The following is a 115,343-nucleotide window of genomic DNA, read 5'->3' as shown; positions in this document are numbered from 1 at the left end:
TCATTAAAAGTATAATATTTTTTTATGATTTTAATTTTATTTTTTAAAAATTTTATAGCTTCTTTTTCTAATTCTAAATTTTTTATTGTTTTTCTTAATATTTTATTTTTATTATATATATTAATGATTTCCAATGGTTTTTTATATTGTAAAGATATTTCCTTAATTGTTGATTCAATTTTTTGTGCATCGACTGAAATGTTATAATCATGAATAATTTTTTCTAAAATTAATTTAGTACATAATATTTTTTTAGCCTGTGATTCAAGATTAATATGATATTTTTTATCTAAAATATTTTTTGTTTTTACTTTGTATTCTTCTATCAGTTTTTTATTTAAACTTATTATTTCTTCTTGTAATAGAATAGGTGGTATTATAATTGGATTTGCTTGTATTAATTTGTATATAATTTGATTTTTTAAATGATTTTGAGTTAATTTATTTATATCTTGAATGATTTGATTTTTTATAGATTGTAAATTTGATTCAATGAACTTAATATTGTTAATTTTTTTGTCTATTTCTAGTTCTTCCTCAACTTTTATTATCTTAATTTTAAATGTTATGTTTTTATTGTTAAGTTCTTTTTCTGGGTGAAATAAAGAAAAAAATATTTTTAAAAAAACAATATCATTAGTATAATGGTTAATTATTTTATTATTTAGTTCATCTATAAAATGATTTTTGAAAACAATAAACTGAACGTTTTTTGTATCAAATTTATCTATTTTTTTATTATTTTCATAAATCGAATAATTAATTGTGACTCTATCATTAATTTTAATAGCTCTATTGACTTCAATCCAAACAGTTGTTTTTTGTTGATTTTCTAATATATTTTTTTTTATATCTTCATCAGTAATATTAACAATAATTTTTTCTGCTTTAATTGAACTTATTTCGTTTATTTTAATATCAGGATATATTTCATAGGTAACAGAGTATTTAAAATTTTCGTTTTTTTCTTTTTTTTCATCTATATAATATTTAGGATAACCAATAATATTAATTTTCTCTTTATTTAAAAATTCAAAAAAAAATTTTTGCATTAGTTTATTAAATACATCATAATACACATTATTTCCATATTTATTTTGTATTATTTTAATAGGCACTTTTCCTTTTCTGAAACCATTAATATTTGTTTTTTTGTTAATTTTAGAAAACTCTTTGATAAGAGCAGTATCTATTATTGTTTTTGGAATATTGATTGTAACACGATGACCTGCATCTTTAGTTTTTTCCAGAAGAAATTTCATCTTATTACCTTAAAAATTACATTTATCAGTTAATCTTAGATATTTTTTATTTTATTTTTAATATTTTTATAAAATTTTTAATGGATTTTAAATTGAATAAATTATTTCAAATATTTTTTAAATGATAATATTTTTATAAAAAATTATAATTAAATTTTTATTTTTAAGAATTAATTATCTTAAAATTATTTATTTTTATAATATTTTTTGAAAACATTTTGAAGAATAATCGATGTTGTATTTTTTATATTTCCACTCATTTAAAGTATAAGTATATAATGTAATTGAATATATGTTTTTTTTATGTATTTCATACAATATTTTAAAAATTAAACGATGTCTATCAGTTGTTTTTTTATTAACAAAATCATCGCTAATAATGATTATTGTTATATGTGTAAGAGTATTTTTAGCATATTTATGAGATTTGCTATCGTTATAAATTTCAATATGACTGATATTTATGTTTGATGCTAAATATTTTTTTATTTGTTTTAAACACATAAAATTAATTTTATATCCTAATTGATATTATCAAAACAATAGTTTTAGAATACTTTTTTAAGTAACAATGCTATTTTTAATAATAAAATGCTTAATAAAACATATTTTTTATTTTAAATTTTATCAATTTTTGAAAAATAATTCAATTATTTCAAAAATTATTAGTTTTTTTAAAATTTAAAATTTGTAATTAATTAAAATAATTATAAAGAATTTTAATTAATAAATATTAAATTTGAGGTTTTTAAAATGATATTCAAAAATTTTAATAAATTTTTTAAAATCTTATTGTTAACTTCAATTATTTTCATGTTAAATGGTTGTAATAGTATGTTATTAACTTCACATGGAACAATTGCAAAACAAGAATCTTCATTAATTTTGATATCATTTATCATGATGTTGTTTGTCGTTATTCCTGTTCTTTTTATGACAATATATTTTTCAATTAAATATCGTGCTTCTAATACAAATCAAATATATAAGCCAAATTGGTCTGATTCTAAAATAATAGAAACAATAGTATGGATTATACCTGTTTTAATAATTTCTTTTTTAGCATTTTTAACATGGAATTATTGTCATATATTAGATCCTAAAAAATCTATATTATCTAAAAATAAACCTATTAAAATAGATGTTGTTGCGTTAGATTGGAGATGGTTGTTTGTTTATCCAGATTATGGTATAGCAAGTATTAATGAAATAGCTTTTCCTATAAATACACCAGTAATTTTTAGTATAACCTCAAATTCTGTTATGAATTCTTTTTTTATTCCTTCTCTTGGTAGTCAAATATACGCTATGCCTGGAATGATAACAAAACTAAATTTAATTTCTAATGATTCAGGAGAATATAAAGGAATATCTTCTAATTATAGCGGAAAAGGATTTTCTAATATGAAATTTACTGTAATCTCATTGCCAAATAAAAAAATGTTTATAAATTGGATTAATAAAATAAAACATTCACCAAAAAAATTAAATACTATAAACATGTTTAACAAAGTATCTTTTCCTAATGAAACTCATTATGTAGAATATTTTTCTAATGTTGATCAGGCACTATTTAATAGAATATTTCATTAATTTTTTAAAAATATTAAATATTTTAAATACAATTCTTTCATAAGTGATCAGGAGTAGTAAAATATGTTTGGAAAATTAACATTAGATGCCATTCCTTATAATGAACCTATTATAATGGTAACTTATGCTTTTATTATTTTAATTGGATTATGTTTAATTTCAGCTATTACGTACTACGGGAAATGGAAGTATTTATGGTCTGAATGGTTTACTAGTGTTGATCATAAAAAAATAGCTATTATGTATGGAATATTGGCATTTGTTATGTTATTTAGAGGATTTGTAGATGCTATATTAATGCGAACTCAACAAGTAATTGCATCTTCAGGTAATAATGGTTTTTTACCATCACATCATTATGATCAAATATTTACAGCACACGGTGTTATAATGATTTTTTTTGTTGCTATGCCTCTTGTAATTGGATTAATGAATTTAGTAGTTCCATTACAAATTGGTGCTCGTGACATAGCTTTTCCTTTTCTTAATAGTTTGAGTTTTTGGTTAAATGTCAGTAGTGCTATATTATTAACTATTTCTTTGGGAGTTGGTGAATTTGCGCAAACTGGATGGTTAGCTTATCCACCTTTGTCTGGTATTAAGTATAGTCCTGGTGTTGGAGTAGATTATTGGATTTGGAGTCTTCAAATTTCTGGAATTGGAACAACTTTAACAGGAATTAATTTTTTAGTAACTATTCTAAAAATGAGAGCTCCTGGGATGAATTTTTTTAAAATGCCTGTATTTACTTGGGCATCTTTATGTACAAATATATTAATAGTTATATCTTTTCCGGTATTAACTGTAACTTTGTTGTTATTAACTTTAGATCGTTATTTTAATTTTCATTTTTTTACTAATGATCTTGGTGGAAATGCTATGATGTATGTTAATTTAATATGGATTTGGGGACATCCAGAAGTATACATTTTAGTTCTTCCAGTGTTCGGTATTTTTTCAGAAGTCGTAGCTACTTTTTCAAAGAAGCGTTTATTTGGATATGTATCTTTGGTATGGGCAACATTAGCTATTACTATTTTATCTTTTATTGTTTGGTTACATCATTTCTTTACTATGGGTGCAGGATCAAATATAAATGCTTTTTTTGGAATTACTACTATGATAATAGCAATTCCTACTGGAGTAAAAATTTTTAATTGGCTGTTTACTATGTATCAAGGTCGTGTTTATCTACATTCTTCAATGTTATGGACTATAGGATTTTTATTAACTTTTTCTATTGGTGGGATGACTGGTGTATTATTATCTATTCCTCCGGTTGATTTTATTTTGCATAACAGTGTATTTTTAGTTGCTCATTTCCATAATGTAATAATTGGTGGTGTTGTTTTTGGTTGCTTTGCTGGAATTAATTATTGGTTTCCAAAATTATTTGGTTTTATTTTAAATGAAACTTGGGGAAAACGTTCATTTTGGTTTTGGATAATAGGTTTTTTTACTGCATTTATGCCTTTATATTTTTTAGGTTTTATGGGTATGACTCGTCGTTTAAGTCAAAATATTGACTTAGAATTTCATTTTTTATTATGTATTGCTGCTATTGGTGCTGTTTTAATTGGTATAGGTATTATATGTCAAATAGTTCAATTTTGGATTTCAATAAAAAATCGTCATCATAATTTAGATGTTACTGGTGATCCATGGGATGGAAGAACTTTAGAATGGTCTACTTCTTCTCCTGCACCGTTTTATAATTTTGCTATTATTCCTCATGTTAAAAATAAAGATGATTTTTGGGAAACAAAAAAACAAAAAAAACATATAAAAAATATCAATTATTCTGAAATTCATATGCCAAAAAATACAGAATTAGGATTTATTATTGGTTTTTTATCTTTAATATTTGGTTTTTCTGCTGTTTGGCATATTTTTTGGTTATGTTCATTATCTTTTTTTATAATAATTGTGAGTTTAATTATGAAAAGTATAAATGAAAATAATGAATATATAGTTTCTATAAAGGAAATTAAAGAAATAGAAGATCAAAAATTTTTAAATATTAAAAAAGTAGGTTTAAAATGATAAAGAAAATAAAAAATCAAATATCTTATCCTTTTTTCAAGAAAAAAGGTCATAATCTTGACAATAATAAATTATTTGGATTATGGATATATTTAATGAGTGATTGCATTATGTTTGCTGTTTTATTTGCTGTATATGCAATTATTTTTAATAATTTACCTATGAATTTTATTAATCATAAAATTTTTAATTTATCTTCTATTTTTTTTGAAACAGTTATTTTATTATTTAGCTCATTAACATGTGCTATGATAACTATAGAACAAAATAGAAAGAATATAAAAATGGTTTTTTTTTATTTTATCATTACGTTTATTTTAGGTGTACTTTTTTTGATAATGGAACTTAATGAATTTTATTATTTATTTTTAGAAAACTGTACTCCTAATCAACATGCTTTTTTTTCTATTTTTTTTACAATCATAGGTATACATGGTGTTCATATTATTTTTGGTTTAATTTTGATATTATCAATCATTTTTCAGATTTTTAAATTAGGATTAACTAATACTATTCAAGTTCGAATATTATGTTTTAGTTTATTTTGGCATTTTTTAGATATTATATGGGTTTGTATTTTTACTTTTGTTTATTTAAATGGAGTAGTTTAATGTTTAAATATTTTAAATTAAAACTTTATTTTAATGAGAAAGTACAATCTTATATATATGGTTTTTTACTGTCTATATTATTAACTATAATTCCTTTTTTAATTGTTAAAAATCAATTTTTTTCTCATTCAATCAGTCGATTAATAATGTTATTATGTGCTTTTTTTCAAATTGTCGTACATTTTATATATTTTTTGCATTTAAATAATATTCAAAAAAATTATTGGTATTTAACGTCTTTATTATTTATTTTAATTATTATGTTCATTGTTGTATTTGGTTCTATATGGATTATGTTCAACTTAAATCATCATGTTATGATGATATAAAAATTACTTAAAAATATATTTATTTATATGCTGAAATATTATTTAGAAATAATCAAACCTCGTATTATTTTAGGAAATATAGTTTTAATTATAGGTAGTTTTTTATTTTCATCGCGTTTTTCTTTTAATATTTTTTTGTTTATATCTACTATTTTAGGGACATCTCTAGTTATTGCTTCTAGTTGTGTTTTTAATAATTTAATTGATATAGAAATAGATTCTAAAATGAAAAGGACAAAAAATAGAGTTTTAGTAAAAAAATTACTTGAACCTAGATTAGCTTGTTTTTTTGGAACTATTATAGGTGGATTAGGTATATTTACATTAGGTTTTTTAGTAAATTTTTTATCAATGTTTTTATCAATAATTGGATTTATCATTTATGTTTTTATTTATACATTTTTAAAAAGAAAATCAATATATTCTACTTTTATTGGAAGTTTTTCAGGTTCAATACCATCATTAATTGGGTATACTGCTGTTAATAATTCTATTAGTATAGTTTGTATTTTATTATTTATTATTTTTATATTTTGGCAAATGTCTCATTTTTATGCAATTTCTATTGTTTATTTAGCAGACTACAAAAATGCAAATTTACCTGTTTTTCCCATAGTAAAAGGTGTTTCAAAAACAAAGAAACATATTTTTTATTATATAATATGTTTTACTTTATCTAGTTTTATATTAACATTTTTAGGTTATTTAAGTTATGTTTTTCTTTTTTTTGTTTCTATTTTAAACTTATATTGGTTATATATATCTTACTTGAATATGAAAGAAAAAGATCATTTTAAATTTTCTAGTAAAATATTTTATTTTTCTATTATAATAGTTATATTTTTTAATATATTGATTTCAATTGATTTTAGATTTTAATATTTTTATAAACATTGTGAAGGTTTCGGTATTCCAGCTATTTTACTAGCTTGTTGTGCTGGACCTTTAGGAAATAGTTGAAATAAATAAATACTGTGAATATTTTTACCTAGTTTCTTGTTAATACCACTAATTAGCATTCGCATTGATGGTGTAATATTATATTTAAAATAAAATTCTCTTATAAAATATATTATTTCCCAATGATTATTTGTAAGTATAATTTTTTCTTTTTTTGCAATTTCTTCTGCTAAGTAAATATTCCAATCTTTATTATTTTTTAGGTATCCGTCTAAATCTTTTTCTATTTTTTCGTAATTTATATATTTTTTGATATTTTTTATGGATAACATAATTTTTTATAATATAAAAGGTTTGTAAAAAATATTGGGTTAAATATGAAAAATTATAAAATGAATGTTTTTGAATTACAAGTAACATTAAGTTTTTGTGTTATTTTTTTATTACGTATGTTAGGTGTTTTTTCTATTCTTCCAGTATTAAGTAAATATGGATTATATTTAAATGGAGGGAATAAATTTTTAATTGGGTTATCTATTAGTGTTTATGCTATTGCTCAAATGATATTTCAAATTCCATTTGGTTTTTTATCTGATAAATTTGGTCGAAAAGAAATAATTATATTTGGACTTTTTATTTTTTTAATTGGAAGTATTATAGCTGCAAATACAAATTCTATTTGGGGGTTAATAATTGGAAGAGCTATACAAGGTTCTGGAGCTATTTCTGGTGTTTCTATGGCGCTTTTATCTGATTTAGTGAGAAAAGAAAATCGTATTAAATCTATTTCTGCTATAGGTGCTAGTTTTGCTGTTTCTTTTTTAATTTCTATTGTTTTTGGATCATTAATTATTGAAAAATTTAATTTTTCTTTTATTTTTTGGTTTTCTTCTGTATTTTCAATGATTTGTATTTTAATTGTTTTTTTTATGATTCCTACTGATAGAAATCAAGAGTATCAGGTGAAGAAGTTAAACAAAAAAATAAAATTTTTTAATCAAAAAAATATTAAATATTTATTTAATATAAATTTTTGTAGATTTTATTTTAGTATATTTTGTTTGCATTTTTTATTAACAATGCATTTTTTAATTATACCTGAGCAATTAGAGCTTTCTGGACTTATTTCAAATTATCATTGGATTATTTATTTAGTTACAATAATATTTTCTTTTTTTATTTTATATTTTATAGTTGTATATGGTAATTTTTATTTTTGTTTAAAAAATATTATTGAAATATGTGTTTTTTTTATTTTTTTATCATCATTGTTTTTTTTATTTTTATACAATCATTTATTCTATTTAGTATTATCTTTACAGATATTTTTTATTGCTTTTAATATATTAGAAGTTTTTCTTCCTTCATATTTAAGTCAAAAAATATCTATTAATAATTATAAAGGCAGTATTATGAGTATTTATTCTACTAGTCAGTATTTAGGAATCTCTTTAGGAGGTATTATAAATGGATGGTTATATACTTTTTTAAATGTTTCACAAATTTTTTTATGTGAAGTTTTTTTAGTTTTTATATGGTTTGTATTTAATTGTTTTTGTAAAAAATAATATTTTTATAGTATAATTAATCAAATTTTATATCAATTATTTTTTCTAGTTTTTTAGGTGTGTAAATTTGAATTTTTCTGATGTTTATAATATTTATCAAAATCGTATAAATAAAAAATTAATCGATGTATTAAACAGATTGCCTTTTCAGCATTCAATTCTTATAAAATCTATGAAATATGGGACTTTAATAGGAGGAAAAAGATTACGTGCATGTTTAGTATATATTATTGGAGAAATGTTTAAAGTAAATATTATTACATTAGATGTAATATCTATAGCTATTGAACTAATTCATTCTTATTCTTTAATTCATGATGATTTACCATGTATTGACAATGATTATTTTAGAAGAGGTAATGTTTCTTGTCATGTAAAATATGGTGAAAGTTTTACTATACTTGCTGGAGATGCTTTACAAAGTTTGGCATTTAATGTTTTATCTACACATATTATGCCCGGTGTTTCTGATAGAAATCGTATAAAAATTATTTCTGAATTGTCTTATTCTATTGGATCTACTGGTATGTGTATCGGACAAACATTAGATTTACAAAAAGATATAAAAGAACTTAATATTAATGAATTAGAAAAAATTAATTTATATAAGACTGCATTTTTAATTAGATCTTCTGTTCGATTGTCATATTTATCTTCAAAATTTTTTTCTAAAAAAATATTATTGTTATTAGATCGTTTTTCTATTGCTATCGGTTTAGCTTTTCAAATTCAAGATGATATTTTCGATTTTAAAAATGATGCTAAAAAAACGAAAAAAAATACAAATGAAAATAAAAATATATATAATACATATCCATATTTAATCGGAATCAAACAATCTCAAAAAAAAATAAAAATTTTATATCAAGAAGCATTGTCTATTTTAAAAATTTTTAAAAAAAAATGTTTTATTGTTAATAATTTAGAATTTTTAACAGATTTTATAATTCAACGTTCGAAATGAATTTAATAATGAGTTTCTAATGAATTTTGATATTAAAAAATATCCAACATTATTTTTAGCTGATTCAGTTAAAAGTTTAAGATATTTACCAATTAAAAAATTACCTCAATTATGCTTTGAATTAAGAAGATATTTATTAGATATAATTTTTATTACGGAGGGTCATTGTGCATCTGGATTAGGTGTAGTTGAAATTACAGTTGCTTTACACTATGTTTATAATACACCATTTGACAATTTATTATGGGATATAGGACATCAATCTTATCCGCATAAAATTTTAACTGGCAGAGCAAAAAAAATAATTAGTATTAGAAAAAAAAATGGTTTACATCCATTTCCTTTTCGTGAAGAAAGTCAATATGATGTTTTTGGCATGGGCCATTCTTCTACTTCAATTAGTGCAGGTTTAGGTTTGTCTATTGCAGCTCAAAAAGAAGGAAAAAATAGAAAAACTATTTGTGTTATTGGTGACGGTGCAATCACTTCAGGTATGGCATTTGAAGCTATGAATCATGCTGGTGAAATACAAACTGATTTATTAGTAGTATTAAATGATAATGAGATGTCTATTTCTAAAAATACAGGCGCTTTAAACATACATTTAAAAAATTTAAAAAATATTAAACATAATTATATATTAAAAAATTCATTTTTTGAAAATTTATCGTTTCAATATTTAGGACCTTTTGATGGACATGATATTTTTTATTTAATCAATCTTTTAAAAGATATTAAAAATAAAAAAGGTAGTTTTTTATTGCATTTAATTACAAAAAAAGGAAAAGGTTATCTTCCAGCAGAATTAGATCCAATTAAATGGCATACAGTTCCACAAAAGAATATTTCATCTTTTGATAAAGTTCTTACTTATTCAGAAGTATTTGGTTCTTGGTTGTGTGAGATAGCAAGTATTGATAAAAAATTAATAGCAATTACACCTGCAATGTGTGAAGGTTCAGGTATGTTAAATTTTTCTCGTTTATTTCCAAATCAATATTTTGATGTTGCTATTGCTGAACAGCATGCAGTTACCTTTGCAGCTGGTTTAGCTGCTGCAGGATATAATCCAGTTGTTTCAATTTATTCTACTTTTTTACAGCGTGCTTATGATCAAATTATACACGATGTTGCGTTGCAAAAATTATCTGTTTTATTTGCTATTGACAGAGCAGGAATAGTAGGAAATGATGGTCCTACACATCAAGGTGTTTTTGATTTAGCTTATTTAAGGTGTATTCCTGGACTTGTAATTATGACTCCAAGTAATGAAAACGAATGTAGGCAAATGTTATATACTGCATATATGTATAAACAAGGTCCAACGGTCGTAAGGTATCCTAAAGGAAAGGGAATAGGAGAGCCATTAACGCCAATGGACGTAATACCATTGGGAAAATCTATTTTAAGAAGAGTAGGTCATAGCATAGCAATTTTAAATTTTGGTGTGTTATTGCAAGCCGCTTTATCTGCAGCAAATAATTTAAATGCGACACTAGTTGATATGCGATTTGTTAAACCATTAGATACAAATATAATTATAGAATTATCTTCTCAATATAAATTTTTTGTTACTATTGAAGAAGGAATTATTTCAGGTGGAGCAGGTAGTTCAGTAAATGAATTTATCATGATAAAAAAAATTTTACTTCCAGTATTAAATATTGGACTACCAGATACATTTATTACTCAAGGTAGTCAGAAAGAAATTAGACATAATTATGAATTAGATGCTGAAGGAATTGAAAAAAAAATTTTTTCTTGGGTTTCATCATATTAATATTTTAAATATATCATTTTATTTTTTTAAACTAATAATAATATTATTTTTTTCTTTTATTATTTTTAATGCGGCTTTATCTAAAACGCCGTTAATAAATTTATGACTATCTTCTGATCCAAATAATTTAGCTAATTCAATACCTTCATTAATAGAAACTTTATAAGGTATATCCTTTCTTTTATATAGTTCATAGAATGAAATTCTAAGAATTGCTTTTTCTATTTGTCCTAGTTTTTTAAGTGAACGTGATAAATATGGTTTCATTAAATTATCTATATTTTCACAGTTATCAGTTATTCCTAAAATCAAATCATAAAAATATTCTAAATCAATATTTCTTTTATTTTTTTCTTTTAAAAATTCTATAGTATTATCTTTAATATTATTTTGAGAGATTTCCCAGGAGTAAAGCATTTGTAAAGCACAAGCACGAGCTTTTCTTCGAAAATGTGGATTTATCATAAAATTTTCCTAATGTTTTATTTTTTTTGAGGTTCTAATATTAATCTTATATCTGGACCTATTTTTTTAAAATCTACAAAATTAAATTTAATACATTCAAATAACTTTAAATGATTTTTTAATAAAAACAATGGTTTTGCTTCGTGTCCTAATATTTTAGGTGCAATATATATAATTATTTCATCTATTAATTGCATCTTTAATAAAGAACCAGAAAGGGTGCTTCCAGCTTCTATCCATACATTATTAATTTCTAAATTTCCTAAAAATTTTAATGTAGATATAATGTTAATTTTTTTTTTATATGGTTTTATTATAATTTGTTTTATATTATCTGGCCATAATTCATTATCTGGTTTTAATCTTATTAATAAAATTTTTTCTTTTGTATGCATTATTTTATGTGATTTTTTCATTTGATTTTTGCTATCTATAATAACCCTTATTGGATGTTTAAAATCTTTTTCAGGAAATTTAGACAGTATTTTGGAATTAAATTCTTTTTTACGTACAGTTAATTGTGCATTATCATGTATAATAGTTGTACTACTACTTAGAATTGCTGAACTTTTGGCTCGAAATATTTGTACATCTTGACGTGAATCTTTCGAAGTAATCCACTTACTTTCACCAGTTTTCATTGCAGTTCTTCCATCTATTGACATTGCTAATTTCAGTTGAATTCATGGAAATCCAGTTTTCATACGTTTAAAAAAACCTTTATTATATTTTTTAGATTCTTTCGATAGCAATCCTATTTCTACAGAAATATTATTTTTTCTGAGATAAGTAATTCCTTTTCCAGATACTTTTGGATTAGGATCTAAATTTGATATGATTACATGAACAATTCCAGCATTAATTAATGCATCACAGCATGGTGGTGTTTTACCAAAATGATTACATGGCTCCAATGTAATATATGCAATTCCTCCTTTTGCTTGTTTTCCAGCCATATTTAATGCATTAACTTCAGCATGATTATCTCCATATTTTTTATGCCATCCTTCTCCAACAATGTGGTCTTGATTAACAATTACACAACCAACATTCGGATTTGGAGAGGTTGTAAATTCACCTAATTTACTAAGTTGTATAGCTCTTTGCATATAAAATATATTTTTCATATTTTACCAAAATTTTTAAAGATTATTTTAATTAAAATGATTAAAACCAGTTTTTTTAAAATTAATTTTTTTATTGTTTTTCATTAAATTAAAACCTTTTTCTTTTGAAGTAATATATCCAATGTGTTTGCATTGAATTAAACGTTTTTTAATAGCTAAATTTAATTTTTTAATGTTTTTTTTAGAAACTGTAAAACATAATTCATAGTCTTCTCCGAAATATAATGCCCAATTCAAACAATTATTTTTTTTAAAATTATTTATTAATTTTTTAGAGATAGGTAATTTATTTACTTCTATATCAGCTCCGCATTGACTATTTTCTAATATATGTCCTAAATCAGCAATTAATCCATCTGATATATCTATTGCTGCATTGGCAAAGCTTCTTATTATTATACCTTCAGAAATTCGTGGAATAGGATTAAGATGTTTTTGAATTAAATAGTTTTTTATTGTTATATTTATATTTTTTTTTTTTGGAGTAAAAATAAACCAGCAGCGCTTTCTCCAAGATATCCTGTTACATAGATTAAATCTCCTTCTTTAGCATTTTTTCTTAATAATGCTTTTTCTCCTTGAATTAACCCGTAAACACTTAGTGTAATACTTAAAGGTCCACAATTAGTATCTCCACCTATAAGTGTTATTTTATATTGGTTTAAAATTTTAAAAAAATTTTCACTAAAACATTTTAACCATGTACTATTTGATTTAGGCATAGTAATAGATAATGTTATCCACTTAGGAAGTGCACCCATAGCAGCTAAATCACTGAGATTTACAGCAATTGTTTTATAAGCTAAATTTTCAGGGGTAATATTTTTAAAAAAATGTGTTCCTTCTACTAAAGTATCAGTACTAATAGCAAGGATATTGTTTTTTGGTATTTTAATTAATGCGCTATCGTCTCCAATACCTTTGATAAGATTTTTATCTGTTTTTTGATACTTATTAAAAAAATGAGAAATAATTTCAAATTCGTTGTATTTCATAATTTAATCATTATCTTTTTTTAATTTTTCTATAATATTGATCATTTCTAATGCTGCTAATGCAGCTTCAGATCCTTTATTACCCATTTTTAAACCTGATCTTTCAATAGATTGTTCTAGATTTTTTGTAGTTAATATTCCTAATGTTATTGGAATGAAATATTTCATACTAATTTTTGAAAGATTGTTATATGTATCACTTGCAATGTATTTAAAATGATCTGTACTTCCTTTAATAATTGTTCCTATTGCAATAATAGCATTATACTTTTTATATTTTGCAATATACTTAGCTATTATAGGTATTTCATAAGTTCCAGGAACATATATTTTTAAAATGTTTTCTTTTTGTATTTGACCTACTCTTGTTAAAGTATCTAGTGCTCCAGATAATAAGTGATTATTAATAAATTGATTAAATCTAGAAATAATTATTGCAATTGATGCTGTTTTATTTGTAATTCCGGATTGAATAATATTCATTTTTTTAATTTTTAGTTGTTTTAAGATTTGTTTTTAATATCCAAGCATTTCCATAGTGATTATAAAAACCTGCTTGTATACCCGCTTGTTCTCCAATTCCCTGATAAATATCAAAATGTTGTCCTTTAATCATACCCCCTACATCTAATGCACATAATAATCGCATTTCATATTTATTAATAAAAACACCTTTTTTATCAAGTAAAGGTATTTGTACTAATAATATACTTCCATTTTTAATGATAGATTTATCTACAGCTATTGCTGATTTTGCGATTAATGGTACAGCACTAGATCCGAATACTTCTTTCATTTTAGTTTCTTTAAAAAAAACAAAAGATTTGTTTTCTTCAAGTAATTTTTGAACTTCTAAATTGGTATGTTTACTGCACCAGTTCTTAATACTTTGCATAGAAATATTTTTTTTACTTATTTCACCTCGTTTTATTAATATTCTTCCTATACTTGTATAAGGCCAGTTATTTTTTTTTGCATAACTAAAAAAAGTTAATGGATTTCCATTTCCGTAGTCTATAAAACCACTTCCTTGAATTTCCATAATAAAATTATCTATTAAAGAGTTGCTATAAGCTAAAATATATTTTTTTTTTAGAATACCATTATATATATCTTTTCTTTGTGGTAGAATTTGATTTTTTTTAAAAACAGATGGTGTTTGATATATTGGATAAATAAAATTATCTTTTTTTATTTTTCGAGCTTGTATTATAGGCGTATAGTATCCAGTAATTTTAACATTGCCATAATTATCTACTCCTTTCATTTGAAATATTTTAATTCCAAATTTATTCAATGTATTCAAGTCTGATGTTTTTAACCATTTTTTAATATTATTATAAAGAATAGAATTTTTTAAGTATAAATTTGGAGAAAATTTTTTAATTTTTTCTAATTGTATAATAAAGTCTTTTTGATTAATTAATTTAGTTTTAATATTTATTTTTTTTGTTTCAGTAAAATTGTTAGTAATTTTTTTTTGATATTGTTGACCTTTACTAGAATCATAATTATTACATGAAATTATAAATATAAATATTACATTTAATATTATTTTTTTTATATTTTTTTTATTTTGCAGTTTAAAAGTTTTGTAATTAATCATAGTAATATTTTTGAATATTTGTTAAATTTCTTTTAATAAAAGAAAGTATTTAAAAAAAATAAAAATGTTTTTAAAAAAAGGTTGCATTTTTTTTCTTAAAGATGTATTCTTTACTAACTAAAGCGGGGTGGAGCAGTCTGGTAGCTCGTCGGGCTCATAACCCGAAGGTCGTTGGTTCAAATCCAGCCCCCGCAACCAAATACATCCTATCTAAAAAAAAATATTCCACAATTTATAATATATATATCATTTTTTAATGATAAAACTTTTATTTTTAAAAAATTTTATCACACGATGTGTTTTATATTTATATTATTTTGGTAATTGGTTTTTTAATTAGTGTAATATAAATAATATAAAACTTAATTTTACTTAAAAATAATATATAGGTTCGAGTGAAAAAGCAAGAGGATTATCATGAAAGAGCGTACTACTGAATTAGTTCAGGGTTTTCGCCATAGTGTTCCTTATATTAATGCTCATCGTGGAAAAACATTTGTTATTATGTTAAGCGGTGAGGCAATTAAATATGGAAATTTTTCTGGTATTATTAACGATATTGGTTTATTACATAGTTTAGGTATTCGATTAGTACTTGTATATGGAGCTTGTCCTCAAATTAATTCAAATTTAAATGAAAAAAAAATTAAAATCACATATCATAAATATATACGTGTTACTAATTTGCTATGTTTAGAACAAGTTAAACAAGCAGCAGGAAGATTACAACTTGATATTACTGCTCGTCTTTCAATGAGTTTAAGTAATACTCCTTTGCAAGGAGCAAATATTAATGTTGTAAGTGGAAACTTTGTTATTGCGCAACCATTGGGTATAGACGAAGGTATAGATTATATACATACTGGTCGAATTAGAAGAATTGATAAAAAAGCTATTGATTGTCAATTAACAAATGGTGCTATAGTTTTAATTGGTCCTGTTGCAGTTTCTGTTACAGGAGAAAGTTTTAATTTAACTTCTGAAGAAATTGCTACACAAGTTAGTATTAAGTTGAAGGCAGAAAAAATGATAGGTTTTTGTAGTAATCAAGGAGTTCTTAATGATCAAGGAAAAACTATTTCAGAATTATTACCTGATGATATAAATAAAAAGATTATAAAATTAGAAAAAAATGGAGATTATATTTCTTCAACAGTTCGTTTTTTAAAAGGATCTATCAAAGCTTGTAAAAATGGTGTAAATAGGAGTCATTTGATTAGCTATCATAAAAATGGAGCTTTATTACAGGAATTATTTTCTCGTGATGGTATTGGAACACAAATGGTTATGGAATCTGCAGAAAAAATTAGACAAGCTACTATTAATGATATCGGAGGAATTTTAGAGTTAATTCGGCCTTTAGAAAAAAAAGGGATTTTAGTTCGTAGATCGAGAGAACAGTTAGAAATGGAAGTAGACAAGTTTACAATTATTCAGCGTGATAACTTAACTATTGCATGTGCTGCATTATATCCTTTTTTTAAAGAAAATTTAGGAGAAATGGCATGTGTTGCAGTTCATCCTGATTATCGTAATTCTTCGAGAGGCGACTGTTTGCTTAAAACAATTAAATTAAATGCTAAAAAAATAAATTTAAAAAAAATATTTGTACTTACTACACATAGTATTCATTGGTTTCAAGAAAGAGGATTTATTATTGTTAATGTTGATAAATTGCCTGAAAGTAAGAAAAAAATGTATAATTATCAACGTTGTTCTAAAATTTTAATGATGGATTTATTTTAATATATTAAAAACTTTTGTTTTTTTGACGTCATAATGAATATTTTTTTATTTGAAAAAATACTTAATTTTTTTCGAGATCTTGTAATTGCTGTATATAAAATTTCTTTGTTCAATATTTCTAAATTTTTATTTGGAAGTATTAATGTTGTATGATTAAATTCAGAACCTTGAGCTTTATGAACAGTAATACACCAAGCAGTTTCATAATTTTCTAATAAATCAACAGGAATATATTTAGTATTATTATGATCTTGTAAAAAACACACTTGTAATTTTTTTTGATGATTGAAATGAGTAATTCCTATATCACCGTTAGATAGATTTAAATATTTGTTATTTTTTGTAATAATAATAGGTTTTCCTGGATACCATATTTGATTGTTAATATAGGAATATTTTTTAATAATATTTTTTTTATACATTACTTTTTCTAAAGTATTATTTATATTATGTATTCCGAATAGACCATCTCTAACAATACATAATATTTGATGCTGTTTAAATTTTTTTATAATTTCTTTTATACTTTCTTTTTGCTCTATTTTATCCCAATATTCTTGATTATAAAAAATAATTTTATTAATCATTCTTTCATATTGATGTTCGCAATTAATTTCATAAAAAAAAACATTTTTTATTGAATTATTAAATAATTTAATAAAAATTTCTTTTTTATTTTGATCAATTGCATTTGATAATATGTAAATTCCTGAATTGGTTTTAAATCTATAATTTTTTTTTAAAATACATATTTTATCACTAATTAAAAAAGTATTATTCTTATTTTCTTTATTATATAATTTTGAATATTGTGTAATATTTTTTAAATAAGATATAGTTTCTATACTATAACCATCATGTGAATAATTATAAATTTTTTTTAAAATAGAACCTGCTCCTATTGGTGATAATTGATTATGATCTCCAATAAAAATAATTTTAGTATTTTTTTGAAGAGCAGAAAATATATTATTCATCATAAAAATATCTATCATAGATACTTCATCAATAATTAAAACATCTATATTTAAAGGGTTTTTTTTATTAAAAAAAATTTTGTCAGATGTTTTTGATACTCCTAATAATTGATGTATAGTGACAGGTTTTAAAAGAAATAGTTTTTTTTCTTCTGAAGATAGGTATAAATCAAATGTTTTATAATTATTTAATGTTTCAATTAAATGTGCTGTAGCTTTTCCTGTAGGTGCTGATAATTGTATTTTAATATTTTTTTTTGTATTTTTTATTAATATAATAATAATTTTTATTATTGTAGTAGTTTTTCCAGTCCCAGGACCTCCTAAGATAAAAAATATTTGATTTATTAAACTTAATGCTACAGCTATTTTTTGATAGTTATATTCTTTACTAGGAAATAATTCTTTTAAGAGTGAACAAGTCTTTATTAAATCAAATTCATTATATATTTGTTTTTGATGTAAATACTTTAGAATATTTTTTTCAGATTTCCATATCTTATAAAGATAAACTTTATCTTTAAAAAATACTAAAGGAGTTATAATATCTCCATTACTAAAAGCATGATGTTTTGATAATTCTAATGACCAGTTCGTTTGGTTTTTATTTAAAATAAATAATATTTTTTTAATAATTTTTTTATTGTTAATAGAAAAAAAATTATTTTTTTTGAAATATTCAAGTGATAAAAAAATATGGCCATTATTACTCTCAAAACTTGTACATGCTGCTACTAACATAATGATATTATTTGTTTTAGAGATAAATTGTGAAAAAATGAAATCAATCATGCGTATGATCTTATTTTTTACTAAATCTTTTAATAGTTTTTTCATATCAATAACACTACTTAATTTTTAATTAGAAATAAATTAATTAAATTTTTAACTAACAAGTACTCTGGCATGATATAGAAAATACCATTATTTTTATTCACTTTATCTATACCCCTCAAAAACATATAAAATACTCCACCAAAATTATTTTTATATTTATATTTTTTTATTTTTTTATTTAAATATTGATGTAATGCAACTGTATATATTTGATATTGTAAATCATATCTATTTTTAATAATTTCTTTTTTGATATTTTTTAAAGAATATGAATTTTTATCATTACCTAGATAATTAGTTTTATAATCTATTATATAATATCGTTTTTCCCAAAAAAAAACTAAATCAATAGATCCTTTTAAAATTCCAGTAATTGGATTAAAAGATATTTTAGGTGTAAGAGAAGAAATTGGGTCAAAAGATTGAATAATATGATTAAAGTCTATGCTATGTAATGTTTTTTGTATAGGTAAAAAAAATTTCATTTCTTTTATATATTGATGTGGTTTTAACATAGATAAATTAAAATTTAAATTTTTTAATTTTACATGAATAATATTATCTATCCAAGATGTTAATATAGGAGCCCATTTTTCTTCAAATCCATGTTTTTTTAAAGATTTATAAAAAAAATCAATATTTAATTTTTCTAAAAAATTAATTCTATTCAATATATAGTGTATAAGAATTCCAGTTTCTTTTCCTACTGGAAAATTTTCAAATATTATTTTTTCTTGATAAATTTTTCTCTGATTTAAAATGTAATTTATATTATGATTATTTTGATTAATCGAAATATTTTCTTTTTTTAACTTTGTAAAACTTGTTGTTTGCAGGTAATTTTGTGTTTTTTTAATTAAATTATGAGATTGAGATAGCAAATATACATCTTTTTTAGTAGAAGAAATTTTAATGTTTATTGTATCATATTTTATGTTTATATATGATTTCATATTCAATGAATTTATTTCACATAACAAACTATCATAATCCATATAACATCCACGTTGTATAATATATCCTAAGGCACTTTTATAATTATCACTTTTTTTTTGGTTTTTTTTGTTGATAATATCTCCTATTCCCAAGCTACAATGATAAATAGCTCTTGTTATAGAGACGTATAAAAAACGCAAGTCTTCTGCTAATCGTTCTTCATCTACTATTTTTTTAGTTTCTTTACTTTGATTTAAATCAAAAAATATTTTTAAGTTTTTTTTATCATGATATAGATGTGATTTTGATTTTTTATAAGTTGCTGCAAAAGGAATCCAAACTATAGGATATTCTAATCCTTTAGATTTATGTATAGTAATAATTTTTATTGCGTTAGATTGTTTGAAATCTCTAATATATTCATTTTCTGATATGTTTTTTTTGTCTAATATTTTTTTTTCGAACCATCTTATCAAAGACGACTTTTTATAAAAATATTCTGATTGTTCTTCTAATAATTCTGCTATATGTAAAAAATTTATATGTTTTTGAGAATATTTATATTTATCTAAATTATCAGAATATTTCTGATAGTCTAATATCATGGTTTTAATTGTATAAAAAATTCCTGTATGTGTCCATATTTCACGATATTTATATAATTTTTTAATTATAAAATGTGATTTGTCTATATTTTTTTGTTTTTCTCCTTCTAATAAAATCTTATAAATAATATGTGTAAAAATAGATTGTTTTAATAATTTTATATTCGTTGGTTGTAAAACAGTTTGAAGTATTATGAGAAGTTCACAAGCATCACTAGTTTGAAATACATTTGTATTAGAAGATGAATAAATAGATTTAATATTAACTTTTTCCAATGCATTTTTAATAATATTCGCTTCATCTTTATTTCTTACTAATATAACAATATCACTTTCTTTTAAAATTTTTTTTTCATCTTTTTTAATTAGTATTGCTTCACCTTTTTTAGCATAAGTGAGCCAATAGAAAATTTCATTTGCACACTGTTTTGCAATCCATTCTTGATAATCTTCAATATATATTTTTTCTTTTTTTTTAAAGAAAAAACTGATAGCGTTTTGAATTTTTCCTTGTATTTTAAATTGTATGTTTTTATTATTCAATGCAGGATAAATATTAACAAATGGAATGTTCTTAAAAAAAAATGGTTTTTTATTACGTGAAAATAAATAGTTTGTAGCTTGACATATATCTATTGAAGATCTCCAATTAGTATCAAGATAATAATATTGTTTAATTTTAGATTTGGCATGTAAATAAGAAAAAATATCTGCTCCTCTAAAACTATATATTGATTGTTTTGGATCTCCTATAAGAAATAGTGCTGTTTTTTCATTATTTATGTTATATAAAATATTAAAAATTTGATATTGTTGAATATCAGTATCTTGAAACTCATCAATAAATGCTACTGGATATTTTTTAATTATTAATTTTTTTAGTTTCTCATCTTTTTTAATATACTTTAATAAATTATTTAATAGATCATTAAATCCTAATAAAAATTTTTTGTTTTTTTCTTTATTTACAAGTCTAGTTATTTTTTTTATTGCTTGAAATAAAATAATATCTTTTAAGGAAAATTTTTTTTTCACTATTTCTTCAATATCTTTAAAAAAAACATGATATGGAATATGATTATTTTTTATGTTTTTTATTATTGTTTCTTCCGAAAAATATTTTAATCCGACTGGTATTTGATAATTCTCAGTTGTAGATTTAGCCCATTTTGTAATATTTTGTTTCCATCTAGATATATTAAATTCATTATATATTTTTTGATTAGGTTTTAATGTTTTAATTGTATTTAATATAATTGAGTTATAATCCAACCATTTTTTTTTAAAAGTATTGATTATTTTAATGTTATCTTCATGACACGTTATAATATTTTGATTTTTAGTAAATCTTTTCTTAAAATATACTGTACTAAAATTAAATATTGGTTTTAATTCAGATAAAAGAGCTTCTGGGTTTTTATAATATTTTGAGATGATATTAATAATATTTTTTGGTAATTGATAAAAATAAGATCTCCAAAAATCTTCTGTAGCTTGTAAATATAATAATTGTTCATTTTCAATTATTTTTTCATTAATATTGAAGAAATTTAATTGTAAAACATCTTTGCAAAATCCATGTATTGTATAAATAGCCATATAATTTATATTTTGTTTTGCTTTTTCTAAAATATATATCGCTTCTTCTAAATTTTTTATTTTTTTTAAAAATGGTTTTAAAATAGAATGATTAGTATTTTTAGTGATACAATATAACTGTAGTTTTTCAATGTTTTTTTTAATTCTTTTACATATTTCATTTTTAGCAAAATTAGTAAAAGTTACTATTAATATTTCTTGTATTAATAATGGTTTAATATTTTTTTTATTACCTATTCCAAGCAATAAGCGTAAATACATTAGTACAATTGCTGTAGTTTTTCCAGTTCCAGCAGAAGCTTCAATTAAATTAACACCATTAAATGGTATTTTAAATATATTTAATTTTTTTTTCATTAATTTTTTTATATTTTAATAATGGAGTAAACCATATTTTAGAAATATGACAGATTTTTTTTACATCTAATTTTGAAATTATTTTTTGTATGTAAACATCTTCTTTTTCTCCTTGTATATAAGAGTTTCCCATCCATTTTTTATATAATATTTTATATGCTTCTTTCTTAATATTAGGATCTTTAGAAATACATTGATTTTTTATATCATAAACTTTATCCAACCAAGATATACCGGATTTTGTTAATAATAAAGGACTATTAATACCTTTTATATATCCTTTAATGTATTTTAAAAAATAATTATATGCTTGATTGTATGATAGAGAATGAAATGAAAATATTTGTTTTTTATATCCTAATATTTTACTTTCTCCTATACCTCCTAAAATACAGTAAACTAAATGTTCTAACCATAATGATATTCGATCAGAATAGTTAATTACACCTGATTTCCATCGAAGTAAACCTGTGTTTTGTATTTCTTTTAAAGTTCCTTTAATATAATATTTTTCTATTTGAAGATTAAAATCTTTTTTTTGAGGAAGTACTCTAAATTGATTAATTACTTTTACTATTTCTTCCATTTCTTTGTATTTATTTTGTAAAGCTATTTCTCCAAAACCTCCATATGGTAATATTCCAGACAATTTTATTTTTTCTAATGTATTTTTTAAACTTTGCTTATTTATCATTTTTTCTAATAAAATATTACTTATTTTAAAGTTTTCTAATTGATCAATGATAAATGGTTCAGTTATTAATAATTTTTGTTTTATTGAAAATTTTGTTTTTAATGTATAATTAAAAAAATATCGTATTGGATGTTTCCAAAAAGATATTAAATCCTTCAAATTAATCAAAAAACTTTTTTTTTCAAAATTTTCTAAGTGAATTATATTCTTAAAAAATATTTTATGAATATTTTTAATTTTATTTTTTTGTGTATTTTCTATTTTTTTTATATTTACTATATTATAAATGTGTGCTTTTTCATGTTTCTTACAAAGATAGTGTGATATTTTTTTAATATTATCTTCTATTTTTAGTTTTTCATCACCTTTAAAGCAAAAATATAATGTTATATAATTTATTAATTCTTCAATTAAAATAGATGGGTAGATTTTAGTTTCATTTTTTAATGAATACCCAATATAACTCATATAAAAATATTCTGTAGCAGCTGTAAAATTTTTTAAGAAAAAATAACGTTGTTCATCATCCATATTAATATCTGTAATTAATGGATATTTTTTTAAAAGATTAATATTATCTATATTGTTATTTTTTGATAATGCTTTAGAACTTAATCCTATAATATAAATTATTTTAAATGGTATGCAACATACTACAGAAGGATGACAAAAGTTTATAACTCCTAGTTTAATTTTTTTTTTACTTGTACAATTTGTTATATATAAAAAATTTTTTTTTAACACATTAATAGTGATTTTTTTTTGATATTCAGATAATATAATTTCATCAATCATTGTTTTCCAATTTTTATTTATTATTTGAAGTATTTGATCCCATTCTGTTTGTTGGTAAAAAAAATCATTTATAAAAGAGTTAAATAATAAACGCCAATATTTTATTTTTTTTGACTTTGATAATTTTAAGCGCCATTTGTTTAATATATTAATTAGATGAGATAATTTTCCTATTAATTCTGATTTAGAAAAATCAATAGAAATAAATGATAAAATATTATTCCAAATTTTATTTTTTTCATTTGTAGCATAACTTAATAATAATTTGTCAATTCCATAAAACCAAGTATTTTTATCAATTTCTAAAAAATGTAAATCATTTTGATGTTTTTTATTTACACCCCATCTAATATTTGTAGATTTTACCCAATTATATAAAATTTTTATTTCTTCTTCTGAAATACTAAAATTTTTTGATATAATTGGAATATCAAGTAATTCTAAAATTTCTTCATTATTGAATCGAATATCAGATAAGTTTAATATTTTGTTAAAAAGATAAAGTATTTTTTGTTTATTTTTACAATTTTTTTCGGAAATATAAAAAGATATATTTTCTTTTTTATTATTTGATTTAAATACAGAATTAATATGTGTTATATAACTATTTAATTCAAATGAAGTAACAACAATATCATGTGGTTTTATGTTATTATTCGTGTTTAGTATTTCTATTAATATTTTATATAACACTTCAATTTCATGTTGTTTACTATAGCAAATATTTATAGAAATTGAATTATCTTTAGGATTTATAGTTTTTTTAAATAATTGTTTATTTTTTTGAAAATTTAAAATATTATTTTTAATATTATTTAATAAATTATCTATATGATATTTTTTAAAATAATTTTTAATTTTAATGTTTTTTAAGGTTTTTATAAAAAGCAAATAAACGTGTTCATATTTACCCCACAGTTTTTCTAGTGTATTGTTAAAATTATTTTTTACATCTAAATGAGTTAATTTATTATCTAAAGTAACTGGATAACTAATGATGTTATTTTTATAAGCAGTTAAATATAAAAAATATATATCAGTATATATACTTATTTTATGAAATATTTCTATATATGATGGATTTATAGGAAGTGACCAAATAATAAAAATACGTTGTGGAAATTCAACTTGTTTTTTAATTAAATTTTTAAATTCATAAAATAAACTTGAAAAATTATTAGTAGATTGATTAAGTTTTTTACTATCATTGATCATTTTATTCCATAGTTTTATTTGCCATGATATTTCTGAACTAATTTTTGGTATTTTTATATTGTTTTTTTTCCATTCTTGAATCCATTGTGGTCTGTATAAAATATATTTTTGAAATAAATTTTCCATTAAAAATGCAAATTCAAATTTTTTTATTTTATTATCATTTTTCTTAATATTTTCAAGAAAATTATTTTCTTCAATAATTTTTATTATTTTCCAAATATTAGTTGTTTTCTTTAAAATATTTTTCACTTTATTTTCAGATATTATTGTTTTAAACATTTTCCAAATAAAAATATGAGGATTAATTAGTTTAAAATCTGATGAAATACCTGTATAGTTAGCTGTGAATATATTTAGATATTGAAATAATACTTCATTATCATGAATAATAATTTCTTTTTCAAAAATATAGGGAAGTGGTTTTTTTTTAATAATTTTACATATTTTTAAAAATAGTATATTTAATTGATTAAATTTATATAAAAAAAACATAAAAACCTTTGTATTTTAAAATTAATACGTTGTAAATATAAAATATTTAATTTAGCATTTATTTTTTTTTGTAAAGATGAACATCTATTTGTGGGTAAGGAATATTAATATTATTTTTATCTAATGCTTTTTTAAATTCAGCCATTAAATCCCAATATACTGAATTTAATTCATCTGTATTACTCCAACATCGTACAACAAAATTCAAAGAAGATGGTGCTAGTTCACTCAAACCAATTATAATATCTCGATCTTTTATAACTCTATTTTCATTTTCTATGACTTCTCGTAATACTTTTATAACTAAATCAATATCTGTATTATATGCAACACTGATAGAAAATTCATTTCTTCGAGCAGGTTCTCTTGAATAATTGATAATATTTCCAGAAATTATTTTATTATTTGGAACGACTACAATTTTACCATCTAAAGTACGTAAAGTTGTATAAAAAATATGAATATTTAATACTGTTCCTGCTACATTTCCTAAATTCACATATTCTCCAGTTTTTAAAGGTCTTAGTGTTACTAATAGAACGCCTGCTGCAAAATTAGACAGAGAACCTTGTAATGCTAATCCAATAGCCATTCCAGCAGCACCTAATATAGCAATTACAGAAGTTGTTTGAACACCTATTTTCCCTAATGCAGCAATTAATGTAAAAGTAATAATAATATATCTCATTAAAGCAGAAAGAAAACCTGCAATAGTAGCATCAATATTACGAGTAATTAATATTTTATTAACTCCATTAGATATGATTTTTGCTACAAACATACCAGAAACTAAAATAACAATAGATGATGTCAAATTAATTATATATCCAAATAATAGTTCTTGATTTCGTATTAACCAATTACCTGCATGATTAATATCACTTACTACATTAAGTTCATCCATTTTTATCTCTTTTTATATAGTTTTAAAAATAAGCATTTAATTTAACATGTCTAAATTTTTACTGTGTTAATTCTTATTTATTGGTTTTCGGAGAATATTTTTATTTATTCCCCGGATTTGAAGATAAAATATTTATTATATTTAAAAAACATTTAATGCATTTAGTTCCTTAAATGTTTTTTCTAATCTTATAGACATTGATTCTTGCGATTTTCTTAGCCAAGATCTTGGATCGTAATATTTTTTATTTGGTTGATTTCCCCCTGTTTTATTACCTAGCTGAGTTTGTAAAAAATCTTTATTTTTTTTATAAAAATTTAATACACCTTTCCAAGCAGCCCATTGTATATCAGTATCAATATTCATTTTAATCACACCATATTTGATAGATTCTTTAATTGCTTCTAGATCTGATCCTGATCCACCATGAAATACAAAATTTAATGGTAGTTTTTCTAACTTATGCTTTGTGCTCACATAGTTTTGTGATTCTTTTAGAATAATAGGTTTTAAATTAATATTTCCAGCTTTATAAACTCCATGTATATTTCCAAATGCAGCAGCTATAGTAAAATTTTTACTAATTTTAATTAATTTTTCATATGCATAGTTAACATCTTTAGGTTCTGTATAAAGCAATTCTTTACTAATTTTACTATTGTCTATTCCATCTTCTTCACCACCTGTGCATCCTAATTCAATTTCTAACATCATATTAATTTTTTTTATTTTTTTTAAATATGAACTGCAAATTGAAATGTTATCTTCTAATGATTCTTTCGATAAATCAATCATATGAGAAGTAAAAAGAGGTTTTTTATAAATTTTATAATGTTTTTTTCCCTCTTTAATTAGACCATCAATCCATGGTAATATTTCTTTATGACAATGATCAGTATGCAGTATTACTGGAACATTATAGTGTTTTGCAACTAAATGTACATGTCTAGCTCCTGATATAGCTCCCTTTATAGCTTGTTCTTGATCGGTTTTAAATATTTTTTTAGAACTAGCGATAAAAGAAGCTCCTCCATAAGAAAATTGTATAATAACAGGAGATCTTATTCTGGAAGCTGTTTGTAATACAGCATTGATTGAATCAGTACCTATGCAATTTACTGCTGGTATTGCAAATTGTTTTTTTTTAGCTAATTCAAATATTATTTGACATTCATCACCTGTTATTACACCAGGTTTAATAGAGTTTAAATTATTCAAATTTTTTCCTATTATTTAAATTTTTTTAATTAAAAATATTATTTAGTATTTGTTGAGAAAAATTTTTTTCTAGCATATCTATCGCAGGTAGTTTTTTACCTTCAATAAATTCTAGAAATGCACCGCCTCCTGTTGAAATATAAGAAATTTTATTTTTAATACAAAACATATCAATAACAGATAATGTATCACCACCTCCAGCTATTGAAAACTCGGAATTATTTGCTATTGCTTTAGCAATTTTTTCTGTTCCTTTTCTAAAATTAGGAAATTCAAAGACTCCTACAGGACCATTCCAAATAATTGTTTTTGCTTTACTAATTATTTTAACAATTTTTTTTATAGTTTCATCACCGAAATCCATAATTTCTTCATTTTTTTTGATGTTTGATGGTAATCTAATTATAGATGGTTCGATATTAGAAAAATTTTTTCCTATACGAGAATCAATTGGTATTACAATATTTTTATAGTTATCACGTAATTTTTTTGCTTTTAATATAAATTCTGGTTCATGTAATGATTTTCCAATGTTATAATCAATTGCTAAAAAAGTATTTGCAATACCACCTCCAACTATTAAAGTATCTGAAATATTAGAAAGTTTTTTTAATACATTAAATTTAGTAGATACTTTAGATCCTCCTACTATAGATACCATAGGACGTTGTGGATTTTTTAACGCCTTTTTGAGCATAGTTATTTCAGATATTAAAAGCAGACCTGCACATGCAATATTTACAAATTTTCCAATTCCATATGTTGATGCTTGTTTTCTATGTGCACTTCCAAAAGCATCCATAATAAAAATATCACATAAGTTAGAATATTTTTTAGATAAAACAGGATCATTTTTTAATTCTCCTGAGTTAAAGCGAACATTTTCTAAAACTAACATTTCTCCAGGTTTGATTGGAATAATATTTGAATAATCATTGGAAAAATATACTTTAGTGTAGTTTATTTTTTTTTTTAAATATTCAAATATAGGAAATAACGAATATTTTTTTTCATAACACTCATTTTTTGGTTGTCCTAAATGTGACATAACAATAACTTTTGCTTTTTTCCGAAGTGCCAATTCAATTGTAGGAAGTGAAGCTAATATTCTAGCATCAGATTGAATAATTCCATTTTGAATTGGAACGTTTAGATCACATCTTATTAAGACTCTTTGTCCTTTTATATTTACTTCGTTCATATTTCTTATTTTCATAAAAGCACCTTTTAATTAATTTTTTTATAAAAGTTTTAGTAATTTATTTATACCTGTTATCAGTTATTTGTAATAACAGGTGATACAAAAAATGTATAATAATTTAGTTTTTAATAAAAAATTAGATTTTAAAATAAAAATTCATTTAATTTTGGAACCATGTTCTGATTCCATCAAGAAACATTTGAGTAGCAAGCATAATTAATATTAGACCCATTAATCTTTCTAAAGCATTTACACCTTTTGAACCAAATAATTTTAAAAAAAAACCTGATAATAATAATACTACAATAGTAAAGCACCATGCTATTAGTAAAGATCCTACTAAATATGACATATTATGCAAATATTGATGAGATAATAACATTAATGTGGCTAATAAAGATGGTCCTGCTACTAATGGAATTGCTAATGGCACTAAAAAAGGTTCTTCGTTAGAAGATAATCCATTATTATCTTCTGAAGGAAAAATCATTTTAATAGCAATTAAAAATAAAATAATTCCACCAGATATAGATACTGTTTCAGTTTTTAAATTAAGAATATTGAGTATTTTTTCACCAACAAATAAAAATGTTAGCATAACAATTAAAGCTATAATCATTTCTCTTATAACTACTATTCTTCTTCTTTTTGCATTTAAATTTTTTAGTATCGTCATAAAGACAGGAAGATTCCCTAAAGGATCCATGATTAAAATCAATAATATAGTTGTAGAAATTATTTCAGTCATTTTAATTTATTATGTCCTTGTAGATATATAAAGTTTTTAACTATATATAATATATATATAAAATAATAGAAATTTTCTACACTATATATAAATATTTTAATATATATATCAATATTGTTTTTAAGATAAATTTATAATTTTATAGTATATTAAAAATTTTAATGAGATTTAATATTTTCATAAATCAATATCACTTATAAAATTATATAATAATTACATTTATTTTCGGAGGTCGGAAAGTTTTTATTAAAAATGTTTTATTATATTTGAATAAAAATTATTTTTTATAAAAACACCGTATATTTATTAATGATGAAATCTGTTGGATTCATTGGTTGGCGTGGCATGGTAGGGTCGGTTTTATTAAACCGAATGAGAGAAGAAAATGATTTTTTAAAAATTATTCCTCATTTTTTTTCAACTTCTCAATTAGGTCAAGATGGTCCTATTATAAATAATAAAGTATTTAAAAATCTTAAAGATGCTTATAATCTTAATTTATTAGAAGAAATGGATATTATTATAACATGCCAAGGAGGTTCTTACACTGATACTGTTTACTCTAAATTACGTAAAAATAATTGGAAAGGTTATTGGATAGATGCTGCTTCTAGCTTAAGAATGAAAAATGATTCTATTATTGTATTAGATCCTATTAATTTAAAATCTATTAAAACAGCGTTAGATGATGGAATTAAAACTTTTGTGGGAAGTAACTGTACTGTCAGTTTAATGTTAATGGCTTTAGGTGGATTATTTTCAAACAAGTTAGTAGAATGGATTTCTGTATCTACTTATCAAGCAGCATCAGGTGCAGGCGCTCAATATGTAATTGAATTGTTAAAACAAATGGGTGCGTTATATAATGTTGTATCTAAAGATTTATCAAGTAATGTCTATTCTATTTTAGACATTATAAAAAAAGTTACTAAAAAAATTCAAGATGATAAATTTCCATTAAAATATTTTTCTGTACCTTTAGCTGGAAGTTTAATACCATGGATAGATATTGATATGGGAACTGGGCAAAGTCGAGAAGAATGGAAAGGACAATTTGAAACAAACAAAATATTAGGTTCAAAGAATCAAGTAATCATAGATGGAACATGTGTTCGTATAAGCTCAATAAGATGTCATAGTCAATCAATTTTAATTAAATTAAATAAAAATATTTCATTAAAAAATATGGAAGAAATAATTGTTAATCATAATAAATGGGTTCATTTTATTCCAAATAATATTGAAGACACAATATTTAAATTAACTCCATCAGCGGTAACTGGTACATTAAAAATCCCAGTTGGGAGATTAAGAAAATTAAGCATGGGTGATAAATACTTTTCCGCTTTTACTGTTGGAGATCAGTTATTATGGGGAGCTGCAGAGCCTTTAAGAAGAATGTTAAGTTTATTAATTAATATTTAATATTCTTGAAAAATATTATAAATAATTTAATTAATATACACACATAGTGTGTATATTAAATGGCTTAAAAAACACTTATTGATTGATTTTTTATTATATATTTTAATATAATCCTTTTTTTAATAAATAACGATAAGGTTTTACATGAGTAAAATATTCAATAAGTTGATGTTCCATAAAATTACAAAAATATGGGATATCTCTTTTAGTAGATGGATCATCTGATAAAACTAATATAGTTTCGTTTTGTTTTATTTTTCTGATTGTTTTTCGAATCATCATAATTGGCTCTGGACATTGCAGTCCAATTAAATTTAATATAATATTTATTTTTTTCATTTTTTATATATTTAACATATGTAATATTTATATAAAACAAATTAAATTTTAATATAAATTTTTTAAAAAAATATATTTTTCTACTTCTATAGGTAAAAATTTACGTGAGCTTTTACCATTGTTAAAATTTTGTCTTATTTGAGTAGAAGAAATTTTTATCGAAGGTATAGATGAAAAAAAAATGAATCCAAATGGTTTTTGATGTAAATAAATTTTATTTTTAATCGTATGTAAAAAAATCCATTTTTTTAATTCATCATTATTTTTTTTAATGGTGTGTCTTGGAAGAATTAATAAATGAACGTATGATAATATTTCTTTCCAATTTTTCCAAAGGTTTAAATTATTTAGATTGTCTTCTCCTATTATAAAACACAATGGTTTTAAAAATCCAATTTTTAATCTTATTTTTTTTAATGTATCTATAGTATAAAATTTTTTTTTTTGTTGTTTCTAATAAGCTTATTTCAAATAAGTTATTATCTTTAATAGCATATTCGATCATCTTTATTTTATGTTTTAGAGATGTTTTAGTTTTAGATCGATGAGGAGGGTTTTGATTAGGTAGCAATATAATTTTTTTTATTGAAATTTCTTTTGCTAAGTTTTCTGCAGAAAGAATATGTCCATAATGAATAGGATCAAAATTACCTCCAAAGATTGCATATATTTCTTTCATTGTCTATTATATTTTTAGGTTTTTTAGTGTTTTTATTTGTGAAGATAATAATAATGTTAATGTTTTTAACTCTATCCATACATCATAATCATATTCTACTTTAATTTTGATATCTATTTGTAATAAAATTCTAATTACTTTAAGAAAATTATTAAAGTTTATTGATTCAATTGCAAGTTTAAAAAATTTAATTCTATTGAAAAAAATATTATTTTGTTTAAAAAATATATTTATGTTTATTTTTTTTTCACGTTTCATATTAAGTAATATTAACAAATCTTTTTGTAATGATCTTATTAAAATAATAGGATTATATTTTTGTTTACGAAAAGTATCTAATATATAAATAGCTTGTTTTATTTTATTTTGAAAAATTGAATTTATCCAATCTGATGGGGTAAAAATAGCAAATTTGTTAATAATACTTTTTATTTTTTTTGATGTAATATTTTTATTTTTCCATATAAGCATTATTATATTTAACATATGATATATAAACAAAGTATTTCCTTCATAATATTTATATAGCAATAAAAAAGCATTTTCAGTAATTTCTATTTTTTTTTCTTTTATTTCATATTTCAACCAATTTTTAAAATTTACACCATATGGTGTAAAACACCATATAATATCAGTAGTGAATATATTTTTTTGTGTTAATAAATAATTTTTAAAATTATTAGATAACTGATTAAATTTTAATATTGTTAATATATCTAAATTTTTAACAAAAAGTAATTTATTTATATTTTTTACTAACAAAGAATTTAAATTTTTTAAAAATAAATTTATAATTAAAACTTTTTTTTTAAAAAATAAATTATTTGAATGATAAAAGTTAATAACTTGATTCCAATCTATATTTTTTTCTATATTAATAATATAATTTTCTTTAAAACTTTTTGTTTTAGCAAAATTTAATATTATTTTTTCATTTTTGTTTAACAATATTAAATCTTCTCCTAAGAGAATATAAAAATGATTTAAATTTTTAATTATTTTTTTTTTTAATTCTTCTGTATATATAAATTTCATATAAATAAAATACCATTTTAAAAGTTTTATATGACAAAGTTGATTATTTTATTAGGAATATAAATTATTTTTTTTATTTTTTTATTTTCTATTTTTTTTTGAAATAATGAACTATTTTGAACATAAGTAAAAATTTCTTTTTTTGTTAAATTACCTGGAATTTCTATAGTAAGTCTTTTTTTTCCATTGATTTGAATAACTAGTATATCATTTGTTTTTAATAAAAATTTTTTTTGAAAAACAGGCCATTTTTCATTATCTATGAAACAATTGTTATTTAAATTTTTCCATAAGATAAAACATAAATGCGGTGTAAATGGATAGAGCATTTTTATAATCGATATTAATGAATCTTTCATAATACATTTATCTTCTTCATTTTCTAATTTAAATTTTATTAGTGTGTTTACTAATTCCATAATTTGAGAAATAGCAGTATTAAATGATTTTCGACGACTGATATCATCAGAAACTTTAGCAATTGTTTTATGTAATACATGATACATGTTTTTTTGTTTTTTATTTAAAGTATTAAAGTCTATATTTTTATATTTATGTTTTATTTGAATATAACTAAATGATAATTTCCATAATTTTTTTAAAAATCGATAAATACCTTTTACTCCAGATTCATTCCATTCTAATGATGATTCTATAGGAGCAGCGAACATAATAAATAATCGAATTGTATCAGCTCCATAATTATTAATCATTAATTCTGGTTCAATTCCATTATTTTTAGATTTGGACATTTTAATCATTCCAGCATATATAACTTTTTTACCTTTTTTATCTTTTGCATTAATAATTTCTCCTTTAATATTTTTTTGAATATATATATTAGATTTATGAATCCAATTGCGTTGATTATTTTCACCAATTTGATAAAATGCTTCTGATAAAACCATTCCTTGACATATTAAATTTTGTACTGGTTCATCAAATTTAACAAATTTAAAATCACGTAATAATTTATGATAAAATCTAAAATACATTAAATGCATAATAGCATGTTCTATTCCTCCAATATATTGATCAACAGGTAACCAATATTTTGATGCTATAGGATCAATTATTCCTTTTTCAAAATGAGGACAAGTATATCTTGCATAATACCAAGACGATTCCATAAATGTATCAAAAGTGTCTGTTTCTCTAATAGCAGTTTGATTATTAATTTTAGTAGTATAGCAAGTTGATTTGTTATATGAAGAGTTTTTTAATACATCCAAATGTTTTGTTGTTTCAGGTAATAATACCGGTAAATCTTTTTCTGGTATTGGAACAATTTCCCCATTTTTCATTGTTGCCATAGGAATTGGAGTTCCCCAATAACGTTGTCTAGATATGCACCAATCTTGTAGTTTATAAATAATTTTTGTTTTTATATTTGTTTCTTCTAATAGTTTTTTTTTTATTTTTTGAGTTGCATTTTTATAATCAAGCTGATTGAATTCTCCAGAGTTTATTAATATTCCTTTTTCAGGAAAAAATGTTTTTTTAACTAATTGCATATTTTTTATATTAGATTGTTGGATAACATATTTAATTTTTAAATTATTTTTTATAGCAAAATTCCAATCATTTACATTATGCCCTGGAACTGACATAACTGATCCAGTACCATAATCATTTATTACATAATTTGCTATCCAAATGGGTATTTTTTTTTTTGTAATAGGATGTATCGCAAATATATTAGTGTTTATTCCATAAAATTTTTTTTCTTCCATCTCTTCTTTAGATAAGTTTTCATTGTTTTGTATGTCAATAAATTTTTTTAATATTTGATTTTTTTTTGAAAGATACATGGAAAATTTATGAAAAGGAGATATAGCAATATATGTAACTCCCATTATAGTGTCAATTCTAGTAGTAAATATTTTAATTTTTTTGTTGCTATTTTTAATATTAAAAGAAATTTCAAACCCTTCCGATCTGCCAATCCAATTTCTTTGCATATTTTTAACTTTTTCAGGCCAATTTTTTAATTGTTTTAAATCATTATGTAACGATTCAGCGTAATTTCTAATTTTTATAAACCATTGTGGAATTTTTTTTATTTTTATGGTACTTTGACATCTCCAACAACAACCATTGATTACTTGTTCATTAGCTAAAACAGTTTTATCATACGGACACCAATTTACTAAACTATTTTTTTTATAAACTAATTTTTTTTTATATAATTGAATAAAAAACCATTGTTCCCATTTATAATATTCTGGTTGACATGTGGTTATTTCTCGATCCCAATCATAGCTAAAACCTAGTGATTCCAGCTGTTTTCTCATATATTTAATATTCTTATATGTCCAAGATGATGGCATTGTATTATTTTTAATAGCAGCTTCTTCTGCAGGAAGCCCAAAAGCATCCCAACCAATAGGTTGTAAAACATTCTTTCCTAACATTCTTTGATATCTTGCAATGACATCACTAATAGTATAATTTCTAACATGACCCATATGTAGTTTACCAGAAGGATAAGGAAGCATGGGAAGGCAATAATATTTTTCTTTTGTGTTATCTTCATGAACATGAAAAGTTTTGTTATTTTTCCAATATTTTTGTACATATATTTCAATATCTTTTGGACAATATTCTTGTTCCATAATTTTTCTCTATAATAATTTTTATATTTTTAAAAATAAAAAAAATTTTAACTTTTTATATAATAGATAAAACTTTATTTTATATTTGATTATTAATAACAAATTACAATTTATTTTGCATATAAATAAAAATTTTTAAATATAAATATTTTTTATAATATTTTAGATTAATTTACATTAACAAAGAATTTTTGTAGATAATAAATATATAAAAAATAGATATAAAGTATAAGATGTGTTTTGTAAATATTTTTTATTTTTACATTATTTTGGGGATTTTTTTTCTGGAATAGTTACATGTATTTGTATTATTTTTCTGCTATCTGCTGAAGATATTTTAAAGTTATATCCATTAATATTAATCTCTTCTCCATAACTTGGTAAATGTCCAAATGCTTTCATTACTAAGCCTCCAATAGTGTCTACTTCTTCATTACTAAAACGAGTTTTAAAAAAATCATTAAATTCTTTTATTTCTGTTAATGCTTTAATAGAAAACATATGTTCTTGTAATTTACGAATATTTACTTTTTCTTCTTCATCGTATTCATCTTCTATTTCTCCGACTATTAACTCAAGAATATCTTCTATAGTTACTAATCCAGATACTGCTCCAAATTCATCTATTACTATTGCCATATGCGTTCGTTTTAAACGAAAATCTTTTAGCATTCTATCTACATATTTGCTTTCAGGAACAACGACAGCTGGTCTTAAGATATCTTTTATATGAAAATTTTTATTTGAGTTTCTCATAAATGGTAATAAATCTTTAGCAATTAAAAATCCTTCTACATAGTTTTTATCGCTATTCATTACTGGAAAACGTGAATGTGCAGATTCTAAAATAATGTCAAGACACTTGTTTAAATTATAATTTAATTTTAATATTATCATCTGTGTCCTGGGTATCATTATTTCTTTAATTTTTTTCTTTGCGATATGCATTACACCTTCTAACATATCACATGTATCTTCATCAATAAGTTCATTTTGTTCTGAATCTCGAATTAATGCTAGTAATTCTTCTCTATTTTTAGGTTCATCATGAAAAATATGATTCATCAAGATAGAAAAAAACCCTTTTTTATTAATTTTTTCTGAACTTTTTACATCTTTTTCACTCATAATATTTAGTTATCTATTTTTAAAATATATTTTACTATTCTATGTTAGAAAATCTTAGGTTAAAATAATTTTTATAAAGAATTATTAATTTTTAAAAGTATGGTTCATTATAATTTAAAGATAACATAATTTTATTTTCTATGTTTTCCATAATTTTTTGTTCTTTTCGATTTTTATGATTATATCCTAATAAATGAAGTGTTCCATGTATAATCATATGTGCCCAACGGGATTCTAACGTTTTATTATACTGTATAGATTCTTTTTCTATAATTGTTTTACATACAACTAAATCTCCTAGTAATTTTATATTTTTTTGTATAAAAACATTTGTTTGAAAAGATAAAATGTTTGTTGGATGATTTTTTCCTCTATATTTTAAATTTAAATTTTTTATTTCTGTTTCATCTACAATTCGAATTGTAATAACTTGAATGTTTTTTTTTTATATAAAATTTTTCTTATCCATTGTTTAAATATTCTTTTTTTTGGTATTTTCTCTTTATTTTTACAATTTATTTGTGTATTTAAAATAAAACAATCTTTTTTTTTCATATAATTATTTATAATAATTGACCTTGTAAAATATGAGTGTGTACCTCATTTATTTGTACTTCAGCAAATTTACCAATCATTTTTGGTGATCCATAAAAATTTACAATTCTATTATTTTCTGTTTTTCCATATAGTTGCATAGAATTTTTTTTAGATATACCTTCTACTAAAATAGACTGTTTACTTCCTAACATTTTTCTACTCCAAGACATAGTTTGTTTATTAATACAGTTTTGCAATGTATATAAACGTTCTTTTTTTTCTTTGAGATCAATGTCATCTTTCATTTCTGATGCTGGTGTTCCTGGTCTATTTGAATATATAAAACTATAGCTCATATCAAAATTAATTTTTTTTATAAAATTTATAGTTTGTTTAAAATCTTCTTTAGATTCTCCTGGAAAACCAACAATAAAATCAGAACTAATTTGAATATTTGGACGTGCTTTAATTAGTTTTTCGATAATTCTTTCATATTCTTCTGTAGTATATGATCTTTTCATAAGTTGTAATATTTTATTTGATCCGCTTTGGACAGGAAGATGTAAAAAACTAACTAATTTAGGAGTATCTTTATATACTTCAATAATATCATCACTAAATTCAAGTGGATTACTTGTAGTAAAACGAATTCTTTCAATACCATCTATTTCTGAAATTAATCGTAATAATTCCGAAAAAAAACAAATTTTTCCATCAAAAGTCGGGCCTTGATATGCGTTTACATTTTGTCCTAATAAATTAATTTCTCTTATACCATTTTCAGCTAAACTTGCTATTTCAAATAAAACATCATCAGACGGTCGACTGATTTCTTGGCCTCTTGTATATGGTACAACACAAAATGAACAATATTTATTACATCCTTCCATTATTGAAACAGATGCTGTGTATCCTGTATTTTTAATTTCTAAAAAAGAATTAAACTTATCTAGTTTCGGAAAGCTAATATCAATAACAAATGTTTTATTTTTTTCTACTTCATTAATCATTTTAGGTAGTTTATGTAAACTTTGAGTCCCAAATATAATATCTACATCTTTAGACCTTTTAAAAATTTCTTCGCCTTCTTGTGTCGCTACACAACCTCCAACAGCAATAATAATATTAGAATTTTTATTTTTTAATTTTTTCCATCTTCCTAATTGATGAAAAACTTTTTCTTGAGCTTTTTCTCTTATTGAACAAGTATTTAACACTAAGATATCTGCTTTTTCAGAATTTTTAGTAATTAAATATTGACCTGTTTTTTCTAAATATTTTACTATCATAGATGAATCATATTCATTCATTTGACAGCCCCAGGTTTTAATGTATATATATTTCATTTTTTTAATTATATGAATCCTGTTATTTTTTCAAAGTATTTTATTTAAATAAAGAAACTATTTTGAAGATTTTTATATAGATATTGTGCCATGAATTGAAGGGTAAGGATTATAATTAATAATTTTAAAATCTTCAAAAACATAATTAAATAATGAACGAGGTTTATTTGAGATTATTAATGTTGGTAATTTTCTAGGATTTCTAAGCAGTTGCTTTTTTGCTAATGAAATATGATTATTATACAAATGAATATCACCACCTGTCCATATAAATTCATTTACTTCAAAATTACATTGCTGTGCTATCATATGTGTGAGCATTGCATAACTTGCTATATTAAATGGTAATCCAAGAAAAACATCACAAGAACGTTGATATAGTTGGCAACTTAATCTATTTTTAAATACATAAAATTGAAATAATACATGACAAGGAGGTAAAGACATTTGATTTATTTCTCCAACATTCCAGCTGGATACTAATATTCTACGAGAGTCTGGATCACTTTTTAATTGTTTTATTACATTTTTTATTTGATCGATTTTTTTGCCATCTGATGTGTTCCAACTTCTCCATTGTTTTCCATAAATTGGCCCGAGATTACCAAATTTATCAGCCCAATTATCCCAAATAGATATTTTATTTTTATTAAGATATTTAATGTTAGTTTCTCCTTGAAGAAACCATAAAAGTTCATGAATAATAGCAGGTATATAACATTTTTTTGTAGTAAGAAGAGGAAATCCTTTTTTTAAGTTCAGTCTTATATGATGTCCAAAAATAGATAACGTTCCTGTTCCAGTGCGATCATTTTTTGGATTTCCATTTTTAATTATTTTTTTTATTAATTCTAAGTATTTTTTCATAATATCTCAAAATTCGATTATTTTTTATAATAAGATATAAATATAATAATTATTCCAAATATAACCATTGGAATTGATAATATTTGACCCATTGTAATAAAATTTTGAATTAATCCAATTTGGGGGTCAGGTTCTCGAAATATTTCAGCAATAATTCTTAATATTCCATAACTAAGTAAAAAGAGACCACTAGTACTACCTATAGGTCTTTTCTTTTTATCAAAAAAATAGATTATTAAAAATAATAAAATACCTTCTAAAATAAATTCATAAATTTGGGATGGATGACGAGGCAATGCTCCGTATTTTTCTAATATTGTTTGTAGTTGAGGATATTTTAATACTAATTCTAAATCTTGATTTTTTGCATTTGGAAAAAATACTGCATATGGAAAATTAGGAGCGATACGTCCCCATAATTCTCCATTAATTAAATTTCCTAATCGTCCAGCTCCTAAACCGAAAGGTATTAAAAGACTTATAAAGTCCGAAATAATTAAAATTTTAATTTTATTTTTTATAGCAACATAATACATGCTAATGATTGCCCCTATTAGCCCTCCATGAAATGACATTCCACCTTCCCAAATATGAAATGAACAGAATATATGTTGAGAAAAATATGAAAAATTATAAAAAATTATATATCCTATTCTCCCTCCAATGCAAGAACCTAAAAAAATAGTGTATAGAAACGATTCTATATTAATTTTATTTATTTTTTTTTTTTAATAATTTTTTTCCATAAATAATAGCAAAAATAAAACTAATAACATACATAAATCCATACCAATGTGCAGAAAAAGGACCGATAGAAAAAATAATAGGATTGAATTTTGGAAAATTAATGTACATATCTTTTTTATTCTCTTTTTTGATTGATAGATCTTAAAAAGATTTATTATTGTTCTAAACTTAATAGTTCTTTAATAGTTTGTCTTCTCCTAATAATTTTAAAAGTATTATTTTCTATTAATATCTCTTGAATAAGAGGTCTAGTATTATAATTAGATGACATTGATGCACCATATGCACCTGTATCGTGAAAAACTAAGTAATCTCCTATTTTGATATATGGTAGTTTTCTAGTTTGTATATCTCCTCCTTCTTTTTGTGTGAATATATCTCCTGATTCACATAATGGCCCTCCTATAACTACATCGATTGTTTTGTTTTGTTCAATTTCTCTATTATCTGATGGTATAACAGATATGTAGTGATAACTTCCATACATTGTAGGACGCATTAAATCATTAAATCCAGCATCAATTAAAACAAAATTTTTATTACCCATTTTTTTAATTGCTCTTATTTGAGAAATTAATATTCCTGATTCTGCGACTAAAAATCTGCCTGGTTCAATTTCTAGTTGAATTGATTTATTTAAAAATTTAGAAATCTTTTTTCTTGCTTGATCCCATAAAGTAAAATATTTTTTTATATTAATCGGTTTTTCATTGAATTTATAAGGTATTGGCAATCCTCCTCCGGCAGAAATACATTTTATTTTTTCATTTATTTGTATTACACTTTCTACCATTGCATGACAGACTTTTTTTAAATGTTGATAATTTACACCAGAACCAATATGCATATGTAAACCTATTAATTTTAATTTATATTTTTTTATAATAGGTATTGCTAAATTAGGATTCCAAATTCCATGTTTACTATTTTCTCCTCCAGTATTTGTTTTCTTGCTATGTCCATAACCAAATTTAGGATTAATTCTTAACCAAACATGATGACCTGGAGAAATATTTCCTAATTGTTTTAACATATCTAATGATCCGGCATTTACTGGGATATTATATTTAATAATTTTAGAGAGTGTTTCTTCATCAAATAAATCTGCAGTAAAAACAATTTCATCACTACTTTTTTTAAATCCAGCTACTATAGCTCGTTCTATTTCTCCTAATGATACAGCATCTACTTTTAAATTTTTTTTTCTCATTAAGTTTAAAATATGAATATTAGAACAAGCTTTTTGAGCAAATCTAATAATATCAAATTCTTTTAATAGTTGAATTTTATTATGAATTATATTCGCATCGTAAACCCAAAATGGGGATTGATATTTTTTTATTAGTAATTGAATATTTTTAACGTTAAGATTACTTGTAGTTGTATTAATTAATTGAGGCATTTTTATTCCTATTTATTTTTTTGAAATTTATGTAAACTTTATCTAAAATATGATTTTTATTTTAAAGATGGACGTAAAGTAGGGAATAAAATTACTTCTCGAATACTTTTTTGATTGGTTAAAATCATAATCAAACGATCAATTCCAATTCCTAATCCTGCAGTGGGAGGTAGTCCATATTTTAATGCTTCTATATAATCTGCATCATAAAATATATTTTTATTATTTTCTTTTTCTGTCATTTTTATTTGATTTAAGAACCTAAGTTTTTGATCTTCTGCATCATTTAATTCTGAAAATCCATTACCTATTTCATATCCTGCAATAAATAATTCGAATCTATCAGTAATATTTGGATTTATATTATTACGTCTGGCCAATGGAGATACTTCTACTGGATATTCAGTAATAAAAGTTGGCTGGATTAAATGTTTTTCTACTGTTTTTTCAAAAATTTCGTTTTCTATATTACCTATTTTCCATGCTTCATGTATTTCTATGCCAATATTATTTGCAACTTCTTTAATTGTTTTTAAATTTTTTAAATCAGAAAGACAAATATTTGAATTAAATTTTAAAATAGCTTCTTTCATAGTTAATTGAGAAAATGGTGTTTCAAAATTTAGGTAATATTCTTTATATTCAACTTGATTACTATTAAATAAATAATTTATTATATTTTTTAATAATTTTTCTGTGAACTTCATCATGTATTGATAATCAGAATAAGCAATATATGCTTCCATCATAGTAAATTCAGGATTATGTTTTGTAGAAACCCCTTCATTTCTAAAGTTTCTATTTAATTCAAAAATACGCTCAAATCCACCAATAATTAATTGTTTTAAATACAATTCAGGTGCTATTCTTAAGTACATTGTTTTATTAATTTCATTATGATAGGTTTTAAAGGGACGTGCAGAAGCTCCACCAGGAATATTATGAAGCATAGGAGTTTCTATTTCTAAAAACTGATTTTTTATCATAAATTTCCGAATTAATTGAATAATATTTGAACGATTTTTAAAAATATTATATAGTTGATTATTACTAATTAAATCTAAATATCTTTGTCTATAACGTTTTTCTTGGTTCGATAATCCATGAAATTTATCAGGCAAAGATCTTAATGATTTTGTAAGTATTATAATATTTTCAGCGTAAATAGATAGTTCTTGTGTTTTTGTTTTAAATAAATAACCATTTACTCCTAAAATATCTCCAATGTCCCATTTTTTAAAACATTCATGATAAAATTTAGGTGTAATTGATTTTTCTTTTATGTATACTTGTACTTGTCCTTCTATATCTTGTAGCATGAAAAAAGAAGCTTTTCCCATAATTCTTCTTTGTACCATACGACCAGCAATAGAAACGTGGACATTTATTTTTTCAAGTTCATTACTTGTTTTTCCTCCATATAATTTATGAATTTTTACAGAATTTATAGTTTTTTTAAAATGGTTTGGATAAGAAAATCCATTTTTTTTCATATCAATTAATTTTTCTTTTCTTATACTTTTTTCATTATTTATATTATTAGGTAGATTTTTTTCTTTAAACATTTTAACCTCTATAATCCGGATATTAAGCTTTGCTCGATAAAATCATCTAAATCACCATTTAATACAGATTGTACATCATGTTTTTCTATTCCAGTTCTAAGATCTTTGATTTTTGAATGATCTAATATATAAGAACGTATTTGATTGCCCCAGCTAATATCTAATTTATTATTTTCTATTGTTTTTTGTGCTTGTCTTTTTTTTTGCATTTGTAATTCATATAATTTTGATTTCATTTGTTTTATTGCTTGTTCTTTATTTTTATGCTGAGATCTATTACTTTGACATTGAGTAACAAGATTAGTTGGAATATGAGTAATTCGAACTGCAGATTCTGTTCTATTTACATGTTGTCCTCCTGCACCAGAAGCTCTATATACATCTATTCTTAAGTCAGATAAACAAATTTCAATATTAATTTTTTCTTCTATATCTGGGTATATAAAAACTGAACTAAACGAAGTATGCCTTCTATTTCCTGAGTCAAATGGACTTTTTCTAATAAGACGGTGAATTCCGGTTTCAGTTCTTAACCATCCAAAAGCATATTCTCCAAAGACTTGAACTGTAGCAGATTTAATACCAACTATCTCACCAATAGATTCTTCAATGATTTCAGTTTTAAATCCCTTTTTATCAGACCATTTTAAGTACATTTTTAATAATATTTTTGACCAATCTTGTGCTTCTGTTCCACCAGATCCAGATTGTATATCAATATAACAATTACAATTATCATGTGTCTTTGAGAACATGCGATAAAATTCAAGTTTTTTAATTTTTTCTTCTATTTTTTGTATTTCTATAATAATATCTTTTATTACTGTGTTATCTTTTGTTTCTTTAGCTAACTCTAAAAAAATGTGAGTTTCTTTTAATCTGTTTTCAATTTTATTAATATTATCAACAACTGTATTTAATAAGTTTTTTTCTTTGTTTAATTTAGATATAGATTGTTTTATTTTCCATGTTTCAGGTATTAATAGTTCTAAATTAATTTCTGAAATTCTTAATTTTTTTGTATTATAGTCAAAGATACCTCTTCAAATCATTTTTCCGATGATTTAATGTTTCAATTTTATTGTTTATTATATTAATATCTATCATAATTTTATTATTCTTCTAAAAATTGATTATAAATAATAGTTTATAAAATGTTTTCAATTTAAAAATTAATTTATTTTTTATTATATAGTTAATTATATAAATTTATTTTTTTACTTAATATATTTTACCTATATTACAGGAGAAATAATGTCATTATTTAATTTTCCAAAAAACACTATTTATTCATCAATTCAATTACCTTTAACATTAATTTCTCTTGAAAAATGGTCTATTATTTATGTAGATGGTTCTGATAGTAAAAAATTTCTTCAAAATCAATTAACAATTGATATGAATGATCTAAAAGAAAAACAATATAAAATGTGTGCTTATTGTAATCTACATGGAAAAGTTTATAGTACTATGTTGTTATTTCATTATAGAAAAGGATATGCCTGTATTATAAAAAGAAGTTTGCTTGATTTACAAATTAAAGAATTTAAAAAATATACTATATTTTTACAAGTTCAAATACATCAATTAGATGATGTTTTTTTATTAGGATTATCCGGCAAAAATTCTAAATTGTTCTTATCAACACAATTTATAGATATACCAAATAATAGTATGCCTGTTATTTCTAATGACAAAACAACTATACTTTGGTTTTCAAATCCATGTGAACGATTTTTATTAGTTTTATCTTTAAAAAATTTTTTATTATTAAAACAAAAAATTAATAAAAAAATTGTACTAAATAACAGTAAACAATGGACTTTACTAGATATTGAAGCAGGATATCCAATTATTGGAAAAACTATGTCTCAAAAATTTTTACCACAATCTATTAATTTAGATAAACTTGAAGCTATCAGCTTTAATAAAGGATGTTATTATGGCCAAGAAATAATAGCTCGAATTTTTTATAAAAATTTAAATAAACATTCATTGTATTTATTATCCAGTAAAGGATCAATAAATCCTAAAATCGGATCTATTATTAAAATAAAAATATTAAATAAATGGTTTAGAATTGGTTTTTTATTAGCAATAGTTCATCTATATTCTAATGAAATTTGGATACAAGCAGTATTAAATCAATCTGTAAATATTAAAAATATTTTTAGAATTAGCGGATTTAAAACTATTTTTTTAATTAAAAATTAACATTTCTTAAATATTTTTATTTTATAAAAATTATATTATATATATAATATTTTTTATTTTAATAAAAATATTTATTAAAAATTTAGAAAATACTTTTAAAAACATCATGTCACAAGGTATTCTTTTTATTATTTCAGCTCCAAGTGGAACAGGAAAATCTAGCTTAATTAAAGGATTATTAAAAACGAAATGTTTATATAACATTCAAGTTTCTATATCTCATACTACTAGAATAATGAGACCTGGTGAATCTCATGGAAAACATTATTATTTTATATCTAAAAAAGAATTTAGAGTAATGATTCAAAAAAAATCTTTTTTAGAATATGCAAAAGTATTTAATAATTATTATGGAACTTCACGTGAATTTATTGAAAAAATGTTAATTTCTGGAATTGATGTTTTTCTTGATATTGATTGGCAAGGAGCTAATCAAATTCGATATAAAATACCTAATACAAAAAGTATTTTTTTATTACCTCCATCTAAGGATGTTTTGTATCAAAGACTACGATCAAGAGGTCAAGATAGTGATACAGTAATTTCAAAAAGAATGGAAAAAGCTGTAGATGAAATGAATCATTATTCAGAGTATGATTATTTGATTATTAATGATAATTTTGAAAAAGCTATAAATGATTTAAAAACTATTATTATTGCTGAACATTTATGTTTATTTCATCAAAAAAAGAAACATAATATATTGATTTCTCAATTATTAAATAATTAATTTTATAAAAAATGAATCATTTAAAAAAATGATTTTTAGATTATTTTTATATTTTAATATGAATGTATTTTTTATTTTAAAATTATTTATATAATTCTATTGATGAAATAGAATTATATAATTAATAAAAATTTTTAATATTTAATATTTTTAATTAATTGGATTATTTTTATTTCGATTCGCTTTTTTGCGTTCATTTTCTTTTAAATATCGTTTTCTTAAACGTATTGAACTAGGTGTAATTTCAACTAATTCATCATCATTAATAAAAGATAATGCTTCTTCTAAGCTAAATTTTTTATAAGTTGTTAACACTATAGCTTCATCAGTTCCTGAGGCTCTCATATTAGTTAATTTCTTTCCTGTTAAGCAGTTTACAGTTAAGTCATTAGAACGATTATGTAGTCCTATTATTTGGCCTTCGTACACTTCAGTACCGTGTCCTAAAAATAATGTGCCTCTTTCTTGTAAATTAAATAAAGCAAATCCTACAGCCATTCCTTTTCCATTAGAAATTAAAACACCGTTTTTTCTTTGCCCAATTTCATTTTTTTGATTTTTTTCATAATGACTAAAAGATGTACAACATATGCCAGTTCCTGAAGTTATACTCATAAATTCAGAACGAAACCCTATTAATGCTCTGCTTGATAAAATATATTCAAGACGTACTCTTTTATTTGGATCTATAACCATATTTTTTAATTCACCTTTTCTCTCTCCTATAAATCGCATAATATTTCCTTGATGTTTTTCTTCAATATCTAATGTTAAATATTCAAAAGGTTCTTGTGTAATACCATTTATTTTTCTAAAAATAATTTTTGGACGAGACACTTCTAATTCAAATCCTTCACGCCGCATATTTTCAATTAATATAGATAAATGTAATTCGCCTCGTCCAGATACAGAAAAAATATTCGCATCTTTTGTTTCTTTTATTTGCAAAGCAACATTGTGCATAGTTTCTTTTTTTAATCTTTCTAATATTTGACGAGATGTAATATATTTTCCTTCTTTTCCAGAAAAAGGCGATGTGTTCACTGAAAAAAACATATTTACTGTAGGTTGATCAATATTTAATATTGGTAGGGGTTTTAAATTTTCTGGATGACAAATTGTATCAGAAATATTTAGTTCATTAATACCTGTAATCGCAATTATATCTCCAGCTTCACCTTTATCTACTTCTATTCGTTTTATTCCAAAATAATTTAGTACTTTACTAATTTTTCCATTTTTATGATTACCTAAGTGATCAATAACGGTTACTAATGCATTGCTTTTTATATGACCTTGCTTAACTCGTCCAACACCTATTAATCCTAAATAATTATCATAATCCAGCTGTGAAATTTGCATTTGAAATTTTTCATTTGGATCTACATTAGGAGCAGGTACATATTTGATAATTGCTTCATATAGCGGTGTCATGTTTTTTTCTAATTTAAGATAATTAACACCAGAAGTCCCAAAGATTGCAGAAGTATAAATAATAGGAAAATCAAGTTGTTTATCATTAGCATCAAGATTTACAAATAAATCAAATACTTGATCTACAACCCAATCAGGACGAGAATTTTTTCGATCAATTTTATTAATTACTACAATAGGATTAAGTCCATATTTAAAAGCTTTTTGAGTAACAAAGCGTGTTTGTGGCATCGGTCCATCTAAAGCGTCTACTACTAATAAAACCGAGTCCACCATAGACATTACTCTTTCTACTTCACCTCCAAAGTCTGCATGACCAGGTGTGTCTACAATATTTATTTTATATTCTTTCCATTTTATAGAAGTATTTTTAGATAAGATTGTAATACCTCTTTCTTTTTCTAAATCATTTGAATCCATAATACGTTCAGTTTTTTCTTCATGCTTTTTAAAAGTTCCTGATTGTTGCAATAGTTGATCAACTAATGTAGTTTTTCCATGATCAACATGTGCTATAATCGCAATGTTTCTGATTTTTTGATGCATTTTTTTTCCTTTAAAATTTCATTTTTAAAATATTTAAATATAGTTTAGATTTTTTTGATAAAGTATTAGAAAAGATTAAATTTTGAGGATGATTTTTAATACTAAAAAATATATTTTTTAGTTTTTAAATAGAGTGTTTTAATAAATTTTAATTTTAAAAGTTAAGGTTAAATTTTGAGCATTATCAATTATAATAAAACTTTTTTTTTAAAAAGTATTTCTAAAATTTCTGATATAAATATTGAATATGGAATTGAAATTGCTTTTATTGGATATTCTAATTCAGGTAAATCTAGTGCTATTAATTCTTTAGCAAATCAAAAAAAACTAGCTAGATGTAGTAAAACACCTGGTTGTACTCAGTTGATTAATTTTTTTCAAGTTATTTCTAATTTTAGAATAGTTGATCTTCCTGGTTATGGTTATGCTAAATGTCCAATATCAATAAAATTAAAATGGGAGAAATTAATATATAGTTATTTAAAAGAAAGAAAACCTTTAAAAGGTTTAGTTTTTTTAATGGATATTAGAAATCCTTTGAAAGTTTATGATCAATATATTATTAATATAGCCTTAGATCAGAATATACCAATTTTTATACTATTAACTAAATGTGATAAGCTTACATTAAGCCAGCAAAAAATACAATTTCAAAATGTATATAAAAAGTTAAAAATTTTTTTAAACGAAGTTCATATTGAATTATTTTCATCATTTAAAAAAATAGGTGTTAAAAAATTGCAATCTCAATTAAATATTTGGTATAAAAAATATCAATAATTTTTAAATTAAAATCAATTTTTTATAAGTGTTTGTTTTGTTTAATATTATATTTTTCAATCATATTGGACAATTTTTCAAAACATATTTTTTTTAAAAAAATATCATTAGAATTTATATAGATAGGTATATCTAACTTTATTTTCGCTAATTTATATGAAAGTAAAGCAGTATCTTTATATTTTTTTAATTGAGTGTAAATATTTTTAGCATTTCTTAAAGATAAAAGTTGTATTTTTTCAATATTATTATAAATATTTTGAATATTTGAAAATTTTTGAAGTAAAAATAAAGCAGTTTTTATCCCGATCTTAGGAACTCCTGGAATATTATCGGATTTATCTCCCATAAGCGCTAAAAGATCAATAAATTCTAGAGGATTAATACCATATGTTTTTTGTATTTTGCTTGGAGTAATAATTTCATTATTACTTGTATTTAATATACTAATATTATTTGTTACAAGTTGTATCATATCTTTATCACAACTTACGATTAATACTTGTTCTCCGGATTTTTCAATTTTATGTGCAAAACTACCAATAATATCATCTGCTTCTATACCAGGAATACTTAGAGTTTTAATACCAATTTCTTTTAATATATAAAAAAGAGGTTTTATTTGAATATAAAGTGAATTAGGCATTTTAGGTCTATTTTTTTTATATTCGGTAAATATTTTATTTCTAAAAGTTTTTTTAGATGAATCAAATATAATAATAATTTTTTTTGAATTATAGTATTTGACTAAAATATTTTTTATTGTTTTTAATATACCATATATTGCTCCATATGGATTTTCTTGATCATTTTTAAAATATTGGAAAGTAAAATACGAACGATATAAATATAAAGTTCCATCTATTATAATTACTGGTTTTTTATTTATGTAATACATTTTTTATCTTATTTTTAAAAATATTATTAAAATATAATGTTAATTTTAAATTAATTTTTATCAAAAAAATACTTTTATAATTAAATCATATTAAATAAATAAGTATTTTATAAAAATTTTATTTATAAAAAATAAAATTTTTTAAATATATTTAAATAATTTATACAAAATATTATTTTAATTTTTATTATTTATTGATAATAAAAATTTAATTAATTCTATATATTTTTTTGAAAAATTTTTTTTAAATAACATCTCTAATTGAGAATATTCAATTGTATATTTTCCATTTATTAATATAGCTGGAACATAATCTAATTTTAATTTTTTTATATCATTATTGTTTTTTTGAATTAATATTTTTATAAAAAAGCTATTCCAAAATTGATTATATTTTTTTAAACTGATTCCGGTTTTTTCTAAAAATATATTTTTAATATGATTAATATTATTTAGTGTATGAGTTTCTTGGATGCCTTTGAAAATAGGAATTATTATTTTTTCTTCAACTCCCATTTGTTCTGCTATAATCCATGTTTTTGTTAATATTTTTCCAAATTCTCCTCCTAAAAAATTAACATGATATGTTTTTATGCTTTTATTTTTGTTGATTTTTTTTCGTATTAAATTTCTAATATCATATGTTTTTTCAAGTTCATAACAATATGGGCACAAAAAAGAAAAAAATTGCATGATTTTAGGAGTATTAGAAATATATTTTTTTCTTATATGGTATTCTTTCGTATTAGTAAATTCTACAGCTAAAGTAGTATAAGAAAAAAGTATAATATATAAAAAAATTAATATTTTTTTCATTTGTGATCCAAATTTATTTTTTAATTCTTAGAAAAATCAATATTATTTAAAATAATTTATTTCAAAACAATATTTTTATATAATGTGAAATAGTTTAACTTAACATTTTTTTTTAAATCAAGATTCATTTTAAATAATTTTAATATTAATTAAATTTCCAATGACAAAAGATAAATTTTTTTCTAAAAATAATACTCATACTCCCATGATAAAACAGTATTTGTCTTTAAAATCAAAATATCCTGATATGTTGCTTTTTTATCAAATGGGTGATTTTTATGAATTATTTTATGATGACGCAAAACGTATTTCAAAACTTTTAAAAATTACATTAACGAAAAAAGGTTACTCAAATAATAATATTATACCGATGGCTGGAGTCCCATGTCATACTGCAGAATATTATCTTGCTAAACTTGTAAAATTAGGAGAATCTATTGCAATATGCGATCAAATTAAAGATGAAATTTTTGAAAATAAATTAATTCATCGTAAAGTAGTTCGAATTATTACCCCTGGTACTATTACCGATGAAGCTTTTCTTGAAGATAATCAAGATAATTTTATTGGATCAATTTGGAAAGAAAAAAATAAATTTGGATATGCTATTTTAGATCTTTCTTTAGGTTTTTTTGGTGTTTCTGAACATTGTTCTATAAGTTCTTTGCTTTCAGAGATTGAACGTACGAATCCAAAGGAATTATTACATTCAGATAATTTTGAAGATGTTCAATTAATTCCAAAAAAAAGTTGTTTACGTAATCGTCCTCTATCTGATTTTGATTTAGATAGTTCATATAAGTTGTTAAACTTTCAATTTAAAACTTGTACTTTAGATGGATTTGGTATTAAAAAAAATCATTTTATTATACGTCCTGCTGGATGTTTATTACAATATACTAAATTAATGCATATGAGTCTTTTACCTCATATTCAAGAGATAAAAGTTAATTATATAAAAAACGATATTGCTATGAATTCTAGCACTCGTAAAAGTCTTGAAATTACTGAAAATATTTTAGGAGAAAATCATCATACTTTATTTTCTATATTAAATAGAACAGTAACTTCTATGGGTGGAAGATTGTTAAATAGATGGTTAAAATCTCCATTAAAAAATTATGAGTTAGTTAAAAATCGTCAAAAAATAATTAAACTAATTCAACCATATTATCAAGAAATACAAGGTGTTTTACGTCAAGTTAGTGACTTAGAAAGAATATGTTCAAGATTAGCTTTACGCACTGCTTTACCTCGAGATTTTACACGATTTCGTTCGACGTTAGAAATACTTCCTGATTTACATATAATACTAAAAAAAATAAATTCTAAAAATATTAAAGAAATACGCATAAAGATTAGTGATTTAAATACAATAAAAATATTATTACAAAAATCTATTAAGTTAAAAGTTCCTGCATCTATTCGAGATGGAGATGTAATAGCACCTGATTATAATAAAGAACTTGATAATTTACGATCTTTAGAAGAAAATTCACAAAACTATTTAAAAAACTTTGAAATTGAAGAGAAAAAAAGATTAATGATTGAGTCTTTTAAATTAGGTTATAATAAAATTATTGGATATTATATTCAAGTTAGTAAACGTCATGCTGAATTAGTGCCAAAATGTTATATTAAAATACAAACTTTAAAAAATATAGAACGTTATCATATTCCATTATTAAAACAATATGAAGAAAAAGTTATTTATTCAAAATTTCAAGCTTTACTTTTAGAAAAAAAACTATACTTAGAATTATTTGATATTATTGATCCGTTTTTATCTCAAATAAAAAATACTTCTTTGGCGTTATCAGAATTAGATGTATTAGTAAATTTAGCTGAACGTGCGATATCTTTAAATTATGTCTGTCCTAAAATGACTAAAAAATATGGTATTTCTTTATTAGATAGTCGGCATCCAGTGATAGAATATTATTCAAAAAATCCGTTTATAAATAACTCGGTTTTATTATCTAAAAAGCAACGAATGTTACTTATTACTGGTCCTAATATGGGTGGTAAAAGCACCTATATGAGACAAGTAGCTATTATTGTAATAATGGCATGCATAGGTAGTTTTGTTCCAGCAAAGTATGCCTATATTGGTCCAGTTGATCAGATTTTTACACGTATTGGTGCTGCAGATGATTTAACCAATGGATGTTCAACATTTATGATGGAGATGACAGAAATATCTAACATTTTGAATAATGCCACTTCTTTTAGTTTAGTTTTAATAGATGAGTTAGGAAGAGGAACATCTACTAATGATGGATTGGCTCTGGCTTGGGCATGTTCTGATTATCTTATTTCTAAAAATAAATCTATGATTTTATTTTCAACTCATTTTGTTGAACTTACAAAGTTAGAAGTATTTTATAAATATATACAAAATATTTATTTTCATGCAATTGAATATGAAGATAATATAGTTTTTTTATATAAAGTTAAACATGGAATATCACAGAAAAGTTATGGTATATCAGTCGCTTCACTATCTGGAATGCCAGGTATAGTAGTAAAGAATGCAAAATTAAAATTAATTGAATTAGAAGGTAAATAGATTTTTATATTAATATATTAAAAATAATAAAATTTTTATTTTTATATATAATTTTTTGATTATTTTATTAGTAGCTAAAAATTAATAATTTCTGTAAATTATATTAAATTAGTTATATTTAATTTTAATTTAATGAAATTTAGGTATTTAGTATAATGAAGAATGAAAATCCTTTTGATTCTATGTTTCCATTAAGCTTAGAGCAAATAGATCTTTTAAAAAAATTTGAACAAAATTTCTCTAAAATTCAATTTTCTTGGCTTTCAGGTTATTTTTGGCATTTAGCTAATCAAGATTATTCTAATGTTGAAAAAAATACAAATACATTCTCTTCAGAGCAAAAAAAAATAGATAATAATATTATTACAATTATATCAGCTTCTCAAACTGGTAATGCTCGACTACTTTCAGAACGTCTTAATAAATATTTAAACGATCACAATAAAAAAAATTATTTAGTTAATGCTTCTGATTATAATTTTAAAAAAATAAACAATGAAAAGTTTTTAATATTAATAATTTCTACTCAAGGTGAAGGTGAACCTCCTGAAGAAGCTTTATCTTTATATAAATTTATTATGTCCAAAAGAGCTCCTAAATTAAATAATCTTCAGTATAGTGTGTTTGCTTTAGGAGACAGTTCTTATAATTTATTTTGTCAAGCTGGAAAAGATTTTGATAAAAGATTTGATGAATTAGGAGGTAAAAAATTACTTAATCGATTAGATGTTGATATTGAATATGAAGATGATTATATTAAATGGTCTAAAGAACTATTAATTACAATTAATAAAATAGATATATCTTTTTCTACTTCTTTTGCTTCAAAAAAAGATTTTTTTTCTAATAAAACTAGTATATATACAAAATATAATCCTGCTATAGCAACTATATTAACTAATCAAAAAATCACTGGTCGGAATTCAACTAAAGATATTCGTCATATTGAATTAAATATTAGTAATTTAAATCTTAAATATACACCTGGTGATGCATTAGGTATATGGTATCAAAACAATAATGATTTAGTAAAAAAAATATTAAAATTGTTATCTATAAAAACATCCGATGTAATTAAAATTAAAAATAAAAATATAAATATTTCTGATGCTTTAAAAAATAATTTTGAGCTAACTAATAATACTAAGAATATCGTAAAGAAATATGCTGATATTACACAAAATAAATTTTTAAAAGAAATAATATTAAGTGATAAAGATTTAGATAATTATGTAAAAAATACACCTTTAATTAATATGATTATCGATTATCCTCAAAAAATTGATTCTCAAAAATTTGTTGATATTTTACGTCCTTTAACTCCTAGATTATATTCTATTTCTTCATCACAATCTGAAATTAATGATGAAATTCATATTACAGTTAGTGTTGTTAAAAAAATTATATCTGGTTGTGTACATTTAGGTGGGGCCTCAGGTTATTTATCAGAGTTATTAAATATTGATGATCCAGTAAAAGTTTTTGTTGAGAAAAATAATAATTTTCGATTACCTCAAAATATAAATACACCAATTATTATGATTGGATCAGGAACTGGTATAGCTCCATATCGATCATTTATACAACAACGAGATAACGATAATGCTACTGGAGAAAATTGGATATTTTTTGGAAACCCGAATTTTACTGAAGATTTCTTATATCAAATAGAATGGCAAAAATATTTAAAGAATAGGATTCTTACTAAAATGACTTTAGCATGGTCAAGAGATCAAGAAAAAAAAATATATATACAAGATAAAATAAGAGAAAATGGACAAGAAATATGGAAGTGGATAGAAAAAAATGCACACATATATATATGTGGAAATGCCTCTAAAATGGCTAAAGATGTTGAAGAAGCACTTTTAGATATTATCAGTCAAAATGGAAGTATGAGTATAGAAAGTTCAAATGAATTTTTAAATAATTTACGTTTAAATAAACGTTATCAAAGGGATGTATATTAATGACAAAAAATTTTAAAAAATCATCTGTAACTCTTACTAAAGAAGAGTATGTTAAAGAAAATAGTAACTATCTTCGAGGAACTATTGTTGATGACTTAAAAAATGAAATTACCAATGGTTTTAGTGGAGATAATTATTCACTAATTCGATTTCATGGTATGTATCAACAAGATGATCGTGATCTTCGTGTAGAACGTAATGAACAAAAATTAGAACCGCGTTATGCTATGATGTTACGTTGTAGATTACCTGGTGGGGTTATATCATCTACACAATGGTTGAAAATTGATTCTTTTGCTAGTAACAATACGTTATATAAAACTATTCGATTAACTAATCGTCAAACTTTTCAAATACATGGTATTTTAAAAAAAAACTTAAAAAATATTCATCAAATATTACATAAAATAGGTTTAGATGCTTTAGGAACTGCAAATGATGTTAATAGAAATGTACTTTGTACATCTGATCCTATGGAATCTGAAGCTCATCAAGAATGCTATGAATGGGCTCGAAAAATTTCTAATTTTTTATTACCTCACACAAAAGCATATGCAGAAATTTGGTTGGATCAAAAAAAAGTTTTTAGTACTGATCATGAACCTATTCTTGGGAAAACGTATTTACCAAGAAAATTCAAAACAACAGTAGTTATACCTCCTCATAATGATGTAGATTTATATGCAAATGATATGAATTTTATAGCTATTATAGAAAATACTAAAATAGTAGGTTTTAATGTATTAATAGGAGGGGGACTATCTATTACTCATGGAAATAAAAAAACTTGGCCTTTTCTTGCTTTAGAATTAGGTTATATCACTCTTGATAAAACTTTATCTGTTGCTAAAGCTATAGTTACAACACAACGAGATTGGGGCAATCGAACTAATCGTAAAAATGCAAAAACTAGATATACTATAAACAATGTAGGGTTTAACATATTTAAAAAAGAAGTTGAAAAAAGAGCAAATATAACTTTTGAACCAATTCGTTCTTATTTATTTAATACTAGAGGAGATAAAATAGGGTGGAAAAAAGATATTAATAATAATTGGAGTTTAACAATATTTGTACAGAATGGACGTATATGTGATAATAATAATCAATTATTAAAATCGGGATTGTTTAAAATTGCAACTGTTCATAAGGGGAATTTTAGGTTAACATCTAATCAAAATATAATTATTTCAGAAATATCAAGTGAAAATAAAAATAAAATTGAAAAAATTGCCATATCCTATGGGTTAATTAAAAAAATTAGTAAATTACGTGAAAATTCTATGGCTTGCGTTTCTTTCCCAACCTGTCCTTTAGCAATGGCAGAAGCAGAACGTATATTACCTTTTTTCATTACTAAACTAGAAAATATCATGTTAAAATATGGAATGCAAAAAGAAATAATTATTGTACGTATTTCAGGATGCCCAAATGGTTGTGGAAGATCTTTGTTATCTGAAATTGGTTTGATCGGAAAATCTATAGGTAAATATAATTTATATATAGGTGGAAATAGGATAGGTAGTAGAATTCCGAAAATATATAAAGAAAATATTACAGAAAAAGAAATTTTAGTACATTTAGAATGTTTAATAAAAGATTGGTCTATTTATCGTCAAGAAAATGAAGATTTTGGTGATTTTATTATTAGAAAAAAAATTGTGAAAGAAGTAATCAATCCTATTCATGACTTTTGGAATTAATAGCGAGAAAAAATGCATTATTTTGATTATAAAAATATAAATATTTTAAATTTTGAAAAAAAAAAAGAATTGTTGTCTGAATGTAATATATTAATGTCTAAATATTCAGCAGAAAAACGTATATCTTGGGCTCTTAGAAAATTACCTGGTATACATGTAACATCATCTAGTTTTGGTATTCAATCAGTTGTATTGTTGCATCTTATAGTTAAACAAGAACCTAATATTCCGATTATATTAATTGATACAGGATACTTATTTCCTCAAACGTATCATTTTATTGATATAATTAAAAAAAAATTAAATTTAAATTTAAAAGTTTTTCGATCAGATATTTCACCAGCGTGGCAAGAAGCAAGATATGGAAAGTTATGGGAACAAGGATTAAAAGGAATTGATTTATATAATAAAATTAATAAAATAAAACCAATGGAGTTAGCTTTAAAAAAATTATCAGTACAAACATGGTTTGCAGGACTACGTCATCAACAGTCTCATAGTAGAAGTAATTTACCATATATTTCTATTCAAAAAGGAGTATTTAAAATACTTCCAATTGTAGATTGGTCTAATCATGAAGTTTATAAATATATAAAAAATAATAATTTAGATAATCATCCTCTATTAAGAGAAGGTTATGTATCTGTAGGAGATGTTCATACTACTCAAAAGTATACACCTGGTATGCTTGAAGAAGACACACGTTTTTTTGGTTTAAAACGTGAATGTGGATTACATAATAATAAAGAATAAGATTTAAAATATTTAAATTTTATACATTAATATTTCAACTTCTTTTGATAAGTATTTATGAAATATTAATGTTATCAGTTGTAATTATTTTGTTAATACTTATTTTTAAAATTTATATAAATTTTTTATTATATTTTATGGGTTTAACGTGGAATATTTACCTATTTTTTTAGATTTAAAATGTAAAAATACATTAGTAATAGGAGCTGGTGACATTGCTTTTAATAAAATTAAATTATTATTACGTGCAAATGCTATAATTAACATTATTGCAAAAGATCTATGTTCTGAAATTAGATACTTATTAGCTCAAAAAAAAATATTTTGGATTGGTCAAGAATTTAAAATATCTTATTTAAAAAATGTTTTTTTAGTAATAGCAGCTACTAATAATACTGAGTTAAATAAAACAATCTTTGAAAAATGTAGTAAATTAAGAATATTAGTTAATGTAGTAGATGACCAATCAAAATGTTCTTTTATTTTTCCTTCTATTATCGATCGTTCTCCTATAATATTAGCTATTTCTTCAGGTGGAACAGCACCAGTTTTACTTCGTTTATTACGTGAAAAAATTGAAGCAATACTTCCAAAAAGATTAGGTAATATTGCTAATATGGCTGGGAAATGGAGAAAAATAATTAAAGAAAAATTTTCTAATGTTTTAGAAAGAAAACGTTTTTGGGAAAAACTATTTAATAGTATTTTTGTTCAACATATTATTAATGGAAAGGAAAAAAAAGCAATTTCTACTATAGAAAAAATGATTACACAACCGAATACATTAATAGGAGAAATTATCTTAGTTGGTGCTGGACCTGGAAATAGTGACTTATTAACTTTAAGAGCATTGCAAGTAATGCAAGAAGCAGATGTGGTTTTATATGATAATTTAGTTTCTAAAGATATATTAAATCTTATTCGTAGAGACGCAAAATGTATTTATGTTGGAAAACGTGCTGGATTAAAAAGTATTACTCAAAAAAAAATTATAAAGTTATTAATTTTTTTAGCTAAACAAGGTAAAAGAGTAGTGCGTTTAAAAGGAGGAGATGCTTTTATATTTGGTAGAGGAGGCGAAGAATTAGAAGCTGCAAAAAATGCAAATATTAATGTTCAAGTTGTTCCTGGGATTACTGCTGGAATTGGTGTTTCTGCTTATGCTGGTATACCATTAACACACCGTGATTATGCACAAGGAGTAATATTTATTACGGGTTGTAAATGTATCAATAATATTTCAAATAATTGGTCTGTTTTATCGGATCCTTCTTATACTTTAGTTGTTTATATGGGAAGTTTAAAAGCTTTAGAAATTTCTAAAAAACTCATTTTACATGGTCGTTTAAAATCTACTCCAATAGCGATTATTAGTCAAGGTACTACTATAAATCAACAAGTTCTGATAGGTCGTTTAGATGAAATTGATAAAATATTTAAACTTACTGTAAGTCCAACTTTATTAATTATCGGACCAGTAGTTCTATTGCATAGAAAACTAAAATGGTTTAAAAATCTTTCTAATTTTAATAATCTTAAGACTACCTCTTCAGTAATAAACATATAAGGAAATATAATGTTTAAAAAAAATACTACTCATCTACGTCAATTAGAATCAGAAAGTATTTATATAATGAGAGAAGTAATAGCAGAATTTGAAAATCCTGTCATGCTTTATTCTATTGGTAAAGATTCTTCTGTGATGTTACATCTTGCAAAAAAATCTTTTTATCCTGGGCGTTTACCATTTCCACTATTACATATAGACACTGGTTGGAAGTTTAAAGAAATGTATACTTTTAGAGATCATATTGCTAAAAGTGATAACTTAGAAGTTATTATACATTATAATATGCAAGGTAAGTTATTAGGTCTTGATCCTTTTAAAGATAATAACTCAAAATATACTGATATAATGAAAACAGAAGCATTAAAAGAAGCAATAAATAAATATAAGTTTGATGCTGCTTTTGGTGGCGCTAGAAGAGATGAAGAAAAATCTCGTTCTAAAGAGCGAATTTACTCATTTCGTGATGCTTTTAATCAATGGGACCCAAAAAAACAACGTCCAGAATTATGGTGGAATTATAACAGTCAAATAAATAAAGGAGAAAATATTCGTGTTTTTCCATTATCAAATTGGACTGAATTAGATATTTGGCAATATATTTTTTTAGAACAAATTGAAATTGTTCCTCTATATTTTGCAGCTATACGTCCAGTTTTAGAAAGAAATGGTGTTCTTTTAGTAATTAATGATAAACGTATTAAACTAAATTCAAATGAAAAAATTAATTATAAAATGGTTCGATTTAGAACATTAGGTTGTTGGCCTTTAACTAGTGCAATTGAATCAACTGCTCAAACTCTTCAAGATGTTATTAAAGAAACATTAATAACTAAAACTAGTGAACGAACAGGTCGATCTATTGATTATGATCAAAAAAATTCAATGGAATTTAAAAAAAGACAAGGTTACTTTTAACAATATGTTTAATATAGGTTAAATTTAAAAAACATGAATACTAATGTTAATATAAAAAATATCAATTTTTACGATCATTTTAAAAACTGGATATATTTAAATGAAAAAAAAACTTTATTAAAATTTTTAACATGTGGTAGTGTTGATGATGGAAAGAGTACATTAATTGGACGTTTATTACATGATACTAAGCAAATTTATGATGATCAATTATCTTCTTTAAAAAAAGATAGTAAACGTCATGGCACACAAGGAGAAAATATTGATCTTGCTCTTATAGTTGACGGATTACAATCAGAACGTGAACAAGGTATTACAATTGATGTAGCATATCGTTATTTCTCAACTGATAAACGAAAATTTATTATAGCAGATACACCAGGTCATGAACAATATACACGTAATATGGTTACAGGCGCCTCTACTTGTGATTTATCTATTATTTTAATTGATGTAAAAAAAGGGTTGTCAGAACAGACTTATCGACATAGTTTTATATCTGCTTTACTTGGAATAAAATATTTAGTAGTTGCAGTAAATAAAATGGATTTAGTTGATTATAATGAAAAAATATTTTTAAACATAAAAAAAAATTTTCTTTTGTTTTGTCAAAAACTTCCTAAAAATTTAAAAATTTTTTTTGTTCCTATATCTGCTTTAACAGGCGAAAATATTGTTTTTTCAAGTCAATTAATGTCTTGGTATAAAAGTAATACATTATTAGATCTTCTAGAAACAATTGAAATCAAAGATAATATTTATTCAAAAGAAATGAGATTTCCAGTGCAATATGTAAATCGACCAAATTCGAATTTTCGTGGTTATTCAGGTACTTTATTTTCTGGAACAATTCAAGTAGATCAATTGATAAAAATATTACCTATTAATATTACTTCATCTGTTTCTCGTATTTTAACGTTTAATCAAGATTTAAAAACAGCATATGTTGGACAAGCAATTACAATAGTTTTAAAAGATGAAATAGATATTAGTCGAGGAGATTTTTTTGTAAACGTTGATTCTGATTTAGAACCGTCTCAAGAAGCCATCATTGATATTGTATGGATGTCTGATGATCCTTTAAAAATAGGTAAATCATACAATGTAAAATTATCAGGCAAAAAAACACGTGCTTATGTTAAAGAAATTTTATTTCAAATTAATGTTAATACTTTAGTCGAAAATCAATCTAATGCATTAAAATTAAATAGTATTGGTAGAGTCAAAGTAGTATTTAGTGAAGCTATGTTATTTGATGATTATAAAAAAAATAAATTTACAGGTAATTTAATTTTTATTGATTTTTTAAAAAATACCACGGTTGGAGCAGGTATGATAAACAAATCCTCAAAGAATAAAAATATTGTTTTTAAAAATAATACACAAGATTTTGAATCAGATTTATATAATTTGATTTTAAAATATTTTCCACATTGGAATATAAAAAAGTAAAGCATAGGTTTTTATTAAAATGAACAATCACTTTAGAAAAAATATTATTTTTCAAAAATATGAAATAACTCGTATAAAACGAGAAAATAAAAATCATTATAAATCTAAAGTTATATGGTTTACAGGACTTTCTGGATCAGGAAAATCTACTATTTCTAATATGTTAGAAAAAATATTATTTGAAAATAACATTAATACTTATGTATTAGACGGAGATAATATTAGATCTGGATTATGTTCAGATTTAACTTTTTGTTCTATCGATCGTAATGAAAATATTCGACGTATTTCAGAGGTTGCTAAATTAATGTTAGATGCAGGTATTATGGTTTTAGTTTCGGCTATTTCTCCATATAAGAAACAAAGATTAATGGCTTCTAATATTCTAGGAAAAGATAATTTTTTAGAAGTTTTTGTTGATACTCCTTTAAATATATGTGAAGAACGTGATTCTAAAGGATTATATAAAAAATCTCGTTGTAATGAAATATTAAATTTTACTGGTATAGATTCTGTATATGAAGCTCCAGACAAACCTGATATTTATTTAGATGGTACGATTTCTATAAAAGAAAATATTAAAAAGTTAATAAAAAAATTACATGAAAATAACATTATATTTTTTTCTATGTATTCATAAATCATTTTAATATTAAAATAAAATTATTTAGAGTAATTATATGAGAATATTGAAAATATTTTTATTTTTATTATTTTTTTGGTTACAATATTCTCTTTGGATCGGAAAAAATGGTATTTTAGATTATATGAAAATTTATAAAAAAATTATAATTTATAAAAAAATAAATCAAGCTCTTGAAATAAAAAATAATAAATTATTACTAGAAATTCAAGAGTTAAATGATAAAATTAAAGATTAAAATTGTATTTTAAATACATAGTATTAGGTATAAAATGATATCTCGGAATAGTTTAAAATCTAAAATTATCGCTATTGTTCCAGCTGCAGGAATAGGTAAAAGAATGTTATTAGACATTCCAAAACAATATATCAAAATTAAAAATCGTACTATTCTTGAATATACTTTAATGACATTATTATCACACCCCAGTATAGTCCGTATTATTGTAAGTTTACATAAACAAGATAACTATTTCCATAAATTATCTATAGCATCAAATATACGAGTTACATCTGTCATTGGTGGCAATAAAAGAATTAATTCGGTTTTATCAGGATTAATTGTACCAACAAATGCAAATTGGGTAATAGTTCATGATGCTGTTCGACCGTGTTTAAGCTATAAAGATTTAGAAAAATTAATTGCTATTATTGGAAAAAGTAAAATAGGTGGTATTTTAGCTCGACCAACATGTGATACGATGAAATATATTATCGATAAAACTAACAAAATATCACATACTATTTCTCGTAAAAAATTATGGCATGCTTTAACTCCTCAATTATTTCCAATAAATTTACTACGATTTTGTTTAGAAAAAATTATTCAAGATGATGTTAATATAACAGATGAATCTTCAGCTTTAGAATATTGTGGATATCATCCGTTAATCGTTTTAAGTAGTTATAAAAATATTAAAATTACTTTTCCTGAAGATCTTATTTTCGCTGAAATATATCTTAAAGAACTATTTAATATTTAAAAGAAGGATGTATTGATAAAATGAGAATTGGATATGGTTTTGATTTACATGCATTTGGAAGTTCAAAACCATTAATTATTGGAGGTGTAAATATTCCTAATCATCAAGGATTGATTGCTTATTCTAATGGTGATGTATTAATACATTCTTTAATAGATGCATTATTAGGAGCTGTTGCGTTAGGAGATATTGGAACTTTTTTCCCAAGTACAGAAGAAAAATATAAAAACATTGATAGTCGGATTTTGTTAAAAAAAATTTGGAAAAAAATTTTATTAAAAAATTATTATATATCTAACATAGATAGTACTATTATTGCTGAATCTCCTAAGATGTTATCTTATATTTTTTTAATGAGGTCAAATTTAGCAATTGATTTAAATACTAAAATAAACAATATTAGCATTAAATCAACAAGTTCAAAGCAAATAGGATGTATTGGAAGAAAAGAAGGAATTGCATGTCAATCTATTGTAATGTTATTTAAATATGAAAAAAAAAATATTTAAAATAATTCTATTAAAAATGATGCTTATCAAGTATATTTTAAGTTCATTTTCTTTTACAAATAATATTTTTAGTAATATTTATTATGTATCTAATAAAATGGTGTAATTTAATGCAACTTAATTTTTTTAAAAACAAATTTTTTTTATTAATATTTATATTATTTTTTTATAACAATTATATATTTGCAAATAATTTATTTAAAAAAAAAGAAAATATTTATTTAAATTGTAAAAAAATTTTCTATATTAAAAATGATTTAAAAAAAAACATAAAAAAGAATGCTTTTCATTTTTAAAAAAAAATAAAAAATATTCTAAAAAATACTCAGTTATTATTGAGAATAAAAATTATATTGGCTTTTTAAAAGATAATACTTTTAGTATATTTTATGTTGTTAAAAAAAACGATACTCTATATTCTATTTCAAAACGTCTTCATTATAATTTTAATCAATTATTAAAATATAATAATTTTAATAAACCCTATACAATATTCATCGGTCAAAAAATATTAGTAGATAATATTTCAATGATTAACACTAAAAAAATAAATTATATTATTTATAGTGATAAATATAAAAAACATATTTTATATACAAGTTTTTTTAATCAAAAATTAAATATTATAAATATTTTAAATAAAAATACATTCTTAACTGAAATATGTTTTTTTTATAATCCAAACTATAACAAAAAAAACGAGATTGTTTCAAAAAAAAATGTTGTTTCTGAACATTGGTACTGGCCTTTAAAAAATCCATATATGAAATTTTTTTATAATTATTCTATTAACAATAACGGTATTGAAATATCAGGTACTCAAGGACAATCTATTTTTTCTTCTGCTAAGGGAAAAGTAGTTTATATTGGTGATATTTTTAAAAGTTACGGAAAATTAATTATTATTAAACATGATAATAATTATTTAAGTATATATGGATTTAATAAAAAAGTTTTTGTTAAATTAAATGATCAAGTATATGCAAACCAAAAAATATCTACTATGGGATATTCAAATAATAACTTAGCAAAATTATATTTTGATATCAGATTTCAAGGAACTCCAATTAACTTATTAACTTTATTTCCTAACATAAAATTAAAAAAACATTAAAAATTTAATTAATTCTTTTTATAAGATATATAACAACATGATAAATACTACTATATTTAAAGATTTTCAATTTGAAGCAGCACATTATTTGCCAAATCTTCCTAAAGCACACAAATGTAATAGATTACATGGTCATTCTTTTTTTGTTCGTTTAGAACTTAAAGGGGTAATTGATAAAGATAAAGGTTGGATTATGGATTATAGTGATATAAAATTATTATTTCAACCTATTTATGATCAATTAGATCATTATTTGCTTAATGATATTCCAGGATTAGAAAATCCTACTAGCGAAATTTTAGCTAAATGGATTTGGGATCGTTTAAAGCCTAATTTATTAGAATTAAATGCTGTTATAATTAAAGAAACGTGTACATCTGGATGTATTTATAAAGACATTTAAAAATAATAAAATTTTATTGAATTTTAATATATTTATGTAATTGTACTGATAATTTCCAATTTTGTTTTATACATATATCAATACAGATATTTAATGCTTTTTTATTTTGACTAATAGGTTGTAAATAAATAATGCGTTTTTTTGTATCTTTTATATTTGATAAAATATCATATACATATAATAAATCTTCTTGTTTTAAAATAGGAAATTTTATTTCATTAGAACGTATTATGGATTCATTTAATGGTTTCATATTTTTTTTTGGAGAAAGAGTAATCCAAGTATTTGAAGAGCATATAATGTTTTTTATGCCGCTAGTTTCTATTTGACATTGGTAACCCTTTGTTTCTAATATTTTTGTTATATATAAAAGATTATATAAACATGGTTCGCCTCCGCTAATAACTATATGTTTAGCAGTCCATTTTTTTAGTATTACCAATATTTCTTCTATAGTTATAAAACTCCATTGTTTGCTGACTTGCTTTTTGTTTATTATTTCTTTTGAAGAAACATTGTCTTTATCATCACAAATCCATGTATATTTAGTATCACACCAGTTACAATGTACTGGACATCCTTGTAATCGAATAAAAATTGATGGTGTACCAGTATAATAACCTTCGCCTTGTATAGTTTGAAAAATTTCATTAATTGGGTAACGCATTGTATTAATATCCATAAATTAATTACTAGAGTAAAATGTAATGAGAAACAGGTATATTTAAAAAAATACCTGATTCTCTTTAAAAATTTATAAGCTTGAGAAAGATGATTTTACTTCTTTTAAACCATAAAAAGGAGCGTTTTTTATACCTAAATTTTCTTCAATTCTAATGAGTTGATTATATTTTGCTGTTCTATCAGAACGACACATAGATCCTGTTTTAATTTGTCCAGATGCTGTTCCTACTGCTAAGTCTGCTATTGTAGCATCTTCAGTTTCACCAGAACGATGAGAAATAATAGTACTATAATTAGCTTTTTTTGCAATTTTTATAGTTTTAATTGTTTCAGTTAATGTTCCAATTTGATTTAATTTTATTAAAATAGAGTTTCCAACTCCTTTTTTAATTCCTTTTTTTAAAAGCTCTGAATTTGTAGCAAAAAAATCATCTCCTACTAATTGTATAGTATTTCCTAAAATTTTAGTTTGATATAAAAACCCTTCCCAATCAGATTCATTTTGACCATCTTCAATCGAAATAATAGGATACTTTTTACATAATTCTTTTAAATAATGAGTTAATTCTATTGAATTGAATTCTATTTTTTCTCCTTTAAATTGATATTTTTTACAATTTATATTGTATAATTCAGAAGCTGCACAATCTATAGCTAATGTAATGTCCTGACCTAATTTATATTTAGTTTTATTTATTGCATCTTGAATTATATTTAAAGCTTCTTCATTAGATTCCAAATTAGGAGCATAACCACCTTCATCACCTACTGTTGTACTAATACCCTTATCTTTAAGTAAATTTCCTAATGAATGAAATATTTCTGTTCCTATACGTATTGCTTCTTTAATTGATTTTGCACTAATAGGTTGTATCATAAACTCTTGAAGATCAATATTATTATTTGCATGCGCTCCACCATTAATAATATTAATCATTGGAAGAGGCATTGAAAAGACACCTGGTGAGTTATTCAGTTCTGATATATGTTGATATAAAGGTATTCTTTTAGAAGATGCAGCTGCTTTTGCTACACTTAAAGATACAGATAAAATTGAATTAGAACCTAATTTAGATTTATTTTTAGTGCCATCTAGATTAATCATAATTTGATCAATATGACTTTGATCATTAGCATTTTTGTTTATTAAAGCATCACGAATATTGTTATTAATTAGTTCAACTGCTTTAAGAACACCCTTACCCATAAAACGATTTTTATCTTTATCACGTAATTCTAAAGCTTCTAAAGATCCAGTAGAAGCGCCAGAAGGAACTGATGCCAAACCAATGGAACCATCTTCAAGATGTACTTCAGCTTCTACTGTAGGATGGCCTCGAGAATCTAGAATTTCACGACCTATTATATTTATTATTTTAGCCATTTTTTACCTTTATATATTTAGTGTTTTTATTTTTATATTGTTCTGCGGATTTAATAAAATCTATAAACAATGGATGTCCATCACGTGGTGTAGAAGTAAACTCAGGATGAAATTGGCAACCAAGAAACCATGGATGATTTGATATTTCTATAATTTCAACTACATTATTATTTTCTGATCTTCCTGCAATTTTAAATCCAAATTTTTCAATTTTTTTTAATAAAATATTATTTACTTCATAGCGATGTCGATGTCTTTCTAAAATAATATCTTTTTTATATAATTTTCGAGATAAACTATTAAAGGTTAATTTACAAGGTTGGCTACCTAGTCTCATAGTACCTCCTAAATTAGCATTATTTCTTTTTTTATCATTAATAATATATTTTATATTTTGGCTTTGTTTTTTAATTAAATCAATTACAGGAAATTTACATTTAGGATCAAATTCTGTAGAATTTGCATCTTTAATTCCTATTACGTTTTGTGCGAATTCTATTATTGCTATTTGCATTCCTAAACATATTCCAAAATATGGAATATTATTTTCTCGAGCATATTTAACTGATAATAATTTTCCTATTACACCACGATCCCCAAAACCTCCAGGTATTAAAATACCATTAAGATTTTTCAAAGATTGAAAATTTTTATTTTCTATTTCTTGAGAATTAATTAGTTTTATATTTACTTTAATTTTGTTTTTTAGACCTGCATGTTTTAGTGCTTCTATTACAGATTTATATGCATCAGGTAATTTGACATATTTTCCAATAATACCAATAACAATGGTATTATTAGAATGTTTTTCTTCATAAATAACTTTTTCCCATTCTGTCAAATTAGCTTCAGGAACATTTAATTTAAAATATTTACAAATATAATTATCTAATTTTTGATCTTTTAATAATTTTGGAATCGTGTATATTGAATCAACATCTTTTAACGATATAACCGCATTAACTGGAACGTTGCAAAAAAGTGCGATCTTTTTTCTTTCATTTATTGGTATGTCTTTTTGCGATCGACAGATTAAAATATCTGGTTGTATGCCAATAGATAGTAGTTCTTTTACAGAATGTTGTGTCGGTTTGGTTTTAATTTCTCCAGCTGTTTCAATATATGGTACAAGTGTTAAATGTATATAAATTACATTCTTTCTACCAATATCAACTGCTATTTGTCGAATTGCCTCTAAAAATGGTAAAGATTCAATATCTCCAACTGTTCCACCTATTTCTACAAGAATAACATCACTATTTTTAGAACATAAAATAATTCTTTCTTTAATAGCATTAGTAATATGAGGTATTACTTGAATAGTTGCACCTAAATAGTCTCCTCTTCTTTCTTTTTTTAATACTTCAGAATAAATGCTTCCTGTTGTAAAATTGTTTAAACATGTCATTTTTGTTCTAATGAACCTTTCATAATGTCCTAAATCTAAATCAGTTTCAGCTCCATCTTCAGTAACAAATACTTCTCCATGTTGAATAGGACTCATAGTTCCTGGATCAACATTAATATACGGATCTAATTTCATAATAGTTATTTTAAGATCTCTTGCTTCTAATATAGCTCCTAAAGAAGCTGCTGCAATACCCTTTCCTAAAGATGAAACAACACCACCAGTGATGAAAATGTAATTTTTAGTCATGCTAAATGTAAAAATATTAGTTAAAATAGAAAAATAATTTAAAGATTAACATCTTTAATTGAATTGTATTAATAAATAAAATTAGTTTGTTAATTAGATTGAATGTATAATTTTAAAAAACATATTAATTATTTTTTTCTTTTTTTTTATTCCATGTATCTCGTAAACTAACAGTTCTATTAAAAATTAATTTATTTTTTTTTGAATCAATTAAATCTATGCAAAAATATCCAACTCTTTCAAATTGAAAAAATAAATTTATATTTTTTGTTTTCATCTTATTTATTTTTTTTTGTATTTTTTCGCTTATTTTCTTTTCAATAAAACCATTTTTAATAATCATTGAATTAGGATTTAAGAAAGATAAAAAGTTTTTTTCTTGTTCTGGATTATGTGTATTAAATAATTTTTCATATAATCTAAATTCTGATGAAAACGAGTTTTTAATTGAAATCCAATGTATTACTGCTGGTTTTTTTTTATTAATTGATTTTTTCCCTAATGTATTCAGATCACAAAAACATATTATTTGTGTAATATTTCCATTTTTATCTTTTTCAATTTTTTCTGCTTTAATTATATATGAATATCTTAAACGTATTTCTTCTCCAAGTTTTAATCTTTTATAATCTTTTTCATATTCTTCTTTGAAATCTTCTTTTTCAATATATATTGTATTAGTAAAAATAATTTCATGAGTACCTAACTCTGGTTTTTTAGGATGGTTTGGAACAGTAAAAATTTCTTCATATTTATCGTCAATATTATATAAATATAATTTTATTGGCTCTAAAACAGCCATAGTACGAATAGCTTTTTCGTTTAATTCATTTCTAATACAATATTCTAACATAGAAAACTCTATTAAATTATTTTGTTTGGTTACTCCAATTTTTTCACAAAATTTTCGAATAGAAGATGCTGTATATCCTTTTCTTCTTAATCCGGAAATAGTTTGTATTCTAGGATCATCCCAACTATTTACTATTTTTTTTTCAATAAGTGTTTTTATTTTTCTTTTCGATAAAATTGAATATTTTAGATTTAATCTAGCAAATTCATATTGTTTAGGACGATTGAGAACACTCGTATTTTCTAAAATCCAATTATATAAACGTTTATTATCTTGAAATTCTAAAGTACAAAAAGAATGGGTAATACCTTCTATTGAATCAGAGATACAATGAGCAAAATCATACATAGGATATATACACCATTGATCTTTCGTTTGATGATGTTTTGTACAAATAATACGATATAGCACAGGATCTCGCATTATAATATATGGCGAACTCATATCAATTTTAGCACGTAAACAAGCTTCTCCTTCATTAAAATATCCTTTTTTCATTTCTTTAAATAATTTTAAATTTTCTTCAATATTTCTATTTCTATAAGGACTGTTTTTACCAGAAGTAACCAATGTTCCCCTATATTCACGTATTTGTTCTTTTGTTAATTGATCTACATAGGCCAAATCTTTTTTAATCAATTCTTTTGCATATTTATATAATTGTTCAAAATATTCAGAAGTATAATAAATTTTTTTATTCCATTTATAACCTAACCATTTAATATCATTTTTAATTGAATTAATATATTTAATGTTTTCTTTAAGGGGATTAGTATCATCAAAACGAAGGTTACAATATCCATTATATAAATTTGCAAGTTCAAAATTTAAGCATATTGATTTAGCATGCCCAATATGAAGATAGCCATTTGGTTCTGGAGGAAAACGAGTATGTAATAACAAATATTTATTTTTTTTTAAATCTTCTTTAATAATATTATGAATAAAGTTATTTCTATATTTCTTGATTTTAGTTTTCATTTCATCCTTCAATTTAATTTATTTTGAAATATTTTTAAAAAATAAAAGTTAATATTTTATTAAAAAATATTTTTATAATTAATAATTATATTGATAATCTATTTTATTTATTATAGAATAAAAAAAATAATTAATTCAAAAATGTTAAATTAACAATTAATTTTATGTATGGCTACGTAGCTCAGTTGGTTAGAGCACAGCACTCATAACGCTGGGGTCATGGGTTCAAATCCCGTCGTAGCTACTAATTCATAGTTTATGTGCGGGAGTGGCGAAATAGGTAGACGCACCAGATTTAGGTTCTGGCGCCGAAAGGTGTGCGAGTTCAAATCTCGCCTCCCGTATATTTTATATTTTCCCACTGTTTTTTATTTTGGGGTATAGCCAAGTGGTTAAGGCACCGGTTTTTGATACCGGCATCCCTGGTTCGAATCCAGGTACCCCAGCCATCTAATGTATTCGTTTTATAATTTTATAATAAAAATATAAACTATTTTAATTTTATATAGTATTATTATGTTTATTTTTATATTAAAACTTTTTCTATTTTTATTTTAGAATATTTATATAAAATAAAATAGGTTTTTATATTATGAATCTAAATGAATTTAAAAAAAAAGCAGCATGGGCTGCGTTGGATTATATTTCTACTGGTACTGTTATCGGAGTAGGTACAGGAAGTACTGTTGCTTATTTTATTGAAGCTTTAAGTACAATAAAACATTTAATATCTGGAGTTGTATCTAGTTCAAATTCTTCAACAATTTTATTAAAAAAACAAGGCATTAATAATATTTTAAATTTGAATACCTTTAATTCACTAGAAGTTTATGTTGATAGTGCTGATGAAATAAATAATAATATGCAGATGATTAAAGGTGGAGGTGCAGCCTTAACTAAAGAAAAAATTATTGCTGCTATTGCTAAAAAATTTATTTGTATTATAGATCAAACAAAAAAAGTAAATATATTAGGATCTTTTCCATTACCTGTTGAAATTATTCCTATAGCTTCATCATTTATTTCAAATGAAATAATTAAATTAGGAGGACAACCCAAAGTTAGAAAAAATGTTATTACAGATAATGGTAATATAATTTTAGATGTACATAATTTACATATATATGATCCTATTTCAATAGAAAAAAGAATTAGTCTGTTACCAGGAGTTGTTACTGTTGGTTTATTTGCTTTAAGAGGTGCAGATATAATATTAATGGGAACAAAAAATAGTGTAAAAATTATAGAAAAATAAATTTTTAGATTTAAATCATTTTAATATATTAAATGAATGATTTTGTGATTAAAGTCTATTTTTATGTGATTAATTTAATAAATCCCCAAATTTAATTTGTAAAGCAGTTACTGCTGCAATTGCAGCTGTTTCTGTTCTTAAAATTCTTGGTCCTAATTTAACTGGAATAAATTTATGTTTAATTGCTTGTTTTATTTCTGATGATGAAAATCCACCTTCACAGCCAACTAATAATCGAATAAAATTAACATTTTTTGGCAATTGATTAATATTCATTGTAGATTGTGGATCTAAAATAACTTTTATTTCATTTGTATTTGATTTTTCACACCATATATTAATATCTTCTACATTATTAATTCTTGGAATAATATTACGTTGGCATTGTTGACATGCAGAAACTATTATGTTTTTCCAGTAAATAATTTTTTTTAAAATATTTTTTTTATTTTTATTAATATTACAACGTTCTGAAAATATTGGAGTAATTGCATCCACACCTAATTCAACAGATTTCTGAATAGCAAAGTTCATTTTTTCATTTTTTGAAATAACTAATCCTAGATGAATACATAATGGAGATTCAATATTTTTTTTTTCTTGTTCTAAAATTAGAATAGTTGCTATTTTTTTTTTAATTTCAATAATTTTAGATAAAAAAATATAATTTGTATTATTAAATATTTCTAATTTATTTTGAATATTCATACGTAATACTTGAATTAAATAATGTGTATTAGATGAATTTAAAATTATTTTTTCATTAATTTTTAAATTTTTATCAACATAAATTCGTGGAATACGATTTTTCATTTTTTAAAAAAATAATTTTTTATTTAGACATTTTTTGTAAACATAATTATTATGATTACCTTGTATTTTAAATATTAAATTTTCTCTTATACATTCCCATTTAGTAACTGGGAAACTAATATCCCATTTTTGAAATATTTTTTTTTCCTGTATAGATAATTTAATATTGTATATTTTGCTCATATAAAAATAAGTTCGAGCTATAGCTCCTCGAGCTATTTTAGGTGGTTCGACTAATTTTTTTTTAAAATCTATTTTTATATTACATTTACCATATTGTTTGGTATTGCTATTTAATTCACTATACATGAAGTTAGAACGATCCCCATTAATTTCTCCAATAGAAGGTTGTAAATTATGTAAATCAAATTCAATATTTTGATAATTTTTATTTTTAATACATTTTTTTCTACCGCCTTTTTTCCAACATTTTTTTTGATGTCCAAATTGCCATGATGGAACAACATGTTCCCATTCAATTCGTGTTGCTCGGTTTTTATTTTTACGGATTTTATATCCGCATGATGATAAATTAGGAATGCCTTTTTTATTATGCCAAATAATTTTGCATCCGCAATAAAATGTTCCAGGAGCATTCTTATGTATTTGAATTGCTAACATTTTAGCTTTTTGAAAACTGTTTATATGTTTTTTTTTTATATTATCTTTTTTTATAATAATTAAAAAAAAAATATACCAATTAAGATGAGAAATATTTTTTTAATCATGTTCTATGTAAAACAATTATATTGAATTATTATTTTTTATTTTAAAAAAATTTTATTTGAGTGTTATTTTTTAATAAAAATATTTAATATGATATATATTAACATATATTTTAGAAAAAATATTATGTTTTATAGAATATTGAGCTAAATATATTTTTTTAGTTTTCATAAACTATTTAATTCAAAGGAATAAAAAATATAATGAACGAATATCTTTTCACATCAGAATCAGTTTCAGAAGGTCATCCAGATAAAATTGCAGATCAAATTTCCGATGCTTTATTAGATGAAATTCTTAAACAAGATATTAAAGCAAGAGTTGCTTGTGAAACTTATGTGAAAACGGGAATGGTTTTAATTGGTGGTGAAATTAGTACTACTGCTTGGGTCGATGTTGAAGAAATTACTCGAAATACTATTAACAATATTGGTTATATTAATTCAGAAACAGGTTTTGATGCGAATTCTTGTTCTATATTAAGTGCTATAGGAAAACAATCACCTGACATTACTCAAGGAGTTGATCGCTCTGACCCCTTAGAACAAGGTGCTGGAGATCAAGGTATTATTTTTGGTTATGCTACTAATGAAACAGAGGTTTTAATGCCTGCACCTATTACTTATGCTCATTTATTAGTTAAAAAACAATCTGAATTAAGAAAAAAAAATATTTTATCTTGGTTACGACCTGATGCGAAAAGTCAAGTAACATTTAAATATAAAGATGGAAGTATAATAGGAATTGATACAGTCGTATTTTCAACTCAACATAAAGAAAATATTAATCAAAACGTTTTAAAGGAAGCTGTTATGGAAGAAATTATAAAACCAGTTTTACCAAAAAAATGGCTAACAAAAAATACAAAATTTTTTATCAATCCTACTGGAAGATTTGTTATTGGTGGTCCTATGGGAGATTGTGGTTTAACAGGTCGTAAGATTATTGTAGATACTTATGGGGGAATGTCTAGACATGGTGGAGGAGCTTTTTCTGGGAAAGATCCATCTAAAGTAGATCGATCTGCAGCATATGCTGCTAGATATGTAGCTAAAAATATTGTAGCAGCAGGTTTAGCAGATCGTTGTGAAATCCAATTATCGTATGCTATTGGGATAGCTGAACCGACTTCTATTATGATCGAAACTTTTCGTACTGGTAAACTTAGTAATCAAGCATTAATTAATTTAGTTCGAGATATTTTTGATTTACGTCCATATGGATTAATTAAAATGCTTGATTTACTACAACCTATTTATTTAAAAACATCTGTATATGGACATTTTGGAAGAGAAGAGTTTCCATGGGAAAAGATAGATAAAGTAGACGAGTTAGCTCAATAAAAACTGTATAACATTGAATATATTATATCTTAAAAAAAATAATTTGTATAAATGTCTTAATAGTAATATGAATAATGATATTAAATTATTAATAATTTCCCCATGTTAATCTAGCATGGGAGAATAATTTATTTTCTTAGATAATCTTTTAAAGATAGTGTTTCGTTTTTTTCTAGTTCTATTTCTTTTTGATGAGAACGAATAGTTTCATTTTCAAGTATTTGCTTATGTGAATTATAATAAAATTGATTAATAAATTGATTGTGATATGTATTAGCTAAATTTAATCCTGTTTTTTTTATTCTATTGTTTTCAATAAAAAGTTTTAAAAATTTAGCTGAATAAGTTAATTCTGGATATTCAAAAAAAAGTATTTTTTTATCGCATACTTTTTGATATTCTTCATTTTTTGATTGATTATCAAGGATAATAGCAATTTTTTTTAAATCTTGAAATATTCTTTTACCGATTTTTTTTAATTTATACTTTTTATTTTCATTAATATAAATTTTTTGATTTGGTTTTCGTCCTTCAAAAATAATTTTGTTCCAATTTTTAGTGATAAAATAAAAATCTGTTTTTTTTGTTTTCGGAGCATCCATTAAAGAGCACCAGATTAAAAATAAATCTAGTATAAGTATTTGATTCTTATTAATTCCAATAGATGAAAATGGATTTATATCTAAAGAACGTATTTCTACATATTCGATTCCTCTATCTTTTAGAGCATCTAGAAGCGATTCTCCATAATTAGTTGTTCTCTTAGGTCTGATTTGTGTATATAATTCATTTTCTAATTGTAATATATTAGTGTTTAATTGCTGAAATTCTCCAAGTTTATTTATTAGTCCTAAATCAGAAAATTTTTTAGATGGGGTATTCATCGCTTTTTTTAAACAATTGATATATGATTCTAGATTATTAAATGTAATATTTAGATCTTCAATAGAAGTGCTCGTATATCCCATATCACTTAGTCGTAATGAAGTTGACCAGGGTAAATATAATATACCTTCTTTGTTTTTTTGAAATTTGTATTTTTTATTTGTTATGAAATTTTCTAATATCGCAGGTGATGATCCAAATAAATATGGAATAATCCAACCAAATCTATAATAATTACGAATTAAGTTTAAATATCCAGATGATATATTATCTGTTTTTTCTGTGGTGTCTTTTGGCCAAAATGTTGTTGGTAATGAAAAATTATAATGTATACCTGAAATAGTATTTTTTAAATCACCATATCTGATTTTTAAACCTTTTCTATAAAGAGTTTTAAATGCTCCATAATTAGAAGTTCCATATTTTGCTATTTGAATATTTGTTGATTTTTTATATATATATGGAATACTAAAAGGCCACATTAACTCGTTTGAGTTTTTATATGCTACAAAAGAATGAAGATCTTTTAAAAAAATTAATAAATAATCTATATTATTAGTATTTGGGGTAATAAACTCTAATAAATTTTCAGAAAAATCCGTCGTTATCCATTGATGTGTTAATGCAGAACCAATGTCATATGGATGTTGAGTATTTGAAAAATTTCCATTTTTTTTAATTCTTAGAGTTTCTCGTTCAATACCTCGAGAAATATTTTTTAATATTGATGAGTGTTTTTCTAGCCAAGTTATTTTTTTTGAGATATCCTCTATCAATTTTTTCTCCTAAGTTAAATTTTTAATTATTTTTAAAAAACTTTTTATTGTTAGGATGATAAATTCTTGGTTAGAATTTTTTTGCATCCGGAAGGATTCGAACCTCCGACCGCTCGGTTCGTAGCCGAGTACTCTATCCAACTGAGCTACGGATGCAATTTTTTACCGGTGAAAGAGGGATTCGAACCCTCGATGCAGAGTTTTTCTACATACTCCCTTAGCAGGGGAGCGCCTTAAGCCTCTCGGCCATTTCACCTATTTTAATTTTACTTTTTTTTAAATATAAGTCAATTTTTTTTTAAAAATAAATGATGAATGATAACACATCATTCAATAGAAATATAAAATGCATCTTACTTAAATATTGTAAGATGCAATAGTTTCTATTTATTTTTTTGCTGCTTTTTTTCCGCTTGAATACGTTGATATATCTCTTCACGATGTACCGAAACTTCTTTAGGGGCATTTACACCAATACGAACTTGGTTGCCTTTTACTCCTAGTACTGTTACAGTTATTTCATCGCCAATTATCAATGTTTCGCCAACTCGACGAGTTAGAATAAGCATTCTTTTTTCCTTGAAATAAAAGAGTTCATCCAATCTGATTCCTGGAGTTAAAATAATACAGTGCTAAAATATAGACTGTAAAATATTTAAATAGTATAGTATTATACTACATTGATATATATTACATTATATATTAATGTAGTTTTAAATTAAGTATATTTATTTTCAATATAATTATTTATCAAAATCATTTTTTTTATTTTTTAGTTTTAAATTAATCCATAATTTAATAATTTTTAAAATTTTAGATAAATTTGTTATATTTAAACTACCACCTTCAGCTATTTCTTTTTTCCCCCCCCCTTTTCCATTAGTATGTTTAATAAAAATTTTAATAATTTCCAATGCAGTTAAATAACTAGTTAAATCTTTGGTAACTCCTGTAATTATATTAAAATTATTATTATTTTTATTTATAAATATGATAATTGCATGTTTAAAATCTTTTTTTAATTGATCAATAATTGACTTTAATGATTTATAATCATAATTATTAAATGTATTAATTAATAATTTCACTCCTTTTATAGTTTCAATATTTTCAGTAATTTTTTTAATTTGATATGTATTTTCTTTTGCTTGTAAAATATTTACTTTTTTTTCTAAATCTTTTACTTGTATTATTAATTTTTCTATTTTTTCTTTGAAATTAATACTTTTAGTTTTTAAAGTAGTGGATATATTTTCTATTTCATTTTCTTTAATATGTAAAAAGTTAAGTGCTTTAGATTCTGTTATAGCTTCTATTCTTTTGATACCAGATGATATACTTGATTGTTCTGTTATTTTAAATAGTCCAATATTGCCAGTTCTGCTAGTATGTGTGCCACCACAAAGTTCTATAGAAAAATTTTTAATGAATACAACACGAACAATAGAATCATATTTATTTTCAAATAATGCTATTGCTTTTTTCTTTTTTGCTTCTTCTAAACTACAATATTGAACTTTAATTAAATTATTTTTATATATTTCTGAATTTACAATGTGTTCGATTTTTTGTATATCAGATAAACTTATAATTTTGGGATAAGAAAAGTCAAATCTTAAACGTGTATTAGTTACTAAAGATCCCTTTTGATTAACTACATCTCCTAATACTTTACGTAATGCAGCATGAAGCAAATGAGTAGCTGAATGATTTATTTGTATTTTATTTCTATAAACTTTATCAATTTTAGTATATAAAAAATTATTAATTTCAAATTTTCCTCTAGTTACTTTTCCAATATGTCCAATTGTATTTCCATATTTTTTTGTATTTTCAACTAAAAAACGTGATTTTTTATTATATAATTCCCCTATATCACCTATTTGACCACCAGATTCTGGATAAAAGCATGTTTTATCAAGAAAAATAATTCCATTTTCACCTTCTGAAATTAATGAAACTGGTTTGTTATTTACATAAATATGTTTTGTTAATGCTTTTATTGTGTTTTTTTTATAACCTTCGAACGTACAATTATCATTAATATTGATTATTTTATTATAATCTGCATAAAATTTGCTTCTTATGTTGGATTGTTTTTTTTGTTTTTCTTTTTCTAAATAATAGCTATTAAGATCTACTTCAATTCCTTGTTCACGACAAATTTCTATTGTTAAATCAGCAGGGAATCCAAATGTATCATAAAGATAAAAAATAGTTTTTCCAGAAATTTTTTGATTATATGTTTTTTTTATTTCTGTATTTAATATTTTTAATCCTTTTTCAAGAGTGTCAGAAAATTGAATTTCTTCTGTTTTTAATATTTCTTTAATTTTTTTTTCTGTTCCTTTTAAAAAATTAAAATTTTCACTTATATTTTCAACAAAATAAGGTACAATTTTATAAAAACAATTTTTATTTATTCCAATTTTGTATGCATGTCTTAACATTCTTCTAATAATTCTTCTTAAAATATATCCTCGATGTTCATTTGATGGAATTATATTTTCATAAATAAGAAATATAGAAGATCTAATATGATCTGAAATTATTTTTAAAGATATATTATTTAAATTTGTTATTTTACTGAAATGAGCGATATTTTGAATTAATTTTTGAAAAACATCAATTTTATAATTTGAGTTTACATTTTGCAAGACCGCAGCAATTCTTTCTAAACCCATTCCTGTATCTATAGATTTATATTTTAGTGGAATTATTTTTGTTGAAGAAATACGATTATATTCTATAAAAACAATATTCCAAATTTCAATAAAATATTCATTTTTATTTTCTAAAAATTCATAAAAATCATAATTTTTTTTTGTATCATAATTATAAAATATCTCAGTGCATGGACCGCATGGTCCAGTATCACCCATTTGCCAAAAATTTTCAGAATTATATTTACAATTACTTTTATCACCTATTTTAATGATATGTTCGGGAGAAACTTTAATAACATCAAGCCATATTTTATATGTTTCTTCATCATTTTTATATACTGAAATCCATAATTTGTTTTTATTAATATTAAACCATTGTTTAGATGTTAATAATTCCCATGCATATATAATTGCTTCTTTTTTAAAATAGTCATTAAAGCTAAAATTACCAAGCATTTCAAAAAATGTATGATGTCTTTCCGTATAGCCTACATTTTTTAAATCATTATGTTTTCCTCCTGTCCTTAAACAACGTTGTGAAGTAGTGATACGAGAATATTTTTTTTTTTTGGGATTTAAAAAAAAATTTTTAAATTGATTCATTCCTGCATTAGTAAAAAGTAATGTAGAATCATTTGTTGGAATTAAAGAACTACTTGGCAGAATAGTATGTCCTTTTTTTTGAAAAAATGTTAAAAACTTTTGTCGTATTTCATTTGTTGTATTTTTCATATTTTTTAATTTTTTTAAAAATAACGTTTATTCTGTTAAGGTATTTTGAAATATAATTTAAAATTTAAATTTATTATGAATTAAAACTATTTTATTAAAAAGTTTTAAAATTTGTTTAGTGAAATAATTTTGGATATTTTTTCAGCAGTATTAAATATTTTTAATTTAATAAAAGCTTGTTTCATATAACTTAATGTTTCTATTGCAGATGAAGTTTCTGGATACTTTTGAAGTATTTCTTCACCTCGGTTGATAACTGCTATATATTTTTTATGATTAAAATAATATTTTAATATTTCAAAATCATATTTTGATAAACGTTGTTTTAAATAAAATAAATCTTTTTTTGCATTTATAATATAAATACTTTGAGGGTAGCTATATAAAAAATTTTTTAATTCAAAGAAAGCTTTTTGTGCATAAATAGGATCGCTTTTATAATTTTTTATAGTTAAAACTTTTAAAAAAATATTTTTGTCAAGCGATATATCTATTAAACTTTTTATATAAAAAATATAATCAATATTTGGATGTTTTGGATATAGTTGTATAAATTCCTTTATATTTTTTTGTGCCATATTAAAATTTTCAATTTTATAATAAGCATAAATTAAATTAATTTGAATTTTATCCGAATAAACATTAGAAATATTTTTTTTTTTCATAGTTTCTAAATGAAATATTGCATTATCAAATTGGTTTTCTTTTAGTTCTTTTTTACAATATTCATAAAATATTTTTTCTTGAATAATTTTTTTTTGTTGCGTATTTTGAGAATACGCTGAAAAATGTATAAATATAAATAGTAGTATAAAAACAGTTAAAATATTTTTTTTTAGCATAATATATGTTTTCTATAATTTAATGAAATTTTATATTAATAATATTTATTATATTAATATATATTAGAATATCATATTCTATAAAAATTAAAGATTTAGATTAAATAAATATATTTTAAAAATAAGGATTTTGATATTGAAAAAAAAAAAAATAAGTATATTAGCTCCTTATAATACAGTTTTAGGAAAAAGATTAGATCAAACTATTTCTCAAATTTTTACTCAGTATTCTCGTTCTTGTCTTAAGAATTGGATTCTTATGAATCATGTATATGTTAATGGCCAAATAGAAAATAAACCTGATAAAAAAATATTAGGAGGTGAAAAAATTACTATTTATCCAATTATTGAAAAAATAACGTCTGATTTGCCGGAAAATATTTTTTTAAATATTATATATGAAGATAATAATTTATTAGTTATAAATAAATCTCCTGGTTTAGTTGTTCATCCTGGAGCTGGAAATAATAGTAATACAATTTTAAATGGATTATTATATCGTTATAAAAATAGCAAATATTTACCTCGTTGTGGAATTGTTCATCGTTTAGATAAAAATACTAGTGGTTTAATGGTGATAGCAAAAACAATTTTTGCATATTATTATTTAGTTGAATTATTAAAATCTAAAAAAGTTATTCGAGAATATCAAGCTGTTGTAAAAGGAAATATGATTTCTGGTGGTACAATTAACTATCCTATAATGCGTCATCCTACTAAAAGAATATGTATGATAGCACATCCCTCAGGAAAACCTGCTATTACACATTATAAAATAATTAGGCGATTTAAATTTTATACACATATCTTATTAAGATTAGAAACAGGTCGAACTCATCAAATTCGTGTTCATATGCTACATATTAGATATCCTTTATTAGGTGATTCTGTATACGGTGGGATTAATTATTCTTGTAATTTTTTTAAAAAAAAGTGTTGTTATAAAAATAAAATTTTTTCTCGTCAAGCACTACATGCACATTATATTGAATTTTTACATCCTATTACTAAAAAGTTAATTAATTTTAAAATTGATTTACCTGATGATATGAAAGATCTTATTTTAGATTTAGACTAATAACTATAAAATATTCTATATAATAAAATATATTATTTTTGTATAGAATATATTTTAATTTTTAATAATCTTAATGTTATTTAAAATATACAAAAGATTAAAGAGTTGATAATTTTATGCCAGAAAATTTAATAGATACAAAATTTTTAGTAAATGATACTAAAAATAATCAAGACAAATTTATAAAAAAACCTTTACGTTTATTAGTTAAAAAATCTTTAGAAAATTATTTATTAGATTTAGATAATACTAAATATATCAATAATTTATATCCATTAATATTATCTGAACTTGAACAGCCATTATTAGATGTAATTATGCGGTATACACGTGGTAACCAAACAAAAGCTGCTTTAATGATGGGTATAAATCGTAGTACTTTAAGAAAAAAATTAAAAAAATACGGTATGAATTAATTTTTTAAAATTTTTATAGATTTTAGATTTGATTGCACTTTCTATACATTTATAATAAAGAAGGTGCAAAAATTATAGTAAATTTTATTTTTTTATTAAACATCTTTTAGATATTGTTTTTAATGCCCAATAGTAACCTTCTAAACCTAATCCTGAAATTACACCTTGAGAAACATCAGAAAACCATGAATGAGAGCGAAAGTTTTCTCTACTATAAATGTTAGAAATATGAACTTCAATAAATGGTATAGAAATAGAAATTAGTGCATCTCTTAATGCTATACTAGTATGCGTAAAAGCAGCAGGATTAATTATAATATAATCAATATTGTTTTCTTTAGCAGAGTGTATTTTTTCAATTAATATATGTTCTGCATTAGACTGTATATGACTTAATAATATATTTAATTTTTCTGATTTTTTTGTTAAGTTATTTATCAAATCTAGTAAAGTATGATTTCCATATATATCTGGCTCTCTAGTGCCTAAAAGATTTAGATTAGGCCCATTTATTAGTAAAACATTTATTTTTTTTTTCATTTTTAGCTCAATATGATAATAAAATTCATTTAAAAAGTTTAAAATTACATTTTATAATAAATTTTTAAGATTATATAATATTTTTATAAAAAATATTTTTTATTTTTTATTTTTATATTTTATAATGTAAATATAATAATATTTTAAATATACAAGTGAGTTCAAATGACATTGGAATTAGTTAGTGAGTCTTTATTAACTTCAAATAAATTAAGTCGTCAAGATCTTTCTGAAATATTGGAAGATATCTCTACTCATAATTTAGATTACGGAGATTTATATTTTCAATCACGTATTTGTGAATCTTGGGTTTTAGAAAATGGAATTATTAAAGAAGGATTTTATCATTTCGATCAAGGTGTGGGTGTTAGAGCTATTTCTGGAGAAAAAACCGGGTTTTCATATACAGATCAAATATCGATAAATTCTGTAAGAAAAAGTGCTCAAATGGCAAAAAGTATAATTGATCGTAAAGAAAAAAAAATAAAACCACAAATATTTATAGAACAAAAAAAATGTTCTTTTTATGATATTGTAAATCCATTAGAAAAATTCACTTCTAGTGAAAAAATTAATTTACTTTATAGAGTAGATCATATTGCTCGTAATTTTGATAATCGTGTCGTACAAGTAAATGCTACTTTAAGTGGATCTTATGAAAAAATTTTAGTTGCATCTACTGATGGAAACTTAGCTACAGATATAAGACCATTAGTAGAATTTTCAGTGACTGTTTTAGTTGAAGAACGTGGTAAAATAGAACGAGGTCGAAGTGGAGGAGGAAGTCGTACTAATTATAATTTTTTCTTAAATAAAGATGATTTTTTAGAAGAAGTCAGAATTGATTATTGGACTAAAGAAGCAGTTCGAATAGCATTATTAAATTTATCTTCAAAAGAAGCTCCTTCTGGCACTTTCCCAGTTGTTTTAGGATCTGGTTGGCCTGGTGTTTTACTACATGAAGCTATAGGACATGGTTTAGAAGGTGATTTTAATAGAAAAGGAACATCAGTATTTACTAACATGATTGGAAAAAAAGTTGCTTCAGAGTTATGTACTATAATTGATGATGGAACAATAAAAAATCAACGTGGATCATTAAATATTGACGATGAAGGAGTTTTAGGACAACATAATATATTAATTGAAAACGGAATTTTAAAGAAGTATATGCAAGATAAACTTAATGCTCGTTTAATGGGAAGTGAATCCACTGGTAATGGTCGTCGTGAATCTTATTCTCATTTACCAATGCCGAGGATGACTAATACATATATGTTATCTGGTATATCGAAAATAGAAGATATTATTAAAAGTATTGATTATGGAATATATGCTGTAAATTTTTCAGGTGGTCAAGTAGATATCACTTCTGGACAATTTGTTTTTTCAACATCAGAAGCATATTTAGTAAAAAAAGGAAAGATTTCTACTCCAATTAAAAACACTACGTTAATAGGGTCTGGTATAGAAGTTATGCAAAAAATATCTATGGTTGGAAATGACTTGAAAATGGATCAAGGTATGGGAATGTGTGGTAAAGAAGGTCAAAATATTCCTGTAGGAATAGGACAACCTTCTATTAAAATAGATAAATTAACTATAGGTGGAACTGTTTAGTGTTTTAAAAAAATAATATATAAAAAGTATATTAGTGCAGTCAAGAATAACGTCGTGACTGCATATTAATTTTTTTAAAAATAAATTTATTTAATTTTTTCTTTAATTCTAGCAGATTTTCCAGTCCGTGTTCTAAGATAATATAATTTTGCTTTTCTCACTAATCCTTTTCTTTTAATAATAATATCATCAATATTGTAAGAATGAGTTTGAAAGACTCGTTCTACAGCCTCTCCATTTGAAATTTTACGAACAGTGAAGGATGAATTTAAAAACCGATTTTTTATTGCAATTACTATTCCTTCAAAAGATTGTAAACGTTTTTTAGTTCCTTCAATTACCCATACTTTTACTTCTACTGTATCTCCAGGACGAAAATTAGGTATATTTTTTTTGAGTTGTTCTTCTTCTATTTTCCGAATTATATTTATCATTTTTACCTCTAAATCAAATCATTATAAATTAATTATATTTTTATTTTTTATTTTTTTTAAATGTGCTTAAAATTATTTTTTCTTCTTTTTTTAAAATTTTTTCTTCTAATAAATCTGGTCGTTTTTTTAGAGTTTTTTCTAAAGATTTTTTTAAACGCCATAAACGAATTTGATTATGATTACCAGAAAGTAATACTTCCGGAACTGTCATATCATAAATCTTTTTTGGCCTAGTGTAATGTGGATAATCAAGTAAGTTATTATAAAAAGATTCTTTTTCTACTGATTTAATTGTATTAATAACACCAGGAATAAATCTAGCAATAGCATCTATTATCACCATTGCTGCAAGTTCTCCACCAGTCAGTACATAATCTCCTATTGACCATTCTTCATCTATTAAAGAATCAATAATTCTTTGATCTATTCCTTCGTATCTACCACATACAAAAATAATTTTTTTCTTTTTAATTAATTGAAAAATATTAGTTTGGTTTAATTTCATTCCTTGTGGAGACAAATAAATAACTGTTGCATTTTTTAATAAAGATTGTGCATATTTAATTGATAAATATAATGGTTTAACACTCATTAACATTCCGGGTCCTCCTCCGTAAGGACGATCGTCTATAGATTTATATTTATTTTGAGCAAAATCTCTTGGGTTTAAACAATCAAGAGTAATAATTTTTTTTTGAATTGCTTTTCCAGTTACTCCATAATTTGAAATTGAAAAAAACATTTCTGGAAATATAGTGATGATATAAAATGATATTAATGTTTGATTATCTTTTTTTTTAATTGAGATATCATGTTCTAATTCCATTTGACGATTATAATTTTATTTTGAATGTCTATATTTTTTACTATTTTTTTATTAATAAATGGAATCATTATTTTTTTTATATTATTTTTTTTTAATTCATTGTGTATAAGAAGAATATCATTATATTTATTACTAATTAAATTAATTACTCTCCCTAAATATTTACTTGTTGTGTTGAATACTTTACATTTAATAATATCATTCCAGTAGTATTCATCTGGATAAAGTTTTGGAAGTTGATTTTTATCGATAAAAATATCAGTGTTAGTCCATGTGCTAGCAAGAGATCGATCGATAATATTATTAATTTGAATAATAAAATGACTATTATGTTGTTTCCAATTTTTTAATTTAATAATGTCCCATTTTTTATTTTTTAAGATAAACCATGGAAGATAACTAAATATTTTTTCTTTAGTTTCGGTAAAAGAAAAAAAATTCATCCAACCTAATATTCCATAAACTTTTCCAATTTTTCCTACTAAAATCGGATCAATTAGAGTATTTAATTTGGTATTTATAATATCCCCTCATTTTTTTTAAATAATTTAATTAATTTTTTTGATCGTTCTGAAAGTTTTGCTCCATTTTTTTGCCAATATATAATACGATCGATATTTAATTTAATAGAAGTAGTTGTGTCTTTAGATCCTGGATTAAAGTAACCTAATCGTTCAATAAAACGACCATCTCTAGAAAAACGGCTATCTGCAGCTACTACTTTATAAAACGGACGTTTTTTATTTCCATATCGAGCTAACCGAATTTTTACCATTTTTTTTTCCTTTAAATTTTTTAAGTAATAAAATTATTGTGGTATATTTTAAAAGTTTTTAGGTAATATATTTTTTATATTACGAACAATTTTTCCAATTCCGTTATTTTTAATTTTTTTCATAATTTTTTTTATATTATCAAAATTTTTTAATAATTTATTGATATCTTGAATTTTTGTTCCAGATCCTAAAGCAATTCTACGTTTACGAGAACCTTTGATGATCATTGGGTTATTTCTTTCTTTAGGTGTCATTGAGTATATTATTGCTTCAATTTTATTTAAAGTATTTTCATCATTTCCTAATAATGAATTATTAGATATCATTTTGTTATTTGCAAACTTATCTATAAAATAGTTTAAACCTCCCATTTTTTTCATTTCTTTTATTTGAATCAAAAAATCATTTAAATTAAAATCATGGCCTTGTTTAAGTTTTTTAGTTAAATTTTTTAAATTAGATTGATTAATTTTTTCTTCAATATCTTTAATAATTGATATAACTTTATTCATGCCTAAAATTTTATCAGCCATACGTTCTGGATGAAATATTTCTAAGTTTGTTAGTTTTTCTCCTGTTCCTATAAATTTAATAGGCTTTCCAGTAATATAACGCATTGATAATGCAATTCCACTTCTAGAATCACTATCAGTTTTACTTAATATAATACCTGATATAGATAAATATTGGTTAAAACTTTTAGCCATGTTAATTGCATCTTGACCCATCATTGAGTCTACTACTAATAATGTTTCAATAGGTTTAGAAAAATTTTGTATTTGTTGTATTTCATCCATCATTATTTCATCGATATGTAAACGTCCTGCTGTATCTATTAATAAAACATCATATAATTTTAGTTGAGCATATTTAATTGCTTTTTCTGTTATATTAATTGGTTTTTGATTAATATCAGATGAATAAAAATGTATATTAATTTGATTAGATAAAATTTCAAGTTGCTTTATTGCAGCAGCACGATAAACATCAGTAGATGTAATAAGTATTTTTTTTTTGTATTTATTTTGTATCCATTTAGCTATTTTTGCTACAGTAGTAGTTTTTCCTACTCCTTGTAAACCAACTATTAATATCACTGCTGGTGGTCGAATAGATAGGTTTAAATCATTATTTTTTTCACCCATAGCTAAAATTAATTCATTTCGTACAATTTTTATAAATTCCTGACCAGGAGTAAGACTTTTATTAATTTCATAACCAATTGATTTTTTTGTAACATTTTTTATAAATGTTTTTATTACTGATAATGTAACATCGGCTTCTAACAATGCTTTTCTTACTTCTCTTATAGTATCCTTAATATTTTCTTCTGTAAGTCTTCCTTTATTAATGATATTACGTAAACTTTTTGAGAGACGTTCAGTTAAGCTACTAAACATATTCCTTACTCTTTCATCAATTAATATTAAAGTATTTAAAACGTGAAAATTAATAATATTTTAGTGAATTTTTAAAATATTTTTAGTATGTAAATATTTAATGAATTTATAACTAAAATAGTTTTTTAATTTCAATAGGATAGCAACCTAATATTTTCATAAATTTAGTAATTTTTTGAATTTTTTTAAGAACATTGTGTATTGTATTAGATGATAAATTTTCTTCAATATCAAGATAAAATATTTTTTCTTCGTTGTTAGTATTATAAAAAGTTAACATTTTTATAATTATTTTTTTTTGTTCTAGAATTAAAATTATTTCAGAAAGTTCTTTTGATTTTTTTTCTAGAGTAAATATTATTGTGGTTTTTACTTGTATATGTGAATGAATTTTAAGAGGTGTTTTCGATAAACAAACAAATCTTGTTATGTTATTTTTTTTATTTGATATATTTTTACATAAAATTTTTAATCCATAAATTTGACTTCCTATTTCACTTCCTAAAACAGCATTAGTAATTTTACTATATTTAATAATTTTTTTAATTGCATCAGTTGTGCTGTTAGTATATTTGATTTTCCAATGTGGAAATTGACCAATAAAATTACTACATTGTTTAAATGGCTGAGAATGACTATATATTTTTTTAATTATATTTAACTCAACTTTTTCTAATGCTAATAAACAATGATCTATAAAAACATTCACTTCTCCGACAATAAATAGACTTGTATTTTTTAAAATGTTAAATATTTCGTTAATAGGGCCCGAGCAACTATTTTCTATGGGTAAAATAGCATAATTTGACTCATTGTTTTCAACTAATTGAATAACTTCTTTAAAATTTAAACATTCTTTTTTAATAAATTTTTTTAAATTTTGTTTTTCATATTGAGATACAGCAATATCTGAATAAGTGCCCTTTGGACCAAGAAACGAAATAATATTTTGATTTATACTGTTTTTGTTTTGAAATTTTTTTAATAATGTTTTTTGAGTCAGTATAGATTCTTCAATTATTAATTGGAATAAGCGTATTATATAGTCAGGATCTAAATTTTTTTCTTTGCCTAAACTAGTTAGCTTGGATAACAAATTTTTTTCACGATTTATATCACGTATTGGTTGGTTATTTTGTATTTTAGATTGAGCTATATTTAATACTAATTTTTTTCTTTTCGAGAGCAACATAACTATTTTTTTATCAATATTGTTAATTTCATTACGAAAATTTAATAAATCATTTTTAGACAACATAGTTTATTTTACCTATCAAATATCTAATATATTTTATATCAATATAAAATATTTTTATTTAATTAGTATTAATTTTTTAATATAAAAAATAATAATAGATTATATAATATACTATTTTCTATATTAAAAAATATGTTGTTTTTTAAAAAAAATATTAAATATTTTTAAAAATATAATTATTAAATTTTATTTAATTAGATTAATTATTGATTTTTAAAAATGTTTCAATAAGTTTGATAGATGATAATATATTTACTATATCTTATTAATTCTAATCATAGTATTCTTTTCTATATATTATTTTAAAGTGAGTTATTTTATGAAAACTTTTTCAGTTAAAGAAAAAAATATAAAAAGAGATTGGTTTTATGTTGATGCTACTAATAAAGTATTAGGTAGATTTGCTAGTGCTTTATCTTTACGACTTAGAGGAAAACATAAAGTTGAATATACACCACATCTTGATATTGGAGATTATATTATAGTTTTAAATGCTTCTAAAGTATTAGTTACAGGAAAAAAGAAAAATAATAAAATTTATTATCATCATACAGGTTATATTGGTGGAATAAAACAATTTAAATTTGCAGAAATTATGGAAAAAAATCCAGAAAAAATTATTGAAATTGCAGTAAAGGGTATGTTACCAAAAGGCCCTTTAGGTCGTTTAATGTTTAAAAAATTAAAAGTTTTTTCAGATGAAAACCATAATCATATAGCACAATGTCCTCAGTTTTTAAATATTTAATAAGGGTATATTAAAAATATATTATGAAAATTCAAAATTATGGTACTGGTCGTCGTAAAAGTTCTTCTGCTAGAGTTTTTCTTAGACCTGGGACAGGTCAAATAGTAGTAAATAAACGTTTATTAAATGATTATTTTGGTCGAGAAACTTCTTGTATGATTGTTCGTCAACCATTAATTTTAACAGATATGATAAATAACTTTAATATTTATATTACAGTTAAAGGAGGTGGTATTTCTGGCCAAGCTGGTGCAATTAGACAAGGAATTACTCGTGCTTTAATTGATTATAATCAATTATTACGTAATGAATTAAGAAAATCTGGATTCGTCACTCGTGATTCACGACAAGTAGAACGAAAAAAAGTAGGTTTTCGTAAATCTAGAAAACGTATACAGTTTTCTAAACGTTAAAATACAGTAATAAAACTTATCTTAAAGAACTTGGTTTTTGTAACAAACCGAGTTCTTTCATTTATTTGTCATAATTTTATATTTTAAATAACTAAAAATTAAACAAATAAAATTAGAAAAAAATTTTATTTTTTTAAATAATATAGGATATCGGAACATAATTTTTTTGTTCCTATTTTTTGAAGAGAAGAAATTAAATAATATGGTTCTTTTATATTTAAATTGTTTTTAATTTCTTTAACATATTGATTTATTTTTGAAGTTGTTATTAAATCAATTTTATTTAAGATTAATAATTTTGGTTTATTATATAATTTTACACTATATTGTTTTAATTCATGTAATACAGCTTTAATATTTTCTATTGGATTAGAATAGTCTATAGGACATAAATCAACAATATGTAGTAATATTTTACATCTTTCTAAATGTTTTAAAAAATTAATACCTAATCCTTTTCCTTTAGATGCGCCTTGAATTATACCTGGGATATCTGCTATAACGAATCTTTTGTGTTCAATTTCAACGCTTCCTAAAATAGGATTTAATGTAGTAAATGGATAATCTGAGGTTTTTGTTTTGGCGCTAGATATATTTTTTACTAAAGTTGATTTTCCAGCATTGGGCATGCCTAATGTTCCTACATCTGCTATTAATAATAATTCTAATTGTATATATCTGTTTTCTCCTATTAATCCTAACGTTCTTTGTCTTGGCGTTCTATTAATTGAGGATTTAAATCTAGTATTACCTAATCCATGCCATCCTCCCTTTGCAATAAGTATTTTTTGTTTATCTTTTATTAAATCATCTATTATTTCACGTGTTTGATAATTAATTATTTTAGTCCCAATAGGGACATGTATTGTAATATCACTACCTTTTTTGCCAGAGCAATTTCTTTTTAATCCATTCATTCCATGTTCAGCTTGAAATATTTTTTTAAATCTAAAATCTATAAGAGTGTTTAGATTGTTATTCGATTCTATCCAAATATTTCCACCGTCTCCTCCATCTCCACCATCTGGACCTCCTTTAGGAATATATTTTTCTCTTCTAAAATTAACACATCCGTTTCCTCCATTTCCGGCGATAACTTGAATAACAGTTTGATCAATAAATTTCATATTCATTCCTTACTTGTTAAAATAAGTATAATTTTAAAAAAAGATTTTATTTATAAAAAAATAATACCCCTCAGAAAAAGGGGTTTTTAAAAACCATCAAATTTTTAACGTTTTATTAGTTAATAATATTAATGTATGTTCTTTTTTTTATTCCTTTTTTTTTAAATTCTATTTTTCCTTTAATAGTTGCAAAAATAGTGTGATCTTTTCCACAGCCTACATTTTTCCCCGGATGAAATTTCGTTCCTCTCTGTCTTACAATAATACTACCTGCTGATACTAATTCACCTCCAAAACGTTTTACACCTAATCTTTGAGCATTAGAATCTCTTCCGTTCCTTGTGGAACCACCAGCTTTTTTATGTGCCATTTTAGTTCTCTATATAATTAATATCTATAATTTTTACATTAGTAAAATATTGACGATGACCTTGCTGTTTTTTATAATGTTTTCGACGATTAAATTTTATTACTTTAATTTTTTTAGCTCTACCATGATTTTCAACGTGAGCTTTAACTTGAATTCCATTTAAAAAAGGACTTCCTATTTTCGTTTTTTCTTTATTTGAAATCATTAAAATATTTTTAAATTCAAATATTGAACCTATCGGATAATTTAATTTTTCTAGTTGAATGACTTGGTTTTTTTTAACTCGATATTGTTTACCACCACTTAAAAAAACTGCATACATATAATACTCCAATTATTTTTTTATTAATGTAATATTAATAATTTGTTTATAAGTTAGGTTAAACAATTGAAACATTATTATATATATTTAATGTTTGCACCTAATTTATTTAATTTTTTTGGAAATGATTCATATCCCCTTTTAAAATGATGAATATTATTAACTACTGTAATGCCTTTTGCAATACAACCTGCTAAAATTAATGTAGCCGAACTTCTTAAATCAGTAGAGAAAAGAGTTTTAGAAAATAATTTTTGAACACCTTTACAAATAATGTAATTATTTTTAATCTTTATTTTAGCACCCATTTTAATTAACTCTTTAACATAAGCAAAACGATTCTCAAATATGTTTTCAATAATAATACTTTCACCTTTAGAAATACTATTTAGTAAGGCAAATTGTGGTTGCATATCAGTTGGAAAACCTGGGTATGGAGTTGTTGAAATATTTACGGCTTTAGGTATTTTTTCTTGCATATTTAATTTAATCCAATCTTTCCCAGTTTGTATATGTGCACCAGTTTCAGATAGTTTTTGTAATATATTTTCTAAGTGTTTTGGTTCAGTATCATTGCATATAATACATCCTTTAGAAATTGCAGCAGCTATTAAAAAAGTTCCTGTTTCAATTCTATCTGGTATTATTTTATGATAACCACCATTTAGTTTTAATACTCCTGTTATATATATTTTATTACTTCCTGCACCAGTAATATGAGCACCTAAAGTATTTAAGAATTTTGCAACATCAATAATTTCTGGTTCTTGAGCAGCATTTGCTATGATTGTTAAACCTTCTGCTAAAGTTGCAGCACTCATAATAGTAATAGTCGCTCCAACGCTAATTTTTTCTAAATGTATATATTTTCCTTTGAGAGGTTTTAAAATAGATGCAATAATATAATTATCTTTTTGAACAATTTTTGCGCCTAGTGCGATCAAACCTTTTAAATGAAGATCAATAGGTCTAAGACCGATCTTGCAACCTCCTGGAAAAAATATTTTAGCTTTACCAAAGCGTATTAAAAGAGGGCTTAACATCCAGATAGATGCTCTTATTTCTTTAATTAGATTATATGGAGGGCAATAAATATTAATTGCACTTGGGTCAATATACAAAATTTTATTTGTATTAACTATTTTTGCCCCTAAAGATCTAAGTAGTTTAATTGCTACTCTAATATCTGTTAATTTTGGAATATTACTTAGTTCAATTTTTTCTTTTGTTAGTATTGTCATAAACAAAATAGGCAAAGCAGCATTTTTAGAACCAGAAATTAATACATTACCATTTAATTTTTTATTACCTTCTATATATAATTTGTTCATTCATTATTAAATCTCTATTATTATTTTTCAATATTTAACTAAGATTATTTTTATTATTTTTATTATTTTTTTTCCATTCTTCTTTTGTATATGTTTTTATAGATAAGGCATGAATTTTGTTTTCTATAATTTTATCAATTAAAGGTGCGTAAATTATTTGTTGTCTCTTTACTTCGTTAATGCCTTTAAATATATCTCCTACTGCAATTATTTTGATATGATTGTTATCTCCTGTGACATATATTTTTTCTAAATTTAGTTTTTTGTTTAATATTGATATTATTTTTTCATTGTTCATTTTAAATATACTTTAAATTAGTTTTGTTAAAATATAAAAGTTTTGAATGTTATATATATAAATATATCTTTAAATTTTTTATTAAATATTAATAAATAATTTTACTTCATAAAATTGAAATTTTTGATAAATTTTATTTTTTACATTAATATAGATACATTTATTTTTTATTTAATATTGTTATGAAAAGATTAATATTTTCGAAAAACATAAGTGTTTTATATATGAAATAATTTCATAGAAAATAATTTATATTAAATAATTAATAATATTAAAAATTTTACTTGTTAATCTGATTAGATTTTATCAACGATATATTCATATTACTATATTTTTTATTTTAATTATTTATTAAAATATATAAATAATTGAATTTTTAAAAATATTTAATAAAAATTAAATCTTTTTTCTTAAAAATATATTTAATTTTAAAAAATTATATACAAATTTTTAGTATTTTTTAAATTAATAATTTTATATTCTTTTAGAAAAAAAATGAGGTATGTTATATGGTTAATTTAATTCCAATGACTGTTAGAGGTGCTGAAAAACTTCGTAAAGAACTTAAACAATTAAAAAATATAAAACGTCCTCGTATTATTATTGAAATAGCAAAAGCTAGAGAGCATGGTGATTTAAAAGAGAATGCTGAATACCATTCTGCTCGTGAAGAGCAAAGTTTTTGTGAAGGACGAATAAAAGAAATAGAATTAAAATTATCTAATTGTCAAATTATAGATATTACTAAAATACCTAATGATGGAAGAGTTGTATTTGGTTCCACAGTCACTATTTTAAACATAAAAAACAATGAAATATTTACTTATCAGATTGTTGGTGATGATGAGTCTGATTTTAAAAAAAATTTAATTTCCATTAATTCTCCGATGTCAAGAGGTTTAATTGGAAAAACTATTAACACTATTGCTACTATATTTACACCTTCTGGTAATGTTGAATATAAAATTTTAAAGATAGATTATGTTTAAATTAATAATATATTTGAAGATAGTAATTATATTTATTATAAATGTTATAAAAGAATTAAATAATATGATGGCTAAAAATAAATCAAATAGTTCGAAACGTTGGTTATCAGAACATTTTCAAGATCAATATGTTAAAGAGGCAAAAAAAAATAAAATTCGATCTAGATCTTGGTTTAAATTAGAAGAAATTGATAAGAATAATAAATTATTTAAACCTGGAATGAATGTTATTGATTTAGGTTCTTCTCCAGGAGGTTGGTCACAATATGCAATGAATAAAATTGGAAAAACTGGATCTGTTATAGCATGTGATATATTACCTATGAAAAAAATAACAGGAGTGAAATTTTTTCAAGTAGATTTTCGAAATGTAAATATATTAAACTTCATGTTAAATCGTTTATCTAATAATACTTTTAATATAGTTATGTCTGATATGGCACCTAATATTACAGGTTGTTGGTCTATTGATATGCCGAGAATTATAGAGATTTGTAAAATAGCTCTTAAAATATCTACATGTATATTACCAAAAAATGGTATTTTTTTAGTAAAATCTTTTCAGGGAGAAGGTTTAAATGAATTTTTTACAGAAATTAAAACGTTATTTTCAAAAATTAAAATTTGTAAACCAAAAACTTCTCGATCAAGATCACGAGAAATATTCATTCTAGCGACCAGATAAAAATATTATTTTATTTCTATAATTTTTAAATCTGCGTTGTTTTTTAAAATAGATGTAATGAGAGGTTGTTCCCTTGAGTGACATGGTTAAAAACCTGATATTTTGGTTAGTAATTACAGTGATTTTAATGTCTGTTTTTCAAAACTTTAATACTAGTGATTCAAATAATCACAGAGTTGATTATTCTACTTTTTTATCAGAAGTTAATCAAGATCAGGTCCGTGAGGTGTATATTAATGGACGGATGATTGGTGTTACTAAAAAAGATAGCAATAAATATACCACTTATATTCCGATGAATGATCCTAAGTTATTAGATAATCTTATAACAAAAAACGTTAAAGTTATGGGAGAAATACCAGAAGAGCCGAGTATTTTATTTTCTATATTTGTGTCTTGGTTTCCTATGTTATTACTAATTGGTGTTTGGATTTTTTTTATGCGGCAAATGCAAATGGGTGGTGGAAAAGGAGCTATGTCTTTTGGAAAAAGTAAAGCTCGAATGTTATCAGAAGATGAAATTAAAACTACTTTTGATGATGTTGCAGGATGTGATGAAGCTAAAGAAGAAGTAGGTGAATTAGTTGAATATTTAAAAGAACCTAGTAGATTTCAGAAATTAGGAGGTAAAATACCTAAAGGTGTACTTATGGTTGGGCCTCCTGGAACTGGGAAAACATTACTTGCAAAAGCAATTGCAGGAGAAGCAAAAGTTCCTTTTTTTACAATTTCTGGTTCTGATTTTGTTGAAATGTTTGTTGGTGTAGGTGCATCGAGAGTGAGAGATATGTTTGAACATTCTAGAAAGAATGCACCATGTATTATATTCATTGATGAAATTGATGCAGTAGGTCGTCAAAGAGGAGCTGGATTAGGTGGTGGACATGATGAAAGAGAACAAACACTTAACCAAATGTTAGTAGAAATGGATGGTTTTGATGGAAATGAAGGTGTAATTTTAATAGCTGCTACTAATAGACCAGATGTTTTAGATCCTGCTTTATTGCGCCCAGGTCGATTTGATCGTCAAGTAATTGTTCCACTTCCAGATATTCGTGGAAGAGAACAAATATTAAAAGTACATATGCGTAAAGTTCCTTTGTCTAAAGATGTGGATCCTATAATTATTGCTCGTGGAACACCAGGTTTTTCAGGTGCAGATTTAGCTAATTTAGTTAATGAGGCAGCACTCTTTGCAGCTCGTTTAAATAATCGTGTCGTTTCTATGATTGAGTTCGAAAAAGCAAAAGATAAAATTATGATGGGTTCTGAACGTAAATCAATGGTGATGAGTGATTTTCAAAAAGAATCTACTGCATATCATGAAGCTGGCCATGTGATTGTTGGAAGATTAGTTCCAGATCATGATCCTGCTCACAAAGTTACGATTATTCCTAGAGGTCAAGCATTAGGTATTACTTTTTTTTTACCAGAATCAGATACATTCAGTATTAGCAGACAAAAATTAGAAAGTCAAATATCTACTTTATATGGCGGTCGTTTAGCAGAAGAAATTATTTACGGTTCTAAAAAAGTATCTACTGGTGCTTTTAATGATATTAAAGTAGCTACAAATTTAGCAAGAAATATGGTAACGCAATGGGGGTTTTCAGATAAATTAGGTCCTTTATTGTATGCTGAAGAAGAAGGAGAAGTATTTTTAGGTCGAACAGTGGCTAAAGCAAAACATATGTCTGATGAAACTGCTAGAATTATTGATGAAGAAGTTAAATTACTAATAGAAGTAAATTATAATCGAGCTAGAAATATTTTAAATGAAAATATTGATATTTTACATTCCATGAAAGATGCTTTAATAAAATATGAAACAATTGATTCCTTGCAAATAGATGATTTAATGGAAAGAAGAGAGGTTCGAAAACCAAAAGAATGGTCTGAAACGAATCACAATTAAAATATATTATTAATATAACAACTAAATTAATAATAATATCGCTATTTTAATTATTTTTAATTATTAAATATATATTAAATCGCGTAAAAATTTAATATAATTAATGTTATATTTTAATAAATACTGAAATAAGATGAAGTAATAAAATTATTATAACTTCATCTTGTTTTTTAAAAAGATAGTTTTTTATAAAAAATATTAAATATTTTATAATTTTTATATTTTATAAATTGTTTAAGATAGAGATAAATTAATATGAAAAATTTTAAATATTTTAAAACAGATGGAATACGTGGAAAAGTGGGAAAAAAACCAATTACTCCAGATTTTATGTTAAAATTAGGACAAATTATTGGAACTATTTTGGGTGAATATAAAAAAAAATTGTTATTGGAAGAGATACCCGTGTTTCAGGATGTATGCTACAGTATTGCTTAGAATTTGGGATTCTATCAAAAGGAATTTCTACTTTATTAGCCGGTTGTATACCTACATCTGCAATTGCATATTTGACAAAATCTTTAAATGCTTCAGCAGGAATTATTATTTCAGCATCTCATAATGCTTTTGAAGATAATGGAATAAAAATATTTTTTAAGAATGGAACTAAAATAACTAGAGATATAGAAATTTTAATTGAAAAAAAATTAAATGATCCTTTGTATGATTCTTCTTATGTAAAAAATTTTGGATTTTCTAAAAAATTGAGTAATGCTCGAAAAAAATATATTAATTTTTGTAAAAATACTTTTCCTGGAAATATAAATTTATCAAAGCTTACTATTGTATTAGATTGTGCTAACGGATCAACTTATAATATAGCACCTAAAATTTTTCAAGATTTAGGAGCAAAGGTAATAACTTCTTCTATTTACCCAAATGGAATTAATATTAATAAAAATTCAGGATCTACTAATACTATTCAATTAAAAAAATTAGTTATTTCAAATAAAGCTGATATCGGATTAGCATTTGATGGTGATGGAGATCGTGTGATCATGATAGATCACTTAGGAAATGAAGTAAATGGAGATCAAATTATTTATATAATTGCAAAACAATATTTAAAAAATAATAAGTTAAATGGTGGAGTTGTAGGTACTTTAATGACTAATATGGGTATTATTCTTGGTTTTAAAAAAATTGGAATACCATTCTTTGCAACACAAATAGGAGATCGTTATATATATAAAAAAATTAAAGAAAAAAACTGGATGCTTGGTGCTGAACAATCAGGACATATTATTTTATTAGATAAACATTCTACTGGTGATGGAATTATAGCTAGTTTACAAGTATTATCAAATATGATTGAAAATAATGCATCTTTATACTTTTTATCTAATCAAGTAATGTTATTTCCTCAAATATTATTAAATGTTTTTTTAAAAAATGATCAAAATTTTGAAAAAAATGTAAAATTTAAGTCTGTTCTTGAAAAATCAAAAAATATTTTAGGAAAGACTGGTCGTATTTTTATTCGTAAATCTGGAACTGAACCTTATCTTCGTATTATGATAGAAGATCAAGATTATAATAAGATAAAAAAAATAGCCAATACAATTTCAAATATAATTAAGTTAATTTAATAAACATATAAAATATTTAGTTTTAAGTATGACTAACTTGAAAATATTTATATGTATAAATTTTAATGAAATTTGTACTAAAATAGTAATTATTTTATTTTTACGTAAAAAAAGGAAAATTATTTTTTATGTATTTATTTTTTTTGGTTTTTTTAATTTTTATTTCTATTTGTTTAAATTTTTTAATTTTATTGCAACCAGGAAAAGGTGTAAGTGATATCATACATTCAAATACATTGACTAATATTAAATTATTTAATAGTTTTCGAAGTAATAGTTTTGCAACAAATATTATTGGGTTATGTGCTTGTTTTTTTTTAATCATTAGTCTTATTTTGTGTAATATTAACGATAAAAAAATAAATTCAAGTTTATTTGAAGATCATCATAATAATATTTTAAATAAAAAAAAATTAAATTTCAAAAAAAATAAAATATTAAATTCTGAAATACCTCATTAAATTTAAATTTTTTAGTTTTTAAAATTATTTGGATTATAATAATAAATATCATATACCGAGATGGTGAAATTGGTAGACACGCTATCTTGAGGGGATAGTGCCGCAAGGCATATGGGTTCAAGTCCCATTCTCGGTACTATTTTTTAAAATAAAAATATTTTATATTGATATTCACTAATATATTGTATTTAGTATTATGAATAGGGTGGTATTACCTAAAACCCCGAATTTTCGGGGTTTTTTATTAGAATATTTAAAAATATTTATTCAGAGGTTGACTAAGATGAATAAAGAAATCTTAGCTGTTGTAGAAGCTGTTTCTAATGAAAAATCACTGCCACGTGAAAAAATTTTTGAAGCTTTAGAAGTTGCGTTAGCAACAGCTACAAAGAAAAAACATGAACAAGAAATTGATGTTCGAGTTAGTATTAACCGTAAAACTGGTAATTTTAGCACTTTTAGACGATGGATGGTAGTGGACATTGTAAATCATCCAACAAAAGAAATTACTTTAGCAGCAGCTTGCTTTGAAGGTGATAAGGTTGAGATCAATGATTATATAGAAGATAAAATTGATTCTGTTAATTTTGATAGAATTACAACACAAACTGCTAAACAAGTAATTGTTCAAAAAGTCCGTGAAGCAGAACGTGCTATGTTAGTCGATCAATTTCGAAAATATATTGGACAAATTATTACTGGTATTGTAAAAAAAATTAATAGAGAAAATCTTACATTAGACTTGGGAAACAATGCTGAAGCTATTATTTTAAAAGAAGGTATGTTGCCTCGAGAAAATTTTCGTCCTGGAGATCGTATTCGTGGTATTTTATACGGAGTATATCCTGAAGCTCGTGGTGCTCAATTATTTATGAGTCGTTCAAAAACTGAAATGCTGATAGAGTTATTTCGTATAGAAGTGCCTGAAATTGGCGAAGAAATTATTGAAATTAAAGCAGCTGCACGTGATCCTGGATCTCGTGCTAAAATTGCAGTGAAAACTAATGATAAACGAATTGATCCAGTAGGTGCATGTGTAGGAATGCGAGGTGCACGAGTACAGGCAGTATCTAGTGAATTATGTGGAGAACGTATTGATATTATTTTATGGGATGATAATCCAGCTCAATTTGTTATTAACGCAATGGCCCCTGCAGATGTTATGTCTATTATAGTCGATGAAGATCATCATACAATGGATATTGCTGTGGATTCAAATAATTTAGCTCAAGCTATTGGTAGAAATGGTCAAAATGTTCGTTTAGCTTCTCAAATTAGTGGTTGGGAATTAAATGTGATGACTACAGAAGATTTACGAATAAAACATAAAGAGGAAGCATTTGCTGCTTTTAATATTTTTAAAAAATACTTAAATGTTAATGAAAAAATTATTACAATTTTAGTGAAAGAAGGCTTTTCTTCTCTCGAAGAATTAGCTTATATACCAATTGATGAATTATTGTCAATTAATCTTTTAACTGCAGAAGAAGTAAAAATAGTTCGAGAGTGCGCAAAAAATGGATTACGTCTCATTGAATTAGATCGAAAAAAAATGATAAATAAAAAGCAAATAGAAAAAAAACTTTTAGACATACAAGGGATGAATGAAACATTGGCATTAAAACTAGCCGAAAAAAATATATTTACTTTAGAAGAATTAGCGAATCAAGGAGTAGATGATTTAACTGATATTGAAAATCTTAATTCTAAAGAAGCAGGTGTATTAATTATGACTGCTCGTAATATTTGTTGGTTTGATAGTAAAGTCTAATAATAGGAAAATAGTATGATTGATATGAGTTTAAAAGTGTTATCTAATGAAATTAAAATATCAGTACAAGAATTAATAAAAAACTTTTCCGAAATTGGAATTTTAAAAAATGAAAATGATTTTATTAATGTTTCAGAAAAGAAATTTTTATTAAAACATCTAAGAAAAAAACAAAATGTTTCTGAAAATACTTTTATTCTACAAAGAAAAACTCGTAGTACTTTAAATGTTTCTTTAGCTGGAGGTAAAAATAAATCTGTTCAAGTAGAAATTAGAAAAAAAAGAACATACACTAAAAATAGTGTACCAGAAGTTCAAAATTTATTAAAAGACAAAATATTACTACAAAATAAAGAAAAAAAAATTTTAAAACTTTTTCCAAAAAAGGTTATAAAAGAAAAAATTTTTAAAGAAGATATTCATCCTTTAGACAAGAATAAATCTAATAAAGATTCTATAAATAAATTAAATCGATTAAAAAGTTCTAATATTCTTAAAAAAAATGAAAAAAATAAAGTTTTAAAAAAAAATATAGATTCAAATAAGTATACTTTCAGTGTAAAGAAAACAACAAAAGAAAATTTAGAAAATAAAAAATTCAAAGAAGAAACAAAAGATTATCATTTAACTACATTTTTTCATACTCGAAATATAGGAGATGATGAAATTCACAATGAAAATGAAAAAAATAAAAGAAATTATAATCGAAATTTGAAAAATCAGCGTCAAAAGAAAAACAATAAACAAAATATTAATATAAAAAATAAAAAAGAAGAAACTCGAATTGCGAAAAATAAAAAAAATATTAAACAAAAAAATCAATCTATTTTATTACAACAAGTTTTTAAAAAACCCGAATCTTCTATCAATAGAGATGTAATTATTAATAGCACTATTACAGTGTCTGATTTAGCTAATAAAATGGCGGTAAAAAGCTCTGAAGTTATCAAAAATATGATGAATATGGGTATAATAGGAACAATTAATCATGTTCTAGATCAAGATACTGCACAGTTAATTGCAGAAGAAATGGGTCATAAAGTTATTTTATATAAAGAAAATGAACTAGAAGAGTCAATAATGAAAGATCGTGATTTAGGTAATTCAACCTCGATTATAAGATCCCCAGTAGTGACTATTATGGGGCATGTAGATCACGGTAAAACATCATTATTAGATTATATTCGTTCTACAAAAATAGCATTTAACGAAGCCGGCGGTATTACTCAAAATATTGGTGCTTATCATGTGAAAACAGATTTAGGGTCAATTACTTTTTTAGATACTCCAGGTCATTCTGCTTTTACTGGAATGCGTTCTCGTGGAGTAAAAATAACTGATATTGTTATATTAGTAGTTGCAGCTGATGATGGAGTAAAACCACAAACTATTGAAGCTATTCAACACGCAAAAGAAGCTAATGTTCCAATTATTGTAGCTATCAATAAAGTAGACAAAATAGATTCGGATATAAATCAAATCAAAAATGATTTAACAAAACACAATGTTGTTGCAGAAGAATGGGGTGGTGAAAATATTTTTGTTTCTATATCAGCAAAAACTGGAGAAGGTATAGATTCATTATTAAATGCAATCTTATTACAAGCAGAAATGTTAGAACTTAAAGCAATATCTACAGGAATGGCAGAAGGTGTTGTAATCGAATCTTTTCTTGATAAGGGTCGAGGAGCAATAGCAACTGTATTAGTTCAAAAAGGGAATTTAAAAAAAGGAGATGTAATACTATGTGGTTTAGAATATGGTCGGATTAAATCGTTACGTAATGAAACTGGGAAATTTTTAAAACATGCAGGACCTTCTATTCCTGTAGAAGTTTTAGGTTTATCTAAAGTTCCTTTCGCTGGAGATCAAGTAACTGTAGTTCGTGATGAAAAAAAAGCCAAAGAAGTTGCATGTTATCGAAAAAATAAATCCCGTGAATTGAAATTATCTAATCAAAATAGATCAAGTTTAGAAAATATGTTTGATAATATTAAAAAGTCTAATTGTTCAGAATTAAAAGTTATTATTAAATCTGATGTGCAAGGGTCTTTAGAAGCTATTTCTGGCGCTTTGTTAAAATTATCTACTAATGAAGTAAAAATTAATATCATAGGTTTAGGTATAGGTGGAATCACAGAAACAGATGCTTCATTAGCATTAGCATCTAATGCTATTATTTTAGGATTCAATGTTCGAGCAGATGTTTCGGCTAAAAAAATAATTGAGACAGAACGTCTAGATCTTCGTTATTATTCTGTTATTTATGATTTAATTGATGAAGTAAAATCTGCTATGACAGGACTTTTATCTCCTGAATATAAACAAAATATTATTGGTCTGGCAGAAGTAAGAAACACGTTTAAATCACCTAAATTTGGATTAATTGCAGGATGTATGGTAATTAACGGTATTATTAAAAAAAATAATCCAATTCGTTTGTTAAGAGATCATATAGTAATCTATGAAGGTGAATTGGAATCTTTACGTCGTTTTAAAGAAGATGTAAATGAAATACGAAACGGAATGGAATGTGGTATTGGCATAAAAAATTTTAATGATATAAAGATTGGAGATAATATAGAAGTTTTTGAAGTAAAAGAAGTAAAAAGAATATTATAAATTAACATTTATAGATAAATTTATGTTTTTAAATACATATAAAATATTGGTAATAAAAACATGGAAAAATCATTTAGTCGATCTTCTAAAATAGCCCAAGAATTGCAAAAAAATATTGCAATTATTATACAGTGTTTACTTAAAGATCCACGTTTTAGAATAATTATTACAATATCTGAAGTTATTGTATCTAAAGATTTATCTTATGCTCAAGTATTTATTAGTTTTTTAGAAATAAATAATAATGTAAGTATAGAAAAACTATTAACTTTGTTAAATAAAGCATCTGGTTATATTCGTAAACTATTATGTAAAAAATTAAAATTGAGAATTATACCAAACATTGTTTTTTATTATGACGATTCTTTTATAAAGGGTAATAGAATTTCTTTATTATTAAATAAATTGACGAAAAAAACGTTATTTAATAAAGGATAGTTTAATGTTTTTGTATAAAAAACGTGATATTAATGGATTTTTATTAATAGATAAACCTATAGGCATTTCTTCTAATAACACATTACAGCAAGTAAAAAGTATTTTTAAAGCTAGAAAAGCAGGTTATATTGGCACTTTAGATCCCTTAGCTTCAGGAATGCTGCCAGTTTGTTTTGGAGAAAGTACAAAATTTTCTTGTTATTTAAATAACTCTGATAAAAAATACAATGTTATTGCTAAATTAGGTGAAAAAACATCTACGTTTGATTCTGATGGCATTATTATAAAAAAAAGAACAATTTCATTTACACATATTGAATTAGATAAGGCTTTAAAAGAATTAACAGGTTCAGTTAATCAAATACCTTCAATGTATTCAGCAATCAAGTATAACGGTATTCCTTTATATAGATATGCAAGACAAGGATTAAATATTCCACGTAATATACGACATATTAAAATATATAAACTGAACCTTATTGAGCAAAAAAATAATTTAATTGAATTAAATGTACACTGCTCAAAAGGAACATATATCAGAACACTTATTGATGATTTAGGAGAAAAATTAGGTTGCGGTGCTCATGTTGTTTTTTTACGTCGTATACAAGTAGGATTACTTTCTTGTTCTAAATTAGTTACAATATCTTATTTAAAAGAATTATCAAACAAAGATAATATTAAAAAATTAGATAGTTTATTAATGCCTATTGATACTCCTATTTATTTTTTACCAAAAGTATATCTTTCTAATAAAGAATCTTTTGAGTTTAAATTAGGAAAGAAAGTTAATTTTAAATCTGATATTAAGAATAGTTTAGTACGTGTTTTAGAAAACGAAAAAAAAGTATTTCTTGGATTAGGAAAAATTTATACTGAAGAAATATTAGTTCCATATCGATTAATTTCTATGTGTACTAATTAAGTTATTTTCTATTCAATTTAAGAGTAGCATGATATTATTTTTAAATAATTTTACTAAAATATTAGTTTAATATAATTAAAAATATATGAGGTATTCAATGTCTCTTAGTACAAATAAAACAAAAGAAAACATTTTAAAATATGGAAAAAATGATAAAGATAGTGGAAATACTGAAGTTCAAGTTGCATTATTAACACATCAAATTAATCATCTGCAATTACATTTTTCTCAACATAAAAAAGATCATTCAAGTCGTAGAGGCTTGTTAAATATGGTCTCTAAACGTCGTAAATTATTAAATTATTTAAAGAAAAAAAATATATCTCGTTATAGTACATTGATTGAAAATTTAAATTTAAGACGGTAAATAGTTTTTTATATTATAAAATGAAGAAAATATTTTAATTTTTTTTGATCATCTTATTAGATGTAAAGTTTTTTTAAAGGGCTTGATTAGCCCTTTTTTTACAGTCTTATTAAAATATTTCTATTAATAAAACAATAAAATAAATTTTTTATTATTAAAAATAAATATTTAATTCATAAATAATTTTTATAAAATATATTGATTTTTTTATTTTTTTAAATCAATTAATTTATAATTAAAAAAAATTAATTTTATATTAAGGATATTATTTTGCTGAATCCCATTGTACGAAAATTTCAATATGGCCAACATACAATTACATTAGAAACAGGTATAATGGCAAGGCAAGCAACATCCGCTGTGATGGCTAGTATGGATGATACTGCTGTTTTTGTTACTGTTGTTGGGGATAAAACAACTCATCCTGGGCAAAAATTTTTTCCTCTTACAGTCAATTATCAGGAAAGAACATATGCTGTTGGCAGAATACCTGGAGGTTTTTTTAGAAGAGAGGGTCGTCCAAGTGAAAGCGAGATATTAACTGCTCGGTTAATTGATAGACCAATCCGACCTTTATTTCCTAAAGGATTTTTTAACGAAATTCAAATTATTGCTACGGTAGTTTCAGTTAATCCACAAATTAATCCTGATATAATTTCCATTATTGGTGCTTCAGCAGCATTAAGTTTATCTGGTATTCCATTTTATGGTCCAGTAGGAGCTGCTAGAGTAGGTTTAATTAACAATCAATATATTTTAAACCCAACTACTGAAGAAATGAAATCTAGTTTTTTAGACCTTGTTATATCTGGAACTCAAAATGCTGTTTTAATGGTAGAAGCAGAATCAAAAATATTAAGTGAAGAAAAAGTGCTTGGAGCAATTATTTTTGGCCATCAACAGCAACAAGTAGTTATTAATAATATTCGTTCTTTGTCAAATGAAGCTAGTAAATTACCTTGGGCTATATCTTATCCTGAAATAAATGCTACGTTAGAATCTAAACTTATAAAATTAATTGAAAAAGATATAAGTAATGCTTATTTAATATTTAATAAACAAGAAAGATATGAAAAGTTGAATTTTATAAAAGATCATACAATTAAATTACTTTTAAATGAAAATGCAAATATTGATATAAGTGAAATTGATGAAATTTTTCAAAAAATTGAAAAAAATATAGTTCGAAAACGTATATTAAATAATGAAAATCGTATTGATGGTAGAGAAAAAGATATGATTCGTGCATTAGATATTAGAACAGGTGTTTTACCTCGTACACATGGTTCTGCTTTGTTTACTCGTGGTGAAACACAATCTTTAGTTTCTGTTACTTTAGGAACATCTAGAGATGCACAAAATTTAGATGAATTATTAGGTGATAAAACAGATAATTTTTTATTTCATTATAATTTTCCACCTTATTCTGTAGGAGAAATAGGAATAGTTGGATCACCTAAAAGAAGAGAAATTGGACATGGTCGTTTAGCTAAAAGAAGTCTTTTAGCGGTAATGCCTAAAATTGATGAATTTCCATATACAATTAGAATTGTTTCTGAAATAACTGAATCCAATGGTTCTTCTTCTATGGCTTCTGTGTGTGGTGCATCATTAGCTTTAATGGATGCTGGAGTTCCAATAACATCTGCTGTAGCTGGAATATCTATGGGTTTAGTAAAAGAAGGTGACCATTATGTACTACTTTCAGATATTTTAGGCGACGAAGATCATTTGGGAGATATGGATTTTAAAGTATCTGGAACTAAAGAGGGTATTACAGCTTTGCAAATGGATATCAAAATAGAAGGTATAACTAATGAAATTATGCATATTGCTTTAAATAAAGCTAAATCTGCTAGATTACATATTTTGAATGTTATGCAGCAAGCCTTAAGCAAACCTAGAAAAGAAATTTCTGAATTTGCACCTAGAATTCATACAATTAAAATTAATCCCGAGAAAATTAAAGATGTAATAGGAAAAGGAGGTTCTGTAATTCGAATGTTAACAGAAGAAACAGGAACTATAATTGAAATTGAAGATGATGGTACAGTAAAAATATCTGCTGCAATTGGAGAAAAAGCAAAAAATGCAATTCGTAGAATTGAAGAAATTACTGCGGAAATTGAAGTTGGACGTATTTATTCAGGAAAAGTAACGAGAATTGTTGATTTTGGTGCTTTTATTGCAATAGGATTTGGAAAAGAAGGATTAGTACATATTTCTCAAATTTCTGATAAAAGAGTAGAAAAAGTTTCGGATCATTTAAAATTAGATCAAATTATACCTGTAAAAGTATTAGAAATTGATCGACAAGGTCGTTTAAGACTTAGTATTAAAGAAGTAAAAGATTCTATTGTATCTAATAAACCTATAAATAATATTTTTATCTGATATAATTGTTTTTAAATATTTTTAAATAAATTATTTAATTTTAATAAAATATAATTTTTTTAAAAATACCATATATATAAGTAACAATGTTATTATTCATTTTAGTTTATTTTTCTTATCTAACAAATAGATACTTGATTTTTTAAAATTTTTAATTAGTTGCTAATGTTATATTTTATAAATCATTAGCAATCAATATTATTTATTTTATATTCTATTTATTAGATCATTTAATCGGAGCCGGTTCACACTTTTCAATGAGAATAAATAATATATATATTTTCATCATGAGCTATGTAGACTGGCCACTGTAACTTAAAAGGCATATCTATTGCATGACTCATACTGAAAAAACATTTTCTTTTCTTGGTTTAAATCCTTTTATTATTCAATCATTAGATGAAATGGGATATGTCAAACCATCTCCTATTCAAGCAGCTTGTATTCCATTGCTTTTACAGGGTAAAGACGTATTAGGTATGGCGCAAACTGGAAGTGGAAAAACAGCAGCTTTTTCACTGCCATTATTGCATAATTTAAAAATTAATTTAAAAGCACCCCAAATTTTGGTGTTAGCGCCTACAAGAGAATTAGCTGTACAAGTTGCTGAAGCTTTTTCAGTATTTTCTAAATATATAGTAGGGGTACATGTATTACCTTTATATGGAGGTCAAAGGTATGAATTGCAATTACGAGCGTTGAAACAAGGACCTCAAATTGTTGTAGGTACTCCAGGACGTTTATTAGATCATTTAAAAAGAGGAACTCTTAATCTTTCAAATTTACATGCATTAGTTTTAGATGAAGCAGATGAAATGTTAAGAATGGGTTTTATAGAAGATGTAGAAACAATTATGTCACAAATACCAAAAGAACATCAAACTGCTTTATTTTCAGCAACAATGCCAGAAGTAATACGACGTATTTCTAAGAGATTTATGAAAAATCCTAAAGAAATAAAAATTAAATCTAATATAACTACACGTCCTGATATTAAACAAAGTTATTGGATGGTATATGGTAGAAAAACAGATGCTTTAATTCGTTTTTTAGAAGTAGAAGAATTTTCAGCTACAATTATTTTTGTAAAAACAAAAAATGCTACTTTAGAAGTTTCTGAAGCGTTAGAACGACATGGATATAATAGTGCGGCATTAAACGGAGATATGAATCAAGCATTACGTGAACAAACATTAGAACGTTTAAAAAATGGTAGATTAGATATTTTAATTGCTACAGATGTTGCAGCTCGTGGTTTAGATGTTGATAGAATTAGTTTTGTAATTAATTATGATATTCCGATGGACTCTGAATCTTATGTACATCGTATCGGGCGTACAGGACGAGCAGGACGAGCAGGACGAGCATTATTATTTGTTGAAAATCGTGAGCGTCGATTGTTACGTAATATCGAGCGTACAATTAATCAATCTATTCCTGAAATACAATTACCAAAAATTGAATTATTATGTGAAAAACGTCTTCAACAATTTGCAAAAAAAGTACAGCAACAACTTGAAAGTAGAGATTTAGATGAATATATAGCTTTATTAGATAAATTATATTCTTCTGATGATTTAGATATTAAAACTCTTGCAGCAGCTTTATTAAAGATGGCTCAAGGAGGTCGTCCTTTGATTATTAAAAAAGATTTATTAAAACGTCCTTCTAGAGAAACTTTGTATAAAGATGATCGTAGACGTGAAGATATTCGAAACAATCGATATCGTCGAGATCGAAAAGAAATTAAAGATATAGATTTATATCGTATTGAAATTGGTCGTAATGATGGAGTTGAAGTTCGACATATAGTTGGTGCTATTGCTAATGAAGGAAATATAAATAGTCGTAATATTGGAAATATAAAATTATTTTCTTCATATTCTATTATTGAATTACCTAAAGGTTTATCTAAAGAATTATTACAACATCTTACAAAAACTAGAATTTTAAATAAACCAATAAATATAAAATTATTACGAGATTCTAAATATTATCAAAATAAATCATATAATCGATCTTTTTTAAATAAAGATACAAATACTAATCGTCGTTTTTCTGAAAATCGTGTAACTAAATCTTATTCTAATAAAAATGAAATAAAACCATCTTTCTCCCGTCGTAAAAATATTTAATTTTTTATGCCGCTTCGCGGCATATTGAATATTAATAAATAGTTAAAAAATTAATGGTTATTTTTTTTATATGCAATAGCTTCCATTTCAATTTTAACATTTTTTGGTAATGCTTGTACTTCTACACAAGACCTTGTAGGAAAATTAGATTTATTTTTTAAAAAAAAATTTTTATATATTTCATTAATTATTTGAATTTTTTTTAAGTCAATAGTAAAAATTGTTATTTTAATAATATCATTTACTTGATATTTTGATTCTTTCAGAATATATTTTATATTTTTTAATACCATATATGTTTGTTCATCAATACTTTCTGGTATCATTCCAGAGTTTGTATCAATTGGTATTTGACCAGATGTGATTAAAAAATTGTTAAATTGTATAGCTTGCGAATATGGTCCAATAGGTTGAGGCGCATTTTTTGTATTAATAATATTCATATACCACCATTATTTTAATAAAATTTTATAAATAAATTTTCTATGATAAAACTATATTTTTAGAAAATTCTTTTTCGCAGTATTGACATTTTAAATTCATATTTTTATCTAATTTTTTTATAAAAATAAAGCTAGAATTTATACAGTTATCATGACTAATACAGTTACTATTTGGACAAATTAAAATACGATCTATTTTTTTAGGTAATGTTGGAAATATTTTTCCTACTAAATTATATTGATCAATATAATTAACTGTAGCACAAGGTGCATAAACAGCTAATTGATTAATTTGATCTTCACTTAAAAAAGTATTTTCAATTTTGATAATATCTTTTTTACCTAATTTTTTAGAAGGCAAATTTAAACCAATAGTAATTCTTTTTTCTGTTTCTGTAAATCTGAATAAAGATAGTAGTTTAAAACCTATTTGAGATGGAATGTGATCAATTACACTACCACATTTGATAGCTTCCACTTGGAGCTTGTTTATTTGCATATTTTTCTTATTTAAAATGTTTTTCTACCAGTACTAGTGATAGTATTGCTTGGCGTGCGTAAATGCCATTTGCTGCTTGTTTAAAATACCAAGCATAAGGTGTATAATCAACAGCATAATCAATTTCATCTATACGAGGAAGAGGATGTAATATTTTTAAATTACTACGAGCATTTTTTAAAGTTTTAGTATTTAATATAAATTTTGATTTAGCATTTGCGTATTCGGTAGATTCAAGCCTTTCTTTTTGAACACGTGTCATATAAAGAATATCAATTTCAGAAATAATTTCTTCTATATTTTGACATCTTGTCCAGCTAATTTTTTTTTCCAAAAGCATATCATTAATATAATTTGGCATGGTTAAAGCATCAGGTGAAATAAAAAAAAACTTATTTTTTTTATATTTAGCTAATGCTTGTGTTAAAGAATGTACAGTTCTTCCGTATTTTAAATCACCTACCATTGCAATATTTAAATTATTAAGTCGATATTGTGTTTCTTTAATAGTAAATAGATCTAAAAGTGTTTGAGTTGGATGTTGATTGGACCCATCTCCAGCATTAAATATAGGTATACTATTAGAAAATTCAGTAGCTAAACGAGCCGATCCTTCTTGAGGATGTCGAATAATAATAGCATCTACATATGAACTAATTACTGAAATAGTATCTGCTAGTGATTCTCCTTTTTTTGATAAAGATATATTATTTCCATCAGAAAAACCTATTATTGAAGCACCTAATCGATAAATTGCAGTTTCAAAAGATAAGCGTGTTCGAGTAGATGCTTCAAAAAAACAGCTAGCAATAATTTTATTTTTTAATAAGTTAGGTTCTGGTTTTTTTTTTAAAATAGCAGATTTTTTTAAAACTAATTCTAGTTCATCACGTTTAAGATCATTTATTGAAATTATATTTTTTTTATATAGAGAGTTTCTCAACTTCTAAATTCCTTGATTATGGATTAAAAAAGTAGTTAGGGTTATTTTTTATAAAAAAGATGAGAAACAGTAAATAAATAATTTTTTATAAATTACATATTTTATTTTAAAAGTTAATATTTTTCACAAGACTGGATATAAGAATAGCTTTTATAGTATGCAATCTGTTTTCTGCTTGTTCAAAAATAATTTCTTGATTTTTTTGAAAAATACTATCTGTAATTTCTACACCATCTTGTAAATTATGTTCTTTTAACATTGATTTTACTATAATATTTTTTTGATCATGTAGTGCTGGAAGACAATGTAATACTTTTACAGAAGGATTATTAGTCATATCTATCATGTTTTGGTTTACTTGATAATTTTTCAATAATTTTATTTTTTCTTTCCATGTATTTTCTGATTCTCCCATAGAAACCCAAATATCTGTATAAATAAAGTCTACATTTTTTATACCTTCTTTTATGTTTTCAGTACATATTATTTGTCTTTTATTTTTCTTTGCTTTTTCTTGGCATAAATTTAAAATATTTTCTTCAGGCCAATATTTTTTTGGAGAAATGAAACGTAGATCTATTCCTAAAATAGATGCAGCTTCTAATAAAGTATTTGCTATATTATTATGAGCATCACCAACATATGCGCATTTCATTTCAAAAAATTGTTTTTTTGGCAAAATTTCTTTCATTGTTAATAAATCTGCAATTATTTGAGTAGGATGAAATTTTTCAGTCAATCCATTCCATACAGGTACATTAGAATATTTTGCTAAAGTTTCTATTACATCATGATTATGACCTCTATATTCAATTCCATCATATAAACGGCACAGAACTTTTGCTGTATCTTCAATTGATTCTTTTGTTCCAAGATGAGTACTACCTGGTCCAAGATAAGTAACGTGTGCACCCTGATCAAATGCAGCAATTTCAAATGAGCATCTTGTACGGGTAGATTCTTTTTCAAAAATTAAAGCAATATTTTTTTTTTTCAATAACTGAATTTCTTGCTTGTTTTTTTTTATTTTTTTTAGTTTTTCAGATAATATGATAATATTTTTTAATTCTATATCAGAAAAATCTAATAATCTTAAAAAATTACGCTGATAAAGATAATTCATAACTTAAATTCTCTTAAAATTAGATGCAAATTTATACATAGAATATAAATAAAGATCAAAAAAAATTAAAATATAATTACAACTTAATATCAATAATATTATAGTATATAATATTTTATTATTTTAAAATTTTTTTATTTTGTTTTATTAAATGAAATTATTTATATATTATAAACTTGAAAAAAATAAAATTATAGAGATATATTATGAAATTTTTTATAGATAGTTTTGATTTATGTACAGAAAACACGGATTGTATCGTTGTTGGTGTTTTTAAATCTTGTCAGCTAACAAGTTCTGCTAATAATTTAGATCAATATAGTAATGGTTATATCAGTAAATTAATTAATCAAGGTGATATTGATGGAAAAATAGGAAACAACTTATTATTATATGATATTCCTAATATTATAGCTAAGAGAATATTATTAATAGGATGTGGAGATAAAAATAATTTTGGCGCATACTCTATTACTAAAATTATAGAAAAAACTATTCAAATGTTAAATAAGCGTTCTATTAAAAATGTTATTTTTTCTTTAACTGAATTAAATTTTTGTAAAAATAATATATATTGGTTTATTCGGAAAATAATTAGTACTATTAAAAAAGAATTTTTTAAAATAAATACTTTTTTTAAAAAGGATATTTACTTAAATTCCATTTCATTTAATATCATAGATAAAAATTTTTTTTCATCAGCACAAATTGCTTTAAAACATTCTCTTGCAATTGATTTAGGACTAACTGCTGCAAAAAAATTAAGCAATTTACCTCCTAATATTTGTAATCCATTATATTTATCTTTAAAATCAGAAAAATTATCTAAAAAATATAAGAATAATATTAACGTAACAACTATTGATATAAATCAAATGAAGAATTTAGGCATGCATGCTTATTTAGCAGTAGGTCAAGGATCTCAAAACAAACCATATATGTCTGTTATTCAATATTCTGGAAAAAATATTGTTAATAAAAAAGTAATTGTATTAATAGGAAAAGGATTAACATTTGATTCTGGAGGTATCTCTATAAAACCATCACAAAATATGCATGAAATGAAGTATGATATGTGTGGAGCTGCTGCTGTTTATGGAACTTTAATTATGGCTGCAGAATTAAATCTACCTTTAAATATTATAGGAGTTTTAGCGGGATGTGAAAATATGCCAGGAGGAAGTGCTTTTAGACCTGGAGATGTTTTAAAGACTATGTCTGGTAAAACAGTAGAAGTATTAAATACAGATGCTGAAGGACGTCTAGTTTTATGTGATGTTTTAAAATATATAGAACGTTTCTCACCTAGTATAGTTATTGATATTGCTACTTTAACTGGAGCATGTGTTATAGCCTTGGGACATTATGCTACTGGTTTATTTTCAAATAATGAAGATTTAGTTCATGATTTAGAAAAAGCTTCTCAACAAACAAATGATAAAATTTGGCGATTACCTTTATTTGAAGAATATGAAAAAGATATAAATTCTAATATTGCTGATTTTTCAAATGTTGGAAATGGAAAAGCTGGAGCAATAACAGCTGCTTGTTTTTTATCAAAATTTACAAAAAAATATCATTGGGCACATTTAGATATTGCTGGAACTGCTTGGGAATCTGGAATAAATAAAGGATCAACAGGGCGTCCTGTAGAACTTTTATCTCAATTTTTATTAAATATATCAAATTATACTAAATATTAAAGAATAAAAAGATATTTACATTCAATTAGCAACATTACCTTTTTAATAGAAAATGATTAAATAAAATGGACAAAACTTATAACCCTAAAGACATTGAAGAACCTTTGTATAATTTTTGGGAAAAAAACGGATATTTTAAACCTAATAATGATTCAACTAAAACATCGTTTTGTATCATGATGCCTCCTCCTAATATTACTGGAAATTTACATATGGGGCATGCATTTCAACAAACTATTATGGATATATTAATTCGTTATCATAGAATGCAGGGAAAAAATACATTATGGCAAGTTGGAACAGATCATGCTGGAATAGCAACACAAATTTTAGTTGAACGTCAAATATATCTTGAAGAGCATAAAACTAAAAAAGATTATAGTAGAAATGATTTTATCAAAAAGATATGGTCATGGAAAAATAAATATAATTTAATTGTTACAAAACAAATGCGACGTTTAGGTAATTCTGTCGATTGGGATCGTGAAAAATTTACTTTAGATCCTGATATTTGTAACTCTGTTAAAGAA

At 23.6% G+C, this 115,343-nt stretch carries 99 protein-coding genes, 7 tRNA genes and 6 pseudogenes (2 of these 112 only partly in view); 53 read left to right on the top strand and 59 right to left on the bottom strand.

Annotated features, from left to right (window positions below; translation table 11 throughout):
- Window positions 1-1,262, bottom strand: the 5' portion of a protein-coding gene (gene tig, locus FQV33_RS01350; protein ID WP_158347918.1) for a trigger factor. Its footprint begins 46 nt before the window's first position; the window shows 1,262 of its 1,308 coding nt (coding positions 1-1,262); it begins with the start codon at window positions 1,260-1,262; the stop codon falls past the left edge of the window.
- A gap of 195 nt (window positions 1,263-1,457) precedes the next feature.
- Window positions 1,458-1,766 (bottom strand): BolA/IbaG family iron-sulfur metabolism protein, encoded by a 309-nt coding sequence (locus FQV33_RS01345; protein ID WP_158347916.1) that lies wholly within the window; start codon window positions 1,764-1,766, stop codon window positions 1,458-1,460.
- Window positions 1,767-2,015: 249 nt separating this feature from the next.
- Between FQV33_RS01345 and cyoA the strand changes: the two genes are divergently transcribed.
- The 5 genes from cyoA (at window position 2,016) to cyoE (ending at window position 6,717) form a co-directional block, all read left to right on the top strand.
- Window positions 2,016-2,855 (top strand): ubiquinol oxidase subunit II, encoded by an 840-nt coding sequence (gene cyoA / locus FQV33_RS01340; RefSeq protein WP_158347914.1) that lies wholly within the window; start codon window positions 2,016-2,018, stop codon window positions 2,853-2,855.
- A 63-nt stretch (window positions 2,856-2,918) separates the two neighbouring features.
- Window positions 2,919-4,898 (top strand): cytochrome o ubiquinol oxidase subunit I, encoded by a 1,980-nt coding sequence (gene cyoB, locus FQV33_RS01335; protein WP_158347912.1) that lies wholly within the window; start codon window positions 2,919-2,921, stop codon window positions 4,896-4,898.
- The gene (gene cyoC / locus FQV33_RS01330) at window positions 4,895-5,509 is read left to right on the top strand and encodes a cytochrome o ubiquinol oxidase subunit III (RefSeq protein ID WP_158347910.1); all 615 of its coding nucleotides are present in this window, start codon (window positions 4,895-4,897) and stop codon (window positions 5,507-5,509) included. The genes cyoB and cyoC overlap by 4 nt, the downstream gene beginning before the upstream one ends.
- On the top strand, window positions 5,509-5,838 hold the full coding sequence (gene cyoD / locus FQV33_RS01325; RefSeq protein ID WP_158347908.1) for a cytochrome o ubiquinol oxidase subunit IV: 330 nt from the start codon (window positions 5,509-5,511) through the stop codon (window positions 5,836-5,838). Before cyoC ends, cyoD begins: the two co-directional genes overlap by 1 nt.
- Before the next feature lie 27 nt (window positions 5,839-5,865).
- Window positions 5,866-6,717 carry a heme o synthase gene (gene cyoE, locus FQV33_RS01320; protein ID WP_158347906.1) on the top strand — a complete coding sequence of 284 codons (852 nt, stop codon included), beginning with the start codon at window positions 5,866-5,868 and terminating at the stop codon, window positions 6,715-6,717.
- Window positions 6,718-6,722: 5 nt separating this feature from the next.
- Here cyoE and FQV33_RS01315 read toward each other — a convergent pair whose 3' ends face one another.
- The gene (locus tag FQV33_RS01315; protein ID WP_158347904.1) at window positions 6,723-7,070 is read right to left on the bottom strand and encodes a TusE/DsrC/DsvC family sulfur relay protein; all 348 of its coding nucleotides are present in this window, start codon (window positions 7,068-7,070) and stop codon (window positions 6,723-6,725) included.
- Window positions 7,071-7,115: 45 nt separating this feature from the next.
- On the opposite strand from FQV33_RS01315, the gene FQV33_RS01310 reads away from it, so the two are divergent.
- The 3 genes from FQV33_RS01310 to dxs all read left to right on the top strand — a co-directional run bounded on the left by FQV33_RS01310 (window position 7,116) and on the right by dxs (window position 11,050).
- Complete coding sequence (locus tag FQV33_RS01310) at window positions 7,116-8,306, top strand: MFS transporter (protein WP_226856633.1); 1,191 nt, start codon at window positions 7,116-7,118, stop codon at window positions 8,304-8,306.
- Window positions 8,307-8,373: 67 nt separating this feature from the next.
- Window positions 8,374-9,270, top strand: a complete 897-nt coding sequence (locus tag FQV33_RS01305; protein WP_158347902.1) for a polyprenyl synthetase family protein — start codon at window positions 8,374-8,376, stop codon at window positions 9,268-9,270.
- A gap of 19 nt (window positions 9,271-9,289) precedes the next feature.
- Window positions 9,290-11,050 (top strand): 1-deoxy-D-xylulose-5-phosphate synthase, encoded by a 1,761-nt coding sequence (gene dxs / locus FQV33_RS01300; protein ID WP_158347900.1) that lies wholly within the window; start codon window positions 9,290-9,292, stop codon window positions 11,048-11,050.
- Window positions 11,051-11,068: 18 nt separating this feature from the next.
- Here the strand turns inward: dxs and nusB are convergent, their stop codons facing one another.
- The 6 genes and pseudogenes from nusB to mltA form a co-directional block, all read right to left on the bottom strand.
- Window positions 11,069-11,512 carry a transcription antitermination factor NusB gene (gene nusB, locus FQV33_RS01295; RefSeq protein WP_158348525.1) on the bottom strand — a complete coding sequence of 148 codons (444 nt, stop codon included), beginning with the start codon at window positions 11,510-11,512 and terminating at the stop codon, window positions 11,069-11,071.
- Window positions 11,513-11,532: 20 nt separating this feature from the next.
- A pseudogene (gene ribD / locus FQV33_RS03125) lies at window positions 11,533-12,624 on the bottom strand (bifunctional diaminohydroxyphosphoribosylaminopyrimidine deaminase/5-amino-6-(5-phosphoribosylamino)uracil reductase RibD).
- 45 nt (window positions 12,625-12,669) lie between these two features.
- The gene (locus tag FQV33_RS03120; RefSeq protein ID WP_264284754.1) at window positions 12,670-12,972 is read right to left on the bottom strand and encodes a hypothetical protein; all 303 of its coding nucleotides are present in this window, start codon (window positions 12,970-12,972) and stop codon (window positions 12,670-12,672) included.
- Between the two features lie 134 nt (window positions 12,973-13,106).
- Window positions 13,107-13,637 carry a thiamine-phosphate kinase gene (gene thiL / locus FQV33_RS03115; RefSeq protein ID WP_226856632.1) on the bottom strand — a complete coding sequence of 177 codons (531 nt, stop codon included), beginning with the start codon at window positions 13,635-13,637 and terminating at the stop codon, window positions 13,107-13,109.
- Between the two features lie 3 nt (window positions 13,638-13,640).
- Window positions 13,641-14,120 (bottom strand): 6,7-dimethyl-8-ribityllumazine synthase, encoded by a 480-nt coding sequence (gene ribE / locus FQV33_RS01275; protein ID WP_158347896.1) that lies wholly within the window; start codon window positions 14,118-14,120, stop codon window positions 13,641-13,643.
- Between the two features lie 4 nt (window positions 14,121-14,124).
- Window positions 14,125-15,243, bottom strand: a complete 1,119-nt coding sequence (mltA, locus tag FQV33_RS01270; protein WP_158347895.1) for a murein transglycosylase A — start codon at window positions 15,241-15,243, stop codon at window positions 14,125-14,127.
- A gap of 121 nt (window positions 15,244-15,364) precedes the next feature.
- Between mltA and FQV33_RS01265 the strand changes: the two genes are divergently transcribed.
- A tRNA-Met gene (locus FQV33_RS01265) sits at window positions 15,365-15,441 on the top strand.
- A gap of 219 nt (window positions 15,442-15,660) precedes the next feature.
- Window positions 15,661-16,989, top strand: coding sequence for an amino-acid N-acetyltransferase (argA, locus tag FQV33_RS01260; protein ID WP_158347893.1), 1,329 nt, complete (start codon window positions 15,661-15,663; stop codon window positions 16,987-16,989).
- Here the strand turns inward: argA and recD are convergent.
- From recD to FQV33_RS01225, 7 genes are all read right to left on the bottom strand, one after another.
- Complete coding sequence (gene recD, locus FQV33_RS01255; protein ID WP_158347891.1) at window positions 16,986-18,803, bottom strand: exodeoxyribonuclease V subunit alpha; 1,818 nt, start codon at window positions 18,801-18,803, stop codon at window positions 16,986-16,988. The two genes, argA and recD, sit on opposite strands and share 4 nt — an antisense overlap.
- A 14-nt stretch (window positions 18,804-18,817) precedes the next feature.
- The gene (recB, locus tag FQV33_RS01250; protein ID WP_158347889.1) at window positions 18,818-22,300 is read right to left on the bottom strand and encodes an exodeoxyribonuclease V subunit beta; all 3,483 of its coding nucleotides are present in this window, start codon (window positions 22,298-22,300) and stop codon (window positions 18,818-18,820) included.
- Window positions 22,275-25,499: an exodeoxyribonuclease V subunit gamma gene (locus FQV33_RS01245; protein WP_158347887.1), complete on the bottom strand. Its 3,225-nt coding sequence runs from the start codon at window positions 25,497-25,499 to the stop codon at window positions 22,275-22,277. Before FQV33_RS01245 ends, recB begins: the two co-directional genes overlap by 26 nt.
- A 58-nt stretch (window positions 25,500-25,557) precedes the next feature.
- Window positions 25,558-26,403 (bottom strand): small-conductance mechanosensitive channel MscS, encoded by an 846-nt coding sequence (gene mscS, locus FQV33_RS01240; RefSeq protein ID WP_158347886.1) that lies wholly within the window; start codon window positions 26,401-26,403, stop codon window positions 25,558-25,560.
- A gap of 141 nt (window positions 26,404-26,544) precedes the next feature.
- On the bottom strand, window positions 26,545-27,621 hold the full coding sequence (fbaA, locus tag FQV33_RS01235; protein WP_158347884.1) for a class II fructose-bisphosphate aldolase: 1,077 nt from the start codon (window positions 27,619-27,621) through the stop codon (window positions 26,545-26,547).
- A gap of 25 nt (window positions 27,622-27,646) precedes the next feature.
- Window positions 27,647-28,837, bottom strand: a complete 1,191-nt coding sequence (locus FQV33_RS01230; RefSeq protein ID WP_158347882.1) for a phosphoglycerate kinase — start codon at window positions 28,835-28,837, stop codon at window positions 27,647-27,649.
- A gap of 145 nt (window positions 28,838-28,982) precedes the next feature.
- Window positions 28,983-29,570 (bottom strand): YhgN family NAAT transporter, encoded by a 588-nt coding sequence (locus tag FQV33_RS01225; protein WP_158347880.1) that lies wholly within the window; start codon window positions 29,568-29,570, stop codon window positions 28,983-28,985.
- A gap of 309 nt (window positions 29,571-29,879) precedes the next feature.
- Between FQV33_RS01225 and asd the strand changes: the two genes are divergently transcribed.
- Window positions 29,880-30,995: an aspartate-semialdehyde dehydrogenase gene (asd, locus tag FQV33_RS01220; RefSeq protein WP_158347878.1), complete on the top strand. Its 1,116-nt coding sequence runs from the start codon at window positions 29,880-29,882 to the stop codon at window positions 30,993-30,995.
- 102 nt (window positions 30,996-31,097) lie between these two features.
- Here the strand turns inward: asd and tusA are convergent, their stop codons facing one another.
- The 12 genes and pseudogenes from tusA to prfB form a co-directional block, all read right to left on the bottom strand.
- Window positions 31,098-31,334, bottom strand: a complete 237-nt coding sequence (tusA, locus tag FQV33_RS01215) for a sulfurtransferase TusA (RefSeq protein ID WP_158347876.1) — start codon at window positions 31,332-31,334, stop codon at window positions 31,098-31,100.
- Between the two features lie 48 nt (window positions 31,335-31,382).
- Window positions 31,383-32,013: pseudogene (gene nadD / locus FQV33_RS01210) on the bottom strand (nicotinate-nucleotide adenylyltransferase).
- 6 nt (window positions 32,014-32,019) lie between these two features.
- A complete protein-coding gene (gene holA / locus FQV33_RS01205; protein WP_158347874.1) occupies window positions 32,020-33,048 on the bottom strand; it encodes a DNA polymerase III subunit delta in 1,029 nt (342 codons plus the stop codon).
- Between the two features lie 26 nt (window positions 33,049-33,074).
- Window positions 33,075-35,663 (bottom strand): leucine--tRNA ligase, encoded by a 2,589-nt coding sequence (gene leuS / locus FQV33_RS01200; RefSeq protein WP_158347872.1) that lies wholly within the window; start codon window positions 35,661-35,663, stop codon window positions 33,075-33,077.
- A 264-nt stretch (window positions 35,664-35,927) separates the two neighbouring features.
- Entirely contained in the window at window positions 35,928-36,791 is an 864-nt protein-coding gene (gene corC / locus FQV33_RS01195; protein ID WP_158347870.1) for a CNNM family magnesium/cobalt transport protein CorC, read from the bottom strand.
- A 91-nt stretch (window positions 36,792-36,882) separates the two neighbouring features.
- The gene (gene ybeY / locus FQV33_RS01190; RefSeq protein WP_264284753.1) at window positions 36,883-37,188 is read right to left on the bottom strand and encodes an rRNA maturation RNase YbeY; all 306 of its coding nucleotides are present in this window, start codon (window positions 37,186-37,188) and stop codon (window positions 36,883-36,885) included.
- Window positions 37,189-37,354: 166 nt separating this feature from the next.
- A complete protein-coding gene (miaB, locus tag FQV33_RS01185; protein ID WP_158347866.1) occupies window positions 37,355-38,674 on the bottom strand; it encodes a tRNA (N6-isopentenyl adenosine(37)-C2)-methylthiotransferase MiaB in 1,320 nt (439 codons plus the stop codon).
- Between the two features lie 72 nt (window positions 38,675-38,746).
- The gene (thyA, locus tag FQV33_RS01180; protein ID WP_158347864.1) at window positions 38,747-39,541 is read right to left on the bottom strand and encodes a thymidylate synthase; all 795 of its coding nucleotides are present in this window, start codon (window positions 39,539-39,541) and stop codon (window positions 38,747-38,749) included.
- Between the two features lie 17 nt (window positions 39,542-39,558).
- Window positions 39,559-40,396, bottom strand: a pseudogene (gene lgt, locus FQV33_RS01175) (prolipoprotein diacylglyceryl transferase).
- Window positions 40,397-40,442: 46 nt separating this feature from the next.
- Window positions 40,443-41,690, bottom strand: coding sequence for a diaminopimelate decarboxylase (lysA, locus tag FQV33_RS01170; RefSeq protein ID WP_158347862.1), 1,248 nt, complete (start codon window positions 41,688-41,690; stop codon window positions 40,443-40,445).
- Window positions 41,691-41,746: 56 nt separating this feature from the next.
- Window positions 41,747-43,255 carry a lysine--tRNA ligase gene (gene lysS, locus FQV33_RS01165; protein ID WP_158347860.1) on the bottom strand — a complete coding sequence of 503 codons (1,509 nt, stop codon included), beginning with the start codon at window positions 43,253-43,255 and terminating at the stop codon, window positions 41,747-41,749.
- Between the two features lie 8 nt (window positions 43,256-43,263).
- Window positions 43,264-44,362 (bottom strand): peptide chain release factor 2 gene (gene prfB / locus FQV33_RS01160; RefSeq protein WP_193201187.1). Its coding sequence is split into 2 segments (ribosomal slippage): window positions 43,264-44,286 and window positions 44,288-44,362, totalling 1,098 coding nucleotides; the frame shifts between segments, so codons are not numbered across the junction.
- A gap of 147 nt (window positions 44,363-44,509) precedes the next feature.
- Here prfB and ygfZ point away from each other — a divergent pair.
- Complete coding sequence (gene ygfZ / locus FQV33_RS01155; RefSeq protein ID WP_158347858.1) at window positions 44,510-45,469, top strand: tRNA-modifying protein YgfZ; 960 nt, start codon at window positions 44,510-44,512, stop codon at window positions 45,467-45,469.
- Between the two features lie 106 nt (window positions 45,470-45,575).
- Entirely contained in the window at window positions 45,576-46,199 is a 624-nt protein-coding gene (gene gmk, locus FQV33_RS01150) for a guanylate kinase (RefSeq protein WP_158347856.1), read from the top strand.
- A 150-nt stretch (window positions 46,200-46,349) separates the two neighbouring features.
- On the opposite strand, the gene typA is transcribed toward gmk, so the two are convergent.
- Entirely contained in the window at window positions 46,350-48,179 is a 1,830-nt protein-coding gene (typA, locus tag FQV33_RS01145) for a translational GTPase TypA (protein WP_158347854.1), read from the bottom strand.
- Window positions 48,180-48,353: 174 nt separating this feature from the next.
- Here typA and yihA point away from each other — a divergent pair, with 174 nt between their 5' ends.
- Window positions 48,354-48,959: a ribosome biogenesis GTP-binding protein YihA/YsxC gene (yihA, locus tag FQV33_RS01140; RefSeq protein WP_158347852.1), complete on the top strand. Its 606-nt coding sequence runs from the start codon at window positions 48,354-48,356 to the stop codon at window positions 48,957-48,959.
- A 22-nt stretch (window positions 48,960-48,981) separates the two neighbouring features.
- Here yihA and FQV33_RS01135 read toward each other — a convergent pair whose 3' ends face one another.
- On the bottom strand, window positions 48,982-49,857 hold the full coding sequence (locus FQV33_RS01135; RefSeq protein ID WP_158347850.1) for a 5'-3' exonuclease: 876 nt from the start codon (window positions 49,855-49,857) through the stop codon (window positions 48,982-48,984).
- A gap of 177 nt (window positions 49,858-50,034) precedes the next feature.
- A complete protein-coding gene (locus FQV33_RS01130; protein ID WP_158347848.1) occupies window positions 50,035-50,673 on the bottom strand; it encodes a DsbA family protein in 639 nt (212 codons plus the stop codon).
- Between the two features lie 160 nt (window positions 50,674-50,833).
- On the opposite strand from FQV33_RS01130, the gene mutS reads away from it, so the two are divergent.
- The 13 genes from mutS to queD all read left to right on the top strand — a co-directional run bounded on the left by mutS (window position 50,834) and on the right by queD (window position 65,257).
- On the top strand, window positions 50,834-53,242 hold the full coding sequence (mutS, locus tag FQV33_RS01125; protein WP_158347847.1) for a DNA mismatch repair protein MutS: 2,409 nt from the start codon (window positions 50,834-50,836) through the stop codon (window positions 53,240-53,242).
- 155 nt (window positions 53,243-53,397) lie between these two features.
- Window positions 53,398-55,212 (top strand): assimilatory sulfite reductase (NADPH) flavoprotein subunit, encoded by a 1,815-nt coding sequence (locus tag FQV33_RS01120; RefSeq protein ID WP_158347846.1) that lies wholly within the window; start codon window positions 53,398-53,400, stop codon window positions 55,210-55,212.
- Window positions 55,212-56,915 carry an assimilatory sulfite reductase (NADPH) hemoprotein subunit gene (cysI, locus tag FQV33_RS01115; RefSeq protein ID WP_158347844.1) on the top strand — a complete coding sequence of 568 codons (1,704 nt, stop codon included), beginning with the start codon at window positions 55,212-55,214 and terminating at the stop codon, window positions 56,913-56,915. The genes FQV33_RS01120 and cysI overlap by 1 nt, the downstream gene beginning before the upstream one ends.
- Window positions 56,916-56,927: 12 nt before the next feature.
- On the top strand, window positions 56,928-57,668 hold the full coding sequence (locus FQV33_RS01110) for a phosphoadenylyl-sulfate reductase (RefSeq protein ID WP_158347842.1): 741 nt from the start codon (window positions 56,928-56,930) through the stop codon (window positions 57,666-57,668).
- A 148-nt stretch (window positions 57,669-57,816) separates the two neighbouring features.
- Complete coding sequence (gene cysG / locus FQV33_RS01105; protein WP_158347838.1) at window positions 57,817-59,235, top strand: siroheme synthase CysG; 1,419 nt, start codon at window positions 57,817-57,819, stop codon at window positions 59,233-59,235.
- Between the two features lie 9 nt (window positions 59,236-59,244).
- Window positions 59,245-60,153 carry a sulfate adenylyltransferase subunit CysD gene (gene cysD / locus FQV33_RS01100; protein ID WP_158347836.1) on the top strand — a complete coding sequence of 303 codons (909 nt, stop codon included), beginning with the start codon at window positions 59,245-59,247 and terminating at the stop codon, window positions 60,151-60,153.
- 33 nt (window positions 60,154-60,186) lie between these two features.
- Window positions 60,187-61,605 (top strand): sulfate adenylyltransferase subunit CysN, encoded by a 1,419-nt coding sequence (gene cysN, locus FQV33_RS01095; RefSeq protein ID WP_158347834.1) that lies wholly within the window; start codon window positions 60,187-60,189, stop codon window positions 61,603-61,605.
- A gap of 19 nt (window positions 61,606-61,624) precedes the next feature.
- Window positions 61,625-62,245 carry an adenylyl-sulfate kinase gene (cysC, locus tag FQV33_RS01090; RefSeq protein ID WP_158347832.1) on the top strand — a complete coding sequence of 207 codons (621 nt, stop codon included), beginning with the start codon at window positions 61,625-61,627 and terminating at the stop codon, window positions 62,243-62,245.
- A gap of 40 nt (window positions 62,246-62,285) precedes the next feature.
- Complete coding sequence (locus tag FQV33_RS01085) at window positions 62,286-62,486, top strand: septum formation initiator family protein (protein ID WP_158347830.1); 201 nt, start codon at window positions 62,286-62,288, stop codon at window positions 62,484-62,486.
- A gap of 34 nt (window positions 62,487-62,520) precedes the next feature.
- Complete coding sequence (gene ispD, locus FQV33_RS01080; RefSeq protein WP_158347828.1) at window positions 62,521-63,231, top strand: 2-C-methyl-D-erythritol 4-phosphate cytidylyltransferase; 711 nt, start codon at window positions 62,521-62,523, stop codon at window positions 63,229-63,231.
- A 20-nt stretch (window positions 63,232-63,251) separates the two neighbouring features.
- Complete coding sequence (gene ispF / locus FQV33_RS01075) at window positions 63,252-63,740, top strand: 2-C-methyl-D-erythritol 2,4-cyclodiphosphate synthase (RefSeq protein ID WP_158347826.1); 489 nt, start codon at window positions 63,252-63,254, stop codon at window positions 63,738-63,740.
- Between the two features lie 529 nt (window positions 63,741-64,269).
- Complete coding sequence (locus FQV33_RS01065; RefSeq protein WP_158347824.1) at window positions 64,270-64,854, top strand: murein hydrolase activator EnvC family protein; 585 nt, start codon at window positions 64,270-64,272, stop codon at window positions 64,852-64,854.
- Window positions 64,855-64,894: 40 nt separating this feature from the next.
- Entirely contained in the window at window positions 64,895-65,257 is a 363-nt protein-coding gene (gene queD, locus FQV33_RS01060; RefSeq protein WP_158348521.1) for a 6-carboxytetrahydropterin synthase QueD, read from the top strand.
- Between the two features lie 13 nt (window positions 65,258-65,270).
- Here queD and queE read toward each other — a convergent pair whose 3' ends face one another.
- The 4 genes from queE to glnS form a co-directional block, all read right to left on the bottom strand.
- Window positions 65,271-65,924, bottom strand: coding sequence for a 7-carboxy-7-deazaguanine synthase QueE (gene queE, locus FQV33_RS01055; protein WP_158347822.1), 654 nt, complete (start codon window positions 65,922-65,924; stop codon window positions 65,271-65,273).
- An 87-nt stretch (window positions 65,925-66,011) separates the two neighbouring features.
- Window positions 66,012-67,325 (bottom strand): phosphopyruvate hydratase, encoded by a 1,314-nt coding sequence (eno, locus tag FQV33_RS01050; RefSeq protein ID WP_158347820.1) that lies wholly within the window; start codon window positions 67,323-67,325, stop codon window positions 66,012-66,014.
- Complete coding sequence (locus FQV33_RS01045) at window positions 67,318-68,982, bottom strand: CTP synthase (RefSeq protein ID WP_158347818.1); 1,665 nt, start codon at window positions 68,980-68,982, stop codon at window positions 67,318-67,320. The genes eno and FQV33_RS01045 overlap by 8 nt, the downstream gene beginning before the upstream one ends.
- A gap of 124 nt (window positions 68,983-69,106) precedes the next feature.
- Entirely contained in the window at window positions 69,107-70,816 is a 1,710-nt protein-coding gene (gene glnS / locus FQV33_RS01040) for a glutamine--tRNA ligase (RefSeq protein ID WP_158347816.1), read from the bottom strand.
- Window positions 70,817-70,986: 170 nt separating this feature from the next.
- Between glnS and FQV33_RS01035 the strand changes: the two genes are divergently transcribed.
- From FQV33_RS01035 to rpiA, 4 genes are all read left to right on the top strand, one after another.
- Window positions 70,987-71,060, top strand: a tRNA-Met gene (locus FQV33_RS01035).
- Between the two features lie 18 nt (window positions 71,061-71,078).
- Window positions 71,079-71,160 (top strand) — tRNA-Leu (locus FQV33_RS01030).
- Window positions 71,161-71,190: 30 nt separating this feature from the next.
- Window positions 71,191-71,265, top strand: a tRNA-Gln gene (locus tag FQV33_RS01025).
- Between the two features lie 143 nt (window positions 71,266-71,408).
- Complete coding sequence (rpiA, locus tag FQV33_RS01020; RefSeq protein ID WP_158347814.1) at window positions 71,409-72,071, top strand: ribose-5-phosphate isomerase RpiA; 663 nt, start codon at window positions 71,409-71,411, stop codon at window positions 72,069-72,071.
- 69 nt (window positions 72,072-72,140) lie between these two features.
- Here the strand turns inward: rpiA and FQV33_RS01015 are convergent, their stop codons facing one another.
- Complete coding sequence (locus FQV33_RS01015; RefSeq protein ID WP_158347812.1) at window positions 72,141-72,884, bottom strand: 16S rRNA (uracil(1498)-N(3))-methyltransferase; 744 nt, start codon at window positions 72,882-72,884, stop codon at window positions 72,141-72,143.
- A gap of 3 nt (window positions 72,885-72,887) precedes the next feature.
- Entirely contained in the window at window positions 72,888-73,577 is a 690-nt protein-coding gene (locus FQV33_RS01010) for an endonuclease (RefSeq protein WP_158347811.1), read from the bottom strand.
- Between the two features lie 236 nt (window positions 73,578-73,813).
- On the opposite strand from FQV33_RS01010, the gene metK reads away from it, so the two are divergent.
- Window positions 73,814-74,953 carry a methionine adenosyltransferase gene (metK, locus tag FQV33_RS01005; protein ID WP_158347809.1) on the top strand — a complete coding sequence of 380 codons (1,140 nt, stop codon included), beginning with the start codon at window positions 73,814-73,816 and terminating at the stop codon, window positions 74,951-74,953.
- Window positions 74,954-75,081: 128 nt separating this feature from the next.
- On the opposite strand, the gene gshA is transcribed toward metK, so the two are convergent.
- The 6 genes from gshA to FQV33_RS00975 all read right to left on the bottom strand — a co-directional run bounded on the left by gshA (window position 75,082) and on the right by FQV33_RS00975 (window position 80,854).
- Window positions 75,082-76,614, bottom strand: a complete 1,533-nt coding sequence (gshA, locus tag FQV33_RS01000; protein WP_158347807.1) for a glutamate--cysteine ligase — start codon at window positions 76,612-76,614, stop codon at window positions 75,082-75,084.
- Window positions 76,615-76,696: 82 nt separating this feature from the next.
- Window positions 76,697-76,770: transfer RNA gene (locus FQV33_RS00995), tRNA-Arg, on the bottom strand.
- Window positions 76,771-76,780: 10 nt separating this feature from the next.
- Window positions 76,781-76,870, bottom strand: a tRNA-Ser gene (locus FQV33_RS00990).
- A 127-nt stretch (window positions 76,871-76,997) separates the two neighbouring features.
- Window positions 76,998-77,183 carry a carbon storage regulator CsrA gene (gene csrA, locus FQV33_RS00985; RefSeq protein ID WP_158347805.1) on the bottom strand — a complete coding sequence of 62 codons (186 nt, stop codon included), beginning with the start codon at window positions 77,181-77,183 and terminating at the stop codon, window positions 76,998-77,000.
- 174 nt (window positions 77,184-77,357) lie between these two features.
- Window positions 77,358-80,012 carry an alanine--tRNA ligase gene (gene alaS / locus FQV33_RS00980; protein WP_158347804.1) on the bottom strand — a complete coding sequence of 885 codons (2,655 nt, stop codon included), beginning with the start codon at window positions 80,010-80,012 and terminating at the stop codon, window positions 77,358-77,360.
- A 104-nt stretch (window positions 80,013-80,116) separates the two neighbouring features.
- Window positions 80,117-80,854: an outer membrane protein assembly factor BamD gene (locus tag FQV33_RS00975; protein WP_158347802.1), complete on the bottom strand. Its 738-nt coding sequence runs from the start codon at window positions 80,852-80,854 to the stop codon at window positions 80,117-80,119.
- A 136-nt stretch (window positions 80,855-80,990) separates the two neighbouring features.
- Here FQV33_RS00975 and rluD point away from each other — a divergent pair, with 136 nt between their 5' ends.
- Together rluD and fis are read left to right on the top strand one after the other, a co-directional pair.
- A complete protein-coding gene (gene rluD, locus FQV33_RS00970) occupies window positions 80,991-81,932 on the top strand; it encodes a 23S rRNA pseudouridine(1911/1915/1917) synthase RluD (protein ID WP_158347800.1) in 942 nt (313 codons plus the stop codon).
- 116 nt (window positions 81,933-82,048) lie between these two features.
- Window positions 82,049-82,348, top strand: a complete 300-nt coding sequence (gene fis, locus FQV33_RS00965) for a DNA-binding transcriptional regulator Fis (protein ID WP_158347798.1) — start codon at window positions 82,049-82,051, stop codon at window positions 82,346-82,348.
- Window positions 82,349-82,432: 84 nt separating this feature from the next.
- Here the strand turns inward: fis and aroQ are convergent, their stop codons facing one another.
- Window positions 82,433-82,888 carry a type II 3-dehydroquinate dehydratase gene (aroQ, locus tag FQV33_RS00960; protein ID WP_158347796.1) on the bottom strand — a complete coding sequence of 152 codons (456 nt, stop codon included), beginning with the start codon at window positions 82,886-82,888 and terminating at the stop codon, window positions 82,433-82,435.
- Between the two features lie 165 nt (window positions 82,889-83,053).
- On the opposite strand from aroQ, the gene tldD reads away from it, so the two are divergent.
- Window positions 83,054-84,508 (top strand): metalloprotease TldD, encoded by a 1,455-nt coding sequence (gene tldD / locus FQV33_RS00955; RefSeq protein ID WP_158347794.1) that lies wholly within the window; start codon window positions 83,054-83,056, stop codon window positions 84,506-84,508.
- Window positions 84,509-84,594: 86 nt separating this feature from the next.
- On the opposite strand, the gene rplS is transcribed toward tldD, so the two are convergent.
- From rplS to FQV33_RS00925, 6 genes are all read right to left on the bottom strand, one after another.
- The gene (gene rplS / locus FQV33_RS00950) at window positions 84,595-84,942 is read right to left on the bottom strand and encodes a 50S ribosomal protein L19 (RefSeq protein WP_158347792.1); all 348 of its coding nucleotides are present in this window, start codon (window positions 84,940-84,942) and stop codon (window positions 84,595-84,597) included.
- A gap of 40 nt (window positions 84,943-84,982) precedes the next feature.
- The gene (gene trmD, locus FQV33_RS00945; protein WP_193201189.1) at window positions 84,983-85,744 is read right to left on the bottom strand and encodes a tRNA (guanosine(37)-N1)-methyltransferase TrmD; all 762 of its coding nucleotides are present in this window, start codon (window positions 85,742-85,744) and stop codon (window positions 84,983-84,985) included.
- A 14-nt stretch (window positions 85,745-85,758) separates the two neighbouring features.
- Window positions 85,759-86,241 carry a ribosome maturation factor RimM gene (gene rimM, locus FQV33_RS00940; protein ID WP_226856634.1) on the bottom strand — a complete coding sequence of 161 codons (483 nt, stop codon included), beginning with the start codon at window positions 86,239-86,241 and terminating at the stop codon, window positions 85,759-85,761.
- A gap of 44 nt (window positions 86,242-86,285) precedes the next feature.
- On the bottom strand, window positions 86,286-86,543 hold the full coding sequence (gene rpsP, locus FQV33_RS00935) for a 30S ribosomal protein S16 (RefSeq protein WP_158347787.1): 258 nt from the start codon (window positions 86,541-86,543) through the stop codon (window positions 86,286-86,288).
- 48 nt (window positions 86,544-86,591) lie between these two features.
- Entirely contained in the window at window positions 86,592-87,944 is a 1,353-nt protein-coding gene (gene ffh / locus FQV33_RS00930) for a signal recognition particle protein (RefSeq protein WP_158347785.1), read from the bottom strand.
- Between the two features lie 112 nt (window positions 87,945-88,056).
- Entirely contained in the window at window positions 88,057-89,202 is a 1,146-nt protein-coding gene (locus FQV33_RS00925; RefSeq protein WP_158347783.1) for a chorismate mutase, read from the bottom strand.
- Window positions 89,203-89,521: 319 nt separating this feature from the next.
- Here FQV33_RS00925 and rplM point away from each other — a divergent pair, with 319 nt between their 5' ends.
- Together rplM and rpsI are read left to right on the top strand one after the other, a co-directional pair.
- Complete coding sequence (rplM, locus tag FQV33_RS00920) at window positions 89,522-89,950, top strand: 50S ribosomal protein L13 (protein ID WP_158347781.1); 429 nt, start codon at window positions 89,522-89,524, stop codon at window positions 89,948-89,950.
- Between the two features lie 23 nt (window positions 89,951-89,973).
- Window positions 89,974-90,363 carry a 30S ribosomal protein S9 gene (gene rpsI / locus FQV33_RS00915; RefSeq protein ID WP_413462926.1) on the top strand — a complete coding sequence of 130 codons (390 nt, stop codon included), beginning with the start codon at window positions 89,974-89,976 and terminating at the stop codon, window positions 90,361-90,363.
- Between the two features lie 125 nt (window positions 90,364-90,488).
- Here rpsI and cgtA read toward each other — a convergent pair whose 3' ends face one another.
- The 5 genes from cgtA to FQV33_RS00890 form a co-directional block, all read right to left on the bottom strand.
- Complete coding sequence (gene cgtA, locus FQV33_RS00910) at window positions 90,489-91,490, bottom strand: Obg family GTPase CgtA (protein ID WP_158347777.1); 1,002 nt, start codon at window positions 91,488-91,490, stop codon at window positions 90,489-90,491.
- Between the two features lie 115 nt (window positions 91,491-91,605).
- Window positions 91,606-91,860, bottom strand: a complete 255-nt coding sequence (rpmA, locus tag FQV33_RS00905; RefSeq protein WP_158347775.1) for a 50S ribosomal protein L27 — start codon at window positions 91,858-91,860, stop codon at window positions 91,606-91,608.
- A gap of 1 nt (window position 91,861) precedes the next feature.
- On the bottom strand, window positions 91,862-92,182 hold the full coding sequence (gene rplU, locus FQV33_RS00900) for a 50S ribosomal protein L21 (RefSeq protein ID WP_158347774.1): 321 nt from the start codon (window positions 92,180-92,182) through the stop codon (window positions 91,862-91,864).
- A 77-nt stretch (window positions 92,183-92,259) separates the two neighbouring features.
- Entirely contained in the window at window positions 92,260-93,513 is a 1,254-nt protein-coding gene (gene murA / locus FQV33_RS00895; RefSeq protein WP_158347772.1) for a UDP-N-acetylglucosamine 1-carboxyvinyltransferase, read from the bottom strand.
- Between the two features lie 34 nt (window positions 93,514-93,547).
- On the bottom strand, window positions 93,548-93,811 hold the full coding sequence (locus FQV33_RS00890) for a BolA family protein (RefSeq protein ID WP_158347770.1): 264 nt from the start codon (window positions 93,809-93,811) through the stop codon (window positions 93,548-93,550).
- Window positions 93,812-94,320: 509 nt separating this feature from the next.
- Between FQV33_RS00890 and greA the strand changes: the two genes are divergently transcribed.
- The 14 genes and pseudogenes from greA to FQV33_RS00825 all read left to right on the top strand — a co-directional run bounded on the left by greA (window position 94,321) and on the right by FQV33_RS00825 (window position 110,102).
- A complete protein-coding gene (greA, locus tag FQV33_RS00885) occupies window positions 94,321-94,800 on the top strand; it encodes a transcription elongation factor GreA (RefSeq protein WP_158347768.1) in 480 nt (159 codons plus the stop codon).
- A gap of 64 nt (window positions 94,801-94,864) precedes the next feature.
- Window positions 94,865-95,485: a 23S rRNA (uridine(2552)-2'-O)-methyltransferase RlmE gene (rlmE, locus tag FQV33_RS00880; protein ID WP_158348518.1), complete on the top strand. Its 621-nt coding sequence runs from the start codon at window positions 94,865-94,867 to the stop codon at window positions 95,483-95,485.
- 82 nt (window positions 95,486-95,567) lie between these two features.
- Window positions 95,568-97,400 (top strand): ATP-dependent zinc metalloprotease FtsH, encoded by a 1,833-nt coding sequence (ftsH, locus tag FQV33_RS00875; protein ID WP_158347766.1) that lies wholly within the window; start codon window positions 95,568-95,570, stop codon window positions 97,398-97,400.
- 255 nt (window positions 97,401-97,655) lie between these two features.
- A pseudogene (gene glmM / locus FQV33_RS00870) lies at window positions 97,656-98,989 on the top strand (phosphoglucosamine mutase).
- 128 nt (window positions 98,990-99,117) lie between these two features.
- Window positions 99,118-99,450 carry a preprotein translocase subunit SecG gene (secG, locus tag FQV33_RS00865; RefSeq protein WP_158347764.1) on the top strand — a complete coding sequence of 111 codons (333 nt, stop codon included), beginning with the start codon at window positions 99,118-99,120 and terminating at the stop codon, window positions 99,448-99,450.
- Between the two features lie 54 nt (window positions 99,451-99,504).
- Window positions 99,505-99,586, top strand: a tRNA-Leu gene (locus FQV33_RS00860).
- Window positions 99,587-99,733: 147 nt separating this feature from the next.
- Window positions 99,734-101,221, top strand: a complete 1,488-nt coding sequence (gene nusA / locus FQV33_RS00855) for a transcription termination factor NusA (protein WP_158347762.1) — start codon at window positions 99,734-99,736, stop codon at window positions 101,219-101,221.
- 15 nt (window positions 101,222-101,236) lie between these two features.
- Window positions 101,237-101,528 (top strand): annotated as a pseudogene (locus FQV33_RS03155) (IF-2-associated domain-containing protein); the annotation flags it as partial.
- 254 nt (window positions 101,529-101,782) lie between these two features.
- Window positions 101,783-103,843: pseudogene (infB, locus tag FQV33_RS00850) on the top strand (translation initiation factor IF-2); the annotation flags it as partial.
- Between the two features lie 60 nt (window positions 103,844-103,903).
- Complete coding sequence (rbfA, locus tag FQV33_RS00845; RefSeq protein WP_158347758.1) at window positions 103,904-104,281, top strand: 30S ribosome-binding factor RbfA; 378 nt, start codon at window positions 103,904-103,906, stop codon at window positions 104,279-104,281.
- A 4-nt stretch (window positions 104,282-104,285) separates the two neighbouring features.
- Complete coding sequence (gene truB, locus FQV33_RS00840; RefSeq protein WP_158347756.1) at window positions 104,286-105,206, top strand: tRNA pseudouridine(55) synthase TruB; 921 nt, start codon at window positions 104,286-104,288, stop codon at window positions 105,204-105,206.
- A gap of 97 nt (window positions 105,207-105,303) precedes the next feature.
- Complete coding sequence (gene rpsO, locus FQV33_RS00835) at window positions 105,304-105,573, top strand: 30S ribosomal protein S15 (protein ID WP_158347754.1); 270 nt, start codon at window positions 105,304-105,306, stop codon at window positions 105,571-105,573.
- A 270-nt stretch (window positions 105,574-105,843) separates the two neighbouring features.
- Window positions 105,844-107,967, top strand: a complete 2,124-nt coding sequence (gene pnp / locus FQV33_RS00830; protein WP_158347752.1) for a polyribonucleotide nucleotidyltransferase — start codon at window positions 105,844-105,846, stop codon at window positions 107,965-107,967.
- A gap of 335 nt (window positions 107,968-108,302) precedes the next feature.
- A complete protein-coding gene (locus FQV33_RS00825) occupies window positions 108,303-110,102 on the top strand; it encodes a DEAD/DEAH family ATP-dependent RNA helicase (RefSeq protein ID WP_158347750.1) in 1,800 nt (599 codons plus the stop codon).
- 50 nt (window positions 110,103-110,152) lie between these two features.
- Here the strand turns inward: FQV33_RS00825 and FQV33_RS00820 are convergent, their stop codons facing one another.
- The 4 genes from FQV33_RS00820 to argF form a co-directional block, all read right to left on the bottom strand.
- Entirely contained in the window at window positions 110,153-110,545 is a 393-nt protein-coding gene (locus tag FQV33_RS00820) for a Rid family detoxifying hydrolase (RefSeq protein ID WP_158347748.1), read from the bottom strand.
- 40 nt (window positions 110,546-110,585) lie between these two features.
- On the bottom strand, window positions 110,586-111,044 hold the full coding sequence (gene pyrI / locus FQV33_RS00815) for an aspartate carbamoyltransferase regulatory subunit (RefSeq protein WP_158347746.1): 459 nt from the start codon (window positions 111,042-111,044) through the stop codon (window positions 110,586-110,588).
- A 7-nt stretch (window positions 111,045-111,051) separates the two neighbouring features.
- The gene (gene pyrB / locus FQV33_RS00810; RefSeq protein WP_158347744.1) at window positions 111,052-111,987 is read right to left on the bottom strand and encodes an aspartate carbamoyltransferase; all 936 of its coding nucleotides are present in this window, start codon (window positions 111,985-111,987) and stop codon (window positions 111,052-111,054) included.
- Window positions 111,988-112,093: 106 nt separating this feature from the next.
- Window positions 112,094-113,110, bottom strand: coding sequence for an ornithine carbamoyltransferase (gene argF / locus FQV33_RS00805; protein ID WP_158347742.1), 1,017 nt, complete (start codon window positions 113,108-113,110; stop codon window positions 112,094-112,096).
- Between the two features lie 206 nt (window positions 113,111-113,316).
- On the opposite strand from argF, the gene FQV33_RS00800 reads away from it, so the two are divergent.
- On the top strand, window positions 113,317-114,813 hold the full coding sequence (locus FQV33_RS00800; RefSeq protein ID WP_158347740.1) for a leucyl aminopeptidase: 1,497 nt from the start codon (window positions 113,317-113,319) through the stop codon (window positions 114,811-114,813).
- A gap of 65 nt (window positions 114,814-114,878) precedes the next feature.
- A protein-coding gene (locus FQV33_RS00795; RefSeq protein WP_158347738.1) for a valine--tRNA ligase crosses the window boundary here: on the top strand, window positions 114,879-115,343 show its 5' portion. The gene runs 2,409 nt beyond the window's last position; only the first 465 of its 2,874 coding nucleotides appear in the window; its start codon is at window positions 114,879-114,881; the stop codon falls past the right edge of the window.

Source organism: Buchnera aphidicola (Aphis fabae), from assembly GCF_009069125.1.
Classification (GTDB): Bacteria; Pseudomonadota; Gammaproteobacteria; order Enterobacterales; family Enterobacteriaceae; genus Buchnera; species Buchnera aphidicola_BB.
This window is presented reverse-complemented; position numbering and strand designations above follow the sequence as displayed.

Excerpts from the sequence above, each read along its gene's own strand:
- FQV33_RS01345 (WP_158347916.1), bottom strand. The coding sequence starts at position 1,766 with ATGTGTTTAAAACAAATAAAAAAATATTTAGCATCAAACATAAATATC.
- cyoA (WP_158347914.1), top strand. The coding sequence starts at position 2,016 with ATGATATTCAAAAATTTTAATAAATTTTTTAAAATCTTATTGTTAACT.
- cyoB (WP_158347912.1), top strand. The coding sequence starts at position 2,919 with ATGTTTGGAAAATTAACATTAGATGCCATTCCTTATAATGAACCTATT.
- cyoC (WP_158347910.1), top strand. The coding sequence starts at position 4,895 with ATGATAAAGAAAATAAAAAATCAAATATCTTATCCTTTTTTCAAGAAA.
- cyoD (WP_158347908.1), top strand. The coding sequence starts at position 5,509 with ATGTTTAAATATTTTAAATTAAAACTTTATTTTAATGAGAAAGTACAA.
- cyoE (WP_158347906.1), top strand. The coding sequence starts at position 5,866 with ATGCTGAAATATTATTTAGAAATAATCAAACCTCGTATTATTTTAGGA.
- FQV33_RS01315 (WP_158347904.1), bottom strand. The coding sequence starts at position 7,070 with ATGTTATCCATAAAAAATATCAAAAAATATATAAATTACGAAAAAATA.
- FQV33_RS01310 (WP_226856633.1), top strand. The coding sequence starts at position 7,116 with ATGAAAAATTATAAAATGAATGTTTTTGAATTACAAGTAACATTAAGT.
- dxs (WP_158347900.1), top strand. The coding sequence starts at position 9,290 with ATGAATTTTGATATTAAAAAATATCCAACATTATTTTTAGCTGATTCA.
- thiL (WP_226856632.1), bottom strand. The coding sequence starts at position 13,637 with ATGAAATACAACGAATTTGAAATTATTTCTCATTTTTTTAATAAGTAT.
- ribE (WP_158347896.1), bottom strand. The coding sequence starts at position 14,120 with ATGAATATTATTCAATCCGGAATTACAAATAAAACAGCATCAATTGCA.
- mltA (WP_158347895.1), bottom strand. The coding sequence starts at position 15,243 with ATGATTAATTACAAAACTTTTAAACTGCAAAATAAAAAAAATATAAAA.
- argA (WP_158347893.1), top strand. The coding sequence starts at position 15,661 with ATGAAAGAGCGTACTACTGAATTAGTTCAGGGTTTTCGCCATAGTGTT.
- recD (WP_158347891.1), bottom strand. The coding sequence starts at position 18,803 with ATGAAAAAACTATTAAAAGATTTAGTAAAAAATAAGATCATACGCATG.
- recB (WP_158347889.1), bottom strand. The coding sequence starts at position 22,300 with ATGAAAAAAAAATTAAATATATTTAAAATACCATTTAATGGTGTTAAT.
- FQV33_RS01245 (WP_158347887.1), bottom strand. The coding sequence starts at position 25,499 with ATGTTTTTTTTATATAAATTTAATCAATTAAATATACTATTTTTAAAA.
- mscS (WP_158347886.1), bottom strand. The coding sequence starts at position 26,403 with ATGGATGAACTTAATGTAGTAAGTGATATTAATCATGCAGGTAATTGG.
- FQV33_RS01230 (WP_158347882.1), bottom strand. The coding sequence starts at position 28,837 with ATGAAAATAAGAAATATGAACGAAGTAAATATAAAAGGACAAAGAGTC.
- FQV33_RS01225 (WP_158347880.1), bottom strand. The coding sequence starts at position 29,570 with ATGACTGAAATAATTTCTACAACTATATTATTGATTTTAATCATGGAT.
- asd (WP_158347878.1), top strand. The coding sequence starts at position 29,880 with ATGATGAAATCTGTTGGATTCATTGGTTGGCGTGGCATGGTAGGGTCG.
- tusA (WP_158347876.1), bottom strand. The coding sequence starts at position 31,334 with ATGAAAAAAATAAATATTATATTAAATTTAATTGGACTGCAATGTCCA.
- holA (WP_158347874.1), bottom strand. The coding sequence starts at position 33,048 with ATGAAATTTATATATACAGAAGAATTAAAAAAAAAAATAATTAAAAAT.
- leuS (WP_158347872.1), bottom strand. The coding sequence starts at position 35,663 with ATGGAACAAGAATATTGTCCAAAAGATATTGAAATATATGTACAAAAA.
- corC (WP_158347870.1), bottom strand. The coding sequence starts at position 36,791 with ATGAGTGAAAAAGATGTAAAAAGTTCAGAAAAAATTAATAAAAAAGGG.
- miaB (WP_158347866.1), bottom strand. The coding sequence starts at position 38,674 with ATGAAATATATATACATTAAAACCTGGGGCTGTCAAATGAATGAATAT.
- thyA (WP_158347864.1), bottom strand. The coding sequence starts at position 39,541 with ATGAAAAAATACTTAGAATTAATAAAAAAAATAATTAAAAATGGAAAT.
- lysA (WP_158347862.1), bottom strand. The coding sequence starts at position 41,690 with ATGCCTCAATTAATTAATACAACTACAAGTAATCTTAACGTTAAAAAT.
- lysS (WP_158347860.1), bottom strand. The coding sequence starts at position 43,255 with ATGTTTAAAGAAAAAAATCTACCTAATAATATAAATAATGAAAAAAGT.
- ygfZ (WP_158347858.1), top strand. The coding sequence starts at position 44,510 with ATGTCATTATTTAATTTTCCAAAAAACACTATTTATTCATCAATTCAA.
- gmk (WP_158347856.1), top strand. The coding sequence starts at position 45,576 with ATGTCACAAGGTATTCTTTTTATTATTTCAGCTCCAAGTGGAACAGGA.
- typA (WP_158347854.1), bottom strand. The coding sequence starts at position 48,179 with ATGCATCAAAAAATCAGAAACATTGCGATTATAGCACATGTTGATCAT.
- FQV33_RS01135 (WP_158347850.1), bottom strand. The coding sequence starts at position 49,857 with ATGTATTACATAAATAAAAAACCAGTAATTATAATAGATGGAACTTTA.
- FQV33_RS01130 (WP_158347848.1), bottom strand. The coding sequence starts at position 50,673 with ATGAAAAAAATATTAATTTTTTTATATATTATACTTTTTTCTTATACT.
- mutS (WP_158347847.1), top strand. The coding sequence starts at position 50,834 with ATGACAAAAGATAAATTTTTTTCTAAAAATAATACTCATACTCCCATG.
- FQV33_RS01120 (WP_158347846.1), top strand. The coding sequence starts at position 53,398 with ATGAAGAATGAAAATCCTTTTGATTCTATGTTTCCATTAAGCTTAGAG.
- cysI (WP_158347844.1), top strand. The coding sequence starts at position 55,212 with ATGACAAAAAATTTTAAAAAATCATCTGTAACTCTTACTAAAGAAGAG.
- FQV33_RS01110 (WP_158347842.1), top strand. The coding sequence starts at position 56,928 with ATGCATTATTTTGATTATAAAAATATAAATATTTTAAATTTTGAAAAA.
- cysD (WP_158347836.1), top strand. The coding sequence starts at position 59,245 with ATGTTTAAAAAAAATACTACTCATCTACGTCAATTAGAATCAGAAAGT.
- cysN (WP_158347834.1), top strand. The coding sequence starts at position 60,187 with ATGAATACTAATGTTAATATAAAAAATATCAATTTTTACGATCATTTT.
- cysC (WP_158347832.1), top strand. The coding sequence starts at position 61,625 with ATGAACAATCACTTTAGAAAAAATATTATTTTTCAAAAATATGAAATA.
- FQV33_RS01085 (WP_158347830.1), top strand. The coding sequence starts at position 62,286 with ATGAGAATATTGAAAATATTTTTATTTTTATTATTTTTTTGGTTACAA.
- ispD (WP_158347828.1), top strand. The coding sequence starts at position 62,521 with ATGATATCTCGGAATAGTTTAAAATCTAAAATTATCGCTATTGTTCCA.
- ispF (WP_158347826.1), top strand. The coding sequence starts at position 63,252 with ATGAGAATTGGATATGGTTTTGATTTACATGCATTTGGAAGTTCAAAA.
- FQV33_RS01065 (WP_158347824.1), top strand. The coding sequence starts at position 64,270 with ATGATTAACACTAAAAAAATAAATTATATTATTTATAGTGATAAATAT.
- queE (WP_158347822.1), bottom strand. The coding sequence starts at position 65,924 with ATGCGTTACCCAATTAATGAAATTTTTCAAACTATACAAGGCGAAGGT.
- eno (WP_158347820.1), bottom strand. The coding sequence starts at position 67,325 with ATGGCTAAAATAATAAATATAATAGGTCGTGAAATTCTAGATTCTCGA.
- FQV33_RS01045 (WP_158347818.1), bottom strand. The coding sequence starts at position 68,982 with ATGACTAAAAATTACATTTTCATCACTGGTGGTGTTGTTTCATCTTTA.
- glnS (WP_158347816.1), bottom strand. The coding sequence starts at position 70,816 with ATGAAAACTAAAATCAAGAAATATAGAAATAACTTTATTCATAATATT.
- rpiA (WP_158347814.1), top strand. The coding sequence starts at position 71,409 with ATGAATCTAAATGAATTTAAAAAAAAAGCAGCATGGGCTGCGTTGGAT.
- FQV33_RS01015 (WP_158347812.1), bottom strand. The coding sequence starts at position 72,884 with ATGAAAAATCGTATTCCACGAATTTATGTTGATAAAAATTTAAAAATT.
- metK (WP_158347809.1), top strand. The coding sequence starts at position 73,814 with ATGAACGAATATCTTTTCACATCAGAATCAGTTTCAGAAGGTCATCCA.
- csrA (WP_158347805.1), bottom strand. The coding sequence starts at position 77,183 with ATGCTTATTCTAACTCGTCGAGTTGGCGAAACATTGATAATTGGCGAT.
- alaS (WP_158347804.1), bottom strand. The coding sequence starts at position 80,012 with ATGAAAAATACAACAAATGAAATACGACAAAAGTTTTTAACATTTTTT.
- FQV33_RS00975 (WP_158347802.1), bottom strand. The coding sequence starts at position 80,854 with ATGCTAAAAAAAAATATTTTAACTGTTTTTATACTACTATTTATATTT.
- fis (WP_158347798.1), top strand. The coding sequence starts at position 82,049 with ATGCCAGAAAATTTAATAGATACAAAATTTTTAGTAAATGATACTAAA.
- aroQ (WP_158347796.1), bottom strand. The coding sequence starts at position 82,888 with ATGAAAAAAAAAATAAATGTTTTACTAATAAATGGGCCTAATCTAAAT.
- tldD (WP_158347794.1), top strand. The coding sequence starts at position 83,054 with ATGACATTGGAATTAGTTAGTGAGTCTTTATTAACTTCAAATAAATTA.
- rplS (WP_158347792.1), bottom strand. The coding sequence starts at position 84,942 with ATGATAAATATAATTCGGAAAATAGAAGAAGAACAACTCAAAAAAAAT.
- rpsP (WP_158347787.1), bottom strand. The coding sequence starts at position 86,543 with ATGGTAAAAATTCGGTTAGCTCGATATGGAAATAAAAAACGTCCGTTT.
- ffh (WP_158347785.1), bottom strand. The coding sequence starts at position 87,944 with ATGTTTAGTAGCTTAACTGAACGTCTCTCAAAAAGTTTACGTAATATC.
- FQV33_RS00925 (WP_158347783.1), bottom strand. The coding sequence starts at position 89,202 with ATGTTGTCTAAAAATGATTTATTAAATTTTCGTAATGAAATTAACAAT.
- rplM (WP_158347781.1), top strand. The coding sequence starts at position 89,522 with ATGAAAACTTTTTCAGTTAAAGAAAAAAATATAAAAAGAGATTGGTTT.
- rpsI (WP_413462926.1), top strand. The coding sequence starts at position 89,974 with ATGAAAATTCAAAATTATGGTACTGGTCGTCGTAAAAGTTCTTCTGCT.
- cgtA (WP_158347777.1), bottom strand. The coding sequence starts at position 91,490 with ATGAAATTTATTGATCAAACTGTTATTCAAGTTATCGCCGGAAATGGA.
- rpmA (WP_158347775.1), bottom strand. The coding sequence starts at position 91,860 with ATGGCACATAAAAAAGCTGGTGGTTCCACAAGGAACGGAAGAGATTCT.
- rplU (WP_158347774.1), bottom strand. The coding sequence starts at position 92,182 with ATGTATGCAGTTTTTTTAAGTGGTGGTAAACAATATCGAGTTAAAAAA.
- murA (WP_158347772.1), bottom strand. The coding sequence starts at position 93,513 with ATGAACAAATTATATATAGAAGGTAATAAAAAATTAAATGGTAATGTA.
- FQV33_RS00890 (WP_158347770.1), bottom strand. The coding sequence starts at position 93,811 with ATGAACAATGAAAAAATAATATCAATATTAAACAAAAAACTAAATTTA.
- greA (WP_158347768.1), top strand. The coding sequence starts at position 94,321 with ATGGTTAATTTAATTCCAATGACTGTTAGAGGTGCTGAAAAACTTCGT.
- rlmE (WP_158348518.1), top strand. The coding sequence starts at position 94,865 with ATGATGGCTAAAAATAAATCAAATAGTTCGAAACGTTGGTTATCAGAA.
- ftsH (WP_158347766.1), top strand. The coding sequence starts at position 95,568 with ATGGTTAAAAACCTGATATTTTGGTTAGTAATTACAGTGATTTTAATG.
- secG (WP_158347764.1), top strand. The coding sequence starts at position 99,118 with ATGTATTTATTTTTTTTGGTTTTTTTAATTTTTATTTCTATTTGTTTA.
- nusA (WP_158347762.1), top strand. The coding sequence starts at position 99,734 with ATGAATAAAGAAATCTTAGCTGTTGTAGAAGCTGTTTCTAATGAAAAA.
- rbfA (WP_158347758.1), top strand. The coding sequence starts at position 103,904 with ATGGAAAAATCATTTAGTCGATCTTCTAAAATAGCCCAAGAATTGCAA.
- truB (WP_158347756.1), top strand. The coding sequence starts at position 104,286 with ATGTTTTTGTATAAAAAACGTGATATTAATGGATTTTTATTAATAGAT.
- rpsO (WP_158347754.1), top strand. The coding sequence starts at position 105,304 with ATGTCTCTTAGTACAAATAAAACAAAAGAAAACATTTTAAAATATGGA.
- FQV33_RS00825 (WP_158347750.1), top strand. The coding sequence starts at position 108,303 with ATGACTCATACTGAAAAAACATTTTCTTTTCTTGGTTTAAATCCTTTT.
- FQV33_RS00820 (WP_158347748.1), bottom strand. The coding sequence starts at position 110,545 with ATGAATATTATTAATACAAAAAATGCGCCTCAACCTATTGGACCATAT.
- pyrI (WP_158347746.1), bottom strand. The coding sequence starts at position 111,044 with ATGCAAATAAACAAGCTCCAAGTGGAAGCTATCAAATGTGGTAGTGTA.
- argF (WP_158347742.1), bottom strand. The coding sequence starts at position 113,110 with ATGAATTATCTTTATCAGCGTAATTTTTTAAGATTATTAGATTTTTCT.
- FQV33_RS00800 (WP_158347740.1), top strand. The coding sequence starts at position 113,317 with ATGAAATTTTTTATAGATAGTTTTGATTTATGTACAGAAAACACGGAT.